This window comes from Vibrio sp. SCSIO 43135, from assembly GCF_023716665.1.
Classification (GTDB): domain Bacteria; phylum Pseudomonadota; class Gammaproteobacteria; order Enterobacterales; family Vibrionaceae; genus Vibrio; species Vibrio paucivorans.
The window spans coordinates 922,585-1,037,927 of sequence record NZ_CP071860.1 but is presented as its reverse complement, the minus strand read 5'-3'; the positions used below and the strand labels follow the sequence as shown (position 1 = coordinate 1,037,927).

The following is a 115,343-nucleotide window of genomic DNA, read 5'->3' as shown; positions in this document are numbered from 1 at the left end:
GACTAGTTCTGGGTAGAAGCGCTCGCGGAAATCCGCATCTTTGTACTTACTTTCCAGTGGGAAGGTGTATTGGTTAAGCCAATCAAACAAAGGCAAATCTAACCCTTTACCCGATTGAGGCCATTGAGGCGCGTGAGTGTGTAGATCCACAAGGCCAGGAAACAGATACTGGCTGTCACTCAGAGTAGTTAAGGTGTTCTGCTCTTGGTGCTTTTGTACAATGCTTTGGTAATCGTGCTGGTCTGGAGTTACAACTTGGCTGATTTTCCCCAGTTCATCGAACTCGATACAAGCGTTAACAAGGTGCTCAAATTCGCCTTTCACGGGAGCATGAAAAACGTGTCCTAAAATGGCTTTTTTCGACATGATGGATTCCTAGAAAAAGCCCAGCCGCAAAACTGAACTGGGCTTAAGTCGGTAATGATAAAGTCGTCTAATCGAAACGGCTTATAGCGACAACGCTGTTTTCAGCGCTACGTTAATCATTTCGTGCAGCTCAGTGCGACGCTCATCGGCAGTAAGGTGTTCGCCCTTAGTGATGTGGTCCGTCACCGTACACATTGCGAGTGCTTTACAGTTGTTCTCGGCTGCACATGCGTAAAGTGCATTTACTTCCATTTCAACACCCAGTACGCCGTATTTTGCCATGAGGTCATACATATCAAAATCTGGGCGGTAGAACAGGTCTGATGAAAATACTTGGCCAACACGGTATTTCATGTCGGTTGTTTCAAGCACAGATACACACTTCTGTAGCATGTTGTAATCAGCCAGAGCTGCGAAATCGTGATCGCGGAAACGAATACGGTTCATTTTAGAATCAGTAGACGCGCCCATCGCAACGATGACGTCTTTCAGTTTAACGTCGTCGTGGATCGCGCCACAGCTGCCGATACGGATAAAGTTCTTTACTTCAAACTCTGTCATTAACTCGTGGAAGTAGATGCTAGCAGATGGGCCACCCATTCCGTGCGCCATGACTGACAAACGCTTACCTTGGTAAGTGCCTGTGTAAGCGTAGATACCGCGAACGTCAGAGATCAGCTTTGGATCTTCCAAGTACGTTTCTGCGATAAGTTTTGCGCGCAGTGGGTCACCTGGCATCAAAATAGTCTCTGCGAAGTCACCTTTGTTAGCATTGATATGTGGAGTAGGCATAATAATTTCCTTAAGACAGAGTAATAAGCAGGCCAGCGATAGTGCCTGACATTAAGTTAGCTAGAATAGCGCCTAAAAGAACGCGAGGGCCAATTTCTACAAGTAGTGGGCGACGATCTGGGCTCATTGCACCAATACCGCCAATAACCATAGCGAGTGAGCCAATGTTAGCGAAACCACACAGGCTGAATACGATGATTGCTCGAGTCTTTTCAGACAGCGTTTCACTGATTTCTACGTAGCTCATGTAAGCAACGAATTCATTTACCGCAATCTTTTTACCGATAAGGGCAGCGGCGGTTACCGCTTCGTCCCATGGCACACCCATCAAGAACGCCAATGGCGACAGAGCATAACCAATGATCAGCTCAAGGCTTACATTTTCAAAACCGAATAAACCGCCCACACCTGAAACAATACCGTTGAGCAAAGCAATCAGTGCAACGAACGAAATCACCAACGCGGTAACGGTAGCAACTTGCTGCATGCCAACGAGTGAACCTTCTGTGATGGCATCTAGGAGCGATTTAGGGGCGTCTTTACTGTCTACCTTAATCGCTTCATCGGTTACAACTTCTTCTGTTTGTGGGCAAAGCAGTTTTGCAAACAGCAGGCCAGCTGGGGCCGTCATGAAACAAGCTGTGATGATGTACTTAGGATCCACACCTAAGCTGATGTAACCCACCATTGTGCCGCCTGCAACACTCGCTAGGCCGCCTGTCATTACCGCGAACAGCTCTGAACGCGTCATGTTTTTAACCAGTGGGCGAATCATAGAAGGCGCTTCGATTGGGCCAACAAAAATGTTCGCTGTTGCGCTGAGTGATTCTGCGCGAGACGTGCCTAGCAGCTTAGTTAACACGCCACCAATTACGTTGATCAATGCTTGCATGATGTTCAGGTAATACAGAACAGAGATGAGTGCCGAGATAAAGATAATCACACACAGCACATTGATGACAAAAATGAAGCCCATTTTGAACTTAGCAATATCACCGAATGCGAAACCTAAACCTTCGTTAGCGTAAGAGATTACATGGTTTACGCCGTTTGCCATGCCTTGCAAAATTTGCTCACCAATAGGTACGAACATAACAAATGCACCAAAACCAATTTGTGCAATTAAGGCGAGGATAACGGTTCGTTTATTGATGGATTTACGATTTTCGGAGAATAGGAAACCGATTGTTAGTAAGGTAAAGATACCAACAATGCTCATTAGTATAGACATGATACTGCTCTTTCATGTTCTACCTAGCAACATCCATATTAAAAGGTAAAGAATTAAGTGGTGGTACCGAACTTAGGCACCTGTGTACAAATTACACTCACTTATCAGACTTATTCGATATAAGGCAGGATACAGCTGGGGGATCTTATAGTAGGGCATTTGGGGTGCGCCGTAGATACGCTTCACCATATTTGAAGCTTATATAAAATACCTGATAGTAAGTCCCAACAAATGGGGAACGGCATCCTATAAGAACTGTAAAAATAATGCAAACGTTATCGGAGTGGTGAATCTATGTGATTTTGCGGATTTTAGTGCATAAGTTTTATATTTGATGTGTATATGGTTATGCGTTTTATTTCACTAATGAATTTGCTACAGGTGCTATTAGACCATTTTTTCCAAGCCACCACGGTATCTCTTCTATAGTTTCAATAAGGATTGTGAAATTGTGTGGGATCGAAGATGAGGCTAATCGCTCTATTGTTTTCAGCATTGATGCTGGCATTACCTGTCAAGGCGGGAGAGTCTCTGCCGCTGAAATGCGAGCTGTTAGAAACGCCAGATCAGTTTTGGTTTTACCGAGAGCAGATGGTTTACCAAAGCGAACAGTTTGCGATTTTTCATAATTTCAAAGGCCGCGTGGTCACGCAAGTTGATGTCAAAACCAACGAGTTGATTCGCACCACTTACCTTGGCGATTCGTACACGCCTAAATATCAAATTCTTATGGGGCGCTGCCCAACCATCGCTCATGTACTTGAAATGTGGCAGTTAGATGATGTCCCAATGGATAATTAACCTGCTTTCGATAAACCGCTGAATTGAATCTGCGTTACAACTACCTTTCTTTATCGTCTAGACAAAATGTCTGTGTTGCTGGTGCTTGCTTGCCACATTACCATCCGATTCACTCTTTAACTTTGTTCATACCAGTTTGGATTGATAGATCGACTTTTCGAGCTCTAGGCTCATCAACAGTTTGCGCGCAGTTAAGCGCGATACTACATCTATAAAAATCCATTGGAGTATATGTCTTGAACGACTTAAAAAATCTGTCTTCGGCGAAAGTGATTAAGGAACGCATCAAGCGTGAATATGACTTACGTATTCTCAACCAAGTGAGTGAAAGTGAATACGAATCGAGAATGGCGATTTGGGATGGAATTTCGACCGCTGCCAGTTCTGTTAATGACGTGGCTAAGTTTGTCGACGTGTCATTCAGCACGCTTCAGCAAAAGCTGAAAGAGGCGGGGAGTGACTTAAGCTTAAACCGCAATGAGTTCGTGACAATGGCGAATGAAGAGATCAGCTACATCAAAGCCTACGTTGCCGACAACACAACGCAATATTTCTGGTACGCCACTATCGCTTTAATGGTGTGCGGCGTAATCGCGATTTGCTACTAAGCAGTCGAACGCTATAAATGAAACGGCCTGTTACTCAACAAGTAACAGGCCGTTTTAGTTTGGGGTTAAGCGCAAGTTTTGATTAATTCACTGTGGTTAACACAGGGCAGTGATCGCTGAGTTGGTAGTTAAGCACATCTTGGCTGTTGAAGACTTGCTGTGATGGTTCGGAGAATGAAAGGCCGTCACTGACGATAATGTGGTCGATGAGCGATCGAAACTGGTGCACGCGTTGTGGGCTCTTACGTGAGCGCACTTTACATTCGGCGGGTGTTGACTTGGTTGCCAGAACAGCATCAGTGCCTTTTGCAATCGTTGCCCAAAGCCAGTCACCGGAATACCCCATGTTGTGGTTGAAGTCGCCAAGAATCACATAAGCGTGTTGATTCCTTTCTCGCTCTCGTACCCACTGATTCAGGCTTTCGCCTTGCTCTTTCAATGTTTGGCAGTGCTGATTATTGTTGTAACGCCCGCTACAGCGCGCTTTCAAATGTACCGACAGCATATGAATTGGCTGCTCACTGTTTGGTGAAAGCACAACATAGCTGGCAAACCTTAGCTTTCTTCTTTCATCGGCCAACAGGTTCATATCTGGCTGGTTGTCGACTTCTATCCTTTTACTGATTGCAAAGCCAGTGTATTGGTTGATGTCGTCAAACTGCAGCGCTTTATTACTTGAGTTTGAGCGGTCGGAAATAAACACCTTGTATCTATCACCAACGACTTGCTTGATTGCTTCTGGGCTGTCGACTTCTTGAAAAGCCAATATGTCGGCATTTTGCTTTGAAAAGTAATGCTGCAATTGGCGAAAATCTTGGTTGCTACGCTCACTTTGTGGAAACTGTTGGCTTGGCGATAAAGTCAGCCATTCGATGTTCCATGTGGATAAAGTGATAGGTTGCGCAGCAAAAATGGATGGCGCTGCGGTTGCAAGAAAAAAGGCGAGAAATTTACGAAAATGCTTTTTCATTATGTCTGATAAATGGAAGAAATCGGCTGACCCTTTATCTCATCAGACGTCAAAAAAAAGCAAGCGGAATTCTCGCAATTTATTAAAATTTCATCGTTTCTTTTGAATTTCGATCAATCGCCAAAAGATCGGATCCTTCTTAGTCAGCTTCCAGTTTTTGTTGATCCAAATCAATACTTTTTGATAGTGCTTCCCGTTAAATACCGCCACAACATATAGTGTCAGTCTAATAAAAAATCGCCCTATATAGTGTGTTTGTGGATAACTCTGTGAGTATACTAAGGGTAAGGAGAAATGGTGAAACCAATCGTAATCAAACGTGACGGCTCAAGAGCTCCGTTCAGCAGGGATCGTATTCAAGCAGCAGTGGAAAGCGCAGCGGACAATGTGACAAGCGAAGTCGCAATTCATGCGTTGAACGTTGCATTAGCAGTCGAGTTACAGCTAAAAGACTACGATGAAGTCCACATTTCAGAAATCCAAACCCTAGTCGAAAATGAGCTAATGCAAGGCCCATACAAGGCACTGGCACGCTCGTACATCGAATACCGCCACGACCGCGATATCGCGCGTGAAAAACAAAGCGCGTTAACACGTGAAATCGAAGGCCTAATCGAAGAAAGCAACGTTGACCTAATCAACGAGAACGCAAACAAAGATGGCAAAGTGATCCCAACGCAGCGTGACTTATTGGCGGGCATTGTCGCTAAGCACTACGCTAAAACGCACATTCTTCCTCGTGACGTAGTACAGGCACATGAAGAAGGCGACATTCACTACCACGATTTAGACTACGCACCGTTCTTCCCAATGTTTAACTGTATGCTTATCGATCTTAAAGGCATGTTAACGCATGGTTTTAAAATGGGTAACGCAGAAATCGATACGCCGAAATCTATCTCTACGGCGACAGCCGTTACTGCGCAGATCATCGCGCAAGTGGCGAGCCACATTTACGGCGGTACCACCATTAACCGTATCGATGAAGTATTAGAGCCGTATGTAGATGCGAGCTATGAAAAACACTTAGCGATTGCAAAAGAGTGGGACATTCCAGATCCACAAGCGTTTGCAACGTCGCGCACCGAGAAAGAGTGTTACGACGCATTCCAATCGCTTGAATATGAAGTAAACACACTGCATACCGCGAATGGTCAAACGCCATTTGTCACCTTTGGTTTTGGTTTAGGTACGAGCTGGGCATCGAAACTGATTCAGCAATCTATTTTGAAAAACCGCATTGCGGGCTTAGGTAAAAACCGTAAAACAGCGGTATTCCCTAAACTGGTGTTCGCAATCAAAGATGGCTTGAACCATAAGCAAGAAGATCCAAACTACGACATCAAACAGTTGGCACTTGAATGTGCATCTAAGCGTATGTACCCAGATATCTTGAACTACGACAAAGTGGTTGAAGTAACCGGTTCATTCAAAACACCGATGGGTTGCCGTAGCTTCCTAAACACTTATGAAGAAAACGGCGAACTGATCCACGAAGGCCGTAACAACTTAGGCGTAGTGAGCTTAAACCTACCACGTATTGCGCTAAAAGCGGGTGGCGACGAGAAAGCATTCTACCAACTGCTAGATGAAAAACTGGTTGTGGCACGCCGCGCACTAGAAACACGCATTAGCCGTTTAGAGAATGTGAAAGCTCGTGTTGCGCCAATCCTATACATGGAAGGGGCGTGTGGCGTTCGTTTGAAAGCGAATGATTCTATCGCCGATATTTTCAAGAACGGCCGCGCATCGATCTCCTTGGGCTACATTGGCATTCACGAAACCATAACTGCACTGTTTGGCCATGAAGACCATGTGTACGACATTGAAGAATTGCGCCAAAAAGCGCTGGATATTGTTAAGCACTTAAAAGACAAAGTGAACCAATGGGCGGAAGAAACAGGTTACGCGTTTAGCCTATACGGTACGCCAAGTGAAAACTTGTGTAGCCGTTTCTGCCGAATCGACACTAAAGAGTTTGGTGTGATTGAAGGCGTAACGGATCGTGGTTACTACACCAATAGTTTCCACCTAGATGTGCAGAAGAAAGTAAACCCGTACGACAAGATCGACTTTGAAATGCCGTACCCGCCGATCTCTAGCGGTGGCTTCATCTGTTATGGTGAGTTCCCGAACATGCAGCAGAACATTGAAGCGCTAGAAAACGTATGGGATTACAGCTATACACGAGTGCCATACTACGGCACAAATACACCAATCGATGAGTGTTACGAGTGTGGCTACAACGGCGAGTTCGACTGTACCAGTAAGGGTTTTACTTGCCCTAAGTGTGGCAACCACGACTCAACTAAAGTGTCGGTAACACGCCGCGTGTGTGGCTACCTAGGCAGCCCAGACGCACGTCCGTTTAACTTCGGTAAACAAGAAGAAGTGAAGCGCCGCGTTAAGCACCTTTAACGTGCTCGCTCGTTGTTAGTTGATTGGTTGTGATTGTAAGTAAGGTTTAAGATGAACTACCACCAGTACCATCCCGTAGATGTGGTTAACGGCCCAGGAACGCGCTGCACACTGTTTGTGTCTGGCTGCGTGCATCAATGCCGAGGCTGTTACAACCAATCGACGCAGCGCTTGGATTCTGGTCACTTGTTCACTCAAGAACTGGAAGACCACATCATCGCGGATCTTAACGACACACGTATTAAACGCAGAGGGTTGTCGCTGTCTGGTGGCGACCCAATGCACCCAGCCAATGTTGCCGATGTGCTCAAACTTGCTAAGCGAGTAAAAGAAGAGTGCCCAGGCAAAGACATTTGGATGTGGACTGGTTACACATTGGCAGAACTGGACGATGCACAGCGCGAACTTCTGAGCTACGTTGATACCCTAATCGACGGCAAATTCATCCAAGAAAGAGCCGATCCGAGCCTAAAATGGCGCGGCAGCGACAACCAAATCATTCATACGTTTACACTAAGCTAAGCACCGCATTTAAACACCGCGCTCATCAACTAGTGGTGAGTCATTCTCTAGCTTTTCAAAAGCATTCAATATCACTTCACAACGCAATCCAAACACGCCAAAACTGACCTGAAAACTGCTGGCTAAACGTACACTCATAGCGCCAGAGTAGGGCGCGTCATGCTATACAGAAAATTTCTGCATTTTGTGAAGCACACTAAAAGCAATGTTGCATAAGTCACTGTAAAGATGAATTAAAACGGAGTACGATAAACGGTATATGGATACTAGATAGAATAAGTCTGTATTTAAATGCAGAATTTTTCTGTCTAATAACTGTTAGCTGATGAGAGTAATATGTTAGTTCGTAATTTGAAAGTCGATGATTTTGAAGACTTCGTTAGTAAAATGAGCGGGTCAGTTTTTCATGCTACTACTCTAGAGAATTATAAATCTATATTGTCTTCTGGTGGGCTGCTCACCAATTTAGATGGCTCACGAAGTTCGGTGTTTGGAAATTCAAACGGTTTCTTTCGTTTACGATCTTGCGTTTCGTTTTTCGATTATCGCAATTTAGGCGATAAAAAAGTGTATCAGCACTTGTACAAGTGTATTCCAACTAACATTGCTCAAAAGCATGCAGAAATGGCTGTGTTAGTTCTTTCAGAGGATGCATACTCAAGTCTACAGTCTTGGACGGCTTGGGAGCAGGAAAAAGCATACTCACTAAAAGTGGTACCAAGAATTGAAATTGGTTACCCAGACTTTGTGCCGATGAGTAGTATCAATGAAGTGCTCATGGTGAGTTTCATCAGCTAACAAACTGTTTAAGAACGATTCGCAACGCGTGGCATTTTTACCATGCGTTGATGTTAGTGATTAAGGTGGTATGCGGCGGCATTGGTATTACGTTGCTCACACCTTAACAGGGCGTTATGTACTTAGGGTTGAACCGATGAATACAGAACAATATTTTAAATCAATATCGATGGAGCTGAAGGCTCTGGAAAATCGTATTCGATATTTGATACATGAAACCCACTGGCTAACCGATGGAGAGTGGAAAGAATCTATATTGAGGCAAGTCATCCAACGAAGTTGCCCCCAGAACATATCAGTGGGACGTGGCTTTGTCCTTACTGATGCTGGTAATTCGAGACAAATAGACATACTGCTATACGATAACACACAGCCTGTAATTTACAGCGATGGAGACTTGGTCTTTATTCAACCATCATCTTGTCGTGGAATTATCGAGGTAAAATCAACCTATAGTTCAGAAGTTTACCGTGATGCTTGTAAAAGCATTTCTGAAACAGCAAAGATAGTCCGAGACTCTCAACCAGGAATAGATATTTTTGTTGGGGTTTTCATATATGAAATGCAAGGTACAGAGCCCCGAGTAGTATTAGATGTACTCAAAGAGCTTACAGATCAGCATCACCATAAAACCATTGACCATATTTGCCTTGGTCAAAATAAGTTCGTTAAGTTTTGGGAGCAATGCCCACGAACAAGGACTGACGATTACAATCATTGGCACCAGTATAGACTCTGCGATATGTCTTTTGGATATTTTATTCACAATCTGTTATCGGTAATTTCAGGTCACAGATTGGTACGTAATGAAATGATCTGGTTTCCCGTTCAAGGAAAAGAAAATAATATCGAGAACAGCGTAAGACGTACATAACAAATTGCTTAAGTCTGATTCGTAAACGCGTGCCGAACTCGCTTCGCTCAGACATGGCACTCGTTCACTCACAGCTTGGCAAGGCGTTATATGTTTTAATCGAACTCTGGAAGGAATAAGATTTGTACCAGATTGAATACTTAGTTTTAGCTGATGTAAACAAGACTCAGTGTAAAACTATTTCTGCGTTAAAAAGCTTGTTGCAAGCTGACTCAAATGTATCTATTGATAGAAATCAGATTACGTATAAAAAGCATACAGCTGAGATTAAAATCAAAGCTGGAAAAAATGATGATAAGTCGCACCTTTATTTCAATATACGTTTGGTGTGCAAGCTTGAAAGCGAACTGAGTGAGTTTTCACTAATGCTTAAGTCTATACGAAAGTCGTTAGCTTTTGTTGCGAAGACAACGTATGTAGTGTGGGATGATTTAAGTTTGTACTACTCGAATCAGGCTTATCCAAAGCTGTTTGAAATAGAGAATTTGATGCGTCTTTTAATCACTAAATTCATGTTAACCAAGGTAGGGTTGGGGTGGACGAAAGAAAGGGTGCCAACAGACGTTCAGCAATCGATTAATTCGAACAATACAGATGCTAATTACCTTCATAATGTTGATTTTATACAATTGAAGAATTTTTTGTTCAGTGAAAACTATCCAAATCACAAAGAAAGTTTGATTAAAAAACTCAAATCAGCAAAGGATTTTACTGAAATTGAACTAAATGATATTAAATCATTGGTTCCTGAATCAAATTGGGAAAAGTTTTTTCAACCGTTGGTAGGTTGTGAGGCTGATTTTCTGAAAAAACGCTGGGATCAACTATATGAGTTGAGATGTAAAGTTGCACATAACAAAGACTTTAACAAAGCCAATTTAGATGACGTAGGCAAGCTAACTCAAGAATTGAAACCGATATTGGAAAAAGCTTTGTCCTCACTAGAATCCATAACAATTACAGAGGAGGAAAAAGACAATGTTTTTGAAAATGTACTTACCTTCTATGATGTTCAGTTTGGTAAATATATGGCTCGGATTCAGCGTCTAGAGAGAGTTTTGACTGTATATCTCCATTTTGTAGGAGTGGAAGTTAAAGCTCAGGCACATAAAGGGTCAACTCTATTGGAGCTACAAAGGCAAATTAGTTCTATCGGTTTATTCACAGAAGAGCAACTCAATATCATTAACACTGCTCGTCGAGTTAGGAACAAAATTACACATGAAACGTTTGAGATAGATCCGCTTTTAGTGATGGAGACCCAAACTAAGCTAGAGAACTTAATCATGGATTTGGAAACAATGTATAGCACGTTATCTGGAACCTCTATCGATGAAGTAAACATATAACAATCTGTTTAAGAGTGATTCGCAACGCGTGGCATTTTTACTATGCGTTGGTTTTAGTGTTTAAGGTGGTATGCGGCGGCATCGGTATTGCGTTGCTCACACCTTAACAGGGCGTTAGTTGCCTTCCCGATATCCATTATTTATGAGGTAGTAAATGGAACAAGTTAGTTTAACATCAACGTCTTGGAAAACAGCAGTTGCAGATCCAATAGAGATTCGCCTAAAAGACACTGTTAGGCTAGTGTTCGTTCCAACTGTTGTTGATAATCAAAAAGATAAAGATGCTTGCGTTAAGGGGCACTTTGTATATCAAAAGAAAAAGAAACAGGATGGTTGGGAAGATGTTCGAGAAATTAATCTTTCTCAATTAAAACCTGCTGAGGGTGTAAAACTTGAGCTTAAATCTGCGGAGTTGTTACTTCTTCTTAGGAAACTAGCTGATCTATATCGAATTCACCGTAAAGACGGTATTCAACGAGGCTCCAATCAATATATTAAATTGAGTGGCGCACTGGAGGGGCTCAGCAATGCAACCGATGAAGATTTAAGGCAGTTCATTGAGTTAAGCTCTGATAATGCGATTGGTACATTCAAACGTATTGCAAAGTGGTTATCCTCAGTAGAGCATTCAGATAAAGTAGTCGAAAGTTTAGAGTCATTGTCCGCTGATAATGTAAAGCAACTGAATGTTGTAGCTGGGCTTACGGTTTTAAAGAAAGCTTTAGAAGTTTGGAACAGTAATCAGTTTTCAACTGATGAAGAGTTTTGGCAAAGAGAGCTAACTAGTAATTCTTTTGTGTTGTCTCAGATATTTTCGTTCCCAGTGGTAGTAGTTAAAGAAAAGGCATATATCGGTGGTAAAACCTTTACTAATCAGGGAGGGAATATCGTTGATTTTCTTTATAAAAATCAAATGACGAGCAACCCAGCATTGATTGAAATCAAGACACCTTCAACTCAACTGATATCCAGCCCTTACCGCCAAACGTACAATATGTCTAAAGAGCTAACGGGCTCTACTAGTCAGGTTCTAAACTATGCTAACTCTATTATTCAGGACTACTACTCAGTTGTAGGGCATGAAACTAGTATATTTGGAGCATATAAACCGACTTGTGTGGTCATTATCGGGAATACTAGTGAATTAGACTCTCCTGAAAAGCGTAAAGCTTTCGAGTTGTACCGAAACAACTTGAAAGACGTCCAAATTGTTACGTTTGACGAACTTTATGGCAAAGTAAGTAGCTTCATTAGGCTACTTGAAAACGGCAACTAACAAGCAATTTAAGAGGGATTCACAACGCTTGGCACTTTCACTTCAAGCCAGTTTAGTGTTTATGGCACAATGCTTTAGGTTTGGGGGAAGGCGTTGTTCACCCCTTAATTGGGCGTTAGTTGCCTTATCAATATCGCATGTTCAATTTACTGTACAAGTATGTTGGTGAAGACTATACTTGTTCCATTAAATGTACATGTGGAGGTTCTTATGAGAATCGTATCTTTTACTGAAGCTAGAAATGGTCTTAAAGCTGTTTTAGACGGTGTAGTTAATGATGCAGACACGACAGTTATTACACGTCGTGACTCTGAAGATGCTGTGGTAATGTCTTTGGACTACTACAACAGTCTTATGGAGACAGTGCACTTACTACGCTCTCCTCAAAATGCTGAACACCTAAACCGGTCAATAGCACAGTACCGTGCCGGTAAAACAACCGCACGAGAGTTAATTGATGAGTAGTAGTCAACGTTTACTATCGTGGACGGATGACGCTTGGGGTGATTATCTGTATTGGCAAACCCAAGATAAGAAAGCGCTTAAGCGTATCAACAAACTCATCAACGATGTTAAGCGTTCTCCTTTTGAGGGTATTGGTAAACCCGAGCCGTTAAAAGAGAACTTATCTGGTTTTTGGTCTCGCCGCATTGACGATACTAATAGGCTTGTTTACGCAGTCGATGACCAAGCAATAACAATAATTTCATGTCGCTACCACTACTAAATTAGGTTCATCGGTCGGGCATCTAACAAACGACTATGGCGCCATAACTCAAATTGAATGCAATTCGCTCATTGCGCCAACACCCAAACCATTCACCACTTTACTCAATTCTAATTTTGACCATCGATTACCAAATTTATCTTCGATTTTTTCACATCTAGTGTTAACTTGAACGCCATTACTTGAATTTCAAAGGGTTGTGACTTTCATGTTCTCACACTTACCAACACCAACACTGGATCCTATTCTTTCTCTTTCTGTTGCTTACCGTAACGATTCTCGCGAAAACAAAGTCGATTTAGGGATTGGCGTATACAAAGATAGCCAAGGCCAAACGCCGGTTATGAAAGCGGTTCAAATGGCGCAAGATGTTGTCGTTGAAACGCAAAAAACAAAAGCGTACGTAGGCCTAGCTGGCTGTGAAGAATTCAACCAAGGCATGGTTGATTTGCTTCTAGATGGCACTTCAGCAACCGACCGTGTTGCAGCTATTCAAACACCAGGTGCGAGTGGTGCACTGCGCATGCTGGGCGATTTAATGAAAGTCGCACAACCAGATACCACGGTTTGGATTTCAAACCCAAGCTACGTTAACCATCAGCCTGTGATGGAAGCGGCTGGCCTAAAAGTGAAAAAGTACACTTACTTTAGCCCAGCAACAAAACAGGTCGATACCGCAAGAATGCTAGAAGAACTGTCACTAGCTGGCCCTAACGATGTTGTGTTGCTGCACGGCTGTTGTCATAACCCAACAGGGGCAGACATCGATTTCGCTGCGTGGCAAGAAATCACTAAGCTGGCGCAGAAGAATGGTTTCACGCCATTTGTCGATATTGCTTACCAAGGCTTCGGTGATGGGCTAGAAGAAGACGCGAAAGGCCTGAAGTTTATGGCTGATAACGTTGAAGAAATGCTGATTACTACGTCATGTTCAAAGAACTTTGGTTTGTACCGCGAACGTACTGGCGCAGCGATTGTAGTAGGCAAGAATGTTCAAGATGTGACTAACGCGAAAGGTAAGCTGCTTACCCTTGCTCGTGCGACTTACACTATGCCACCGGATCACGGTGCGGCTTTGGTGAAAACTATTCTGCAAGACCAAGAGCTCACGCGCGTTTGGAAACAAGAATTGAGTGAAATGCAGCAGCGTTTACTTAACCTGCGTCAAACATTGTGTAACGATCTGAGAAATACGCACAAAACGTCACAGTTCGACTTTATCGAAAGTCACAAAGGCATGTTTACTGTGCTAGGCTTTACACAAGAACAAATGGCGCAACTACGTGAAGAATATGGAATTTATGGCGTTGGCGATGGCCGAATCAACATCGCTGGCCTGTCTGAACAGCACATTCCTTACGTTGCAGAAGCCATCGTAAAAGTAGCGAAATAATAAGTTTGACTGGGTGATTATATGAATAAACCATGGAAAGTATTGCTTGGGTTAATGTTAAGTGGTGGTTTGGTAGCCTGTTCGACAACCGGGCAAGCGCCAACAGAGCCTCAAGACAAGCCACAGATTGAAGAACCACAGGTAGAAACGCCGGAAACTAAGCCTGAAGTCAAACCAGAAGAGAAGCCGGAAGTTAAGCCAGAGCCTAAACCTGAGCCGAAGCCAAAACCAAAGCCCCAGCCGACCAAAACTGAAGACGGTAAGCTGATTCTGGGTGAGGAAGAGTGGGTTTTCATTCCGGGTTTAAAACAAAGCTTCAAAGCGCGTATTGATACCGGTGCGACAACATCTTCGATCAGTGCGACAGAAATCGTTCCGTTTGAGCGTGATGGCAAAGATTGGGTTAAGTTCAAGATTGATCACGACGGTAAGCAGAGCAAAGAAATCGCTCTACCAGTTCAACGTTGGGTGAAGATCAAGCAAGCAAACAGCGACGAATCGGATAAGCGCCCTGTGATTATCGCTTGGGTTCAAGTAGGTGACCTAAAAGAGAAAACAGAGTTCACACTGGCCGATCGCACGCATCTTACTTACCCACTTCTAATGGGCCGTAGCTTCTTCAACGATGTCGCGGTTGTCGATGTCAGCAAGAAGTTTGTTCAGCCTAAAATCACTAAGTAATTGTGATTTATTAATAAGAAAAAGCGCCGAAGTTCGGCGCTTTTTTGTTTCTGGCGGTCGTTTAAATTAAACGAATTGGACACTACCACTTCTGATCAAACTGAATACCGATGTCTGGCGCGTTTGGGTCGTCGTCAAACGGGTGTTCAGCCCGATCTCTTAGCATCTCAAGCTGATTTTCAAGCATATTGACAGTATCGTAGTCGCCTTCAGAGCATGCGATGTATATCTGTTGCTCCAATGCTTCAATGCTATCTCTTATACCCATAAACCACCTCCTAGTTGCATACCAGTGGTACGAATCGCTGGTATTAGCTAGTTGCACGGTTCTACTTATTCTAGAACTAGGATAGTGCATGTCTGAAGATTATTCATAACGAATTATTTGTTATTTTGTTCTGATAATTTCAGTGAATATAAATAAAAATATCGCCTATTGATAGATATCGCAGTTTATCAATATTTTACGATAGCGTGACAAATCCAAAGGGTGGGGCTTTACCATCCAGAAAAATCAACAAATGGAATGTGTGGTTCAGGATGAACATTACCTATCGTCAATTGAAAGCGTTTGTCGCGCTGGCGGATACGCAAAGTTATACGTTGGCTGCAGAAAAAGTCCATGTTACCCAATCGGCATTAAGCCAGATGGTAAGAAAGCTATCGACTCAAGTTTCTTGCGAGCTGGTGGAGCAAAGAAACCGACAAGTGGTATTAACCGAAGCAGGAGCTTCGTTTTATCTTGAAGCCAGCATGATCGTGAATCGATTAGACAAATGGGAACAAGACAACAAAGCGCGCATGCAAGGTAAGCACGAGACGTTAGTGATTTCATCGCTTTATTCGATGTGCGCTTCTTTGGTCCCGCAAACTATTCATAGTTTAAAAGAGCAAAACCCGCTGTTCTCTTTCCGGTTGATTGAGGAGCGGGTAGACGACATCAACAGCTCTGTTCTAGACGGACGAGCAGACATCGGCCTAGGCACACCACCTAACAATCCACAGTTGAATTTCGAGCCTCTGTTTAGGGACCACCTGTGTTTTGCATGTAAGGCTGGGCATCCGCTTACCAAGTTAAAAGAGGTGAGTTGGCAGCAGGCTCATATGTACGCGTCCATCGGTATTAGCCCGGGGAACAGCCTACGAATGCTGGCGGACCAAGCTTTTATGAATGCAGGCTTAGCGTATGATCCGGAAGTGTGCGTGTCTCATACCTCAACTCTGCTTGGAATGATTGAAAGTGGGTTAGGGTCTTCGATTCTCTCTTCCACCATCGCGCAGTTGCATGCCAATGAGCAACTTAAATTCATCCCGATCGTCAGGCCGGTTCAGTACCGCTCGATTGGCATCATCACCAAAAAAGAAACTCATCGGCAGATTACCGATGAGTTCATTTCAGGGTTGAAGAAGAAAGTTGTTTCGCTGGCGAATTAGATTGGCCCTACAGGCAAACCCGTTAACGTAAAGAGCAAGAACATTCCGCCCCATACCGTGAACAAGATAGCGGCGTAAGGAATCATCATGGCTAAGAAGGTGCCAAACTTAACGTTCGAATTGTATTTAGCGATTAAGGCCAAAACCATTGGAATATAAGGGTTTGTCGGTGAAATGATGTTGGTAGTCGAATCCGCAATACGATAGGCCATTTGTGTGTATTCTGGAGAGATGTCCAGCAACATAAACAGCGGAATAAACACCGGCGCCATGATGGCCCACTGAGCAGAACCACTAAAGACAATAAGGTTCATTACCCCTGCTAGCAGCATAAACGTTGCAAGCATCAACAGCTTTGGCATTTGAATATGAGACAGCGTTTCGGCACCATTCACCGCCACGTAAACCGCTAAGTTAGACCAGTTAAACCAAGCGATAAACTGTGCGATAACAAACACCAATACAATGTAACCCCCAATACCATTGAGTGAACGTGCCATTAGCTCGGGAACGTCGCTTGGTTTGGTGATCACTTTGGCTTTAATCCCATAGACGATAGCGTTAAGAATAAAGAACGCCATGATGATAGGAATGATTCCAGACAAGAATGGAGAAGGCACTAAACCTCCATCTTCGTTACGCAGAGGCGAGCTTTCTGGTGCGATGAGTGCAACACACACGCCAATGAACAACATGGACGCAATGCCAGACCACTTCAACGCTGACTTTTGCTCTTCACTCACCTGATACTTCTCAGACTCTTCGGTGTTTTGGTTCGATTCTGAGATTTGCTTGTCGAACTTAGGCTCTATGTATTTGTCGGTAATAATGGTTCCGGTAATCACCAAGAGCGGCACACTGATCAGCATGAAGTACCAGTTTGCAGCAGGGCTGACTTCTGTCGGCGCAATAATGCTCGCCGCTTCAGTTGAAATACCGGAAAGCAGAACGTCGGTACCTGCGATAAATACGTTTGCGGTGAATCCAGCCGCGACGGCAACAAACCCCGCAGCAATGCCCACAACAGGGTTGCGGTTGGTAGCCGAGAAAATGATCCCAGCGAGGGGCGGCACCAAAATGAATGCCGCATCGGACGCTAGGTTGCCGATAATACCTGTGATGAAAATGGATGCCGTGACAAACTTTTTCGGAGCGTTTAACAGAGATTGTTTGATTGCTGAATCAGCCAATCCCACTTCCTGCACCAAACCTACCGCAAGCATCATCGATAGCACCAGACCTAATGGCTTAAATGCGATGAAGTTGCCTATTGCGGAATTGAGCATGTATACCAATCCATCTCCACTTAATAGGTTTTTAACTGCGACCTCGTCTTGAGTGAGAGGGTGGATTACGCTTCCTCCAAACTTAGCGACAATCCATGACAGAGCCATAATCGCCAAACAGAGAAAGATGAACATATAGAATGGGTGGGGAATTTTGTCTCCAAATTTCTCGATCTTATCGATGATTGGAGTGCTGCTCTTTGTGTAGTTGTCCTTAATAACCTGAGTCATATTGGCATCCTTTGACAATAGTTTCCTAATTTAGCTCGCTGATTACTGTTGATTGACCAGTGATATGAAGTAGGCGGCACCAATAGGAAGAATGGTGTTGTTAAAATCGTAATTTTTATGGTGAAGGCCGATCTGTTTGCCATCCTTACTTACGCCGTTACCGATAAACCCATAGCACCCCGGTACGTGTTGCAGGAACATGGAAAAATCTTCACTGGCAAGCAGGGCTTCGCATTGGCTGTCGACCTCTTGGCTTGTATGCGAAATCGCTCGCGCTGCTTGTACGGCAAGCTCTGTTTGAGTTTCAGTGTTAACCGTTGGCGGGTGAGAAACCGGACCTAAATGAAATTCTGCTTCCATCCCATAGGCTTTGGCCGTGTGCACTACCAGAGTGTTTAGCTGCTCAACCAGTCGATCGCGAACCTGTACCGACAAGGTTCTAAACGTGCCGCTCATTTCGGCCACATCTGCAATGGCGTTGGTTGTTTCGCCGCAATGCAACTGCGTGACAGAGACAACCACTGGTTCAAACGGGCTGGTAGTTCGGCTGACCAATGCTTGGATGCCTTGATAAATATGGGTAGCCACAAGCAGTGGATCTTGAGTATTTTGGGGAATACCTGCATGTCCGCTTTTGCCTTTTACTTTGATAAAAAGGCGATCGGAGCTTGCCATAATCGGCCCAGATTTAAAGGCAAAGTGACCGGCAGGGATACCCGGCATGTTATGAAGGGCATAGCATTCATCGATTTGGTAATCTTCGATAACGCCGTCTTCAATCATTTTCTTCGCGCCGCCCACACCTTCTTCGGCAGGTTGGAAGATCAGCACAACTTTTCCTCTGAAATCGCGGTTCTGGGATAAGTACTTTGCTGCGTAAAGTAGCATTGTGGTGTGTCCATCGTGGCCACAGGCGTGCATTTTTCCGTCATGGCAAGAACGGTGTTCAAACTGGTTTTCTTCGTGAATAGGAAGCGCATCCATATCGGCTCGTAGGCCAATGGTTTTACCATCTCCGGCATTGCCCTGAATGTTCGCAACCACGCCGGTTTTGCCATATCCGGTACTGATGTCGGATATTCCGTATGATTCGAGTGTGGTCGCAACGAGCTGTTGAGTTTGGTGTTCTTCGAAACCGATCTCTGGGTGTTTGTGAAGTCTGTGCCTGATTTCGATCATCTCAGGTAGCCACGCTTCAAGTTGATTAACAATATTCATTACTGCTCCATTTGTTAACAATCTGTAAACATTAAATGGTACAAATGCTCGTTAACCAAGTTGGATTCGTAATAGGTGCAGTAGCGTTGTTAATAGTGAGAAGAAAGTTGCTCAAGGAAGTAATATCCCTAGTGCGGCATAGAAAGCTATTCCATTACTTTGGACACGACTTGATTCCGCCCATTTTCTTTTGCGCTGTATAACGCGTCATCGGCGGCTTCATAGAGTTGTTCCATAGAGTAAGCGCGCATATTGGTGGTGACTAGACCGAAAGAGGCTGTGAGCACAGTAGAGGCCTTGCTGTACTTATGCTCCAGTTGTAAATCTTCAATTGCCTTTCTGATCTGCTCAACAAACTTTTCAGCTTGCGATGGTGATAAACCTGAGAAAATAAGTCCGAACTCTTCCCCACCTAAACGGAAGCTGAAATCAGAGGCTCTATGACAATGGGTTTTGAGAGTATTCGCAATAGAAATAAGCTGACTATCGCCGTTATGGTGGCCGTAGTTGTCGTTGTATTGTTTGAAGTAATCCACATCTAGAATGACGAAACTGAGCCACTCTTCCGCCCGTTGAGCACGCCTGATTTCATCGGGCAGTATTTGATTGTAATGGCGTCGGTTAAAAAGCCCTGTTAAAGGATCGGTAATTGAGAGCTTTTCAATTTTGCTCTTTTCATGGCGAAGTTGCTGCTCAATCTGCTTGCGTTCAGTGACTTCGTTGTTGAGCTTGAGGTTAAGGTTAGATAGTTTATGCGTCCAATAGCTCAGGAGTGCCAGCACCAGTAGGGCGGCCAATACAATTTTCCATACTAAGTTATAGTCGACGCCGTGCTCATATCGAACCGTTATCCAGCGTGAATAAATGGCTTTTTTTTCCTCTTCTGAAAGTGAATCCAATGCCTTTTGAAGAATGCTATGGAGTATCGGCCAATCATTTCGTGCCGCCATGCTGAGGTCAAAGCGATACGGGGTGGCTCCTGCAACTTTCAGGTTGGTGTAGCCCTCACGTGTCATCACATAGTTGGCGGTTGCGATGTTACCGACGTAAGCGGCAACTCGGCCAGTAGACACCGCCTCGAGTGCATCGGCAACGTTACGTGCTTCATAGAGGATGATTTCGGGGTGATTTTCTCGTAGCAGTTCGTTTGAGGCATACCCTTTGACCACGGCAACTTCTTTACCATTGAGTGAGTTGAGATCGGCGATGTAGTGGCGCTGTTGATTAGTGATGATTAACATCGGAAAGCTAAGGTATGGCCGCGTGAAGTTGAGGTATTCTTTACGGTTCGGTGTAATCGCCAAAGCGGGGTAAATATCGAGCTCTCTTCGTTTCGATGCTTCAACCACTTCCGACCAACTCATGTCGATACTTGGCAGCAGTTCTATTCCCAGTCGTTTGGCTATGATTTTGATGTAATCGGCCGCCATGCCTTGATATATCATGTCTTCATCAACGTATTCAAAAGGTGGCCAGTCGTTATCAATCGCAAGTCGAAGGTAAGGGTGCTGTTTGAGCCATGCGACTTCTCTGTCGGTGAGTTTGAGGATATTACTGTTTTGATAATAAGTATCGAGTAGGTAGGTGATGCTGAAGTGGTAAAGTTTGCCACTTTCGTTAGCTTTAGAAAGCGCCCGAAAATCGATGCGTTGCCAGTTGTCACCTATAAAGCTTTGGAACATGCCAATACTTTGATTATTAATGGCATACATGGATGAGCTAAATTGGGTAGACTCCGCCGCGAAGTCATTACCTTTTAAATAGTCTTCGAGTAAAACCAGCCCCCACGCGGCTTCAGTGAAGTGGCCCCCGACAGAAACATACGGAACGTCACTCTTCACAACCTCTAGCGCCTCTGGTAACCAGTCTATACCGCCAAGTATGATTGAACTCTCTGGTATCGAAAGCTCTTTCATTGCTTCAAGCGCCCCAAGTGCTAATGAATCTGAGGCTGCCCAGACCATATTGATCTTTGGGTTAAGTTGGAACTGCTCTAAAAAGTGTGACTTTGCTTCTTCTCGGCTCCAGTTCGGGCCAGAGTCGACTTCGCCTACCACTGAAATGTGCGGCTGGTGGATCACATATTGGTAGAGCCCATAATTTCGCTGCTGAGCCGACACTTCTTGCATGTTCCCGTTGATGACCAGCATGTTAATGGATTCAAGTTTTTGCGCTTTAGCTTTAATTAGCAACTGCTCTGCAAGCAGAGAACCGGCCTTTTGGTCATTAGGCGTGATACTGCCGATCCAATATTGATATTTGGTGCGAGGAAGGAAGTCATCGGAAACAAATCCGGTATTGTAGAGGATGCTTGGGACTTTGTAGCGCTCAGCAATAGAGAGGATCTGTTCGCCAACCTGCTCATAATTCATGAACAATATGCCATCAATACCTTGTTCGCACGCCTGTTCGACCTGCTTTAACATGGCCTGAGATTGGTTATTGGCGTCATAGACTCGCAACTCAATACCGAGATCTTCAGCAGCCGCTTGTGCAAATTGTATTTGTGATTGCCAAGCCGCAGTTTCACTTCGTGGTACAAACAGTGCAATTTCTGTAGCCAAAACCTGCAATGGTAACGATAAACAAAGAAACAGAATTATTTGAGTCTTCATTGGCTCGGTTAATACGCTGGCTTTTTTCTAGTATAGCAGCGGTTTTTGAGCTTAAAGCGCTGCGTTTGGAGTAGGGGGACTTTAATTGGAGAGTTGTAAAGTGGCCTATTAAGGTATTGTTATGCTGCTGGTTTCTTATTTGTTCAAAAGTGGATCAGCTACGTTGGACATAAAAAAGCCTCACTACATAAAAGCAGTGAGGCTTTTGGTTTTGTTTCTAATATCCAAGCGAAAACAATGGCGTTTCCGCTCCAATCACTATCTGTTTTCGAAGCGGTTATAGTCCAGCAAACCGAACTCGATAGGTTGATCTTTCTGATACCAAGCATGAACACGGTCGCTGAACGGCCAGAACTCAGGCGAGCTTCGGCGAATAGCGAAACGGTCTAACAGTTTCACGTAGTCTTCTTCTGACTCGAGTGTTTGCAGTGTCTTCACTAATTCCGGAATTTCATCTTCCTTTAAGTTCAGATACGCGGCTGGGTAACTGCCGATTACACCGCGAACAAGCGTGAGATCATCGTTGGCAATATCGCGATTGCTGTCTTCATCAAACAAGCTAGAAATATTAGTGTGAGCGTTGTTATGCAGCAGGGTAAAGAGTTGGTCTTCACCACTGTTCGACTCAATCATGAGCATCAAGATTTGAGGAACATAAACTAACCCTGCACCTTTGATGTTGTCGATGGTTTGCAGTGCTGCCTCGTTCTTGTCGCTAAATCCAGTCTGTTCAATCGCATATCGATTAGAAAGAACAGGGCTTAGCTGAGTTCTAAGAATATCGTACAGTTCTGCTTTCGGGTCGTCGGTTTGATACGGCACATTAGAGGGTTGATCAAACGGCTTAACGTTACGTTGCAGGAATTTACTAAACTGAGGGCTTTGGTCTTTATACCAGCTAGAGTGTTCCTCATGACGCATGTCTTTTGGTAGCAATGAGATAAAGTTGCTTTCACCTTCTAAACGTAAGAAGTCCATGAACATGCGGGTAATCAGCTGGTGGCCAAAGTTGCCATACACATCGAATCCTGCCACTAATAAGTAGTGAATTCGCTCTAGCAATGCGTAATCCAAAATCCAAGCTGTTTTAGGTGGTTGGCCTACTAGGCCTTGCACAACCGATGCACTGTCGAAATGGCGGAAAACCGTAAGGGCAGCGTTAGGGTTAGTCCCGTTGCCTGTCCAAATTACATCAGTTGTGAGGTGTTCACCGTTCTTAAACCAATTGTTAGTGAATTCCGCTTTCGCTTCGAGGAAACGCGCCTGTTGACGTGAGTATTTTACCCAGTTTGAAACTGGCACTGTATTGCTTTCGAGTTCACCTGGTAGTTTAAGGTTGTCCGCTTGGCTGCGGTAAAACTCATTGATCTCTGGGATATCCGATTTTTCAGGGTCGACAAAGAATACCCAGAATCGGTCGTTAATAACGTTCAGAGCTAACTGACCACGACACACAGGGCCTTTAATGAATGCCATAATGGTGTTTTGGGCATTGTCTAACATAAAGCTAAAGCGCGCTTTAACGGGTAGGTCGATGAACGCTGTCATTGGGTTTGCCGCCACTTTTACGTCATAGCTCGGCAGGCGTTCTACGGTGTAATCTGCATCAATAAACCACTCTTTCCACTTGAGCATCCGCTCTTCGTTCAGAGCGTAGGGCATGTGAGTTTTATCAACGATGGTGCCTTGTTCTGGGACTAAACGGTAGTAGACACGATTTACGCCCGGCTCGTCGTATGGACGGCGTGTGCTTATACGCTCTACCGGTTGGCCTGGTGGTGTTTTTGAACGAACCAAGGTGAAGAAGCGAGGCTGTTCGTTTAAGTCTGAGAAGTAGAGGTGAGAAAGGAACAGGTGCTCGTAGATATAGCGTGCAGCCAACTGATTCTTGCGTGAACTCTTGTTTAACACTTGCTCATATTGTGCGACCAGTTTTTCTTGCTCCGCAGTCAGTGGAACGTGTTCATTCATGATGCCGCCATTTCGCAACCACGTCATGAGCGTGTTGTATTCGCCTTTCTCTAGGTTAGGCATACCGAAAGGCATTCCCCATGTCGGGTAGTCCTGTTCGTATTGAGCATAGGTTTCGATAGTCGGACATTCTTGTTGGCGGTCTATAGAGAAATCAAAGCCTTCCAACTGGTCTTGCTGTGGAAGTGGGTGATTCTCTTTTTGCATCAGCATACGAGCGACAAGGCCGGCTTCCATGTTTGCAGTAGGTGTTTGAATACGCTCGTTAAGAATTGGGTGGAAGCCCAGCTCACGCCACTGCTCTGTGGTTTCCGCATCTTCAAACAGTCGGGTAGGGTTCGCTGCGGTTAGACGAGTTCCTTGGTAGACGAGTTCTGGGTTTGCTCCACGATCAATCCCTTCAACAGAAGACATTTTCAATTGGCAAGGGGCATCGTAACAGGCATGGCAGACCACGCAGCGGTTATCGATGATCGGTTTGACTTCATCCATAAAGAAATCAGCCTGAGCGGAATCTATGGGTGCTTGACGTTGCTGTACTTCTGGCTCGCCAAATAGTTCGTCATAATTCAAACCCGCGTAGGTTGCACAGCCGGCAAAAATCGTGACTAAACCAATGACGAAAAGGTTACGTAAATTCATAAAGTTAACGTTCAAAGAGAATTTTTTGTAATTAAAGCAGAACGTCAGGCAAATACCAAACAGTGATATTGATAATTTACATGAATTTGGGAGGGAAATAGCTGAATGAAGCGCATACAAAAAAGGCCGCTACAGAGAAGCGGCCAAAGTGGAACAAGAGTGACGTTTATTTAAGAACCTGTTGGCTCACTTGTTCAAGTTGCTTAAGTTTACCTTGAAGCATGTAAGTATTCTGGTTGAAGTTACCCGGGTTAAGCACTTGGCTGTTCTGCATTGGGTAGTCCGGTAGCGTCGCTAGGAACTCCTGAACTTTGTTACCCACAGGTACGAATAACCACATGTTGTCTGCCATCCAGCGTAGGTACATACCAGATTCGTGCGGTGCTTTTTCAAACGGGTCGGCACGTAGGTGAACAACTTGTGGCCAGTTAGTTTGGAAGCGAACGGCGTCGGTAATGTTACCTTCAAGTAGAGCAAACGAAATCTTGAAGTCGTTCCAACGTACTGCGTTTAGCTCAGCGTTAGCAGAGAAGTACAGTAGTGAATCACGAGGGCCTTGTTCTTCTTTACCTTCGAAGTAAGGTAGGAAGTTGTAGCCATCTAAGTGTACGCGCCAGTTCTTGCCGTTGTAACGAGCACCTTTGTCTGATGCTAGCTTCTCAACCACTTTGTCGTCGCCTGCTGCAGCAAGTAGGGTTGGGATCCAGTCTTGGTGCGCCATGATGTCGTTGATCTTTGTACCTGGTTCAATTACGCCAGGCCAGCGAACAAGCTGAGGTACACGCATACCACCTTCAAAGGTAGTACCTTTCTCACCGTGGAATGGTGTTGCACCGCCATCAGGCCAAGATACTGTCTCTGCGCCGTTATCGGTAGAGTAGATAACAATGGTGTTATCAGCGATGCCAAGCTCGTCTAGTTTGTCTAGTAGAACACCAACGTGGTCGTCGTGCTCTAACATGCCGTCTGCGTAGATGCTGATACCAGATTTACCTTGGTATTTTTCTTGTAGGCGTGTCCAAACGTGCATGCGAGTAGTGTTGTGCCAGATGAAGAAAGGCTTGTCAGCTTTGACCGCTTTTTCCATAAAGGCTAGTGACTCTTCTAGGAACTCTTCATCTGCGTGTTCCATACGTTTACGAGTCATTGGGCCGGTGTCTTCAATCTTACCATCGGCTGTCGACTTGATTACACCGCGTGGGCCATAGTTCTTACGGAACTCTGGATCTTTCGGGTAGTAGTATGTCTCTGGCTCTTCTTCCGCGTTTAGGTGGTATAGGTTACCGAAGAACTCATCGAAGCCATGGTTAGTTGGTAAGTGCTTGTCTTGGTCACCCATGTGGTTCTTACCGAACTGAGCTGTCATGTAGCCTTGTTCTTTAAGAAGATCGGCGATAGTTGGAGCCCAATCAGGAATACCGTGGTCAGAACCTGGCATACCAATGGTAAGCAAGCCAGTACGGAATGGTTCTTGGCCTGTTAGGAATGCTGCACGACCAGCGGTACAGGATTGTTGGCCGTAGTGATCGGTAAATAGTGCGCCTTCATTTGCAATACGGTCGATGTTTGGGGTTTGGTAACCCATCATGCCGTTGTTGTATGCGCTGATATTGTAGATACCAATATCATCGCCCCAGATTGCGAGAATGTTAGGTTGGTCAGCTGCTGCAGCCGCACCAGAGGCTGCTAGTAAACCAACACCGACTGCCACTTTGTTTATTTGGGTAGCCATAGGGACTCCAATGTGTTTTTGTGGTTGGAAAGACAAACCTTTCGAAAAGTAAGGTTTTGCTGGCTGCTAAATTAATCCCTTAGGCGGTAACTGTCGCTTTATAGTGACTATAACTATTTGTTATATCTAAAATGTAAGTGGTTGAATTTATGTGGTATTAAGGTTCTTCTGGTCGTAAGAGTGCTAAAGGTTAGTGTTAACTGGGTCATACTCGGGACATTTGTCGTAGGCGGTTTGAGCGATGTGGAGGTGAATTGCTGGGGGAGTGCTAGTTCGAAAACTCGAGCGGTGGCTCCAAACCGTAATGAGCGTATATTTTAGAAATTTTGCCTTGCTCCCTTAGCAGCTTGATACGGTCATCAAACATCTTAGCCAATGACACAGACTTTTCCGAGTTGGAGAATACAACGAACAGTTTCTCACCTTGCTTAGCGGGTTCAATCGAATAATCCGGATTATTGTAGGCAAAAGATTTTTTAAAATTAGATTGGTAGTCCAACACGGCATCGACTCTGTTGTGCTCGAGTAGTTTAAGCGCTTGAGAGTAATCGTTGGTCTCTAGCGGTTTTAAACTGATATCGCTTAGAAAGTTGGTGTCATAACTATAACCTCTTACCCAAGCAACGGTTTTGCCACTTAACATCTCGATGCCTAAAGTGTCCCATTCCTTTTTCAATCCGCTTTTGAATATGATACTGACATGCTCTTCAATGCTGAGGTGTTCTTTAGGGTAGATATAGTCGATTTTATGTTTCACAAAGTCATAGTAATCACCGACGTACGCATCAGCGGTCTTGGCTTTGACCATATGTTGCGCTCGCTTCCATGGAACTGTTCTCAGCGTAAGCTGAATCCCTAACGGTTCATAGACTTCCCTGACAATATCCCAATACACCCCAGTACCGTCGCTGTTGGTGTAATCTGGCCACTCCGCACATACCAGCGAAACGTTTTTAATGTCTTGTGACATCGCATTAAATGACAACATAACTAGCAGGAAAAATAACGACTTAGCTTGCATACCCAAAATACATGGAAAGTGAATGTCATGAATTAACTATAGAAGCTACAGGCGCAGATTAATAAGTACTACCACGACGAAGTGCCTACAATGAGGGGCCTATCACTACTCGAGTTTCAGCGCAGACTACCGATTCCCATAATCACTATAACCAATAGTTATCTCTGAATTTTTTAAAATTGAAGCTGACAATTTTATTCGCGTTAGATTGGATCTAAGAGGTTTCAATGAATCAGCTGCAGAGCAAAGTGAGTGAGCTCATCACTCGTGTAGAAAGTGACGTCATCGGCCAAGAACATGTTGTTCGTGCCTTAGTTATTGGGCTTCTCACCAATGGACATGTTCTATTAGAAGGCTTACCGGGAACCGCAAAGACACGCTCGGTAAAATCACTTGCCAGTAGCCTAAACAGCCAATTCGGACGTGTTCAATTTACCCCAGACCTTCTTCCTTCTGACGTTACGGGCACGGAAAGCTATCAAGAAATTGATGGCAAGCCGCAGCTAAAGTTTCAGCCAGGCCCAATCTTTAACAACATTGTGCTAGCGGACGAAATCAACCGTGCTCCTGCTAAAGTACAAGCTGCATTATTAGAGGCGATGGCGGAATCGACCGTGACAGTGGGCGAGAAAAGTCATGTCTTGCCTGATTTGTTTATGGTGCTTGCGACGCAAAACCCTGTAGAACAAGAGGGGACTTACCCACTACCTGAAGCGCAGATGGACCGCTTCATTATGAAGGTTACCGTCGATTATCCAGAAGATGATGCAGAGCGAGACATTATTCGTTTGGTTCGCGGTGAAGAGCTAGCGGAGAAAACTGGTAAAGCAGGCTCGAGTACTCAAAGTGTTCTTGACCCAAACACCATCTTAGAAGCTCGCAATGAGCTAGCAACGGTGAATGTCTCGGAAATGGTTGAAAACTATATTGTTGCCTTGGTCATGGCGACGCGTAAGCCAAAACGTTACCCTAACACTGACCTAGAAAAATGGATTGATGTGGGTGCAAGTCCTCGTGCTTCCATTGCACTCGACAAGTGTGCTCGTGCACAAGCATGGTTGCACGGTCGCGATCATGTATTGCCTGATGACGTGAGAGCTATCGCCCATAATGTACTCGGCCATAGATTTAGTCTGTCTTACGATGCATTGGCAGATGGCATTAGCCAGAAAATGGTGGTCGATTTACTGCTTGATCATGTTGCCATCGGCTAAGGGGCAAAGGCCATGGTTAAACCGGTTACACCCCCACAAAGTCAGTCGTTAGATCCTCGGCTGTATTGTGACTATGCGAGGTTAGTTAAGCTTCAAGCACAATCGCAGTCTTTCACTTTATTGCCGCAACTGAAAGCGGGAAGTGCGCTTTCTGGTCGACACCAATCTACATTTCGTGGCAGAGGATTAAACTTCGAAGAACTACGTCATTATCAACTTGGCGATGATATTCGAAATCTTGATTGGAAGGTCACACTGCGTACTGGGAAACCTCACGTGCGCAGCTATACCGAAGAAAAAGATCGCAATGTGGTGATTGTCGTTGATCAACGTAGCTCAATGTTTTTTTCCTCTGTTGAAGTCATGAAATCTGTGGTCGCAGCTGAAGTGGCAGCTTTGTGTGGATGGCGAGTTTTGAAAGACAGCGATAGAGTCGGTTTTCTTATCGCTGGAAATAACGGATTAAATTGGAGTAAGGCCAAACGCTCACAAAACGATTTATTGGCAAGGCTTAAGTTACTGTCCAATATCAACCAAGAACTAAACGTTCATTCTGTTTCCGACAGTACCCCAACGTTTTCTCAGATCGTGTCTTTACTGAATCGCCTCAAACTAAGGGCGTGTACCCTCGTTTTTATTAGTGACTGGTCTGACGCAGAGCAATCTGACGTGGATTTGCTCAAGCAGCTTCAGCAACACAATGACCTGCTCGCCGTGAAAATTAGTGACCCTTTTGAACAGAAACTGCCTGACGAAGCCGCTGATAGAGGTTGGGTAATGGGGGATGGTACTTATCAGTTGAGCGTGAATGAAGCTGCTGCACTTAATCAAGTGAATCAGCACTTTAGGCATAAACACGGTCACATCCAACAACAGCTAAGTAAGATGATGCGAGCACACCACATTCCGCTGGTGGAGCTTGATACGTCAGGCGAACACCTAACACAGTTTAAGAAAATGGTTGGGGGACGATGATGTCTGAACATACGCCTCCAAGTACTTACATATTACGTAACTTAATCGATGTAGAAGTGCCGGAATCAGTCAGTTGGCTTCCGCAAACTCTAGGCTGGAAGATCATTGCGGTGCTCCTTGTAGCTTTGCTTACCTATGCCACTTATCTTGGCGTTAAGCATTGGTGGCACAACCGGTATCGTACTGAAGCGATAGAGCAACTTAAGCTCATTAATCTCGAAAGTCCTTCATCTGAACAAGCGCTATTTAACCTGACTAAGTCGGTAATGGTTTACCTAAACCCACAGCACGCTTCTTTGTATGGTGAACCTTTTCTTGTTTGTCTGGATAGTTACTTACTGAGTAAGGGGCAAAGGCTGCCAAACCAAACTGACAGTTTTCGATTCACGACAGAGGTTGGCAGAAAGTGGATGCAGTCGCTTGTGCAGCCTGATTGTTCACTAAGCCCTGAAGAACGACAGTTGTTAGCGAGAGATTTGTCCTATTGGGTGAAATCACACCAAGCGGCGTTTTCCACTGACGTTTTAGAGTCAAACGAGGCTTTAGAGCAGGGCTCAACCGCCAGTCAACGAAAAGGAGGGCTGCTATGAACATTGAATTGGCTCATCCATTATGGTTTGTCATCCTGCCGCTGCCATTGGTCGTCTACTGGCTGCTCCCTGCATATAAAACGAAACAATCGGCTACTAAGGTGCCTTTCTTCGCTCAGCTTGTCGAAGCGTTAGGTGAATCACCCAGTATGGGGGCGCAACAGCTTCGGCCGAGGTGGTGGCAACGTATTGTGCTGATTCTTTCTTGGGTTTTTATTGTAACGGCATTGGCTAAACCGATGACGCTGGGTACACCCATTGTTAAAGAGAGTATTGGTCGCGACTTGATGGTGATACTCGATTTATCGGGTTCAATGTCTGAGCGAGATTTTGTGTCTGACTCAGGTAAGAAAGTTGATCGTCTCGACGCGGCTAAACAAGTGTTAGAAGAGTTTGCCAAGCAACGCGAAGGGGACAGGCTAGGAATGATTTTGTTTGGTGACGAAGCGTTCGTGCAAGCGCCTTTTACAGCGGATCATCAAGCATGGCTAGAACTATTGAGACAAACGGAAGTGGCTATGGCAGGCCCAAGCACCAACCTTGGCGACGCGATAGGGCTAGCGATAAAGGTTTTCGATGATCAACAACAGGCGGAAGCGCCGAATGAACCAGAGAAAGAAAAAGTCGTTGTCGTGCTTACCGATGGTAACGATACAGGAAGCTTTGTTGAGCCAATTGATGCAGCAAAAGTTGCAGCGGTGAAAGGCGTACGCATTCATATGATTGCAATGGGCGATCCAACAACGGTGGGCGAGCAAGCTTTAGATATGGATACCATAAACCGGGTGGCGAAAGAAACCGGTGGGCAGTCTTTTGAAGCACTCGACAGACAGGCACTTGGCGAGGCGTATTCCGTGATTTCAGACATCGAGCCGCAGCTTTATGAAAGTACTACTTACCGCCCAAAACAGAGTATTCATCACTATTTTGTTATTGCGATTGTTTTGCTCAATCTTATCGCCTTTGGGGCGGTTACTTTGACGAAAAAGCTGCGCAGTCGAGCCATTAATATGGAATCGAGAAAGGAGCAAAATCATGTTTGATATCTCTTTTGTAAGTGAAGTTATCAGCCAATTTCACTTTATTCGACCGTTATGGCTGATAACCCTGATACCGCTGTGCATAGTGTTTTACTTACGTTTGCATGAAGGTAACGACAATCAACTCGCAGAGTTGTTGCCTGCGCATCTTAAAGCTGCATTAACCGTCAATGATCAGGGATGGAAAAGGCAATTGCCGCTCAAAGTATTATTTGTTGGTTTACTTTTTCTAGTCGTTGTTTGCGCTGGACCCACTTGGCAGCGCACGGCTTCGCCATTTGGAGAAGATAAAGCGACACTTTCTATCGTGCTTGATGTCAGCGAAAGCATGAAGCAACAAGACGTCGCACCTAGCCGACTAGAGCGCGCTAAGCACAAGGTTCATGATTTGCTTGAAACGCGTGAGGGTGGCCGAACTGGGTTGATCGTTTATTCGGGATCAGCTCACACCGTAATGCCACCGACTCAGGATAAGCGCGTGTTTGCACCGTTTTTAGCTGCTATCGATTCGGACGTTATGCCTGTTGGAGGTAAATCTGCGGAAAAAGCACTTCCGATTATCAAAGATCAATTGGTTGATCTTCCGGGCAGTACGGTTTTGCTCATTACCGATGGCGTAACGCCAAGCACTATCGAACATTTTAAACGCTACTTCTCTGAGCATGAAAGCCAATTACTCATTTTGGCAATGGGGAATCCAACCATTGATACGCAGCGACCATTGGATATGGCGTCGTTAGATAAACTCGCTGATGTTACCAACGGGCGTTTGGTTGAAGTGACTATCGATAGTACAGATATCGACGCGCTTGGTCGGTTTGTAGAAAGGCACATGCAAATGAACGGAGATTCTGCAATGCCTTGGGAAGACATGGGGTACCTGCTGCTTTTCCCAGCCGCGTTACTATTGATGCTTTGGTTTAGAAAAGGCTGGCTTGTACAGTGGAGTGTGTTGCTTATTGTGTCATTGCCTATGTTATCACCAAGCCAAGCTTATGCCTCTCAGGCGGCGGATGATACTTCAAGATATGAGCAAACAGTTGAACTATCGAGCGCAGAAAAAGCTAATAAAGGCGAACTGGAAAGCCAAGAAAAGAGAAGCTTTAGCAGTCAAATTTACCAATGGTGGATGGACTTATGGTTTACAGCGGATCAGCAAGGGCAACTGTTGCTTAATGATCAGCAATACCTCGAAGCAGCAAAGCATTTCTCAGATCCGATACGTAAAGGGGTGAGCTTTTATTACGCGCGAGAATTTGAGTTGGCTCATAGTGAGTTTATCTCCGCTGATAGCAACTTGGGTTATTACTATGCGGCCAGTGCATTAGCGAGGCAACGTGAGTACATGGCCGCACGTGGAGTACTTAAGGCCCTGCTAGATAAAGAAGACTTAGAACCTGCATTACGTGAAAAAGTGGCACATAACTACCAAGTGATTAATGCGTTGATAGAAGAAATTGACCGCGTCAGTGAAAGTCAAACTAACACCACAGAGAGCATGGAGGAATCCATAGAGCTTGGTGACAACCCGAGAACCAGTGAAGGGGCAGAAGAGCAAGCAGCTGCCGAGCTAATGAAGCGTGAAACCTTAAATGCTAACGAAATATTAGGCAGTGAGGAGTTAGCGAATAAATGGCTGACTAGGGTTGAATCGGATCCGAAGTTATTCCTTCAAGCCAAATTTCATATTCAATACCGTGATCAGAAAAACCAATCAACAACGAAACAAGGTGAAACGGATGCTCAATAGAATATGTCGAAGTTATTTCTTACCTGTTCTTGTGGGCTTCGGTTTGCTGTTTTCAGGTGCAGTTCATGCTGCAAGCAGCTTTAAGAATGACACGGTCAAAGACAGTAAAACTTCGGTTGAATTATCAGCCTGGGTGGGTGATAAAGCTGCAACGTCGCCGCAAACTTTTACTGTAAAAGAACAAATTATCTTGTCTATTGATGTGGGTACACCACGCTGGTTTACCAGCGGTACTCGTATTGGTGGGTTAGAAATGGCAGATGTGATTGTTAAACAACGCAATCCTATGGCAACTAACTATACGGAGCGTAGGCAAGGCAATACATGGTCGAAACAACGTTGGGAGCTGACGTTGTACCCTCAGAAAGCAGGGCAATACACGATTGCACCAATTGCGGTTGAGGTGACGGTGTCACTACCAAGTGGTCAGTCGAAAAATGTTACGCTCTATACCAAGCCTATGACGTTTGAGGTTACGACACCAAGTGGCATGATTGCGAAAGACGAAGCTTGGCTCAATGCAAGCAGTGTAGAAGTGTCGCAGCAATGGCAAACGTCTACCGATGATCTCAAAGTTGGTCAGGCGATCACTCGAACCGTGACCTTAAAAGCGGACGACACATTGTCTATTCTTATTCCACAGATGTTGTCACTCGATTCTCAAGATAGTTATCAAACCTATGTTCAGCCAACCCAGTTTGATGATCGCCAAGAGCGGGGTAACTATCGTTCGGAGCGCATAGAGCAGCAAACTTACGTGTTGCAGCAGGGAGGTGAGATTGAGTTCCCTGCAATTGAGCTGAAATGGTGGAACAGCGACAAGCAACAATTGGAGTTGGTGACCATTGAAGGGAAAACCGTTGAGGTGAGTCATACCTTAAGTTCATGGTTGTCTGCTTACTGGCTTTGGTTGGTCTGTTTGGGTGTATTAACTTTCGGCTTGATTGTTGGTTTTTTTGTTGCTCGCAACCATATCAAAACCCATGGCGCGCCGGAATGGTGGACACTTAGAGTGGCGATTAAATCACATCGTTGGTCAGAAGCGCGTGTGACCATTTATCGCAAGTTGCGCTTACAACACCAAGAGGTAGAGCTAGCGAAACACCAAGACAACGAATTGTGGCAGGCAGAATCTCAGGCACTTCAATCTGGTAGTACAGAGTCGAAGATCTTTGTTTCATTGTGGCGAAATATAAAGCGTAAATCAGTGATAAAGAGAACGCTTATTCCTAAAGCGCTAAAAAAGCTCAACGAGTGAGTTCAAACGGCACGGAAAGTATGAATTCACCATCATAGTTTATGAATAATCCTCGAAAACAGTAAGTTAGTTCACTATCATTAGGGTTCTGGCTTACTGTTTCTTTATAGGATTATATGAAAAACACAGAACTCAATCTTATTCCGATTTTTGTCGCCATTTACGAAGAACTGAATCTTTCTAAGGCTGCAAATCGGTTGGATATCAGCCAGCCAGCAGTAAGTAAAGCGCTCGCTCGAATGCGAGACATATACGACGACCCTCTGTTTCATCGCAATACGTCTGGTGTAGAGCCTACTACGTTTGCAGGTGATATTTACCCTGCAATGTCAGCCGCGTTAAAAAACTATACTTCAACACTCAATGCCTCCCGTGACTTTGACCCAAAAGTGACGAATCGGATTTTCTCGATAGCTTGTGTGTCACCTGCAAATTATGACTTGATGCCTAAGGTTATGAACCTTATCAGCGAAGTCGCACCCAATATTTCACTCGAAGTCCACCCGCTATTTACTGAAGATTATGAGTCCGACCTTAGATTACAGCGACACGATTTGATCATCGATATGACGCCAAGAGGACGAACTTCCTTAAAATACGATGTGATTTCTAACGAAAACTTAGTTGTGGTTTGTAATCAAGATCACCCAAGGGTAGACGACAGCATCACCATGGAACAATTTCTGGAAGAAGAACATGTGGTTGTGTCACGCTGGCATACTCGTCGAAGCCTATTATCATCAGATGATTTCGGTGATTTAGACCAAAGGAAGATTGTGTACCGAGCGGCAGGTGTTATTGAGATGTTCCCAGTAATACAAGGCTCGGAACGCATCGGAATGTTGCCTGAATCAACGGTTAACGACTTTTCTGAGCGTTATGGCGTAAAAGCGGTACCACTGCCTTTTGACTTACCCAATATTGATTTGTGTATGATTTGGCACCCCAGCCGTACCTCTGAATCGGGACACCGCTGGTTAAGAGATAAGATTAAACAAGCCGCCAAGCAGCGCATTACGTAATAGTAAAAAGCCCATCAAACGATGGGCTTTTTACTGAAAGAGCGAAAGAGTTCTTCTAACCAAATCTACGCCAGTTACTTATCGCTGATCTCATCACGTTCGTTTTCGTGAATGTGGCGTATTAGTTTCGCAGGAGTGCCTCCGTATAGTGAGTCAGGTGACACATCAGAGTTGACGACGGAATTTGCGGCGATAACGGAGCGAGCTCCGATTGTGACTCCTTGATTGATCACGACATTTCCACCAATCCAAACATCATCTTCGACGGTAATTGGCGCGCAGTGCGTTTCCCAGCTGCGGCGATCGCGATAGTCGAGCGAATGACTGGCACAATAAAATTGAGTGCTAGGCCCAATTAACACGTTGTTGCCGATGGTGATTTTTGCGCCATCTAACATGGTTACATTCATGTTTATAAAAGTGTGCTTTCCAACAAAGATTGTTTTGCCGAATTCACAGTGAAATGGCGGTCGAATGATACTTGAATCATCAATCTTTCCCATTAACCGCTCAAACAGAGGGTATTGTTCAGACTGAGTGACGCTTTGGTTAATAGAGTTCAATAGCTGAGAGGCTTCATCACGTATGCGATTGATATCTTGATCGCCACCGTCAAAGTTTTCGCCTGCGAGCATTTTTTCAAATTCGGTCATCGTTTTTCAACTTCTATACGTTACGGATAGGGCGGGCAGATGTTACCACGCGAAGAGAATTGCAGGATGCAATAAAGATTATTTTTGGTTGATTGGTTCACTAACTAATCAATTACGCGGGCTAAGGTTGATCAAAGGTCACTGGTTGGAAACTGTTATTGCAGCCGTTTGCTAATAAGCGATAGTATAAAGGGCCTTTTATTCGTAAAGATTTCATGATGTCAGATGAAAAACTCGCGCTGGAATGGATGCGCCAACAAGCTCATAAAATTGATCCTTATGCCGAAGAGCGTACATTCGATGAGTGCGTCGAGCTTTTGGAACCTGCTTTTAAAAAAGGGAAAAGTGTCGCGCAGTTAAGGCACATGCTTGGTGTAGCGGATCGAAGAGCTGGTGCTGCAGAACGTAAACACGCTGCTTTAAAGTATGCCAAAGAAAAAAGCCCTAACGCAGGCCAGATCTTACGCCTGCAAAGTAAACTTCAACGCGTGGAGCTCGCGTTAAAGCTGGCGACCGGCGACAACAATATGACCATTTCCCAGTTTTGTTCAGAGTATGATGTGAGCAAACGTGACGGTAGCGAAGCATGGCAGGAAATACTGCTTAAGCAAGGTAAGAAAAGGTAGTTTCTTTGGTTGATTTATCCAAGGTTGATAAATCCATAGAGGGGTAGTAACCTAATTGCAGGCTGGTTGGATGCCTACCTCGCAAAAACGATAGTACCAACGTTATATTAAAACATCGCAAGCTTTCACTTGCATATCATCCCACAACCAATAGCGAGTAGGTTGAATACGAGGAGGACGATATGCGTCATCAAGACAATCTATGTCATCAAGGCAACCCTGATCTGCAACTGTGGCTTCGTGAAGCGAAGGTGCTGCAAAAAGCTGCCCAATCTACGTCACTGGCAGATTCATTACCTGTACTAAGACGTTTGCTCGATGCCCGAGTACTCACCAATATTTCACTTCCAGAGCTTAAAAAGAACGCGTCGATGATTCAGCGTAAACATCTTTTAAACCTTTTGGCTGCAGAAAATGGTTCAAACTGTTGGGCGGATTTCAAACATCAGATTACTCAGGCTCCGAAGGGCTCATTACGGCCATACAGCGCAGAGCTGCGAGAAGCGGGTTATCCCGTGTTGTGGTTTTCAACCCAGCCTGAAGCCAAGTACTATGCCGATACACATGGTGGAAAGATTGTACAGGTAGGTAAGCAAGCCGCAGTCGTGCCAAACGATCTATAAAACAAAACCGATACGAGAGCCCAGATAAACAGATGAGCGTCGTATCGGTTTATTTTTGGTTAGCCGAAATCAATCGTAACTAACAAACGCGCTTCTCCAGAGAAGTTGATAGGAGAACGGTGGACAAGTGCATTATCTTCATTGCCTATCCAAGTTTCCCCCTTCAAAAGAGCGACGTCTCCAGTAGACATACACTGTATGTCTGATTCATCAGCATATAAGCCGGATTCCGCATCTGTTTGGCCGTTACTGCCCCTACCCAGTTTGGTTCGATCGAGTGTGTAGTTTGGTAACCAATCAGTCGCGACTCCGTGGTACGTTGTCACTAAGCGGCAAGGTACTTTATCTACATGAAAACGCGGACACATCGCATTACTTAATACCGCGATGCGAAGCCCGACGTCTTCTAGATCAAACAGACAGCAAAACATATCGACAAGTTCTGCAAGGTCTTCTAGCAAAACTGCTGGTGCACTTCCATCTGTCGCTTTCTCCAGCGCGGCGAGCGCATTGCTAGGTGAAACAGAAAGTGATTTGTTGAACTGAGGGTGGGAGTCCACGAATTCCTGTAGAGATCGTTTGAATTCGCTACCAAAAGAGCGTTGCCAAATCGCTATATTGAGGTGCTCTTGGTAGATGTCGCCAAGCACTTTGGCTTTTTTACCGGTACTACACGATTGCAGGGCACTTCCTTTTTCTATAGCTATTCGGGAAGGTGATTCGGATAAAGCGGAATTCATGTCATACCTCCGTGTCATATTCAAAAACCAAAATTCTCTGCACTGACTGTTACAGAGAACAATAAATTACACGAAATGTTATAACATAACAAATGTTGCTTGATGAGAGAGTTTGTCCGCGGATTAGCTAATAATTTTGACTGAATCAAATGAATTGCTGAGGAGTAGTGCAGAAAGCTGCAATAGGGAACTTAATTTGGGACATGAGATGCAGGACTATCAAGCGACTAGATAGTCCCGCATGTTTTCTGGTCGGCTACTCGTTTACAGCGACTTCTTGATAACCAGGTTGCACTGATTCTTTTGTTAAACCACGAGTCACATAGCGATAATAAACACTTTGTGTTGGTATTTTGTCTTTCTTTTTAAGCTCTTTGTATCTCGATACATATGTCCGATAAAGGCCGTACTTGAAGTAGGCTTTCGATGCAAAAAGGGTCTGCCCATTAAAACGCACTTTTTCTTTGCCGTTGATCCATGCCTTAAAGAAACCATCGGTGTCTTTTGACCAACGAACGTGCAGTTCTACTCGGTGCCATTTACCCCTTAGTTCTTCTTCTGGTATTAATTCCCATACAGTTTCAGTCTGGCCATCCACTTGTCTATCAAGGTGATAACCGCCTTTTTTAGCTGGAATCCAAGTGTCGTTGAGAGGTGGTGATTGATTCTGGAACATAAACACAGGTGCTGCATTGACCTGGTGGAACTGGCCTAAAGCTACTTTTGTTGGGTAAACACTAGGGTAATCCTCCGGAAAGTATATCTCCCACGCGTACCAATATTCACTGCCATTAACTTGCCGGTTTGTTTTCTGAGATAACTCGCTTCGCTCTCTATCATTGGCGCAGTCACTCCAACCCGCATTAGATGAACAATCTCCATCTCGAACCTCAAAATATTCGACTAATTCTTTGTTGCTAGGATCAATAGGGTCGGCCACTTGCTGGTATCCGTAGCTTCTGGTGTTGAGCGAACGTTTGAATTGCCCAAAGTCTTTATAAGCAGTGGTTTCACACCCAACTAAAGCAAAAAGCGATAACGCGGTTATAAGAGACGTCTTCACAAGTAATCCTTTACTTAAATAATGGAAAGTTAACGAAGTATAGATTAGCTAACTGCATTCTCAAGAGAAATAGACGCTTGATACATGGATGGTGACGTCATTATGACGCTTAAACTGAACCCTATATTCACTTACTAATACGCTAACAAACTCGATAGCTTTAAAAGCTTCAAAAATGATTAGTTTCAAATACCTCTTGACCTCAACTTAGGTTGAGGTCTTAGTCTGTGCGTCGTTTCGTACAACTCACGCATAGGAAGGAAAGTATTTTGGCTAAGATTGCTATTGTCTATTTTACGCAAACAGATATCACCGGTCAGATTGCAAGGGCTATTGCCGCTGGTATAGAAAAGCAGGGGGGCACCGAGGTTTTCTCTCATCGTATCGATGGTAAGGAGATTGTCGAAGGGCGCTTCACAAACACAGAAATACTGGAAGCGCTCACAGAGTGTGACGCGATAATTTTTGGGTCACCGACATACATGGGGGGCGTGGCCGCACAGTTTAAAGCGTTCGCTGATGCCAGCAGCGAAACATGGTTTTACCAAAAATGGGCGAGCAAAGTTGCCGCCGGGTTTACCAGTGGTGGAGCGTTGAATGGTGACCAATCATCGACGCTTCAATATATTCAGACTCTAGCTAACCAGCATGGAATGGTGTGGGTAGGATTGGACAAGATAACCAATACTGGGGAGCACGGGATTAATCGATTAGGGACACAAGTTGGTATTGTGTCTCAAGGGATTGATGGAGAAGCCCACCCATCTGATATTGTAACTGCGGAATATTTGGGCGAACGAGTGGCTTCGTTAGTGAACAAGCTTAATCGTTAGAGCTAGCGTTAAACTAGATAATAAAACACCCACCAATTGGTGGGTGTTTTCGGTTAAACATAACGCGTTACCGTGTGACTTCTTCTAACACTTCGCCTGTCGCGCCGCTTGGTAAGGTGATACCAAGTTTATTCGATAGGGTTGGTGCGACATCGTATGGCGTGATGGCTCGGCTAATCTTTTGCTTAGGAATATCGAATCCGGCAAAAATCACTGGTACGTGTGTATCGTAACGCCAAGGAGAACCATGCGTTGATGCAATGGTTAGCCCTTCCATATCTGTGATGTAGCTGCGCTGCTGGAATACAACATACACATCGCCTGAGCGTGCAGGGTGGTAGTTGTTTTTAATCAGCTCCATGACATGAGTGTTAGGAACTTGGTTTTTCGCGATGTCTGTGCTCGTCACGGCATAGGCGACTCCCGGTACCTGTGATATCTCGTCGGCAACGGCGGCCTGAACCTTAGCTAGATCTAAGCCTTTACGTTTGATGAGTTCGTGGTCGAGGTAGACGTAGGGTTGAGCGTAGATACGAATTGCTTCTTTGCCTAACTTGAACTCTTTGTTCAGCCTTGCATAGAGCGCTTCACTTAACAGTGTATCTTGATTGAAGTAGTTTGCTTGAGTAAAGCCAAGAGCATTGGCTGCCGGTGAGGCTTCAGGCACTCCGTGGTCAGCAGAGAGTACAATGAGTGTGTTCTCTAACCCTACTTGGTTATCAACGGTATTCAGTAATTTAGCGATGGTTCGGTCGAGGCGGACCAAATTATCTTCAGTTTCAAGGCTCTCTGGACCGTACATGTGAATCACGTAGTCATTTGAAGAGAAACTCACTGAAAGATAATCGGTCACATCACCTTTACCTAGGTTTTCTTGTTTTAACAGCGTGCTTGCGAAGTCTTCAGTCAGCTCATCGCCAGCTGGGCTTAACGTTAGCATTGTGCTGAAATATTTATAGCTGGCCGGTCCGTATGGATGAGGGAATGTACGCTTGAATCCCGCTAAATCGACTTTGTGGCTTTGGTCGTGTTCAACTAAGGTGTAATTCTCTTTTGGTAGGGTAAGCTCCCAACGTTTGCCGGAATATTGATTAGCAAATTCCTTTTCGTTCCATCGGTTCACCCACGCAGGATAGGCGTCATAGTAATAGTCAGAAGTGACAAATTCAGACTTCGCTTTAGAGAACCAAAATGCTTTACCTGTGTGACCGGCAAGAGAGATCGCGCCGCGATCTTTAACTGAGACAGCAAACGCCTTTGATTTTCCGCTGGTGGAGACAATTAACTCGTCACTGAACGTGGTCGAAAGTATAGGCTCTGGTGAGCGACCATCTTGCTGCGCGGCTTTCTGAGTTGGATCGATTTCCGTCGATTTGTCGACATCAGCACCGCTACTGAGCATTGAGTAGTCAGCATCTTCAACGTTATATACTATGCGCTGTTCGTTTCTGTCGTACCATACATTGCCAACCATCCCGTGAACACTTGGTGGTGCGCCTGTCGCTAGAGAGACGTGGCCAACAATGGTTTCGGTATTCCCATGTTCATAATGAGCATTGGTGTAGTGTGTACCGGTATCCATAAGGTAGCGAAAACCGTCGTCACCGAAGTTGTGTTTATATCGATCGAGTAGATCGCCACGTAAACCGTCGACTGTGATTTGTAGTACTAGGTTTGGCTTCGAATCGTTTGCGAATGTTGGCAGGCTGCAGAGCAGGGCGAGAGACAATGCCGAAAGTTGAATTGAACGCATAGGTTTTCCTTAATGTGCATCTTTAGCTAAACGCAGGCCCATGTCAGACATGATGATAGACTGACTGGCGAAATCGCGACGGAAGTTTTCGGAGTCGTGCTTGCCGTAAGAGAAACTTCCACCACGAAGAGATTTATGGGCGAGATTAACATCGCTATCTTGAGCGTTATTTGGGTTGTCGGTTGGGCCAAAGCGATAGTAGGTGTCATCGAATGCATCGATAACAAATTCTCCGACATTACCTGTCATGTCATACAGACCAAGTTCGTTCGGTTGTTTTAGGCCAACAGGGTGTGCGCGGTTGTTAGAGTTACCGTCGTACCATGCAACGTCATCAATGTTGTCTGAACCGCTATAAGTAAAGCCTTGGCTTTCATTCCCGCCTTTTGCTGCAAATTCCCATTCTGCTTCTGTCGGCAATCGGTATTCTTCGCCCGTCAGTTCGTTGAGACGTTCGATAAAGTAATTAGCTTGTTGCCAACTGATATTGTTGACTGGGATGTCATCGCCGGCAAAATAACTCATTGATGATCCCATCACGGACTCAAACAATTCCTGAGTCACTTCAAACTTAGATATGTAGAAACTGTCGACTCTGACGTTTCTTGCGGGTTGTTCGGCTTTAGATGCATTACTGGCGTTTGAGCCCATTTCAAACGTTCCCCCCTCAACTAAAACCATGTCGGTATTAATTTGTTGTGCTATCGGGTGGCTTGGTGCCGTCGCACAGCCTGATATAACCAGGGTCAATGTTATGGCGCTGATTGAGCTTAAATACTTGTTGCTTAAAACGTTCATGCTTCGCCTCACGGTCAAAAGAGTTGGCAACAGACTACCGAAAATGGTCATTCCTAATGGTTATAAAGGGTATAACAAGCCATAGACATCATTGGGAATTATGATTATTCCATCGCAAGACTCTAAGGTGGAACGCATGCATATTACTCAAGGCCCGCAATTTAATGGTAAAGCATCAAAAAGACTGCACGTGATGGCAAAGCCAATCGGAGCAGCATGCAACATTGATTGCACGTACTGCTACTACCTAAGCAAACAGGACTTGCTGGAATATAAAAAAGGCTGCTCACCAAAAATGGATGACGAAACGTTAGAGCATTACATTCGCCAGTATATTGAAGGGCAAAATACGCCGGAGATTATCTTTTCTTGGCAGGGCGGTGAGCCGACCATGCTTGGTTTGGAATACTTTGAGAAAATCGTTTCGCTGCAAGAGAAGTACCGTCCGTCGGGCGTGAAAATATCAAACGACCTTCAAACTAACGGCACTCTGCTTAATGATGAGTGGTGTGCGTTTTTGGGCAAAAACAACTTTCTGGTTGGTTTGAGTATCGATGGCCCTGAATTACTCCATAATACTTACCGAACTAACCGCGCCGGTAGAGGCACCTTTAAACAAGTGATGGCGGCGGTAGAACTGCTGCACAAACATCAAGTTAATTTCGCCACCCTGACATGTGTAAATAACCTCACCAGTCAAAACCCGCTCGAGGTGTATCGTTTTCTGCGTGATGTGGTTAAGTCGCCACAAATGCAATTTATTCCGATTGTGGAGCAGAAAACGTTCCGTACAACAGCCCCACAAACTTGGGAAGCGACCGAGCAACTAAAACAAGGTGATAAAAGACTTATCCCTGGCCACAAAGATTCCATCATGGAGCCATGGTGCGTGTCGGATCATGCTTGGGGGAACTTCCTTATTGCGATCTTCGATGAGTGGATTCAAAAAGACTTAGGCAAAGTGTTTGTTCAGTACTTTGAAGCGAGCGTAGAAACGTGGATGGGGCGACCAAACCCTTTGTGCACGTTGAATGAGCTATGTGGTAAAGGTTTAGCGATGGAACCTAATGGCGACGTATTCGCATGTGACCACTATGTGTATCCGGAATACAAGGTGGGAAATATTCATCACCAGAAACTTGATGACATGGCTTACAGCAAGGAACAACAAACTTTCGGGTTTGCGAAATCAAGAACGCTGACTAGCCAGTGCCAAGGGTGTGACTACAAGTTTGCTTGTCATGGTGAATGTCCAAAAAACCGATTCACCCGCACCAAAGCAGGAGAGCCAGGGCTTAATTATCTTTGTGCAGGTTGGCATAAGTTTTTCGCTCATGCGGACAAATCTCTTGCTTACATTTTGAGAATGACGGGCAACCCGGTTACTCATGGCAAATTTAATGACCAAAAACTGCGTGAGTTAAATGGTCAATCTGTGGTGGCAAGTCGCACACTTCATTCAAATCCATCTCGCTTTGAAACTAAATTCTGAGGGCTTTAACTGTGATTAATTCAACTCATTCAAAAGTAAATAAATTCATGACCCTGCTAGCCTGTTCTGTAATTGCTGGCTCTGCACTGGCACAAGATGAAGCGTTGTTACAACCGGATCAAATCCAGGGAGACACTGCGGTTACGCAAGCGGCGGATGATGTACAAGCGAGATTAACAAAACTTTCTTACACCGCGCAGAACCAAAATGAACAACCGGAAGTTCGCGCCGATGCACTAAGACAGCTTGCGCAGTACCCGAGCCAAAATGCTTTAGTCGCTGTAGCACGAGGGCTTAAAGACCCAAGCTTTGTGGTACGTGAAGCAGCGATCATAGGCTCAGATCCATACCAATTAGAGCACCGTTGGCGTATGGTGGCTCCACTTTTAACTGATGAACATCACTCAGTACGCGCTGCAGCGGCGGCTAACTTAGCACGTGACTACAACAACGTAAGTGAAGAGCAGCGTGCTCAATTAGAAGCGCCGATTGCCGAGCTGGTCGCTTTTCTAGAGCAGCAACAAGATGACGGTTCTAAATTGCTTCTTGCCGATGTACTTCGCTGGCACAACCAATGGGAAGAAGCGGACAAGCGCTACCAAACATTGCTTGTAAAAGATTCAGACAACCCACAGTTGTGGCTAAACCTAGCCGACAACTACCGAGCGCAAAGCAAAGATAAAGAAGCGATTGATACACTGGATACTGCTATACGCAAATTACCGGGAACCGCATCATTGCATTACTCGAAGTCGCTTGCGTTAGTGCGTTTGGAAGACAGAACAACAGCAGCTGAGGAGATTGAAACCGCGGCAAAACTGGCTAAAGACAATAGTTACTATTGGTATTTAAACGGTGTTTTACAAGAAGATTTAAACATCGATAAGTCGACAAAATCATTCGAGAAAGCCTATCTAATTTCAGGTGCACCTGAGCAGCTTTATGCCGTATGCGACATCTACGTGAGATACGGCAATGAGAAAACAGACGAGTGTCTAAAAGAGCTTGGCAAAGTCGCACCTGACTATGTCATCAAAGACCTAAAGTCGAAACAGGTTAAGGGAAGTTAATCTACTGATTCACCCAGCAAGCCGAAAATGGAATGCCCAAGCGTTCAAACTGCTTTATCCAACGCCATTGGTTATCTTGCAGTTTATCGCCTGGGCCTTTTACTTCTATCCACTCAAAGCCACCATCCTTGAATACGATGAGATCTGGCATGCCATTTCGGTAAAGCTTTAGGTCGCTCATCATTATCTTAAATAGCGCTAACAAAGTATCGATTGGGATATGTTTGCATGCTTGGTCTAGCAGCTCTTGTGATAATCCATTCCAATGCACAAACGGATTGGCAAGACCAAACTTATCTCGATAGGTTTGCATCATGTGTTCAAACCCGTTTTGTTTAAGTCGCTTAAATGCTTTCTCGAACATCACTTTGCGCTTTTGGGAAAAATCGGAGTGATACAAATCCAGTGGCCTATGCTGATAGGCATTAATAAAAGCTCCTTCGACGTCTGCAAAAACCACATCCCAAAACGCTAAACCAAATAGTCCATTCAGCAGAACGTTTTCACAGTAGAAAGCTTGGTATCCCGCTTTTATAAAATGCTCCATAGCCGCGAGTTCGACACGTTGTTGGGTGAGATCCAACGACAAATGGTGCTCTTTAGTCTTAGGCTTTTTCGCCCTAGGTACTTTTTGCCCCTGTTTACGATGCAACCTTTGCTCTAGCTTGATGGCGACTTCTAGTTCTGACTCGTTTTCGGGAGAGGCCAGCATATTGTGAACTATGCGGCTAAAACCATCGTTATCGTCTAATTTGTCGTAGATACGGGCTTGGCGTTCACGTGAAGGTGGAAGTGGGCTTTTCTCAAACCACTCAATAGCGAGTGGGAAATCGTTGAATCGTTCAAGATCGCGCGCGAGATCGTTAATTAACTTGAATTGCTTGCGTGCGATATAGGAATGTTCCGATACCGCAGGTAATACTTGAGACAGCGCCTCTAATAAAGCATCGATATTTGCTTTGTCTTTTTGGTTGCATAGCCAATAGGCGTTGCTCAGTTGGCTTAATGTTAATAGTTGGTCGATTTCATCTCGCGACGTAAAGAAGCGGCGCTCCTTACTTAACGGATATTGTTCAAACTGATGCAGACCGAGATCGTCGAGAACAAACTGGCTAAGATCTTGGTGAGTATTGGCGAAAAATAGCGTGAGTAATACCGAAATGAGCTCTGAATTAAGTAGCTCAATACAGTCAAAGTTTAGTGATTCGAATCGGGTAAAAGGCGTGTCTGTCAGGCTTGCAACGAGCTGATGTTTAGGCGCTTTACGATCTAATTGGGGGAAACACTCCAGTACTTCCTGCTTAGTGAGCAGCGATGCTGCGAGGTCTTGTTCGCTGATGAGTCCATTTAAGTCGATAAAATTCTGTTGCTGTAGCTTGGTTAACGCATCCTTAAGCTGGGGGATCTCGGTATATTCAAGTTTATCACTACGAAACCAACTGCCACGGCGTGAATACAAACGAACTAATAAACATTGGCTCTGCTTCGGCAGAACAGAAAAACGTTCTATCCAGCTAAGCTCATTTGGTGTGAGTATATCTGCGTACCAGGTTAGCGCATGTTCTGTGAGCTTTTTGAAATTATCGAGATAGTAATCAGCGGCAAGTTGCGGGGTAGGGAGCATAGTGTCTATAGATACAAAAAGAGCTTAACCATAGGTTAAGCTCTTTACGCAATAAATCAATATTGTTCAACGACTAGCGATTAAGCGCTCGCGTTTTGAAGTTCTGCTGCTTTTGCTTCAGAGATTGGCTTGGTAACAAATGCTAATACCACACACACACCCATCATTACTGCAGAGATAGTGTAAGCCAAGCCGTAGCTGCCAGCACCTTGTGTCATTGAGTAACCAACCACTGCTGCACCAATAGCGCCGCCGATACCCCAAGCTGTGTAGAGCACACCGTAGTTCGTACCGTAGTTTTTCAGGCCGTAGTATTCCGCAGTGATAGATGGGAATACAGCCAGAAGTGTGCCGTAACCAACAGCAGCAATTGCAGTACCGATGATTAGCGTGAACTCAGAGCTAAACGTTGAGAACAGTACCATGTTGATGCCTTGCAGAATGAACGCAAGAAGTAGAGTACGTACGCAGCCAATCTTGTCAGAAAGGATACCTGCCGCAACACGGCCGCCTGAGTTAAATACCGCTAGGATAGAAGCTAGGTAAACCGCGTTAGGTAGGTTCGCCTGAACACTTGCAATGTTAGTGATGTTACCAATGATCATCAGGCCAACAGATGCTGCGAATGCGTACATTACCCAAAGAGAGTAGAACTGAGGTGTTTTCAACATCGCTTTCCAGCTCATGTCCGCAGATTTCTTAACCGCTACAGGCGCTTTACCCGCTTTTACTTTTGGTTCTGCAGGTACATAGTCTGAAGGTGGGTTGTTGATAGTACAAGCAAGTGGTACAGCAACAACCAATACACCAACACCTAGAATCATAAATGCAGTGTTGATGCCCAGATCAGTGATTAGCATTGACGTTAGTGGTGCTAGGTAAATAGCAGCAAGACCGAAGCCAGCAGCAATCAAACCGTTTACTAGGCCTTTCTTCGATGGGTGGAACCACTTCATCGCAGAAGGAGAAAGACAAGCGTAACCAAAACCGATACCCGCACCAGTAATCACACCGAACGTGATGTTTAGCATTAGTACAGAGTTAACGAAGCCAGATGCGATCATGCCCAAGCCAGTCAGTACAGTACCAAGGATCAGAATCTTACGTGGGCCCATACGGTCTTGAAGGATACCCGCAACTAAAAGACAAACAGAGAAAGTAATGGTTGCGATTGCGTAAGGTGATGATGCGTCAGCTGCGCTCCAGCCAAAGTCAGTAACAAGTGCTTTGTTGAATACACTCCAAGCATACAGGATGCCAAGACAAAGGTTGATACAGAATCCTGCTAACAGGATGCGCATTGCTTTATCAATCTTGCTCATTTTATTTCTCGGTTTGGCCCTAAAAAGAGGGGGATGGTTACAGTCGATTTATTAAAAATTAGTTTGCGTTTATCAACACAAAACGCAATGAGCGCGGATTATAACCAATATAAATGTGATTGGAATCTCTTTTTCAACCGATTAGGCATTTAATTTCAGAATGTTAATGGCGTGTTTTTGGTGTTAATTAAAAAGTGCGATTTTTTAACTTTTGATTTGTAGGACTGAAAAGTTATTGACACGTCAATAGTGGCAATTGCCCGAATTATCAAGGGATGAGACTTGTAAGAAATTTCCTACATTACAATTACTTATAGAAAATTGACTAAGTCATAGTTGTGTAAAATGAAGTGTAGAAGCATTTCAAAGTATGAATTTCGTCATTATGATGCGCCGCATTCAAAAATAAGTGGTAAAAAACACATGAAATTCAAAACTCTAAAAATCGCACTCATTGCAGCAGTCGGCGCTACATCTCTAACAGGTTGTATGGGACAAATGGCGACTACAGGCATGGTATCTAAGTTCAACCTACAAGTTGTAGATAACCGTTACGGACGTGAAGGTATGTTCATTCTTCTTTCTCCTGTTTACGGTATTGCGAGTGTGGCTGACTTATTCATTTTCAACGCAGTAGAATTCTGGACTGGTACTAACCCAATCTCTGGTAAGTCTCCTGCAGTTGTAGATACGCCAATGGATGCAATCATCAAAGTAAACAAAGATCTAGATAGCAGCCTAACTGAAGTACCGCTACAGACTAACAACGAAAACGTTGAAAAAGCGACACTGAAGCAAATCGACGAAAACACCATGCAAATGGATATTTCATACATCGATGGTACGCAACAAGTACTACGTGGTGAAAAAGGTGAAGATAGCGTTGCGTTCTACCTAGACGACGAATACATCACTACCGTTTCGAACGCTGAACTAGATAACTATGTTGCTTCTGCACAAATCTAATTGATGTTCATATCGATCAAACAAGTTTTCATCCAAGTCCAATGAAACTGTTCGGTTACGAAAAAACCTTCGCCTTAGCGAAGGTTTTTTTATTTATTGGACCAGGGTAGCCGCCTAATTACTGATTAGCGCTGGAATACCTGGTAATTGACCAACGAGTGCTAGCGAGCCAACACAGATAACAAAGGCAAGCCCCGGAATTAAATACTTGTCTTTAGCTGAAAGAGATTTAGCACGCTCATGATCACCGATGAGCCCCATGTTATCGAGAAGCATAGTTGTCGCCCAGCCAAAAACAGGGTTTACAAACGCACAGGCAAAGATACAGATACCTGCACTCAGCGAATCTTTGTGTTTGTGAATCATTTGCATACCAGCTTCAAGGAGTGGTAAGAACACACCAACAATCAATGCAACACGTAATACTGGTTCCCACATTGCAAGGTCCATTGGGTAACCAATCACAGAAGCCGCGATACACATAAGTCCAGTAAGTAAAGCGCCGCCCGGAATAGGACGTTTAGCAATAGCGGCAGGGATCATGTAAGTGCCCCAAGAAGATGCTAAGTTACCACCACCTAGTAATGCACCCACACCTTGACGAACTGAAGCACCAACCATGGTGTCGTCAACGTCCATCAATACGCCTTTGGCTTCTTTTGGGTAGTTGAGTTCTTGGAACACTCTATGGCCCAAATAGTCTGGCGACCACATAGCGACAGCAAGCAAGGCAAATGGTGTAACTGCGATGAAGTGTTCTAGGTTTGGCCAACCGAGTTGCCAACCCGTATTTTCACCCCACCAGTAGAATGGGCTGAAGTGAGGGAGGCCAGGCTCTGTCGTGAATGAGAAATCGGCTCCCATTATGTAGGCCACGATACCAGCAAGCGCAGAGCAAAGTGGGATAGCTAGCCAACGTTTATTAATCTTAGCGAGATAAGCATAAACCATCACCGTTACGCCAATGACCGCAAAGGATATATAGCCTTGATCGGTACTTGATGCCCAAGCCTCTGTCTTGTTGATTTGGCCGATTAACCCAACTGCTCCAAGGTAGATAAGCAGGCCGCCCCGTACGCCAACGCCTGTTAAGGTCATGAGCTTAGAGCCACCTTTAGTGAAGGCGAGAATTAAGCCGAATGCGCACACCATGAGCCCCAGTGCCAAAGGGTGTCCCCCAGCTGCAGCGATTAGAGGGATCAACGGAATCATCGGTCCGTGTGTACCGGCGAGGTTAGCGTTGGGGTTAAGGATTGCAGAGAAAAGGATAACGAACAGTGCACCTGCAATAAGCAGCTCGTAACGTACGTTTTCTGCGACAAACTCTGGTGAAAGGCCAAACTGAGCGGCAAATGCAGCGACCATTGCGGTCACCATCACTACCTTACCTATGGTTGCAGCTAGCGCAGGCACCCAGTCTTCAATTTCTATACTGTAGTCGCGTGAGGGTAGGTGAATACCCCAACGACGAAAGCTCATGATTTTAAGATCGTGATTTAGGAACTCTTCTCGGCTTTCAAATTCCTGCGCTTTTCGGCGCATATCCCTGTAAAAGGTTTTACTTGTGTTAGACATTTCGTCTTCCTTTGTTATGAGACGAAGTTGAACCATGTCAATTAGCACTCCACTTACTGTTGGTATACTGACCTTCGATCAGTACGTGACGACATCCCAGACGCTACCAATAGCCTTATCTATATGAAAAGGCGGGAGAAAACCTGGCTTGCTTCGTTAATTACGACAAAGCGCTAAGCAGGCGCTTCGTCAAAAAATCGAGTCAAAACATTGGCCTCATACTAGGAAAGTGAATTATTGAATTATTGATTTCGATTAATTTAAATCTCGATCATATAAGTTGAGTGATTATCTGTTATCAGAAACACAACGCAACTCACACTTTTGATTTAACTATCAATATGCAAAGGAATGAAAAGGATCGAATGAAAATTTCGGAGCACGCTAATCGAACAGAGCGACTTTATGGGGTGAGAGCAGAAGACATCCATCGATGGATCGACGGCTTCTTTGATTACAACGGTAAAGACCATGATGAAACGATGGCGAAAGCGCTCGAATACGATCCATATTCTCATCGTCGATTCCGTCACTGTAAAGAAGCGCTGCCCGAGGCCATTAAGACCTTTGGTGATAAATACACCAACCAACAAATTAAAGATGTTTTCGAAACTCATATTCGCGACGACTACCATGGTTATTTGCCTATGAAAGCCGACTTTGAAAACGGTTCGTTCACAGCCAAATATCATGATGTAAGCCATGAAAATGAATTGGCCGACGTACTTGATGACAATGAACTCGCTGACTATTTTGATGGCGCAATGGTGGCTCAAAGCGAACGGCGGTCGACACTGAGCCGATTTGGTTTACGTATTGTGTTGCCAACGGTTAGTGCCATTGTTTTGTTTGTAACGGCAATTATCTTCGTAATTTTACCGTTGGTACAAGAATCAATGGTTGGGCAAAAACAGCAAATGCTTAAGGAGTTAACTTCTACAGCAGTCAGTGTTGTTGATCGTTATGTTGAGTTAGAACGAATTGGGGCGGTTAGTTTAGTGGAAGCGAAATCCAAAGCAGCGATGGATATTAAGTCGATGCGATATGGCGCGGAAAATAAAGACTACTTCTTTATTACCGATATGCATCCTCGAATGATCATGCACCCTTACCGTAGTGATTTGACCAACCAAGATCTAACCCACTTTTACGAAACCGACAGTAAGTCAGGTTTTCCGATTTTCGTAGAGCTGGCCAAACTAGTCGAAACGTCTCATGAAGGTTATTTAGAGTACTTATGGCAATGGAAGGATGACGCATCAATTACAGCGCCTAAAATGACCTATGTTGAAGGCGTAGAAGAATGGCAGTGGATTGTCGGCACGGGTGTTTATCTAGAAGATGTTCAGCAGGAAATTGATAAGTTAGAGAGCACGCTTTATCGAGTATTTATCGCCATAACACTAGGCTTGGCAGTTGTTTTGTTCTACGTCATCGCTCAGTCGAAAGTGATCGAGAAAAGAAAGATGCGTGCAGAGCTTGCATTACACGAAGCCAAAAATCGCTATAAAGCGTTAGTTGAGTCCTCAAATGAAGGCTATATATTGGAAGCCGATGGAAAGATAGTATTCTCTAATTCAAGACTTCACCAACTACTCGGATACACCGACACTGAGTTAAAGTCACAAGGGATGTGGAAGCAGCTATTCTCGGCATCTGCCCGTAACGCTCGCGTACAATCTCATCTAATGCACCTCTTTAAACATGAAGTTGAACCCTCGGAATTTGAAGCTCAAATTTTAACCAAAAGCGGGCGCGAGATAGATATCATTCTAAGCACATCGCGTATTTTTCTATCTGAGAAGCTGGGCCATGTCATCTCATTTAGGCCAATTGTTAGGAAGATCTATGGCGCGAGTTTCGGTTCCATAACTCCAAGTTCGGCCTACAGCAATACCAGTTCAAGTATCGTCGAGGATATACAAAAAGGTGAAAGCCACAGTCATGTAATTGAGTCACTTAACCGACTCACCGATTTAATTCGTGAAATGATTGCAGCTGGCGCTCGCTCGGACAATTTGCGGAGGCTAATTGGAAGCACTTATGATGCGGCAATTTGTCGGTTTATCGAATTGACCATTCACGAGATCGGTGAACCACCAGTCCCATTTTCGTTTTTGTCGTTTGGTAGTAATGCACGCCATGATATGACGCTATTCTCCGATCAAGATAATGCCATTGTGTTTGAAACTCCTGATGACCAAGATCTAAAAGCAACTCGTCGATATTTCCTACACCTAGCAGAAAAGGTCTGCGCGATGCTAAATCAAGCAGGATATAGCTACTGTGATGGCTTGATTATGGCGTCAAACCACCAATGGTGTTTGAGTGAAAAGGAGTGGCATGACAACTTTACCAATTGGATAGAAAAAGCCACGCCGGAGAGTATATTAGAGCTGAATGTGTTCTTTGATATCCGTTCTACATTTGGCGATGCGAAATTGGCGGGTGGAATTCAAGCGCATATTCAGCAGTTATTAAACAAAGAAACACGCTTTCTGGAGGTGTATGCACAGAACTGTTTGGCTCACACCATACCTTTAGACGATGAGGGAGCGTTCATTACAGAGTCATTTGAAGGCAGAGAAGTCATCAACCTCAAAGCGTGTTTACGTCCAATGGAGATTTTTTGTCGACTTTACGCACTCAAACACGACATACGTGAGAGTAATACGGTTGAACGGCTAAAAGGTTTACAAGCAGCTCAAGAGATTGAGGCAAAAACTTATCGAGAAATGGTGTGTATTTTTGACCATATTTGGCATTTGCGCTTTATGAACCAAATCATTGAATACAGCGACCTAAGAAAGGTTAACGACATGTTGGCGGTAGGCGATCTAACGATATTGGAGCAGCAAAATTTAAGGAACGTCATGAGCCGTATCGGATTGTTCCACGAGAAAGTGCAGCAAGATTTTACTTAACTACCAACGCGCTTCAGGAACTCGTCTGATAGACAGTGGGTTTGTAGCCATGAGCTTTTTGTGCGTATTTGTGGGGCGAATCAAGCTTGTAACACTTTAGTTTTAGAAAACGTAGTTACATCCATTTAACAATGTTTGTAACAGCGCTATATTATGAGGTAACAAATTAAAAGGAGTTAAAGGATGAAGCTCTCGATATCAGGGAAGTTACAGTTAAGTTTTCTGTTGCTTGCAGTACTTTTTATCGTGTCCGCGTTTTTCGCTTACCGCAGTGTTGAAGTTGTAGAAAAACACACTGAATCACTATTACAGTCAGACCTACCAACGGTCGATACCAGCCGGTCCATTCAGCAGTCCATTCAAGCGACGATTTCCAACGTCCGTGCCTACATGTTACTTGGCGGCGATGAAGCCGTTGGGGCAAGTCAGCTTGAAGCGCTTAACACCATCATTACCCAAACCGACGAAGCATTGCCTACTTTAGAGCAATTGTTGAATGCCGATGAATTTGGGGTAATCAACCAACAATGGGGTGCGTTAAAACTGTCGGTCGCTGAAATTACTGAACTTAGCCATAGCGATGAGAACTTGCCAGCCCATAGCCTGTTTATCAACGAAGCCGCGCCGATTGCCGAAGTTGCTCTAGATCAGTTGCAAGGGCTGATTAACGATGAGTCTTCGAACCGCGAAGGCGGGGAAAGAAAGCGTTTATTTAAGTTATATGCCGATAGTTACACTTCTCTGGCAAATGCATTGGCTTCTATGCGTGATTTCCTGATTTACGGAAAACAAGAAAACCTTGATAAGTACGCAGACTTCATCAAAGCGCATGAAAAGTCTGTGGCTGAAATTGAATCGAAAGTTGAGTTACTTTCTGGAAGTGATGCTAGCCTTTGGTCTCTGTTCAATGAAATGCAGCAACTGTATTTTCCTTTGGCCCAACAGGTGGTTGAACTAAGACAGTCATCAGGCTGGAACCTAGCTAACCAAAAAATGGCAACAGACTTAGTGCCAAATGCTCAAGCCTTGGAGCAAAGTTTAGAAAACATCGTCATCAAGCAACAGCAGCAAGCGGATCGTAGCGGGCAGGGGATCTTTGGTTCTATCGCCCAAGTGGTAACCTTGTTGATTGTGGCTGTTGTCGTAGCGGTTGTTGCTGCTTTCGCAATTTCTACGTACATGGGGCGAAACATTGGTCGTCGTGTCAGCTTAATTTCTAAACGAGCACAGCTTATCGCCAGTGGCGACATCTCTCAGCAGCCTCTCGTGATTGAAGGAAGCGATGAATTGGCAAGCCTTACCGATTCCATCAATCGTATGAACCAATCTTTGGCAGACATCGTTCACGGTGTGACCAACAAAGCGCAGCAAGTTGACGAAAGTATGGCGGGCCTACTTGCCGCGAACCAACAAACGCTAGATGAAATTACTAAGCAGCGAAACAACATCGAACAGATCGGTCAGCAGCTTAACGATGTGGCACATTCAGCGGCAAGCACTACTCAGCAAGCTAAAGAGTCGGTGATCACTCTGAACGAATCGAACAATCAAATTACTCAGGGATCTAACACTCTGGATTTAAACAAGGCAACCGTTGAGCGCCTATACGAAACCATCGAGAAAGCGAGCGATGAAGTTACCGAACTGAGTCGCGAGAGTGAAGCGATAGGGCGTGTGACCGAAGTGATTGAAGGGTTGGCAGAACAAACTAACCTGTTGGCATTGAATGCCGCAATTGAAGCCGCGCGAGCGGGTGAATATGGTCGCGGCTTTGCTGTGGTTGCGGATGAAGTACGCTTGCTGGCAACGCGCACTACGGAGTCGACCACCGAGATCAACAATATTGTAAATGCGATTCAATCGTCAACTTCTTCAGTTGTAGACGAAATTGAAGCAAGTAAATTGCTTGCAAAAGAAGGCTCAGAGCATACCGAACAAGCTGTAGTTAAGCTTCTCTCTGCAACCGAGCAAATTGCAACACTCAATAACCAAATGCAAGATCTTGCCGCCGCCGCAGAGCAGCAGTCAGACTCTACACAAGCCATTAATGCGCTTATGGAAGGAGTTACAGACTCTGTAAATGACGTGTCACGTATCAGTGAATCATCTCATAGCACTTCGCTGGATGTTCGGGACCGCGTTGTTGAGCTCAATAAAGAAATGGAGCAATTTAAAGGTTAATCGCTACTTGTTTTCTTCGCATGGAGTGAGGGTGTATTACTGATATTGTTTCAATCTTGAATAATCAGGACATCGCGAAAATGCGATAGAAGCGTCGCTCTCATTACTTTTAATCGTTTTTGGTCTATTACTTATATTAAGTAGTTTACAAGTAAGCGATGGACGCGATGATAAACCAAGGGACTGCACTTAAAAAGACGCCAAATGTAAAGTGGCGTCTTTTTGCTTTTGCCCTTTCTCTAGCAACCTGCTTCATGAGTATGTCAGCTCTGGCGGAAACTGATGAAGAGGTTCTTCGGGTTGCTAACTCTAAAGCATGGAAACCCTTTTCTTACATTAATAGTGACGGTCAGCCAGATGGAATATTGATCGATCTTTGGCGCGAGTATGGAAAGCGTAATAAGGTCGAAATAGAGTTTGTGCTGCTGGACTGGAATGAGTCTTTAGAAGCAGTAAAAAACAACCGGGCTGATGTTCATGCCGGGTTGTTATGGTCCGAACCTCGCGATGAGTTTTTCGACTTTGGTGATGCTCTGATTAATATTGAAACTCAACTCTACTACAGCCAAGCACTGATTGGATTTGATGTTGATGAGTTACTTAAGGGGAAAGTAGAACAATATGTCGGCGTGGTGAAAGGCGGCTATGAGGAATACTTCGCTCGCAAGGAGTTTCCCAAAGCAAATTTGAAAGTATATCCAAACAACGAGCTGTTGATTAATGCCGCGTTTAAGGGCGAAATCTCTGCTTTTGTTGCCGATCTTCAAGTCGCGAATTTCTATCTCTATTCCTCAGACGATCCTATGAGCTTTGTGCCTGTGAAATACTTGTACTCAGGTGATTTATACCCTGCAGTGGCAGAAGGTAATAGGCCAATGCTTGATGCTGTGAACCTAGGGTTTAAAAAAGTAGGTACAGCCACACGTGAAACAATCTTGCATAAATGGATGCACATCGAAACTGTCTATCCTCAGCACTTTTTTCCAACCGTGGTTGGTGTGAGTGGCTTAGTCGCCATGCTTTATATCATTATGTTGAAGCGTACGGTCAGAGCGAGAACACGTGAGTTAGAGCTCGTTAATGAGCAGCTTACCGTGTTGTCTACCACTGATGAACTCACTGGCATAAAAAACCGACGTTGTTTTATGGATGCGATACATCAGTTGGACACGCAAAGTGAGTCGCTGACGGTAATGGTGTTTGATATCGATAACTTTAAGTCCGTGAACGACAATTGGGGCCATGCGATAGGAGACGAAGTGATTAGAGAAGTCGCACAGAGTGTGGAATCGATATTAACGCCTTCAATGTTGTTTGGCAGAATTGGCGGTGAGGAGTTTGCGCTGGTGGTTAGAGAGCTCAGTAAGGAATCGGCGATAGACTTAGCGCAAAGTGTATGCCTAAAAGTTTCCGCCGCGAGAATGCAGGTGGAGTGTAATACCCACATTTCAGTGAGTGTAGGTTGTGCATTTTACCCCCATGGCAGTGATGAAGTCGATTTGGTCGCTGCAGACAAGCTGATGTACAAAGCCAAACAACAAGGAAAGAACAGGGCGGTGGTAGAGTTAATTGAATAAAATTGGATGTAATCTCGACGATTTGTCCAATCATTGCGCACTTGAACAAAAGAGGCATAGAAAACACTTTTCTTTTCAGTCAGATGTGGCATATTAACTAGGTCTTCGACGCAAAGCGTACTTCGTATAATGGCTATTACCTCAGCCTTCCAAGCTGATGATGCGGGTTCGATTCCCGCAGTACGCTCCAAAACTTCTCATACTATCCAGTATAAAAACTGAAACGCCGATGGCGTTTTTTTTATGTCTGCTATTCTTGCTTTGCTCACCGTTTGCAACAAAGTACCTCTCAATTGTACGTCTTCGCCATGTATAATCCGTAACTAGTAAGTGAGCGAAATTACGCTTTTTATCTCTCTATTTATGGAAGAAACATGAAACTTAAACAGATCGACAAGCAATTATACCGCTCGCGTCTCAATATCGTGATTGTAGCCTGCATTGCTAGCTTAGCAGTATTGAGCCTCGCCATATCTCAAACCTTGATACTGCTGTTCCCATCAGAAACTGGCTCTCACTTCCACTGGAACTTACTTGGCGTGATTGTCAGTGCCATTGCATTAGTGACGGCTCTGCTAAAACTTAAAGCGCACCCGAAAATGTATGAAGTCGTTTACGTGTGGGAGTTAAAGCAGGCGTTAAACCTAATCTACAGAAAGAACAAAAAGCTTCTGGCAGCCGCTGAACAAGGTAATTCAGACGCAATGTTAGCACTGCAGTTTAGCTATGATGGCTCGCGTCAGTTATGGAAACTAGACGACAACACCATTACGATGGATAGCTTGAATACTGCTCAAGCCCAACTCGATAATTGGGTAGAGCAATACAGCGTTGAACTTGATGTTTCGAATTACCAGTCGGATATCCTTAAATCATTTTAACGTCAATCACCCTAGCCAGACCCTATAAGCACCACTAGGAGAATGAATGGAACTCATTCCTTTTGAGCCAAAGGATTATCCTCTACTGATAGATTGGATTCCCTCGGCTGAATTTAACTATCAGTGGGGAGGACCCGCTTATCAATATCCTCTGACAATAGAACAAATCACTCGGCATTGTGATGATGACACGATCTTTCCGTACCTATTCAAAGTGCGCGGTGTTATAGCGGGCTATATAGAACTTAGGAAAATAAACTCTACGACATGCCGACTATGTCGAGTACTGATATTGGATAGCCATCAAGGGCTGGGTTTATCGAAAAGTATGCTTTCACTGGCTATCCTGAAAGCCAAATCTGATCACCAATGCACTGCTCTCACACTATGCGTTTTTGAACACAATGCTGTTGCGATATCGCTCTATACCTCTTTGGGTTTCTCCGTTACTTCGGTGAAAACGGGAGAGCAGGAAGTATGTGGCAGGCATTGGACTGGCGTTGAAATGGTGGCGTCCATTGCAGCAAGTGCTAGATTAGCGCAGCAGGTCATGAGTTAAATATTTTGAGTACAACAAAACAAGGAAAGAAATTGGAAGTCAGTATTGGCAACAGCAATTATCTAATCGTTCAAGCGCAACTCATTAGAAATCAGGTGTTCACGAAAGAGCAGCTTATTCCGCAGGCACTTGATCTTGATGGGTTAGATGAGGTTTCGGACCACATCTTAGTTAAAAAAAATGATGAGCCAATCGCCACGGCTAGGCTTACCTGCCAGTCAGATGGATCAGCCGTACTTGCCAGAGTCGCAGTGATTAAATCACATCGCGGGCTGGGTCTTGCATCAGACATTGTTAATGCAGCGATTCAACATGCAAAAAATTTAAACGTCACTTCTATCGAAATACACGCACATAGTTATCTCAAAAACTATTATGAGAAGTTCGGGTTTGAGTTTATTAAAGAAGTGGAAATGGTCGGAGAGCATCAGTTAATAGAAATGCAGTGCATTTTACATCGCTGAAAATAAGAATTAGTCATTTCGTTTTTAGTCAAAAACTTGGTAAGGTGTTGAATTATCTAAGTATCACTCGACCAGTGGTCAGATTTTCTGACAATAATGTCTACGACCTCAGACAGTTCTCGTCCTTTCTTAGTAAGGCCATAATAGACGGTAACGGGTAGGGTATCTTCTTGACGTCTCCACACGAATCCTTCCTGACTTAATGCTTTAAGTCGTTCAGTTAGAACTTTGCTAGACACTAATGCGAGTTGCTTACGCAGTTGGCCAAATCGCATTTCTTCGTTCTGCGCGATTAGCCAAACAATATGAGCAGTCCATTTTGTTGAAAGAAGTGTAAGGTATTTATCAACGTTACAATACCCGTCTGGTTGAATGCCTTGTAGTTCCATTCTGTATCGACCCTATATGATTACTCTGTTCTGGTTACTGCTAGGTAACTAGTTACCTTTTAGTAGCTAATTTCGCTTGTGCTCTTTTGCAAATATCATATCTCTGTACTTCAGAAACAACAATCAGAGGAAAGAGTATGAAAGTTATATTGGCATTATTATTAAGTTCACTGTCATTCCTGGCTTTCGGGGCTAATGAATATAAAAAGCCTCAAACACCTAGTGAATTACATGAGCTATTTGGGTACTACTTTGCAAAAAAGGACATGGAAGGTCTAGCGAGCCTATTCCACCCAAGTGCGGTTCTGATAACCGATGAGTCTGGCTCACAAGCGGAGGGTCGGGAAGCGATTATATCTCAGCTTGAAACTTACATGGAAGGAGAGAGCTCAATGACGACTCACAGCGTATCAATCCATGTTAACGGTGACACGGCGTTAGTAAGATCTGACTGGGAAATCACCGGAGGTCAGAAAGGAATGGCTCTCGAAGTAATGACTTATGAAAATGGCGGTTGGGGCTATGTTATAGATAACCCGAATGGATTTTAGCTGATGTAATGCAATCTCAACCTGTATAGCTAATATAAAATGAGTTCATGTTTTGCTGGAATCTACTAATTAAACAAAACAGGCCGAACGAGGCTAGACTATAAGGAACTTCTAACAACAAGGGCAGATATGAAGCTTATCGCTCTGGTTCTTTTCATTGTCTCTGGTTACGTTCATGCCGATAGCAAACGCATTGACGTGATCGTTGGCGTGAGCGATGGGTTTCCGGTTTATTACTTCGATAAACAAGAACAAGTATTTAAGGGCCCGATGATCGAGTCTTTTGAAGCCATCTGCCGTGAAGCTAACTTTAATTGTATTTTCCGCGCACTTCCCAAAAAGCGCATTGAGACAGAATTGATTGAGGGCTCGATTCATTTTGGGACAGTTATCAATAGTGCTTCTCAGGCAGCCTTGCTCAAAGAGATGGTGTACTTCACTGAGTTCAACGCTCCAGCAAGTTTGGGTATTTATTCAACGTTGCCCTCTGGCGAGATACCAGAAGATTTAGAAGCTTATTATGGCGAAAGCATTATATGTGTACTGGGGTGGAGTTTATCTGTACTACCTGGTATTTGGGAAGCTGAGAAGTTAGAACAGGTAACGATATTCAAACCGAGTACTATTGATGCGGCAGTTCGCATGTTGAAGTTAAACCGCTCTAAGTTCCTATACGCGAATAAGCAGAAAATGGACGTCTATATTACTGAACAGGACGGCTTGCATTACAAGGAGTTTAAGTCGCTTAACCAGACGTTTGGTTTATCATTGGCGTCGCCCCAGTACCAACGGATTAAGCAAAAAGTGGATACCGCAATATCAACCTTACTCATCAGAGGCGTAATCGATCCAGTAACTGGGCACTTAGCAAAATAGTGCCCAGTTACAAAGTTAACTAGTCTGAACGACCTCGTCCTTGAATTCTCCATTGGTGGATTACTTCACCGTCACGCACTGCATTTAGCACATCAAAGTTGTGCAATGTAGTGTCGCAATGGCTAGGGATTAGTGAGATAACCTGACCAATTTCATATGGCGATTTACCTTGCTCGATCAACAGGATTCCGTGTTCGTCTCCGCCGCATTTGTATGTGACAGTGTCACTATGCTTGCGTACTTTCGGCATACCTAAATCAATTGAAAGTGATTTCATGCCTGCGTCGACAACGGCACGCCCAGAGCTTGGGTGGCTGATGACAGTGCTTAACACAGAAAGGGCTGAGCTAAATTGGCGATTGGTATCTTCATTGTTCTCGTCGCCTATTGCTGTATAAGTGCTGTCCATAAACAAGTAAGAGCCGGCTTGAACTTCGGTATAAGCATGCGCTGAATGGGCTTGATAGGTTCCTGTACCTGCGCCGGAAATGATCTTTGGCGCTAAACCTTGGGGTTTAAGTGCGGTTTCAATGAAAGTGAACAGAGAATCTACCGCATCATGAGCAGCCCGCTGTCGCTTCTCATAGCCTTTTATCAGCTGAAGATGGCCGCTATATGCTTGAATCCCATCGTATCGAACGCCTTCGGTGGTTTTAATATGATTAATCAGCTCGATGAGAGCTTGGTCAGCGTTCACACCACAACGTTCTTGACCACTCTCTACTTCAACTAGAAGGCCTATCTCGATACCATTCTGGCTAGCACACTTACCAATAATGTCGACATGGTAAGCGTGGTCGATGACTTGGCGAATTGTCATATTTGGATGGTTTAAACATAGGTCGACAAGTCTTTTAGTTTTTGTCTCACCAGCAATTGGCGTAGTGATAAGTACGTCGTTAACGCCGCCTTCGACCATGACTTCTGCTTCACCTAACTTAGATGTACAGACTCCGATCGCTCCAGCTGCTATTTGCATGTGAGCTAATGCTGGGATCTTGTGTGCCTTTGTGTGCGGGCGTAGGGCTAAACCAAGTTGATTGATGCGCTTTTGCATACCCGATAGATTTTGCTCAAGGATATCAAGATCAACGATGAGCGCTGGAGTGTCGAGCTGAGTGATTTTCATTATTGTTAATTCTAGTTAGGAGGTATGGGCACGAAATTAACACAGATTACTGAATGAAGAAGCGTTAGAACGTGAATTAGCAGAATTTTAACGTTATGAATAACAAAGAATTATTAAACGAGTGTGGAGTATTTGCGTGGCTATTGATTGGTTATTGAAAGAGCAGGACTGGAAATAAGCCTCATCGAGATGAGGCTTACGGATTAAGTGGCTAGAATTCTTCGGTGTCAATTTCAAGCTGCGTTGGCATGTTATAACGCGCACCAGCTACGTCACTGGTTTTCATTGTGCTTTCAACCAGTGTCATTAATTCTGCTGAAAGCGTGTATTGTTGCGAATTCCAGTTATCTTTTAGGTGCTTGATATCTGTTGTGCCAGGCAAAGCAATTGAATTTGGTGCTTTCGCTAATGTCCAAGCAATAGAGAGCTGGGCGAGCGTTGGGTAAGGTAAACTGTGATTCTCTTCCTTGAACATAGGAAGCAGTCGGTTGAGCTGTTCGACTTTATCCAAGTTCAGAGGGAAGTTTTGGTCAGAGAAACGCGGCATTGCTAAGCGAATGTCACCTTGGACAAATTCGTTACTGCGAACTTCACCACTGAGCATACCTCGGCCAACGGGGCTAAACGAAACGAATGTAATGCCCAACTCGTTACAAGTATCGAGTACGGCGATCTCTGGATTACGAGACCACAGTGAATATTCAGACTGAACCGCAGCAATAGGATGAACCTGATGCGCTTTTCGAATGGTCGTTGCAGATACTTCAGACAAACCAATGTGCTTTACCTTGCCTTCGTCAACAAGCCTCGACAGCTCTCCAATACTTTCTTCGATTGGCACATTTTTGTCCCAACGGTGTAAGTAGTATAAGTCGATTATATCGGTGTTAAGTCTGCGAAGAGCTTCTTCACAGGTGCGTCTTAGCACCGTAGGGTTTCCGTCTATTGTGCGTTTACCATCTGGCCCTTTAGCCATGCCGCATTTGCTGGCTAAGAAATAATCATCACGACGATGGCTAACCGCTTTAGCGAGCAGTTTCTCGTTAGCACCAAACCCATACAGGGCAGCGGTATCGAGCATGTTGTAGCCCATGTCTAGTGCGGTGTTAAGTACATTAATACCGTGTTGCTCTGACGGGGGAGTGCCATATGCATGAGATAGGTTCATACAGCCCAGAGCGATCGGTGCTAATGTTTGATTGCCAATTGTTGCCATCGTCGTTTTCCTTTAATTATTCTTCTAATAGCTGTTCAAGTTTGTCCAAGGTTTCCATTGCTGGTAAGCAACTCTGAACGCTTGAATTTGGCTCTCTGCCAGTACGAATCGCATCGAAAAACTCTCGGTCAATAAGCTCAATACCGTTATTTGATACCGCAACACCTTCGAGAGAGATTGGGTTGTCGTTACCATCATAAAGATCATCATAACGAGCAATGTAAGTGCCTTCTTCACAGATATAACGGAAGAAAGTACCGAATGGCCCGTCGTTATTGAACGACAGTGAAAGGGTACATAGCGCACCAGATGGTACTTTCATGCCAATGCTCATATCCATAGCAATCCCAAGTTCTGGGTGCGTTGGACCTTGCAGAGCTTGTAGCTTAGTTGCCTGCTCGCCAGTTTGATACTGGAAGAGATCGACTGTGTGGCAAGCATGGTGCCATAGTAGGTGATCAGTCCAGCAGCGAGGTTCGCCCTTAGCATTAGTATTGGTTCTTCGGAAGAAGTAGGTTTGCACGTCCATTTGTTGGATGTGTAGTTCACCTGCTTGGATTTTGTTGTGAATCCATTGGTGACTAGGGTTGAAGCGACGAGTGTGTCCCGCCATGGCAATTTTGCCGGTACGTTTTTGTGTCTCAACTACTTTGTAGCTGTCTTCAATGTTGTCGGCCATCGGGATCTCAACCAATACATGCTTCCCCGCTTCCATACATGCAATGGCTTGTGAAGCGTGCATCTGCGTTGGTGTCGCAAGAATAACGGCATCAATACTTTCAACTGCTAGAGCATCTTCCAGTTGAGTAAAACCAACTGCATTTGACCCATATTGGGTGATCAGTTCATCAAGCTTATCTTGCTCTGGAGATACCATCGCTGTTACGACAACATCATTGATTTGTTTAAGCGCATCTAAGTGCTTTCTTCCAAAGGCGCCAGTTGCACCGACAACACATACGTTCATAAATATTCCTTTACCTGTATTGGATGTTAAATAGAGGAGCTGATCGAACCGTGAGTCGTCAGCTCTTTCTTGTTTGGTTTCTGAGGGTAGAGCGCTGCCAAAATGCTTTGAGCTTGTCCACCCTTAGGTTCGTTAGTGAGTATTAGCGATTGCTTGCCAATTTTGTCGTGCCATTCGAGTGCTGATTTTGTCATCTTTGGGTCAATTTCTAACGACTCCAGCGTATTGGCAACAGCGGATAATTCTTCACTTCTTCGTATTCCATGCGACGCCATTCGCTCTAGGTTATAGGCGACTTTGCTATTGATGTTCAAACCAGGGTAGCTTTTGGCCAAAGAAGAAAAAATATGTTGTTCCAAGCCCGATTTATGAGCGGCCAATGCGCATTCGGCTGTTAGCGCCTCAAGGCCTTTTACGAATACTGAGCGAACCATTTTGACCGTTGTAGCGTCGCCAACTTGGTCAGAAATTACATTAACGTCGAAGCCGAGCGATTCCAAAATTGGCACTGCTTCAGTGGCGTTTCGACCTGAAATATTAAGCGGTATGGCTTGTTGAGCTTTTACAGGCGCCATAATCGCCACATCGACATAGTTTGCACCATACGATTCAACAGTTGATGCATTACGCTTTTTTACCTCTGGAGCACAAGAATTGCAGTCAAATAGCCATTGTTTTGGTTTGAGTTCACTTACGAGTGAATCGACTGCAACTTGTGCTTGAGACGGCGTCACTAACGAGAAAATGCACTGTGCGCCAATAATGGCTTCGGACGCATTAAACGTTCCTTGTACTTGATGTTCGATGTATTCAAGTAACTTAGCCTCCCGTTCAAGAGTGGAACGAGTTTTAATGTCGTAAGCGCTGATCACTTCAGGCAGGTTATTTTGCCATCTATCTATGAAAGATTTCGCGGCTTCACCAAACCCTATAAATGCAGTTCGTGTTACTTTCGCCATAACCTTCCTTAGTTTTAACTGTATTTTGCTTGGTAAAAAGACTCTAACATTCGCGTTGTTTGGCGAATAATCAAAATAAGAGTAAGGGTATTCAGTTTTGGTGAAAGTAACGCTAATTATGACTCGATCGCTAAGCCATTTTTACGCAGTAGGCTGACAAAATGAGACTGCGTTGAAGTGGCATACCAATTCTTGCGGACTGTTAAACCAATGGGTCTGGACTGTTGGCTACAATCAAAAGGCAGTATTTTGAAATGACCTTCATTTAACTCTCTATGGATTTGATGTTGGGAAAGTAGAGTCAATCGGTCACTGCCCAAAAGTAGTTCTTTAACTAACATCTGTGAGCTTGCCTCGACCAACCGAGTTGGTGCTTCAACCCCTTCGTTACTGAACATATCCTCAAACATTTTGCGCCCAGGAGTGTTTGCGCCTGAGACTACCCAACTTGCTTCGTGCAAATCTTTTAGGGTGAGGGACTGAGCTTTGGTCAATGGATGTTCTGCGCGGGCAAGTATACGGTTCTGCGATTCAAATAGCGTTTCTTGCCTAATGTCAGTGCTTGGGGAAGGGAAACGAAGTGCACCAATAAGAATATCAATTTCACCATACTTTAAGTGATTGAGTAAGTCGCTATAAGGGCCATCAACAACTTGGATTTGGCAGTCTGGATATTCCGCTGTGAACTCATTAATGGTGCTAGGTAATAAACAGGTTCGCGCAAGAGGTAAGCAGCCGACAGTAATCACACCGCTGTGTCTGTTACTAAGAACGTTTACTTCTTCAATTCCTTGCTTTATTTCAACAAAAGCGAGTTTGCTGGCTTTGACCAATGCACTGCCGGCTTTGCTTACAACAACGCCATTACTGTTTTTTTCAAACAAGGTAAACCCAAGGATTTCTTCCAAGTCTTTTGATGCTCGGTAAACAGAAGATTGTGATACAGACAGAAGGCGACTTGCTTCAGTGAAGCTTTGCCCGTTAGCGACTGCGACCAGCGCTTTTAATTGCGTGGTGGTGATGTTGTATAGATAGCGTTGAACACTGGTCTTTCTTTGTCCTTTGGCAATTTTTAGTGATTCAGTGATTCCGTCACTGATGTACTCAAGCGCTCGGTCAATACGAAAAGCAAAGGCGGAGCCCTGTTTAGTCGGGGACATACCATCTGTTGTTCGTTCAAAAAGCTCACTATTTATATTCTTTTCGAGCTTTGAAATGGCTTGTGTAATGGCGGGTTGAGAGAGAAAAACCGTTTCAGAAGCTTTGCTGATACTGCCAGTTTGTACTACTTCTGAAATGGCTCTTAAATGCCTTAGGTTAGGGATATTAAACATCTTTATACCTTTATGGTTGTAATTATATTGGCTGACTCTGAATTTGAGTAAATATACTAATTTAGTATTTTCAACAGTAAATTTACGGCATTGGATTAAATATAAAAGTTATGACCTTTCCTATTTATTAATACATAACTGACAAGTGGAAATGAATAAGAAATATAAGCTTTTGTAGCAAAGATGTGACAATTATCCCCAAAATTGAATTAAACAAAAGTTTAATGTATTAACAACTAATTAATACATCACTGATATTTATATTTAAATAAGTAATTGAAAAATAACAATGAAAATTGATAATTTGAAAGTTATTGGTTTCCCAGTAAGCGTTGGTTATCTAAAAATTGAATAACACTTTCACTATATGAATTATCAATTGTTAATTCTTGGTGATAGCTTTGTTTGCTGATGAAACAGGAGGTTCACGAATGAAAACTATAACGAAACTTTCACTTGCCTTATCGCTAGCTTACGCAGGTTCAGCTGCAGCTTTAGATATCACTATTGGCCATGTCGATTCTCAAGACTGGACTATTTCTAAGAAAGGTGCCGCTACTCAAGTATTTAAAAATATCGTAGAAGCGGAATCTGGCGGAAAAATTAAGGTAAACATTTACCCATCTGGCCAGTTAGGCGGTGAGACAGAGTTACTTCAGTCTACTCAAGAGGGTATGCTGACGATGACGATGGTGTCTGGTGCGTACTCAAAACTATGTAAAGAAGCGAACGTACTAGAAATCCCATATCTATTCCCGTCTTCTCCAGTAGCATGGGAAGTGCTAGATGGTGAATTCGGCCAAGCACTTAATGAACACTGCTTGAAGCAAACCGGCTTGAGAAACCTTGCCTATGGTGAAACTGGTTTCCGCCACTTCACAAACTCTAAGCGTGAAATTAACACTCCTGAAGATCTACAAGGTCTAAAAATCCGCGTAATGACGACGCCACTCTATGTCGAGATGTTGAAGTCATTGAAGGCAGAGCCTACGCCAATCGCATTTCCTGAGGTTCCAGCTGCACTTACTACAGGTGTTATCGACGGACAAGAAAACCCAGTGAGTGTGATTAGTGCGAACAAGTTCTACGAGCTACAAAAATACATCACGCTTGATGGCCACGTATACAGTACCGATTTCCTATTAATGAATGACGACTTTTACACCTCTTTGAATGCAGAGGATCGTGCAATTATCGACCGAGCAGCAAAAGTCGCCGGTACAGTTGGTCGCGCTATTCAGCAAGTAAACTCTGCTGAAGGCCTAGAAACATTAGCTAAGAAGGGGATGAAGATTACTTCGCTAACCCCTGAGCAACAAAAACAATTCCGCGATCAAACTCAACCAGCTGTGATCAAATGGTTGGAAGGCACAGTAGATGCTAAGTGGATTGATGGTGCGCTACAAGCAGTAGAACAAGCGAATCAGTAAAGATCGTGCCGCAGTGCAGGGCGCTGCGGTACTTTCCCATGGAGAAAGGGAATTATGATTGAACAATACAAAAAGCTACTTGCTGTGCTTGCCGGTACATCACTGTTCACTCTCTTTGTTGTCATGCTTGTGACGACAATCTGCCGATACTTCTTCAACATCTCAATTCTTTGGGGTGAAGAACTCAGTAAGTATTCAATGATTTATGGGGTCATGTTCGCAACTTCACTTTGTTACCTAGAAGGGCTACACATCAAGTTTGCGGTGCTAGATACAATTAAATCAGCCAAGTTTCAAAAGACATTAGAAGTTGTTGTTGACCTATGTGTCTTGGCATCTTCAGTAATCTTAACCTGGTCGGCCTACCTGTTTGTTTCTAAACGTGGTGGGATTGAATCACCGGGTATTGGCGTGAATATGTACTACTTCCAGTCTGCTCTGATTGTTGGTGGTGTGTGCTTGTTTATCGCAGCGACTTTACGCCTGATTTCTCATGTAAAAGTGCCACGTTCAGAGCGTGAGCCAACGTTAACTCAAAGCGACGTATAAGGATTTACTATGCCATCTATTGCTTTAATGGGAACCATGTTGGTTTTCGGGGTGCCGCTTGTCTTTAGTATCATCCTTGCCATGTCATTTTATGTCACTAGCACGCCTATTTCGATTAGCTTAGTGGCTCAGCGTATCTTTAGTGGGCTTGACTCTTACTCAATTCTTGCGGTGCCACTGTTCGTGTTAGCGGGCGAATTAATGAACAAAAGCGGTATCACTAACCGCATTATCGATTTTGCTAACGCGCTGGTTGGCCACTTTAGAGGTGGGCTTGCACAAGTAAACGTATGGTCTTCGGTTATGTTTGCTGGCATCTCTGGTTCTGCTGTTGCAGATACATCAGCGCTAGGGCGAGTGTTTATTCCTCAAATGGAAAAAGAGGGTTACAGCAAAGAGTTTTCGTCGGCGTTGACTGCAGCATCATCTGTTATTGGGCCAATGATCCCGCCTAGTATTCCAGTCATCATTTACGCGCTAATCGCAAGTGGTGTCTCTGTTCCTGCACTATTCTTGGCAGGTATTGTGCCAGGCATCATGTCGGCAATTGCTTTATCCATTTTTGTGTTCATCTACGCAACTCGACACAACATTCGTAGCTCTGTTGTAAGACAAAGCCGCCGCAAAGCATTGGTGAAAGCGTTTATCCCGCTCACTATGCCAATCTTTATCCTTGGTTCGATTCTGTTGGGGATTGTTACTCCAACCGAAGCTGCTGCTTTTGCTGCCTTCTATGCATTAAGCGTCGGTATGTTTGTATATAAGTCACTGACGATTCGTGATTTACCTGAAGTGTTTATGCGCTCGATGCGTGACTCGTCGATAGTATTGATTTTAATTGCAGTAGTATCCGTTGCTAACTGGTTGCTGACGTTCTCACGTGTGCCTCAATACATCAGTGAGCAAATCTTAGCGACAATCAGCGATCCAATCATGTTCCTGATTATGGTGAACTTGATTTTGCTAGGGGTAGGGTTATTTTTGGAAGGCATAGCAGCGATGCTTATCCTAATTCCAATTTTCCACCCAATCGCGATGAGCTTTGGTATCGACCCAGTACACTTCGGAATAGTGGTGATCTTCAACCTAATGATTGGTTTGATAACACCGCCAATGGGCATCTGCTTATTCGTATCGAACACTATTTCAAAAGTTGGAATCGCAGCCATCTCGAAACAAGTTATTCCGCTGTTCCTGCTGGAGGTTGCGGTACTGTTCTTCATCACTTTCGTTCCACAAAGCGTGCTCTTCTTACCTAAATTATTCGGGTATTAGCGAGCCAACATGTCTGTAATAGAAATCTTCCTGCCGCTCGTGATAATCGTTGCGGCAGGCTTTGTGACGACTAAATTACGCTTTTTCTCCGACAAATTCATCGGTGACATTAGCAAGTTTGTTCTGTATTTCGCACTGCCATCAGTCATCTTTTCCGGCCTTACGCAAATGGAAATGAGCGACATCATCCAACCCAACTTCATGTTGGTTTACGCGATGGCAGGGTTGTCGTCTATGGCAATCGTAATCTTGATTACTCGAGGTTGGATGAAACGGTCTTGGCAAGATTCGTTTGTAAATGCACTGGGAAGTGGAATGCCAAATAGCGCATTCGTTGGTTTTCCTGTCGTATTGTCGCTTTTCGAAGGGCGCTACGTTGAAGCGTTCCTCATGTGCGTATTGGTAGAGAACTTAATCTTTATTCCTTTGTGCCTTGTATTGCTTGAGTTTACACAAAGCAACAATACGTCACTCAAGCGGCAACTAATATCTGTCGCGGCTAGGGTAGGAAAGAATCCTATTGTGCTCGCGATATGTGTATCCCTTGTCGTCAATATTGTGGGTTTACCGCTCCCCGACGTATTGATGAACAGTGTGGGCTCCATCGCCAACACTTCAATCGCATTGGCTTTGTTTGTGATTGGAGGGGCATTGGGTCAATCACTTAAATTTGAACAAAAACGCCGAATGGCGTTAGTCAGTACAGTCAAATTGGTGTTTTTCCCACTCGTGGCGTTGGCATTTATGAACATATGGCCTGTTCAAGGCGAGATTAAGTATGCGCTGTTGATCTTTAGTGCTGCACCTATGTTAACCATCTACCCAATGCTAGGTGCGCTCTATAAACAACAGCAGTTCTGTCTAAACACTCTCGTTGCGACGACGATTGCATCAGCACTGACGCTGTCGGTCGTGGTATCGATGATCAATCTATAACAATAAGTGAAAAATAAGGTCGAGAAACATGGAAAAAGTGAGAATCTCTGTCGCTGGTGCGGGACTCATCGGTAAAACTCATATTAAGCTTGTTGACGAAAACCCACACTGCGAGCTTGCCTCAATTATTGACCCATTCCCAGCGGCGCAAGAAGTCGCGCAGCAATATGGAGTTAAAGTCTATGCAAGCTTGGCTGAAGCCTTCGAGCAAGATAAGCCTGATGGTGTGATCTTAGCTACTCCAAACAAGCTTCACGCTATCCAATCTCATGAATGTATTGCCGCTGGTGTACCTGCAATCGTAGAAAAACCAGTAACGGACAGTATCGAAGATGCCATCGAATTGCTGAAACACGCTAAGCAAGAGCAGAGCATCATGTTGGTCGGACATCACCGTGCGTACAGCCCTTTGCTCGAAACGGCTAAAAAAGTCATCGATAGCGGTGAACTAGGTAACATCGTATCCATTATGGGCAGTGCTGCTTTCTATAAGCCAGATTATTACTTTGATGAAGGTGAATGGAGAAAAGTGAAGGGCGGCGGCCCAATCTTCATCAACATGATTCATGAAATAGGTAATCTTCGTCACTTGGTTGGTGATATCGTAGGGGTACAGGCATTAAGCTCCAATAGCACCCGAGAATTTGAAGTGGAAGATACAACGGTAATGTCGTTCCGCTTTGCAAATGGAACCCTCGGGTCATTCTTACTTTCAGATGCCTCTGCAAGCCCTCGTAGCTGGGAGCAAACCTCTCAGGAAAACAAATCGTACGCTACGTATGAAACCGAAGACTGCTATCACGTTGCTGGCACGAACGGCTGTTTGTCTATTCCAACGATGCAAGTGAAATCCTTTGGCTCGGATGTTACGCCATCCTGGTGGAACGCCATGGAGTCTCGCCAAGAACCAATTAACCGTGAAGACCCACTAAAACGACAGCTCGAACATTTCTGCGCATTGATTCGCGGCGACGAAACGACACCTAATGTCAGTATTTGGGATGGGCTACAGAACCTTCTCGTTATAGACGCCATCATCGAAGCGTGTGAGTCGGGGCAGTACGTACCGGTACGCGATGTCACGCCTTTAATTGGTTAGGAGGTAGGTATGAAATATTCAATCGCGACTGTGTGCCTTTCTGGCACGTTAGAGCAAAAAATGCATGCTGCTGCAAAAGCGGGCTTTCATGCGATCGAAATCTTCGAAAATGACTTAACCCAGTACCGAGGATCGGCGTCAGATGTCAAACGTATCGCCGACAGCCTAGGGTTAGAGATCCTAGTGTTACAACCCTTCCGTGATATGGAAGGGTTACCACCTGCGCTACGGGATAAAAAGTTCAAGATGATGGAGCGCAAGATGGATCTCGCGCATCAGTTGGGAACAAACCGTTTGATGATGTGCAGTAATGTTCATCCACTTTCATCGCCGAACGTACATCAATGTGCCGATGACCTACATACATTGGCTGAACTTGCGAAACGCGAAGGTATGCAGTTAGGCTACGAAGCATTGGCATGGGGCCGACACATTGCTGATTACGACGATGCATGGAACCTAGTCAAAATGGTTGATCATCCAAACCTCGGCGTTGTACTTGATACTTTCCACATGTTTGCACGTGGTAATACCTTAGATACGCTCAAGAACGACATTCCCGTAGAAAAAATCGCACTCGTTCAGGTTGCTGATGCTCCTAAAATGCAAATGGACATCTTGCAATACAGTCGACACTATCGCTGTTTCCCTGGGCAAGGTGATTTCCCAGTGATTGATTTCGTTCAGACGCTAAAAGACAAAGGCTACAACGATTACCTTTCTCATGAAGTGTTCAATGATGAATTCCGAGCATCCTCACCAATTGAAAAGGCGATTGATGGCGTACGTTCATTGAAGTGGCTTGAAGACCAAACTGACGAAGCGTTTGATGCTCCGAAAGTCAGCGATGTCAGCTTTATTGAATTCGCGGTGAAAGATCGCGAGAACAACCCGTTTACTGATGTAATCGAGTCGCTAGGTTTTAGTAAAACTCATTGTCATAAGAGTAAGAATGTCGACTTGTATCAAGCGGGTGATATCAACTTCATCTTCAACTATGAGAAGAACAGTAACGCGCAAAACTATTTAGACGGACACGGAGAAAGCGTGTGCGCTCTTGGCGTATTGGCCGAGGATTCAAACCGTCTGGTTGAGCTAGCGAAGCGATACAACAGTCCAACCATTTACCAAGCTAAGCAAGAAAATGAATTGGATATGCCGACACTAAAAAGTTCGAGCCAACTTCTGATTCACTTATTAGATGAAAATCAAGCAGAGAAGTTCTACGACGTCGATTTTGAGCGTGTTGCACCTCAGGTAGAAGAGAGCAGCAACTTTAAACGCATCGACCATATGGGGCAGGTTGTGTCACCAGAAACTCTGTTATCGAACTTGTTTTTCTACAAGTCAATCTTTGGCTTTGTACCTGAAGAAAGCTTTGATTTACCAGACATTAACGGCTTGATAACGAGTCGTACGATCAAAAGCCCGAACGGGAAGATTAAAATCGCATTAAACAGTACCAGTGCGAAACGTACGTCAGCACAGCGCTTCCTGAACGACTCAAACGGAGCAAGTATCAACCAGATTGCAATTGAATGTAGTGACATCTTTGCGGCTGGACGTTCATTATCGCCTATCTATCAGTTAAAGATCCCGAATAACTACTACTTAGATATTCAGGCTCAGTTTGATTTGTCGGATGAGTTTATTGCTCAGCTAAAAGAGAACAACATTCTTTATGCGGAAGACGATACTGGTAGCTTTTTACATTTTTATACCAAAGAAGTGAATGGCCTGTTCTTTGAGGTGGTTCAGCGTTTAGGTGATTATGCAAAATACGGTGAAACCAATGCCTTTATTCGCTTAGCGGCGCAATCATACCAAGGCTAACTAACCGCTAAACAAATGGGTTTTAATCCTTTTGCTGCACTTATAGGGCTCTTCTATAGTGCAGCTTTTTTTGTCTTTACGTAGCTAAAACTGACTGTAGAAATAGGGAGTAGACTAGTGATAGTAATAAAAAAGGCCAGCACTACGCTGGCCTTAACGTTTAATGGATTTTGCTAGAGTTTAAGCTCACAATTTACCCATTGTCCACCTTGCTGGTGAGACTCGACGGTTGCATCCGAGAAGCGAACTCCTGCAGCGCCACTTTCGACACGAGGAAATTGTAGCCAATCGTGTGGTGTTTCTAAGCCATCTTTGCGTGCCGCCACAGCGAGGGCAAATTCGGTGTATAAGTTTGCCCACGCTTCAAGAACACCTTCGGAAAAACCGCGAGCAAGGCGTGTACTGCGTTCTACTTGTGGGAACAGCTCTCCGCCTTGTCCACGAGTCAATACTCGATCAGCCTCACCAAACTTGCTGTACTTGAGACGTTCAGGGTATTCCATATCCCACTCAATTCCGCCTTTGTCGCCATAAACGCGTAAACGAAGCCCACCACGGTTACCAGAAGCTAGGCGGGTAGCCATGAGTGTGCCAGGGATAGCGTTGTCGTATTTAGTCATCATAATCACGGTATCTTCCAACGCCTTAGGCGCGCCACAAACGTGCATTTGCGCAAGAATGTCGGTCATAGGTAAGCCTGTTACAAACGTCGCAAGGTTCTGAGCATGAGTTCCTATGTCACCCGTACAGCTGGTGGAGCCACTTTTCTTTGGATCTAAACGCCATTTAACGTGCTCGGCTTGAGAAATATCCTCATTCATCATCCAATCTTGCATAAATTCAACATGGACTTGGTTGATTTTGCCTATATCACCACGTTCAACCATAGCTTTGGCTTGGCGGATCATTGGAAAAGCCGTGTTGACGAACGATACGCCAAATACCATTCCTGTTTGTTGAGTCAGACGAATCAACTCAGCGGCTTGGTCGATTTCATTGGTTAACGGTTTATCGCAAAGAACGTCAATGCCTGCTTCTAGAAATACTTTTGCAGCATCAAAGTGGAGGTGGTTCGGCGTGGTGATCATTACTGCATCAATACCATCATCACGTTGCGATTCTTTGTTGGCCATCTCTTCAAATGATGAATAGCAGCGGTCATCGTCTAAGTACCATTGTTGGCCTTTGGCTTTCGCTTTAACTGGGTCCGATGACAGAGCACCGGCTTTGATTTCCCAATAATCGCTTAAACGGGCCGCGGTTGATTGTGTGACTGAAATTCGCCCCCCACCAACAATGCCAAGACGTAAACGCCTAGACAAACGTGGAAATGGGCCGGAAAAAGTTAAATCGCTTGGTAGCAACTTTTCGGTCATTGGGGTGACTCCTATGCTGTTTCTAGTTGTTTGTTTGGATTTACTGCATTTTCAGGCTCCATTTCTAGCTCAATTGCCATGAAAATCCCTGGTGTAATGGTTTCATACTGGTGCCATGGGTAGTTACCATTGGCGTCATACATTGGTTTATGACTGGCACCCGGCGCGAGTGGATCTTCCAAATACAATGTCGAAATATCTTTTTCGAAGCACTGCTGCATTTTTCCGAATCCAACAATTTGAGTATGAATTTCTCGAAGGTGTTTAAAGCCGACGTGAGTTTGATGTAAGCCCACTTTCAAAGGCACACTGCCTGCGTGATACATAGAAAACGCAAGGTTGCCGATTTTTTGTTTAGGTGACATCCAAAAATCGATACCTTTAAGACGATCTTCACCACGAACATCGTAGGCTAGGGGCCAAGTCGTTTTTACCTCGGCCAACAGCGCTTGTTCGTCGGGATAGGCATCAAAGCCTTCAATCAGAAGAACTCGCTTCAAATCTTTTAGTGTCACGTTGCCTACTATTTTTGACTCATAGAATTCAAGGGCTTGAGTGTTAACATTAAAGGGTTCAGTCGCCAAGTTTAGTAGAATGGCTTGACCGGTAAGCTGGAAGTTAGCTTCACCTTCAATCAATGTGGCACTAAAAAATGGTTTACAAAAATCGAGTTGTGTAATGGCCATAATGTATCCTTAAGCGCTTGTGGCTAATGTGTGTGATTCAACCGTAGAGATTTCAATCGTGATGTCTTCTGAGTGAGGAAAATCTGTCGGTAGCAGGGTAGGCGTACTGCAGTCGGTTGAGATGTGTTCAAACTGACCAGATTGATTTGAACGGACGATCGACTCCATAATGTCACAAACGTGAAGGGCCATTTCACCGCTCGCTCTCGGAGCGCGTCCTTTAATTGCGGCATACGCGAGATCAACAAGGCCTAAACCTCGGCTGTCTTCGCTGAATCGATGCTGGTCATCTGCAACTGACCACGCTTCTAGGCCTTGTACTCGAGGTCGATAGTTCCAGCGGGCGGTCTCTTTGGTCTTATAGAGCACCTCACCACCAAAGATATTGGTGCCGTCTGTCGGATCTGGGTCGTTAATACACAGCGTTCCTTCGGTGCCGTAAATCTCTAGTCTAGGCAATTGCGAGTCCCAAACATCGAAACTGGTCATCATCATGCCAGTCACACCGTTCTCAAACTCCAATAGACTGTTGATGTGTGTATCGACTTCGACATCGATATACTCACCAGCCCGTGGTTTTGATTCAATTAAACGTTGATTGAACGATCGTTTCGCCATACCCGCGCAGCGTTTAACAGGGCCGAGTAACGCGATCATCGCTGTTAGGTAGTATGGGCCTAAGTCAAATAGAGGGCCGCCACCGGGCTTGTAATAAAAATCTGGGTTCGGGTGATGGCGCTCAACACCATGCGTACCGACAAACGCATTCACTCCAATAGGTTGGCCAATTAAACCTTCTTGGATTAGGCGTTGACATGTTTGAACTCGGCTGCCTAAAAATGTGTCCGGTGCATTGCCCACAAGCACATTGTTTTGCTTGGCTAACGCTAGGATTTCTTTTCCTTGCTCTAAATCAGTCACAAATGGTTTCTCTGAGTACACATGTTTTCCGGCTTTGACTGCTGCCAAAGAGATCTCGCCGTGTACCGCTGGGATAGTGAGATTGAGCACTGCATCAATAGACTCATCGTTAATGATTTCTTCCGGAGTGCAGACTTTTGCAATGTTGTATTGCTGTGCTTTTGCACGAGATTCTTCTATGTTGAGGCTGGCACAAGCTACGATATCAAGCACATCAAACCTCTGACTGGTTTTAAGGTAGATGTCACTTATTACACCACACCCAATGAGTCCAACTCTTAATGGTTTCATTTGTTCTTCCTTTGACTGTATGAATGGTGATTAGAGATTGTTTTGAGCTTGCTCGACTGAGCTTTGAGCCGATGTCATCCACTCCTTGTCGATACGGCTTGATAGCCAGCTGATCATTTTCGGTTGTGAGGCAGTTCGGAACGCTTCCAACTCTTTTTCGGTCAAGGTGGTGACTTGCATGCCGTTCTTCGTAAGCGTTTCGAGGCCTTGAGCAGAGTTGATTTGTTGAATAGCGCGGCCTACGGTACCGGCAACTTTAGCGGCACGATTAATGATGGCTCGGTCTTCATCAGATAATCCTTTGTAAAGATCGTCGTTGATCACGAGGAAATCTGCGCTGTACACGTGGCCATCTAGTGTGATGTGGTCTTGTAACTCATAAAGCTTCATTTCTACTATCACGCTGACCGGGTTTTCCTGACCATCCACCACTTTGGTGGTTAGAGCTGCAGGTAACTCAGGCGCCGAGATAGGCGTTGCTGTTGCTTTGAGTATTTTCATGAACTCAATAAACGATTGGTTTGGCATGACACGGATTTTCATACCTGCAAGATCTTCTGGCTTTTTGATGACTTTTTTAGAGTTGGTGAAGTGACGAAACCCTGTTTCTCCATAGGCGAGGGTACGAATACCTGTTTTTTCTAAACAGTGCTGTGCGAGTTTTTGCCCGAACGGACCGTCTAACACTTCCCACGCCACTGGTGATGACGGGAATAAGTATGGTATTTCAAGTACGGCCGCTTCTGGGCAGATTTTGGAAAACGAACCTGATACGATCGTCATGCCTACCATGCCTTCTTGAACAGATTGAAGTAAATCCGTTTCGCTTCCGAGTTGTCCGGAGGGGAAAATATCAACGGAGATGCGACCGGCAGACTCAGCTTCCACTAGGTTTTTGAACACTTGTGTTGCAGCCCCTTTTTTGGAGACTTGCCAGTTTTGTGAATCGACATGGCCGATACTGATTTTAGTTTCAGCGGCAAGTGCCGACTGGCTGAATGCGCAAGCAGCTAGCAGCGCTACGGCAGTTTTAGCGAGTTTCATTCTAATTTCCTTATTATATTCACGGTTCGTTATTGGATCTGTTAACGAGGTGTTAACAAAACTATGTTGAGTAAAATTTGTCCTAATATGAAATTCAAAATTAATGGCGAATATAAGGAATTGAGAGATTGTGGCGCCAAAAGACGTAAAGATACGTTGAAAAAAGTGGACGTTAGTTAGCAAAGAGAAGAACTAAAATAAGCAGGAAGGGTATTCAATAAATGAAAATAGGTGCATTACAGCACCTATTTATTTGAGGTTTGATTAATCTTCTAGCAAATATTTAATTGCTAGTGGGTAGCCTTTAGTACCCATGCCAATGATTGTCCCTGCTGCGACAGGTGAAATATAAGAGTGATGGCGGAAAGTTTCACGCGCATGGACGTTAGAAATATGAACTTCGATAACCGGTACGTCGACACCTTTAATTGCGTCATGTAACGCGATTGAAGTATGCGTATAAGCTCCAGGGTTGAATACCACACCGACACATTCGCCATTTTTAAATTCGACACCTGCTTTGTGAATAGCATCGATTAGGTGGCCCTCAGTGTTACTTTGAAAGCATTCTACTTCACAATCAAATTGTGCCGCGACTTGGCGACATTTTTCTTCGACATCTTTGAGTGTTTCATGACCGTATTGGCCGGGCTCACGCGTGCCTAATAGGTTGAGGTTTGGTCCATTTAGTACAAGTAGCTTTGTCATTGTTTTTGTCCTTAACGTAAATCTGAAAACTGATCTTTTCGAAACTGACTCAATTGGTCAGCGGCCAGATCAAGGCCGGTAAAGAGTTCAAATGCATCTGTGGCTTGATTGAAGAACAACTCAAAGCCGCTTAAGGTTGCAATTTCTTTGTGCTTGGCGGCAACTACAAACTCAGTGTCGATGGGCGTGTATACAGCGTCAAACAGCCATTGTTGTTGGTTAATCCACTCAGATGGGATTGGTGTACCAGGAAGACTGTAATGGCCAACTGGAGTACAGTTAACTAATCCGTCTGCATCCAACGCTCGTACTTTTAGTTGCTCTTGGCTTGTTGGTATATCAACAGACACATTATCATGTTCGAGCGTTTCGGCCAGTTGTTTTGCTTTCGATAGGTCGTGATCGTAAAGACTAATGTGCTTAGCGCCAAGATCCGACAAGCCTTTCGCAATCGCCTTACCTACGCCACCACAGCCAATCAACACCACATTACCTGGCTTCGCAACGCGAAAGGCTTTATAGGCTGCTATAAAACCTGAGTAATCGGTGTTGTACGCGACAATCATGCCATTTTTACTAACCAGAGTATTTGCGGCGCCGACTCGCTGCGCGGAACGATCGAGGATATCGGCTACTTCGATAGCCGTTTCTTTGTATGGGTAAGTGATATTGGCAGAGTCAATATGAGAAGTCAGTAATTGACTGGCTCGTTGCTTAAACTCTGTTGAACAACCACTGTCTATCGATTCCAAATGATAATTTAAATCAATATTTAATTGTTTAGATAAAGAGTTATGGAAATTAGGCGACTGTGATTTTGTGATGTTTTTTCCAAATAAGCAGCAACGAATCATAATACATCTCTCCGTGATATTTAATGTTACGTTAACAGAGCTAATTTACTTCACATAATTGTTTTTTCTTAACACCCATTCAATTTTGAACAAACTCGGTAGATTAAAGGGTTAGGGGATATTTAAGTCGCTGTAATTTGTCTTGGTTATCTCAAAAACTTATAGCAACGAAATAAATTGAAATAGTCGAACCATAATATTGCTCGATATAGTAATCGTAAATCAAAACAAAAAAGGAATGGATAGATGATTATCGATTGCCATGGACACTACACAACAACGCCTCCTCAAGTAGGTGATTACCGAGAAAGCCAAAAGGCAGCGTTGGCAAATGATCCAAACTACGTTGGTTCAAAAGGCACAATCCATATTAGCGATGACGAAATTCGTGAAAGTATTGTCAACAACCAACTGCGTTTACAAAAAGAGCGCGGCACAGACTTGACGATTTTCTCTCCAAGAGCAAGCTGGATGGGGCATCATATTGGCAACGAACACACTAGCCGTTTTTGGACTGAGCATCAGAACGACTTGATCCGCCGCGTGTGCGATCTATTTCCTAACAACTTTGCTCCAGTTGCTCAGCTTCCACAGTCTCCGGGTATTAGCCCTGAAAAATCTATTCCAGAGTTGGTTCGTTGTGTTGAAGAAATGGACTTTATCGGCTGTAACCTCAATCCTGATACGACAGGTGGTTTCTGGAAAGACGCTTCTTTGGGCGACCGCTCTTTCTATCCTCTGTATGAAAAAATGGTTGAGCTTGATGTTCCAGCAATGATTCATGTAAGCGGCTCGTGCAATTCTTGTCTACATACGACCACTTCATACTACTTGGGTGCGGACACGACAGCATTTCAACAACTAATGACTTCAGACGTGTTTAAAGATTTCCCTGAACTGAAAATCATTATTCCTCATGGTGGTGGTGCAGTGCCTTATCACTGGGGACGCTTCCGTGGTATCGCACAAGATATGGGGCTACCTCCCTTAGAAGAAACCGTACTTAAGAACATCTACTTTGATACGTGTGTCTATCACCAAAAAGGGATTGATCTGTTGCTCGACATTCTCCCGGCGGAAAACATCCTGTTTGCTTCAGAAATGATTGGTGCCGTTCGCGGTGTTGATCCGGAAACGGGTCATTACTTTGATGATACCAAACGTTATATCGATGCAAGTGACAAAGTCACTGATGCTGAAAAAGCACTTATCTTCGAGGGCAATGCTCGTCGTGTGTTCAGCCGTTTGAAAGTGTAGGAGTCGGTTATGCAAAACGTAGTAGTACAGAACATCGAGCGTGCAGATCAAGAAGTGATTGAGGGTTTGCGTAAGTGTGGTGTTGCCACTATCCATGAAGCACAAGGTCGTCGTGGGTTGCTCGCTCATTACATGCGACCAATTTTCGAAGGCGAAGCGGTAGCGGGATCGGCGTTAACAATTTCCGGCGCGGCGGGTGATAACTGGATGATGCACGTTGCGATTGAACAAGCACAAAAAGGTGACTTTTTAGTGTTTGCGCCAACATCGCCGTCAAATCATGGTTACTTCGGAGACTTACTGGCGACTTCTGCTCAAGCTCGTGGCGTGGTGGGTCTTATTATCGAAGGTGGTGTCAGAGATACGCGTGACTTACGAGAGATGAATTTCCCTGTGTGGTCAAAAGCGGTATTTAGTGAAGGCACTATCAAAGAAACGCTTGGCTCAGTAAATGTCCCGATGACGTGTGCGAATGAGTTGATTTACCCTGGTGACATCATGGTCGCTGATGACGATGGTGTAGTGGTAGTGCGCCGTAAAGAAGCGCAACAGGTGTTGTTAGCATCACTTGATCGTATGGAGCGCGAAGAGGCGAAACGTGTACGACTTGCTAATGGTGAGCTTGGTTTAGACATCTACGATATGCGCGGTCGTTTAGCTGAAAAAGGGCTGAAATATGTCTAGCGGCACTCCGTGCATGTGGATGAGGGCTGGAACGTCTAAAGGGGCGTTCTTCCTAAAATCCGATCTACCTGCTGACAGCTCAGCAAGGAATGTATTTCTGATGTCGGTAATGGGAACACCTGACGAAAGGCAAATCGATGGCATTGGCGGCGCGGATCCTCTTACTTCGAAAGTAGCCATCGTAGAACCATCAAGCAGAGATGGTGTAGACGTTGATTATCTTTTCTTACAGGTATTCGTTGATCAGGCCCTCGTCAGTGGTAAGCAAAATTGTGGCAACATTCTCGCCGGAGTCGCTCCATTTGCAATCGAACGCGGATTAGTTGAAGCAAGAGATGGTGAAACACCAGTACGTGTGTTTATGGAAAACACTCAACAAATTGCAACGGTTACCGTAAAAACACCAGGAAAGAAGGTCACTTATCAAGGCAATTGCTGTATCGACGGCGTGCCGGGTACGGCGGCACCAATAGCCGTAACGTTTGAAGATATCGCTGGCTCTACTTGTGGCTCATTGCTGCCAAGCGGTTCTCAAGTCGATGTTATAGATGGTGTTAGCGTGACACTTATTGACAACGGAATGCCGGTTGTAGTGCTCAAAGCGCAAGATTTTGGGCTAAGCGGTGATGAATCCCGTGAACAACTGGATGCAAACGACGAGCTAAAACAAAAGTTAGAGTCGATTCGCCTGCAAGCGGGACCACTGATGAACTTAGGTGATGTAACAGAGTTATCGGTACCAAAAATGTCACTGGTGAGCGCTCCTCAATATGGGGGCGCGATATCCACCCGAACGTTTATTCCACATCGTTGCCATGCGTCGATTGGAGTTTTGGGTGCAGTTAGCGTTGCAAGTGCTTGTATTCTTGAACAATCACCAGCGAATGAGTTTAGCTCAGTAAAAATGAGTAACACAATGACTTTAGACGTCGAGCACCCAATAGGTAAAATGACTGTGGTGTTGGATGTTGAAAATAACCAAGTCCAATCTGCAGCGATCTTAAGAACGGCACGTAAGCTGTTTGATGGTTGTGTGTTCGGCAAAGAATAATTAAGGAAGAAACATGGACGCTGATTACTTACCTTTCCATCCAAACCCAAGTAAACCAACGTTTGTCGTGCCAAAAGGGGCGGTAGATGCACATTGCCACGTTTTTGGCCCTGCAAACCAATTCCCTTATTCGCCACAACGTAAGTACACACCTTGTGATGCGTCGAAACAACAACTATTTGAGTTGCGCGACCACCTTGGTTTTAGCCGCAACGTAATAGTACAGGCTTCATGTCATGGTACAGACAATTCCGCCTTAGTAGACGCACTAGAGTCTGCAGGTGAACTGGCTCGTGGTATCGCATTTGTTGACGAACATGTTACTCAACAAGAGCTAGAAGCTATGGACGCAGCGGGTGTACGTGGAGTGCGTTTTAACTTTGTTAAGCGCCTAGTCGATACAGTACCCAAAGACAAACTTAAACGAATCGCAGATAAGATTCGCCCATTAGGCTGGCATGTCGTGGTCTATTTTGAGTCGCAAGACATTGATGAAGTCGCACCTTTCTTAGACGAGCTGGATATGACTGTTGTTGTTGACCACATGGGCCGTCCAGACGTGGCTAAAGGGGTAGATAGTCTAGAGTTCGCAAAGTTCATCAATATGATGGAACGTAACCCTAACATCTGGACGAAAGTGAGCTGCCCAGAGCGTTTAACACTGACACCGCCAGATTATTCTGATGTAGTTCCATTCGCGAAAACGTTGGTTGAAAAATTCCCAACTCGTGTGTTGTGGGGGACGGACTGGCCACACCCGAATATGAAGTCACACACACCGAATGATGGTCATTTGGTTGATGTAATTCCAAAGATTGCAGTGACAGAAGAACTGCAGCAAACCCTGTTAATCACTAATCCAATGAAACTGTACTGGTCGGAGAGCGTATAGCTATGTCTTACTTAAAAAATAAATCATCCATTCCTGGCACGACCATGTTCGACGGTGAAATGGCACAGAAGGGATACGGACTAAATAAAATGTGCCATTCACTAAACGGCGCTGAAGGCCGAGAAGCCTTTCTTGCGGATGAAATGGCCTACTGTGACAAGTATGGGTTAACAGAAGCACAAAAAACAGCAATCAAAGAGCGTGACGTACTGGGCCTACTTCAAGAGGGTGGCAGTATCTACTACTTAGCGAAGTTTGTTGGAATGCTTGGTTTGAACATGCAAGACATAGGTGCACTGCAAACGGGAATGTCGGTCGAAGAATTTAAACAAATGCTATTGGACGCAGGGAAGTAATTATGGCGAATATTATTGGTGGTATCACAACTTCACATATTCCTTCTATCGGTAAAGCGATAGAAAATAACCTTCAACAGGACCCTTATTGGAAACCTCTGTTTGACGCGTATCCGCCTATTCACCAATGGCTTGACGAAGTGCAACCAGATGTCGCGATCGTTTTTTACAATGACCATGGCCTCGAATTTTTCTTGGATAAGAAACCAACATTTGCGATCGGTGCTGCGCAACAATACAAAAACGCCGATGAAGGTTGGGGCATTCAAACTATTCCCGATATTCAAGGCGACCCAGATTTGTCTTGGCACATCTGTAACGAGTTAGTCGAGAACGAGTTCGATATTACTATCTGCCAAGAGATGAAAGTGGACCATGGATTGACTGTGCCAATGCAGCTTATGTGGCCAAATCAATCCTACGGACACATGAAAGTTATTCCAGTTTGCATCAACGTTGAACAACATCCTATGCCGTCGCCTAAGCGTTGCTACGAATTAGGTAAAGCAATTGGAAAAGCGGTAGAAAGTTACGACAAAGACCTAAAAGTTGTCGTTCTCGGTACGGGTGGGCTTTCACATCAACTTGATGGCGAGCGAGCAGGGTTTATCAACAAGAAGTTTGATTTGTATTGTATGGACAAACTGATCGACGACCCAGAATGCCTAACTAAGTTTTCGATTCTCGACTTAATTGAAAACGCTGGTGCGCAAGGGCCTGAGTTCATTATGTGGTTGGGTATGAGAGGTGCGTTACAGGGTGACTTAAACGTACTCCTCAGCAGCTATCATGCACCTGTTTCCAATACTGGGGCAGGAACAATGTTGATAGAAAACAACTAACCGTAAAACAAAAACGCCGTCACTGACGGCGTTTTTATTATCTAATCATTTTGCTCAACAGAAGGGAGAGCTAACTAACTTGTCTCAATTCCTAGGCCGTTACGTAGCGCGAACTGGACCAATTCTGTATGTGTGTTTAAGTCAAGTAAATCCAACATACGGTACTTATGAGATTCTACAGTGCGTGGGCTAACATAGAGCTTTTCTGCTATCTGTTTAGCTGTGTACCCTTGAGCGAGCAAACGCAAAATATCACATTGCTTCTGGCTTAATAGCAGTAGCTTTTTATTGTCACTTTTTCCTGCTTGCTTATCTGCATTCAAACTCAAACTCAAAGTCGCGTGATGCCAGTAATGAAGCCAAGTGTCTGATATCAACTTTAAACGCAAAATATCACGCTGTTGGTGTTCACCTGCATCATTGTTAAAGCGAGAAAAAGCAATGCCTCCCCACTGTTGGCCAAACTGCTTGAGCGTGACTACACCATGGTAGCGGATGCCTTCTTTATAGAGTTCTTTAAGTGGGTCGAGAGGGTGGCTTTTTAACTGCTCATCATGAAACAGCTGCCATTGCTTGTCGGTACGCAAAATCTGTAAGTAATCACGGTAGTTACCCACCATCAAGTTTTGCTTGTTCAGCGGAGGGACACCATCACGTGAAACAGAGATGCGTTTGTCGGCATCAAGCAAAATCATAGAGTTTGGGAAAAGCGTTAGCCTATCTAGCTTAAACCAGTCGAGAGCGAGCCGTGCAACGTAGTTCAGCGTTTGAACGTAGTCTTTAGCAGGGCGGTTGGTCAATATGTCGGTTTGAACAAAGAGTAAATCTTCAAAACTATTAATTTTATACATCAAGATTCAGGCTTAGCGATATGAAAAAGTTGCAATAGAGAAAACGAGTTTATGACGGTGATCGTACTTGAACAATACGGTATATGAGTGCAGTAAATTTACTGTATTTTCAATATTATCGATTAAATAAACTAATTACTCGATCATCATCAAATAAAATTATACATGGAAGTCACTAAGAAAAATATCCTACTCCTTATAGGTAGTGCGGTGTGTGCGGTGATTTTAGTTTTTTTAGTGACTCACTTTCTCTATCATGATTTTGTCCGTGATAAGGAAGAACTTAAAAATAACCAAATCAATGAGTTAACCGAACGGATAAATATATCCAACACTCAATTCAAGCAATTTATAAAGTCGGAATACGACCATCTTCGCCAATACTCCCAATTATTAATAAGAATGGAGGAGGCGTCTTATCTCGATATCATCATGAAGCCGCGATTACAGGTACTTCAAAGTCCCGACAGTGACTTGCTAATGAGAGTGAACCTCAAAGGTGTGGTAATCGATGCTTCTGGGCATAGAGCAGAGCAAATGTTTGGCAGAAATGTCTCTGACAGGCGTTATGCGATAAGAGCATTCGAAACTGGGCGTTCATATCAACTCCAGCTTGATCAAGCGAAGCAGACGGCTGATATCGTAATAGCCGATCGCATTGAGAAGTCGGGTAAAGTTCAGGGGCTATTAATAAGAAAGATTAATATCCTCTCTTTAATCAAATACATACATGTAAATGACAGTGCCGTTTTATTTGTCGATGAACGCGGTGTAGGTATCTCTAATCTTAGGATGGATCAATTACGCGTATTTAGGTTAGTGGGAGATGGGCCAAGTTGGAATTACAAACCGACAAAAGAAAGCCTCGATTTACTTCCTGACGTGATTACACGTACTGAAATCGAAGGCCTCACTATCTTTAAAGCCAATATATTTCCCAATGAACTATTTTTGGCCCAGTCTATGCCACTTCCAAATGGTGGTGAAATTATCGCGGTAAGAAGCGCGAAGAATGCATTGGACCAAATCAGAAGCTTAAAACGTAATGCGATTGTGAAAGGGACTTTGTTTGCATTTTTAGTTATTGCCTTGTACTGGCTATTATATTCACATTTAAAAATCAGATGGTTAGTGAATATCGACCCGTTAACGGGTGCTTATAATAGAGCGCGATTTGACACCGATTTTGGCGAATTCTGCCAAATAAACGCCAAAAATGAGCGTCAATGTTATTTGCTGCTATTAGATATCGATCATTTTAAATACGTCAATGACCGATTTGGCCACCAAGTAGGAGACGAAGTACTAAAAGCAGTTGCTGGCACGATTCGACAAAACTACAACGTCGAAGCGCTGTATCGTTACGGCGGAGAAGAGTTCGCTATCTTGCTTCATAGCCTAAATCGTGCCGAAGCATTGCGAATCGCTGAACAAATCAGAAATGACATTGAACTCCAAGCAAGCCGTCATCATATGGTTACTGTGTCTGGGGGAGTGGCAACACTGCGCTATATGGAGCCGAGTCACCAGCTATTCAAACGTGCAGATGATTTATTGTATCGAGCCAAAAGACAAGGTCGAAACAGAATTGAATTAGATGATGATTGTAACGATCTCGACCAGTTCCTCTGGGTGACGGAATCCTAACCAAGTACGAGTATCGGAGGACAGCACACTTAAGTTCGAGATGCCTGCCTAAGAATTGGCAACGAATGTTCGCGAATAAGTTAATGTTTACTATGGTTTTTATAGTATCATTGCTCGAGTGAATATGTAGGTTGTGGATAAATTAATGCACACGGAAAAGCCACATAGTTTCACCATATCTTGAACAATTCAAAAATGTACGTAGAAGGAACAAACGTATATGAAAAATGCTGCACTCTTGAGCGTCCTAGCGCTTTCAAGCCCTGTCTTTGCCAATGACATTCAATCTGATGACGAATGGGAGTTCTTGCTGGTTTTTCCCATGATTTGGGCACCTAGTATTCAAGGTGACGTTAATTCCGGTGGCGATGTAGTGCGTGTCGATGTGCCATTTGAAAACATATTGGATGGCTTAGCTTTTGGATTAATGGGGGACTTCTACGCCCAAAAAGGAAAGTGGTTGGTAGGCGCACGTGCTAACTACCTCTACATGAAAGATGAGGCGACAACTCAAGGGATGACAGGGCCAATATTCGGTACAGTTATTTCTCCTGGCCACAATGTCACCACGCGTATGCATTTATCGGTTAACGACTTGTTCTTTGGTTATGAAGTTTACCCGAAACTCGAGATACTGACCGGTGTAAGGCATACGTTTAGCCAAGTGCAACTTGATATTAGTGCGCGATCTGATGAGGGGTTAATCAATATAAACACTTCACCTATCCTTGCCGATGAACATCTTTTCGATTGGTTAGTTGGGCTCAAGTACAACACATACTTTAATGATGACTGGGGAATCAGTGTCAGTGCTGATTTTAATCTGGCTGGCGATAACGATGTAAACCGCAGTTTTAATCTTTCTGGGATCTATCGCTTTAACGAATCTCACAATCTTTGGTTTGGCTATCGTTACTTAAATATCGCCAATGAAACCAGAAGTGGAGATACCGTTTTGGAAATCGATCTTGTTGAGAAAGGGCCGCAGCTTGGTTATGCCTATTCTTTCTAGGAGCGTTTCATTATGAAGATGCTTGATGTCGCTTCGCAATGTGTGCGCCAATATCTGTTGTTGTCTCTAAGTACGTTGTTGGTGGCTTGTAGTAGCGCGCCGGATTCACCAATGTACCAATCTTCTCCATCCATCGCAGAATACCAGCAACCAAGTTTTGGCCTTTATGTCTCTGAAACCCGCGAATGGTTGAAAGAGAATCGAGTTTTTCATGGCGACGATAAGGAAAAAGAGCTCGCAGCCGTAATGCCTTATGAACTTATCCCAGATAATCCAAACGGTGAAGGGGTCTTGTTGGTTCATGGGCTAGGCGATTCCCCATATTCGTTTTCAGATATTGCTCAGTCTTTTTACAATCAAGGCTATCGAGTAAGAGTGCTACTGCTACCTGGTCACGGAACGAGGCCAGCTGATCTAATGTTGCCTGAGCTTAGTGATTGGAATGGTATTGTTGACCATCACGTCGCACTTTTTGAGACAAAGGTTGATAAATTGTGGTTGGGTGGATTCTCGACTGGGACAAACTTGGTGACGACCCACGCAGCTCAGAACCCATCTATTTCCGGGCTCATTCTGTTTTCTCCTGCATTTGTGTCGAAAGATCCATTGGTTAAATACGCGACGTTTGCAAGTAAATTCATAGATTGGGCCGACAGAGATACCGAGTTAAATTACAGCCGTTACGACTCGCTAGCCATGCATGGCGCGGGCTTGTATTACCAATCAACTCAAGAACTTGCTGAAACGTTAGAAACTGAAACCATCGATGTACCTGCAATCTTAATGATGAGTGAGGCTGATGAACTCATCTCATCAAAAGCCGTCTACGATTTATTTCATTCTTCGTTTACTCACCCGGATAGTCAGCTGATTTGGTACGGTGAGAAGCAGTATGCCGACGAGCGCTTTGTACTATTCCCAATGAACCGTCCGGATTTATACATTCATACTGGCTCTCATATCTCCCCGCTATACAGAGAAGGGAACCCTTTGTATGGCAAAGACGGAGAAATGCGTCGCTGCGGTAAAGTGAATGAAGAAGATGAGTTCAGCCCGATTGTTTGCCCAGAGATGAATAACGTTTGGCACTCCGCATGGGGGCTCTTATATCGCGAAGATGCAGTAGGCGCTCGCCTCAGTTGGAACCCATATTTTGATGAGACAATGGCAAGAGTGTTTGAAGTGATGGAATCAGGTACACGCGGTTCTGAGGCTAAAACTGCACCCAAAGAGTCGAGTGACCTAAACGACTGACGCCTAGCTTTTGCTACTTTTGTCCGTAAGCCAATGCGACTTTAGATGTTGGCTTACGCCCCAACACCAGATTGATAAACCAACTGATTTCAATCATTTTCTCTAGATCGACTCCGGTTTCAATTCCCAGCCCCTTGCAAAGGTAGAGCACTTCCTCTGTGGCGACATTGCCACTTGCGCCTTTGGCGTAAGGGCAGCCGCCTAGGCCACCAACGCTGCTATCTATTGTCGCAATTCCCATTTGCAGCGCTTGGTAGATATTGGCGAGTGCTTGCCCATAGGTATCATGGAAATGAACGGCTAGCTTTCCTTTATCAACATCCTTCATGACGGCTTCTAACATGTGAGTTACACGAAGTGGAGTGCCAGTGCCGATAGTATCGCCCAAAGAGATTTCATAGCAGCCGAGATCTTGCAATTGTTTTGCGACGCTTCGAACTTGCTGTGGGTCGGTACTACCGTCATATGGGCAGTCAACGATGCAGGATAAATAAGCTCTTACAGGAATTCCGAATTGCAAAGCTTTTTCTACGACAGGGATAAAACGCTGAATACTTTCGTCAATGGAGCAGTTGATATTCCTTTGGCAGAAGGTTTCGGACGCCGAGGTAAAGATAGCGACTTCATTAGCTTTTGCTTCTATCGCCGCTTCTAACCCTTGAAGGTTGGGCGTTAGCGCCGAATAGCAGATGCCAGATTGGCGTTGGATGCGTTCAAATACTTGCTTAGAGTCCGCCATCTGTGGAACCCATTTAGGCGAAACAAACGAACCCACTTCGATATACGACAAACCGGTTTGGGACAGTTGATCAACGAGAAGCACTTTATCCTCTGTTGAGATTTGTACTTCATTTTGTAAGCCGTCTCTGGGACCCATCTCTTTAATGGTGACTGATTGGGGAAGGGAAGTAGAGTTACTCATAGTTTTCATATCATCACTTCACCCAGTTAGGTAAGCGCTTTTCAAAATACGCATTGAGTCCTTCTTGCCCTTGCTTCGATACTCGAATATCAGCGATCATTTGACTGGTTTCATTGATAAGCGCGGTATCTATCGGCGTAGAATCACAAAGTTGGCATAAGGTTTTGGCTTTGGACACCGCTGCTGGGCTATTGGAAAGGATCTGCTTAAGGATATGGTTAAGCGATTCCTGCAGTGTATTGTGTGAACATAAATAGTGAAGTAGGCCGATATCTACCGCGGTTTTGGCTTCGATTCGTTCTCCGGTGAGCATATATCGGCGAGCATGACGTTGGCCAATCGCTCGGCAAACATATGGCCCAATCGTTGCTGGAATTAAACCGATTTTTACTTCACTCAAACAAAAGATTGAAGACTCTGTTCCGAGCGCGATATCGCAACAACAAATAAGGCCAAGTGCACCGCCAAAAGCACTCCCATGAACAACAGCAATAGTAGGATGGGGAAAGTTATCTAACGCCTGCATCAATTTAGCGAGTTGAACCGCATCATCTTGGTTTTCTTGCTTTGATTTGTTGGCCATTGACTTCATCCAATGCAAATCGGCACCCGCTGAAAAGTGTTTTCCGTTACCACGTAACACCAGGCAGCGTATGCCTATATCCGAACTGAGAGTGTCAATTTCGTGTGTAAGTGATTGAATTATCGAGGCATCGAAAGCATTACTTTTATCGACGCGGTTGAGGGTAATCGTCGCAACGCCGTTATCTGTTATGTCTGTAAGAACAGTGTTGTTTGTTGATTCTGCCATTTGAGTGATTCCCTAATCAGCGCTTCGAATAAACCTTTTACCTTGGTTAGCATGTCGTGTTTACATGCGGAAGATACCAAACTGGCTATCTGGAATGGGCGCATGTGCGACGGCTGCTAACGCTTGCGAAAGTACCGCGCGAGTATCTTTTGGGTCGATAATGCCATCGTCCCAAAGCCTTGCACTGGCGTAGTAAGGGCTGCCTTGTTCGTCATACATATCAATAATCGGTTGCTTGAAAGCATTCTCTTGTTCAGCGGTCCATTCTTCACCTTTACGCTGTTTTATTTCTCGGGTTACTTGTGACATGACACCCGCGGCTTGCTCACCCCCCATGACTGAGATTCGGGCGTTTGGCCACATCCACATTAGGGTTGGATCGTAGGCGCGGCCGCACATTCCATAGTTGCCCGCTCCAAATGAGCCGCCAATAACAATGGTAAACTTAGGTACATCTGCACACGCAACCGCCATGACTAACTTCGCACCGTGCTTGGCAATGCCTTCTTCTTCATACTTCTTACCAACCATAAATCCAGTGATGTTTTGCAAGAACAACAACGGAATCTTTCTTTTGCAGCAAAGCTCGATAAAGTGCGCGCCTTTTTGTGAAGATTCTGAAAATAAGATGCCGTTGTTCGCTACGATCCCAATTGGATGGCCGTCAATGTGGGCAAACCCGCACACTAATGTTTTTCCGTACAGCGCTTTAAATTCGTCGAACTCGGAGTTGTCGACAATCCGAGCAATGATTTCTCGTACATCGAATGACAAGCGTAGATCTGCGTTCACTATGCCGTAAACTTCACCGGCATCGTATCTAGGAGGAGATGCACTGGTTGTGTTGGGTGATGATTCAATGTTTGAAGACGAATGAGTTTTTGAAGGCAAATGAGCTTTTGAAAACGAATGCTTACAATAGGGCATAGCACTTGTAACAGCTTGCTTGGCAAGGGTTAATGCTTCGACTTCACTTTGAGCATAATAATCTGCAACACCCGACTTTTTGCAATGTACATCCGCGCCGCCAAGCTCCTCGCCCGTAACCACTTCGCCTGTCGCGGCCTTAACAAGTGGTGGGCCAGCGAGAAAAATTGTCCCTTGATTCTTCACTATGATTGACACATCTGCCATCGCTGGAATGTAGGCGCCACCAGCAGTACATAGGCCAAGAACAACCGCTATTTGTGGTATACCTTTCGCTGACATTCGAGCCTGATTGAAAAAAATTCGCCCAAAATGGTCCTTATCGGGGAAAACTTCAGCTTGATGAGGCAGGTTAGCTCCGCCAGAGTCTACCAAATAGATACAAGGGATTTGGCAACGCTCTGCGATTTCTTGTGCGCGTAAATGCTTCTTAACCGTTAAAGGGTAGTAAGTGCCACCTTTGACCGAAGGATCGTTAGCAATGATCATGCAGGTGATCCCATTGACGCTAGCGATACCGGCAACGACGCCCGCGCAAGGAATCGGTTCATCGTACACTTTCCATGCGGCGAACTGCCCAATTTCCAAAAACGTAGAGTGGTCGTCGATAAGGGTTTCGATTCGTTCTCGAACTGGCAGTTTGCCCTTAGCTCGTTGACGCGCAATGGCTTTTTCGCCACCACCCTGTTTGATGCAGGCGATATCGTCTTTTAACTGTCCGACTAAACGCTCCATGTTTTCCTGATTACCAGTAAACAGAGGCGTGGAGGTTTTGATTTTAGTAGATAGTACGGCCATGAAACCTTCCTTAGTTCGATTCTTCGAATAACTCACGACCAATAAGCATTCGTCGGATCTCAGAAGTACCAGCACCAATTTCATAAAGCTTGGCATCACGCAGTAGCCGGCCAGCTGGAAACTCGTTGATGTATCCATTGCCGCCAAGCAGTTGAATCGCATCAAGTGCCATTTGAGTAGCGAGTTCCGCCGAATAAAGAATAACGCCAGCTGCATCTTTGCGGGTCGACTCGCCTCGGTCACATGCGGCTGCGACGGTGTAAACATAGGCTTTCGCAGCATTCATTCGGGTGTACATGTCGGCGACTTTGGCTTGTACCAGTTGAAATTCACCAATGGAGCGGCCAAATTGTTTACGGTCGTGGATATAGGGAACAACAAGGTCGAGGCAAGCTTGCATAATGCCCAATGGACCTGCTGCGAGTACGACGCGCTCATAGTCGAGCCCACTCATTAGCACTTCAACGCCGTGGTTCACTTTGCCAAGCACGTTTTGAGTAGGGACTACACAATTTTCGAACACCAGTTCACATGTATTTGAACCGCGCATGCCTAACTTATCGAGCTTTTGGGCATGGCTAAATCCTGCAAACTGCTTTTCGATAATAAACGCCGTAATACCGTGCGACTTTGCGTCGGGATCTGTTTTTGCGTAAACAATTAGCGTGTCAGCATCGGGCCCATTGGTAATCCACATTTTTGTACCGTTAAGTAGATAATGATCGCCATTTAGCTTGGCGTTAAGTTGCATGCTTACCACGTCTGAACCTGCATTTGGCTCACTCATGGCAAGAGCTCCAACGTGGGAACCATCGATTAATTTGGGTAGATATTTTTGCTTCTGTGCGTCAGTGCCGTTGCGAAATATTTGATTCACGCACAAGTTAGAGTGCGCCCCATAACTGAGCGCGACAGAAGCGGAAGCTCGGCTGATTTCTTCCATAGCGACGACATGCGCAAGATACCCCATTCCTGAGCCACCATATTGTTCTGATACCGTTACGCCTAATAGCCCCATGTCACCAAGTAGCGGCCAAAGGTGGTTAGGGAACTCATTGTCGTGATCAATTTGGCTTGCGATAGGGGCGATGTGCTCTTGGGCGAATCCAGACACGTGGTCTCGAAGCATGTTTATAGTGTCATCGAGTCCAAAATTCAGAGAGTGATAATTGGAAATCATATTGCCTCCGACGTTTTAATTTGGATTGGTTCGATTGAGAGCGTCAAGACAACGTGCTTTGGCAGTATCAAGCTCTGACATAACTGCGCTGATGTCGTCGAGTTGTGTTTGTAGAGACGCCTGCTTTTGGGCAATGATGTCGAGCATTTTGGTCAGCTGAGTATCGGTTTGATTGGTATCGTATAAATCAAACAATTCTCGAATTTCCGCAAGGGAAAACCCCAGACGCTTGCCACGCAAAATGAGCTTTAGCCGAATTTTGTCGCGGTGTTGATATACGCGAATACTCCCATTTCGTTCGGGGTGAATCAGATCCATATCCTCATAGAATCGGATACTTCTGGTTGTTATTTCAAACTCTTTCGCGAGCTCACTGATCTTAAATGTTTCCACTTGATGATCTCCCCAAAAGGCTTGGCATATAAGGCTTAATCAAGGGCGGTGTCGCTAATTAAGCGGACTTGATTACTCACTATAAAACCCAAAGTAGATTGCGAATGTTGACGCAATCACTGGGCAAAACACATCTGATATTAGGTGTTTAAAAATCTTGACATGTAATCAACTTGTTTCTTTACGTTTACGTAAATGTTAGTGCTATGCTTACGAAAACGTCAAGAAATTGCAGTACAGAAAATAAACAGGTTAGCTGCATTGAGTTTGGCGACGACGATAGCGTTATTGGGGAAAGAACAGTGGTGAATTAATGCGATAGCTAACACGCACCAACAAGCTATCTGTAACCCAATAAATCACCGGTAAATAGAAAACGGAATGTTAGAGGGCATGATGGACGAGAACATTTGGGTTGTTTCAGCGAAACGAACACCAATGGGTAGCTTTCAAGGCGCTCTTACCAACGTGTCTGGGCCTAAACTTGGTTCAATAGCGATCAAAGGCGCGCTTGCAGACGCTCATCTTCCAACCGAACTCGTTGATGAAGTCTATATGGGATGTGTGCTGCCCGCCGGTGTAGGGCAAGCGCCCGCAAGGCAAGCTGCGTTGGGCGCTGGGTTACCAGAATCCGTTGGCTGTACCACTCTCAACAAAGTATGCGGTTCTGGTCTTAAAACGGTCATGCTTGCGCACGATCTAATACGCGCTGGCAGTATCTCTTGCGCTGTTGCTGGTGGCATGGAAAGTATGACCAACGCTCCTTATTTACTTACCGAGTCACGTCAGGGCATGCGAATGGGGCACAAATCTACCTACGACCATATGTTTCTCGACGGGTTACAAGATGCTTACGAAGGTGAGTTGATGGGGGTTTACGCTCAGCAGACCGCCGATAGATTTGGTTTAAGTCGTGAAAAGATGGATGAATGGGCTACGTTGTCTGTCGAGCGAGCATTAGCTGCGCAGAACAGCGGTAAATTTTCTACTGAAATTGCTCCGGTCATCATTTCAGACAGACACGGCAATGAAATCATCATTAGTGACGATCAACACCCTCAATCAATAGATCCTGCCAAAATCCCTAAGTTACGTCCTGCGTTTGCCAAAGAAGGCACTGTAACCGCGGCCAATTCCAGTGCAATTTCTGACGGAGCGGCTGCGTTAGTGTTAATGAGTGAATCGGCCGCCAAAAAGCAGGGGCTAACGCCATTGGCCGTTATCGCTGGCCATGCAACACACGCTAGGCAGCCAAGTGAATTTACCACCGCGCCTGTTTATGCCATGCAGGCCTTGCTCGACAAGTTGGACTGGAAAGTCGATGACGTTGATCTTTGGGAGATCAACGAGGCGTTCGCTGTTGTGACACAAGTAGCTGTCGAGCAACTTGGTATCGCGGCTGAGAAGGTCAACATTCATGGTGGTGCGTGTGCGTTAGGCCACCCAATAGGCGCAAGCGGTGCAAGAATCTTGGTAACGTTAATTCATGCGCTAAAGCAGCTGGATATAGCGAACGTAAAACCATTACGAGGTGTAGCCTCTTTGTGTATTGGCGGCGGTGAAGCTGTCGCTATAGGAATTGAAGTACCGCGTTCTCATTGAGCTACGCGGTAAAAATCGGAGTCTAGAGCTGACCCGTGAAAGATCAACAGCCCCTACCATGCAACTACAAATGTAGCGGGCTAGTCATATAAGTCGATAGCGAAGGTAAGTAGAAAACGCATGTGAGCAGATAAGGACGGAATGATGGCTAAGTCAGTACCACTATTTATCAACGGTGAATTTAGAGAATCAAAAACCTCAGAATGGGTAGATGTCACCAACCCAGCAACTAATAAAGTTATTGCACGGTTGCCATGTTCGACGCCAGATGAAATGCAACAAGCTGTCGATGGGGCATTAAGTGCGTTCAAAACCTGGAAAGAAGTGGCTGTTCCTGAGCGAGCTAGGTTAATGCTTCGCTATCAACATCTACTCAAAGAGCACCACGATGAACTCGCTACGTTACTGTCACAGGAAACAGGCAAGATCATATTAGATGCAAAAGGCGATGTTTGGCGTGGGATAGAAGTAGTCGAACAAGCCGCCAATATTGCCAGCAATATGATGGGGGAAGTGGTAGAAAACGTCGCAACGGACATTGATACCTTTTCGGTAATTCAGCCTCTTGGAGTGTGTTGCGGCATTACACCGTTTAACTTCCCGGCTATGATCCCCCTTTGGATGTTCCCAATCGCTATTGCCAGTGGTAACACCTTTATCTTGAAGCCGTCTGAACAAGTACCTCTCACTTCGATCCGACTGGCTGAACTGTTTATGGAAGCTGGCGCACCAGCAGGCGTGCTTCAAATAGTGCACGGCCGCAAATCTGAGGTCGACTTCCTCCTAGAACATAAAGATATTCAAACCATCTCATTTGTTGGCTCTGTTTCAGTGGCACAGTACATCTACCAGCAAGGTACTCAACACTTCAAGCGAGTACAGGCATTCGCTGGGGCGAAAAATCATATGGTTGTCATGCCCGATGCAAACAAAGAGCAGGTGGTAAGTAACTTAGTCGGCGCTTCTGTTGGCGCTGCTGGCCAGCGTTGTATGGCGATTTCAGTGGCTGTATTTGTCGGCGACAGCAAAACGTGGATTCCAGACCTAAGACAAGCCATGTCGAAAGTCGGTCCCGGGGCTTGGGATGATGACGACGCAGGTTACGGCCCGTTAATTAGTAAACCTGCGAAAGAACGCGTGCTTAGGTTAATTGCAGAAGGAAAAGCGCAGGGGGCAACGTGCGAACTAGACGGCAGTGAATGTTCGGTAGAAGGTTACCCTGACGGTAACTGGGTGGGACCGACACTGTTTAGTAATGTGTCCACTGATATGTCGATTTATACTGAAGAAATATTTGGACCTGTGCTGGTCTGTATTGAAGTCGACACACTACAAGACGCCATCGACCTAGTGAATCGTAATCCTTATGGCAATGGGACATCTATCTTTACTGCGAATGGCGGCGCTGCGCGCAAGTATCAACATGAGATTCAAGTTGGCCAAGTCGGTGTAAATGTGCCAATTCCAGTACCTCTACCGTTCTTTTCATTTACGGGATGGCGCGGCAGTTTTTATGGCGATCTCCACGCCTATGGAAAGCAAGCCGTGCGTTTCTATACCGAAACCAAAACCGTCACTCAGCGTTGGTTTGATGATGACATTCCAACAGGCCCGAACATGACAATCCAGTTAAGGTAATGCCCTAAACAAAGATGGCGATAAACAAGCAAGGTAAGGAGTTCCTATGGATTTCGAACTTAGTGAAGACCAAAGAGCATTTAGTGACACGGCGTATCAGTTCGCCATGGATAAGCTCGCGCCGATGGCTGCTACTTGGGATGAAGAACATATCTTTCCGAAGGATGTGATTCGTGAGGCTGGCGAGTTAGGGTTCTTGAGCCTTTATACGCCGGAGGAGGCGGGTGGCCTTGGGCTCAGCCGATTAGATGCGTCAATCGTATTTGAGCAACTGTCCAAAGGTTGTACTTCTACCACTGCCTACATGACGATTCACAACATGGTGTCGTGGATGGTAGCAAGTTTCGCAAGTGAGCAAGCCAAGCAACACTTTTGCCCTAAACTCATTACTGGTGAATGGTTAGGTTCGTATTGCTTAACAGAGCCTAACGCTGGCTCAGATGCCGCGTCGCTTGCTACAACAGCACAAAAGCAAGGGAACAAATACGTACTCAATGGCGGTAAAGCTTTTATATCCGGAGCGGGTGAAACCGATGTATTGGTTGTGATGGCTCGAACAGACGTTAATCAACCCGGAGCAAAAGGTGTATCGGCATTTGTGATTCCCGCGGATACACCGGGAATCAGTTACGGCCGGCCAGAACCTAAAATGGGTTGGAACAGTCAGCCAACGAGAGCCGTTACGTTCGAAAACGTAGAAGTTCCAAACGACTACTTACTAGGTGAAGAAGGTGAAGGTTTTAAGTTCGCGATGAAAGGGCTCGATGGTGGCCGGATCAATATTGCTACTTGCTCCATCGGCACTGCGCAGCAAGCGCTAAATAATGCAACCCAGTACCTTCAAGAGCGAAAGCAATTTGGTCAAAGCATCTCTCAATTCCAAGGGCTTCAATTTAAGTTGGCTGATATGGCTACAGAGCTAGTTGCGGCGCGTCAATTAGTAAGGTTAGCAGCATCCAAACTCGATAATCAAAATCCAGATGCCACAACGTATTGTGCGATGGCCAAACGCTTTGCCACCGATGTGGGCTTTAAAGTCTGTGATCACGCCTTACAGCTCTATGGCGGCTACGGATACATCAAAGAATACCCAATGGAGCGCTTCTTCCGCGATGTTCGTGTCCATCAAATTTTAGAAGGGACCAATGAGATCATGCGATTGATCATCGCCAGACGAATACTGTCGGGGGATGAACTTACTTAACCGGCTGTAAGTTTTCGTTCACGAGTTTAGTGCCTAACTTATGTTGGAATGTAGAGTGTATTCAAAGAATGAAGCAGTAGATAACAGACGCAAAATGCTAGGAGAATGCCAATGAGCCAAAAAGCCAATGACAGCGTTGCAGCGATAGAAATGAAAGTCATCGGGCACGTTGCGCAGCTAACAATGTATAACCCGCCAGCAAATACATGGACGGAGGAGAGCCTGACTCAACTTAAAGCCTTAGTAGAGTCGTTAAACCATGATAAGAACATTTATGCGTTGGTGCTAACTGGCCAAGGTGAAAAATTCTTCTCCGCAGGTGCCGACCTTAATCTGTTTGCCGATGGCGACAAAGCGATGGCTTCGACTATGGCGAGGGTATTTGGCGAAGCGTTTGAAGCACTGTCTTCTTTCAGAGGAGTCTCTATTGCTGCAATCAATGGTTATGCCATGGGAGGCGGACTTGAAGTTGCGTTAGCTTGTGATATTCGAATTGCAGAACGACAAGCCGTGTTAGCGTTGCCGGAAGCGAAAGTTGGATTGCTGCCATGTGCCGGTGGTACACAAAACCTTACAGCGTTAGTCGGTGAAGGTTGGGCAAAACGCATTATTCTCTGCGGGGAACAGATCAAAGCTGAGCAAGCATTAAACATAAGGCTTGTCGAAGAAGTGGTGGAGCAGGGGCAATCTCTTGAAAGTGCAATGAAGCTAGCGGAATCGGTAGCTAATCAATCTCCATCATCGGTGACCGCATGTAAAACATTGATTCAGATTACGCGTGGTGCAACCCAGCAACATGGTTTGGTCAAAGAGCGAGATTTGTTTCTCGACCTGTTTGATACCCAAGACCAGAAAGAAGGCGTACAAGCGTTTTTGCAAAAACGTAAACCAGAATGGAAAAACGGTTAAACCGCAAGGAATAGCGTATGGCAATTAACGGTAAAAAGGTTCAAAGAAGCTCAGATCTAAAAAGAAAAACGGAGATACCCAAAGGTGCGGGTCAAGTGGCATTTCGTGAATTGCCGTGTGAAAACGGCTACTCAAAAATTGCCATCGCGACACTCGATAACCCTAGCTCGTTGAACGCGCTCTCATTCCATATGTTGGTAGAGCTAAAGCAGCAATTGGAACAATGGCAGCGAGATCCAAGCATCGCTTGTGTGGTGCTAGAGGGCTCGGGTGAAAAAGCGTTTTGCGCAGGCGGTGATGTACGAGCAATGTATGACGTGATGTACACAAAAAGCAAAGCCGAGGCACAAGAGTTCTTCGAGGCCTATTTCACCGTCGAATACCAGTGCGACTACCTTATACATACTTATAGCAAGCCTTTGATTGCTTGGGGTGAAGGTATCGTCATGGGCGGCGGGATGGGGCTATACATGGGCGCTGAATTCAAAGTCGTTACACCAAAATCCCGACTGGCGATGCCAGAAATTAATATTGGGCTTTACCCAGATGTTGGCGGGACATGGTTCCTCAACCAATTGGACCAAGGTGTCGGGCTGTTCTTAGGTTTGACGGGCAGTATGGTTAATGCGACGGATGCTGAAGCAATAGGATTCGCCGACGCGGTGATATTGCCAGAACACAAACAGAACTTATTTGAGCAACTGCAGCACATTGGTTGGGAGGCGCTCGACGATGAATCTCAAGCAGTAAAAGAGCTCATTTATAGTCTATCTAAAATGGCGTCGGCAGATAAACCAGACCCACTCTTAATACCTTATCTAGACGCCGTGAAGTTCGCTTGCATGAAAGGTGACACCGTCACTGTGGTCGGCGAAATTTTATCACTTGATGTCCCGATCACAAGCCCTTCGTATAAGTGGTTTGAATCTGCTAAGTCCGCACTGCGTTCAGGTAGTCCTATTACTGCGCACATTTGTTTCGCGCAAACCCACCAATACCGCTCGTTATCTTTGGCGGACTGTTTCCGCTTTGAGCTAGGTTTGTCGGTGCGATGCGGATTACTTGGCGAGTTTCAAGAAGGGGTTCGCGCAAGGTTGATAGATAAAGATGGCAACCCAAATTGGCTTTACAAAGGCGTTGATGAAGTACCGAACACCACAATGGATGAACTTTTTGCACCGCTCTGGACAGAATCTCAGCATCCATTAAGGGCACTAGGACAAATCCAAGAGGAGCAATAACATGGCTAGCAATAGTATTGCGTTTATCGGGCTTGGCAACATGGGTGGCCCGATGGCGACCAACTTACTCAAAGCAGGAATGGCCGTAACGGTCTTCGACTTAAACGAAGAAGTGACGAAACCATTAGGTGATCTCGGTGCGGTCGTCGCGTCTAGTATGGAACAAGCAGTATCTGAAGCTGCAACCGTTGTGACCATGTTACCTGCTGGGGTTCATGTTCGAGCGGTGTATTTAGGCGATCATAATGGCAATAAGGGTTTGATATCGTTGGTGAACGCGGGAACTTTCCTTATTGATTCTTCAACTATCGATCCCGATAGCGCAAGATTGGTAGCCAATGAAGCGCACAAAAACAACTTAGAATTCGTCGATGCACCGGTTTCTGGCGGCGTAGCAGGAGCAGTCGCAGGTACGCTTACTTTTATTGTGGGCGGCTCAGATGCGGCTTTCAGCAAAGCAGAAGCTGTGCTGAAACATATGGGTAAGAACATCTTCCATGCAGGGCAGGCTGGCGACGGGCAGATGAGTAAAATCTGTAATAACCTGATGTTGGGTATTTTAATGTCGGGCACGTGTGAGGCGCTCAATCTAGGTATCGAAAATGGGCTCGATCCAAAAGTGCTCTCTAACATCATGCTGCAAAGCTCGGGTCGGAACTGGGCGTTAGAGCTGTATAACCCTTGCCCCGGTGTGATGGAAAATGCGCCCGCAAGTAATCAATACCAACCTGGATTTATGTCTAAGTTGATGCTCAAAGATCTTGGCTTGGGGCTAGATGCGGCATCGAATAGCCAATCGCCTGTACCTATGGGCTCACTCGCTAGAAATCTATACGCATTTCATAACGCCCAAGGCAACGAAGAGCTCGACTTTTCGAGTTTGTTTGGATACTACCAAAGCGGGAAATCAAGTTAAGCGTTTCGACGTGGAAACAGCTTAGTTGAACAACGATTACAGCAAAGGATTATATAGGATGAACCTAAAAGAGAGTGTGATTGCAATTACTGGCGCTGGCCAAGGGCTAGGGCAAATGATGGCGGTGACGTTGGCGCATTCTGGTGCCGAACTCGCGCTACTCGACGTTAACGAACAAGCCTTACGCGAGACCCAAGAGCAATGTAATATGCTAAGCACCAAAGCGATGATCTATACGGTGGATGTTACTAACGAGCAGGAAGTTGAGCACACTTTTGACCGAGTGGTTTCCGACTTTGGGCAGTTAGATGGGCTCATCAATAATGCCGGCATCCTTCGTGATGGGTTGCTCGTGAAATCCAAAGACGGTGAAATGAGTAAAATGTCCCTCGATCAGTTCAATTCGGTTATCAATGTTAACTTGAATGGGACATTTTTGTGTGGCCGAGAAGCGGCAGCCAAAATGATAGAAACCAACCGCAAAGGCGTCATCATCAACATTTCGAGTGTTGCTAGGGCTGGTAACATCGGGCAAAGCAACTATTCGGCCTCGAAAGCTGCAGTTGCCGCGATGGCAACGTGCTGGGCAAAGGAACTCGCTCGGTATGGGATACGTGCTGCAGCTATTGCCCCTGGGATCATTAAAACCGCGATGGCGGACTCTTTAAAACCAGAAGCAATCGACAGGCTTAACAAAATGGTGCCAGTGGGCAGAATAGGCGACCCCGCAGAGATAGCCCATGCTGTGAAATACATCTTCGAAAACGACTACTTCACAGGGCGAATTCTGGAAGTCGATGGCGGAATGAGAATGTAATGTTGCGAAAAAAATGGGAGCTACTCAGCGAATCAAAACTGAGTAGCTCCCTTTTTACATGTACTAGCTCTTATTGAGTAAGCCTATTTAACAGGTTATGCGATAGCGTCTGAAAGCAGTGTTTGCTTTAGAATTTGCAGTACACCAGAGTCCTTGTTGCTTGGCGCTGAGAAACGAGCAATCTTCTTTACGCCTTCGTGAGCATTTTCCATCGCGTAAGAGTGGTAACTTTCTTTGAGCATTTCGGCATCGTTAAAGTAATCACCAAAGCTCATTGTTTGCTCATAGGTAAATCCGAGGTGTTGTTGTAAGAAGCGGATAGCAGCACCTTTAGACGCCTGACTATTCATCACATCCAACCAAATCTTTGCACTAATCACTACCTGATGTTGCTGGCCGAATTCGGTATTGATCGACGGGTGAACATGTTTTTCAGCACCATCGAAGTGACAGATAGCTACCTTTACAAACTCGTCATCAACATCGAGTAGATCACTGACTACTTCACGCCTGTGGTAATACTTCTGAATCTCTTCTAGCGCTTGTGGGTCTTGAGTTTCAATATAAGCCGACTTTTTACCGCATAACACGATATGCGCGCCGTTAACTTTACGTGCTTCGATAATGATCTTGTGAATTTCTTTGGTATCAATCGTACAGCTGTAAAGCTCTTTCCCTTGGTGCATCACTATGGTGCCGTTCTCAGCGATAAACATCATGCGATCTTTAATAGGTTCGAACGTTTCCAGCAAGCTGTAATACTGTCTGCCAGAAGCCGCCGCAAAGATAATGTTTTGCTCTTCTAACTTAGGAAAGATTTCATAAAACTCTTGATCGAGCTTGCCTTGTTCGTTAAGTAGGGTGCCGTCCATATCGGACGCAATAAAGCGAATAGTGTGTGATGTCATTGGTATGTTGTCGCTTAGCGCGCGTGCAGCAAAAAAGAAGCCGTAGGATACCAAAATTTGCGTCGATTGGTCCTGGTTTGGTACTTATTTAACAAATATTTTGGAGAGTGGGCTGACAACACCATTCGCACCTCTATCAATAATGTGAGTGTATATCTGAGTTGTTTTGATGTCGGTATGGCCTAGTTGTTCCTGTACAGTTCTTATGTCTGCACCGCTTTGGAGTAGGTGTGTGGCGAACGAATGCCTTAAGGTGTGGCATGAGATAATTTTGTTGATGTTGGCGGCTTTCTCGACTTATCAGAGCGTCGAAACTGCATATCCAATTCTATGGGTTCTAATAGAGTGTCTTTGTATAAAAATACTAAAGCATTCAGAGCGAGGCTCTGCGTTTTCTTTGCGGATTTTTTGCTAACGACTAGATGGGTGAGGAAGTCCTCAACGTGATGAGAGTTGAGTTTTTTTGGGTGTTCCTTCCCATGAAAAAGAATGTATTGGTGAATCCAGTAGATATAGGCTTCAGCAGTACGTAACGCGTAATGTCGGCTTAGCATGTGTTCTTTAATAAAGGCTAAAAAAGTAGAGTTACTCATTTTAAATTACCGCTGGTTATATATACAGTCTTTCTAGTTTGGAACATAGCGTCATGTTATACAGAAATATTCTGTATTTTGTCTCACAGAGAATACAACCTAGTACCTAAGTGACTGTTAATTTTCACAAAAGGGAGGTATGGTGAATTCCAACGTAGTTGTTAGATAGAAAAAGTCTAGATTTAAATACAGAATTTTTCTGTCTAAGAACTGTTAGCACACAGGCGAATGTCGTTAGATATGAGGTATATAATTTGTTGGATTACGAGAAAGATAAGCGCATAAACTTATATGACGACAGGGGTTCTGAACCATTCTTTAATGATCTAGCCAACATGAGCGATTTCGCTTACAGATTAGAAACGTTGATCGCTTCGGGAAATTTGTCATATGAGAGGTCGGATAAGAATCCTGATATATCAAGCATCGTTATGCTGAATGAGTTTAACCAAGACTTCGACGCGATGATTTTCTTCAAGTTAGATGAAAGCGAAAAAATCCATTCAGTATTTGTTGTAACCAAAAATGATATTAATGGTGAGAATCGGACATTCACATATAGTGTTGGGTACTACGTACAGGAAAGTTCAAGAGGGTCTGGTAAGTGCAAAGAACTTGTTAACATCAGTATTGAAGAATTAGAGTCTTTTTTGAGTAACAATGGTCCTAACTACGATATTGGCGCAGATGATAGCTTTAATTATGTACTCGAATCAGTCGTCAGTATAGAAAATGAACCGTCCAATAAGATTGCATCTTCCCTTTTACATGATGGTAGTCCAGTAGTTAAAGCAAAAGAATATCGTTCTCAGGAAGAATCTAATGTTTACAGATTAGAGCTAGAGAATAGATCTGTGTGCTAACAAACTGTTTAAGAGTGATTCGCAACGCGTGGAATTTTTGCTATGCGTTGCGTTTAGTGTTTAAGGTGGTATGTGGAAGCTTCGGTATTGCGTTGCTCACACCTTAATGCGGCGTTAGACGAATACACACATTACTTATAATTAGGTGAAAAAATGGCAGTGAAACATGAGTGGCGTAAGCACGAGAAATCGGTCTATATGCCGAAGAACAAGCCAGAATTGATCAACGTGCCTACTTTTAATTTTATTGCGATTTCTGGACAAGGAAATCCGAATGATGATGATTTCTCTGAGCGTGTAGGTGCTCTATATTCTGTGGCTTACAGTCTCAAAATGGGACTTAAGAAAAGTGAGCACAAACCTGAAGGGTATTGTGATTTCACAGTTTACCCCTTAGAGGGTGTGTGGGACATTACCACTGAAGCGAAAGCAACCTTCGATGGGACTATCAACAAGGATGACCTAGTCTATACGTTAATGATTAGGCAGCCAGATTTTGTTGATAATGCCCTTTTTGAAAAAGTTATAGCTCAAGTTAAAGTAGCGAAGCCATCTAAGCACTTACCTTCGATATCATTCAAAAAAATATCAGAAGGTAGTTGTGTTCAAATGCTTCACTTGGGACGTTTTGAGGATGAGCCAGAGAGTTTTTCGTTAATGGAAGAGTTCGCACAAGCCAACGGACTGACTCGTATTTCGAAAGTGCATCGGGAAATCTATCTATCTGATGCAAGGCGAGTGAGTCCAGAAAAATACAAAACTGTATTGAGGTTTGGAGTGCAATCTTAACCCATCGCCTAACAAAGCATTTAAGAGTGATTCGCAACGCTTGGCAGTTTCGCTTCGCTCAGTATAGCCAAGCGCCGCTCACACCTTAATGCAGCGTTAGGCAACAGTAGGCACTTTTTAAATATCGAGGAATAAATGGGTCATAGCAATAAACCAGAATATATTTTTGATTTAAGCGAAGGTGCTAGTTCCCCACTAGAAGCCTTGTCGTGGTTATCTGTAGTGCCTAGCTGCATCGGTTTCCACGAATCACAGAGACTTCGAAAACCCCTAGGAATATATAATACGTCTTTACAACGTATCTTCTCTAAATTAGATAAATGTTGCGTTAAGCTACAAACGTATTTTGAGCATTCCAATACAATCAATGGACTTGCAACTGCATCAGAACTTCAAGCTGAACTCCTAGATTACATAGAATTATCTTTGTACTCTGCAGCAGAGCACGTAGACGATATTGAAAGTATTGCTTCTGGCTTTTTCTCTTCCACTAAAGAGTGTAAGAAATCACCTCACGTTAAAAAGCTAAACGCTGAAGTTAAAGCGTTAAAGAAATTCATATCATCTGCTGTTAATGCGATTAAGCACCAACAGTCAAGGGTGAGGTTCTATTCAGTTGATATTAGGCATGAACATCGAGTGTTTTGTTTACACGGTTATTTCATTGAAGGTGTAACCAATGGTGTAGTAGGACCCTGTAGTATTCTACATGGGCAGAACAACAAAATTTTTTCTATAACTAGCCTCATTTGGGAAGTAATTTGTTTTGTGCTCAATAGTTCGCGAAGCCTTGCGAAATACTTATCAGAAATTCTTGACGTGGCAGCATCAAAAGATGTGCAAGAATTTCCATTATTAAACAAAGTTGTAAGGGCTGCAGTGAAGTTGCCCTTATATACTTTCGATGACCAACACCCATTTGCAGAAACTCGGCTGATTTTGCGAACAGAGAAACCGGAGGAATTGCACTCTAAATTCTATGGCTCTCTTGGGTGCAAGTGGTCTAACTCAAGTGACCTCGTAATATTACAAGATCAAGTAGGCTATGTTGGTGATGGGGTGACTAAGAGATTCGATATAGCAGCTCCCAAAAATTTGGGACTAACACACTGGACATAGTTGCCTAACAATAAATTTAAGAGTGATTCACAACGCTTGGCGATTTCACTCCAAGCGGGTTTAGTGTTTATGGCACAATGGTTTGGCTAAGGTGTCAGCGTTGTTCACACCTTAATTTGGCGTTATGTGCTTTCGGAGAAAACAATGAAAAAGAGCCTAATCTTAGCCTTAGCTAGTCTTTCGTTTGGCGCCCTTGCTGATGAGGAAGTTATTGATTGCGATACCGCGTTTACAACAATCGAGGTAAATCAGTGTGCCGCTATTGAGCTTGATGCAGCGAAAACTGAGCTAGAGAAATACCTAAAGGCTAGCTTTGACCATAACTCGTTTGACCCAAAGTTAGTCGAAGCGATGAAGCTAGCTCAAACGGACTGGCAAACATATATGTCCTCACATTGTGATTCGGTATATACACAATGGCGTGATGGAACTATTCGTGGTGTCATGGGGATATCTTGCAAAACTAAGCTAACGAAGCAAAGAACGCATGAATTGTGGGAAAGTTTCTTAACTTATATGGACAGCACGCCACCAGTTTTACCAGAACCAAGTTTGTAGTAAGACTTCAACCACGCACATAACAATAAATTTAAGCAGATTCGCAACGTTAGGCATTTTAGGTTTGTTTAATAATTGTTCTATTAGCTTCTTGTTAATTTGTCATTGTAGAGTTGAGCCAAGCTTTTTCCACTCTTCGAATACGCTCCTTTTGCAGTTGAGTTTATAGATCATCAATACTTACATAAATGCTCTGTTCATATTCGCGCTCCTTCGAGATAACCAGCAGTTCAATATTCACAACCTTAATGTCACATCATGTGTTTGAAATAAAACGGAGGAAATCAATTGATAGAACTTAAAACAGTCGGCTTGTTTTTTGTAACGGCAATAGCAGAAATACTGGGCTGTTATTTACCTTACCTCTGGCTAAAGGAAGATAAGTCGGTCTGGTTATTAGTTCCTGCGGCGTTCTTCTTAGCTTTGTTTGCGTGGTTGCTTTCTCTCCATCCAACTGCCGCAGGCCGGGTTTACGCAGCCTACGGTGGCGTTTATATTTTTGTGGCGATTCTGTGGTTGTGGATTGTTGATGGATTTCGTCCCAGTTTATGGGACATAGTTGGTGTTTCTGTATCTATGTTGGGAATGGCAATCATAATGTTTGCACCAAGAGCCACATAACAGTCCAGTTGGCTCTATGCTCTCTAATGACGGTGGCTTGGTTCGGTACTAGTGCCGCCAATTTCTGTTTGTGACTTAAGCTACTATTAAGTCTCACGCAATACTAAGGTTGGAGGACCTATGAAAGCAAAAGGGAAATGTCTATGTGGCTTGGTAGAGCTGGAAGTAGAGTACGCCAGTAAAGAAGTGGCAGCTTGCCATTGTAGTATGTGTAGAAATTGGTCGGGTGGCCCGATGTTAGCGATTGATTGTGCCGATGCAGTTAAGATAACGGGTGAATCTAATGTAGTTAGATATCAATCATCCGATTGGGCGGAAAGAGGTTTTTGCGGTAAGTGCGGTACTCACTTGTTCTACTTTTTAGTACCGAACAATCAATACCACCTTCCTGTTGGGCTATTGGTGTCTGGCGATGACTACAAACTCACTCACCAAATCTTCATTGACGAAAAGCCCGAGTATTACGAATTTAAAAATGAAACTCACGATATGACAGGGGCGGAAGTTTTTGCTCACTTTGAAAGTGGTGAATAAATAATACCTTTGTAGTTACACTGTAACTATGAGCTCATTCTAAATTGGACTTATAGGGTTTGGTATATTGTCGTGGTAGCCTTGTACCCATACGAGGGCGTTAAAGGAAGAACATGATCATAGGACTTAACCATATAACTATTGCTGTTAGAGATTTAGAGCGTTCTTTAAAGTTCTACACCGAAACCTTGGGCTTCGCCGCTCACGTAAAGTGGGATAGTGGAGCCTATCTCTCCGTTGGTGAACTTTGGTTTTGTCTTTCACTCGACGAACCTTGCCCTAAACACGACTACACACATATTGCGTTCGATATCGAATCGAAAGATTTTGAAGCTTTTACAGGGCGTGTGATTTCATCGGGTGTCGAAATCTGGAAAAAGAATAAGAGTGAAGGGCAATCAATTTATCTGCTTGATCCTGATGGGCATAAACTAGAAATACATTCTGGCTCGCTCCAAAGCCGATTAGAGTCGCTAAAAACTAAGCCTTATAACGGCCTTGTTTGGCTTTAATGTTCCTTTCCTTTCAAACTTCCCATTCGCATGTTCACATAAGTCGTTCTCCTTTTATTGAGTACGACTTATGTGTGACTGGCGCATATCTACAACAAAATGATTCCATTCTTTACCAAACTCGCTAGATTAGTAACAACAAAAGGGTTAGAACCTCATAAAACAGTGTTGTGTATCAACACGTTGCCAATGATTTCGTGAGAGGACGTTTTATATTGATTTCATTTCAGCTTACCGCCGACTTAGAGGTTTCTGCCAAACTAACTTTCGAAAATATGGCCCCTTATTACGCCCACTATGGCGTTGATTGGGAATGCTCGAAAATACACGAGCAAATTGTGTCTCTTGAAAACTGGGATGTGCTGTACAACGGTGAAGTGGTTGGTGCTATTCGCTTAGCTTACGATGGCGATGATTGTTGGTTACGTGATTTACAAGTGAGTGGCGAGTATCAAAATAAAGGGATCGGTGCAGCAACGTTGTCTGAAATTGAACGCCTGGCGCACAACAAGGGCTCGCGCCGGTTGTGGTTAAGAGTATTTAAAATCAGCCCTGCACGAAACTTGTACTTAAGATCTGGCTTTTTCATGGATAGAGAAGAAGAACGATTCCACTACATGTGTAAAGAGCTATAGGCAGGAAATTAAACCAGCAATAAAAGACCATAGCTAAGGAGAGCGAATGGATACGGATATCTTTAAAGTTGAAGTGTTAACCAGTGAGCACGTGAAACACGTCACTCAGCTGTGGCGCGATTCAATGAGTGAAGCGCTTGGCATCGAGCCTGTTCATTCTTTTCAGTCTCAAGCCTATTTTCTCGAATACGTTCTTCCCACCGATTATCAGGTTGTAGTAGTTGTTGACTCGCTTACTGCATTACCTGCGGCCTTTATGGCAAGTTCTGATCTTGAAGTAAACCAGTTGTACGTAGCTCCGCAGTACCAAAACCTTGGTATTGGCCGGCATTTATTGAATTTAGCCAAGATGCGTTCAAACGGCTCGCTTATGTTGCGTACATTTGAAGTCAATCTTCGCGCACAAACATTTTATCAGTCCCACGGTTTTGCCATCAGAAGCGGCGATTCGAATAATGAAGAGGGCTTGCCGGATCTGGTTTGCAACTGGAATCGTTAATGCCAGTTTCAGCAACCTTTGAAATTACGCGCGGAGTGTTTGAGCGCTCAAACAAGGAATAGTTATGTCTAAGGAATTAAAAGCATCTTCTTTAAAGGTACAAACGTTTTTGTCTGACCGAGGACAAGACTTTGTTGTCCAACAAATGCCTAGTTCGACAAGAACGGCTAAGGAAGCCGCTGATGCGATAGGGTGCACGGTGTCCCAAATCGCAAAATCGCTGATTTTTAAACACTCGGAAACTGGCGAGCCTGTTTTAGTTGTGGCTTCGGGCACTAACATGGTGTGTTCCAATAAGGTAAAAGACGCAACGGGCATCGTTTTGAAAAAGGCAGACGCAGCATTTGTACGAGACAAAGTTGGTTATGCAATTGGTGGGGTTCCACCTGTCGCGCACAATGAAAAAGTACACACCATTTTAGATAAAGATCTACAGCAATATTCAGAGATATGGGCGGCGGCGGGCACACCTAATTCGGTATTTAAGCTCAACCCTCAACATTTAGGTGAATTGACCGATGGGACATGGATAGATTTGGCGCAATAGATGATGTAAATGGAGATTGCCCCGAAAGGGGCAGTCTTAGCAGCGTCTGAGTAGTAATGAACGTAAATGGCCACCAGAATTAAAGTGATCCATATGCTGAACTCTTCAATTGTTCGATGTGACCACGACTGTGTTTACTGGGCTGAAATTGAACGAATGTTCCAACGAGAATGGCCCGATTTTTTATTTGATGATTACTCTAAGCAATTGCCTAATCCGATCGCTTTTTTCAATCAAGATGCCTTAGTCGCAGCCCTTGCTTATACGTTCTATAAACACCCACTAAAAGATCAACAAGCGCTTTGGGTTAACGCGTTGTACGTAAATCTTAATATGCGTGGAAAAGGTATCGCCAGTAAGCTGATTGAACAGGCTATGGCTGATGCTGCGGGTTCAGGATATAGCCAATTGCTGGCTTATACCGATGTGCCTAATTTGTATGAACATTTGGGCTGGAGCGAAATCGAGGCTAGCTCCGAGCCAAACCACAAAGTCATGGGCATTGACTTAACGCCAAAATATCATAAGCAGAGTGAGCAGAATTCTTATCGGTAACGGACAGTCCGACACTAGCCTTTATACCTAATGCAAACTATCAATAACGAAACGTCATAAGCGATTTAGGTGAAAGGGGTTTTAACTTAGTGAAGTAACCCAATATATTCAAATACGTTCAACGTAATTAACGTCTTACCAATCTCGCTCTTTGCTAATGTTTGTAAAAGCGACATGAGTTTAGACAGCAAAGCACATCGGGTGCGAAATAATAAGAAGGACACACCATGACAAACCAATACACACCACCAAAAGTTTGGGTCAATGAAACAAATGGTGGAAACAAATGGGCTAACATCAATAGCCCGGTATCAGGTGCACGTTTCGATAAAGAACTTCCAGTTGGCGAGCATGCTTTACAACTTTATTCGCTTGGCACACCGAACGGTCAAAAAGTGACTATTATGCTTGAAGAGCTTTTGGCTCAAGGTATCAAAGAAGCTGAATACGATGCGTATTTGATCAACATTGGCGAGGCAGATCAGTTTTCTTCGGGCTTCGTGGGTGTTAACCCAAATTCAAAAATCCCAGCCCTCGTTGATAAATCAGCTGCAGAGCCTGTTAACGTTTTTGAGTCGGCTTCGATCCTTGTCCACTTAGCGGAGAAATTCGATAAGTTTTTACCTAAATCCGGACCAGCTAGAACCCAAGCATTTAACTGGTTGTTCTGGGCACAAGGTTCAGCGCCATTCTTAGGTGGTGGCTTTGGTCACTTCTATGCGTATGCCGATGAGAAGCAAGAATACCCAATTAATCGCTTTGCGATGGAAGCGAAACGTCAATTAGATGTGTTGGACAAGCAGCTTGCGAACAACACGTTTGTTGCGGGTGAAGAATACACCATTGCGGACATGGCGATTTGGCCTTGGTACGGTAACTTAGCGCTTGGAAAGCTGTACGATGCAGCAGAGTTTTTACAGGTTCATGAGTATAAGAACGTGGTTCGTTGGGCTCAAATGATGGCTGAGCGTGAGGGCGTTCAGCGTGGTCGTATTGTCAACCGCGCGTTTGGTGAAGAGTGGGAACAATTGGCCGAGCGTCACAGCGCTGCAGATATCGATGCAGTGCTCGCGAAAGCGCCGAAATAATCTCATTCAACGTCACCAGAGATAACGAAAGAACCCACATGAATGTGGGTTCTTTTTTAGTTAAATAGGCTTGGCATTAAGCAGGAGTGAACGGGTTCGTTGTTGTAATCCAATTCTGTAAGAAGCTTGTCACCTTGAACGGTAATGTTCTTTACGCCCATATGGTGAAGATCGTCGATTGTGTAATGCCAACCATCGATAGTTTGATTGTTCTGACAAGAGGTGTTTTTTGTTTGACCGTAGTTGGTAATGTGCTGATCAACTTGTATGGTTTCAAAGAATTTGGTTTCTTTTATTCGCAAGTGGTTTAAGTAAGCAAAGAACTGCTCTTGTGCGTCGATAGGTACTGAATGTTTCCACAATTCATCATCTTGCTTCGCGCCGCCATGCCAACCTATGAGGCTATCTTTTTTGACTTCGACGTTTTTTCCCGCCGTTAATACATAGTTTGCGCAGGCCGAAAAACAGAGTTTACTGACTACAACGTCCCAATTGTTCTCTTTCACAAAATATCCAAATTCAATCCCTGCTTCCATGTCTCCACCAGGGCTGGTGATTCGAAGCGTATCAATTTTTTGGTCTGACTCTCGAACGATTCTTATCGCTTCCAGTACAGCTCCGCCGGTAATTGCGCCGTCGTAGACTAGAGTATTCCCTGTGATTAAGATTTTTTGCTGCTCGGGAAACCAAACTTCGGTCGTTGCACAGCCAGATAATAGGGCAGCAGTGACAACTAATGAGGCTCTGACCATTGAAAATATTCCTTGCTGTCGAGATAAAGTAACGGATAACTAAGTCATCTTCACACGAGCGGAAGATTTCAAACACGAGTAAACCAGATTGATTCGGCGCTATTCACGGTTTGTTTGTTAACGTTACATTCGTGTATTAGATATGTGCCGCTGTTTGCTACCAGCAATTTTAACGATAGCTCTGACTACATATTTTGATAGTTAGGCCCGCCGCCACCTTCTGGCGGGCGCCAAGTGATGTTTTGCGAAGGATCCTTGATGTCGCAAGTTTTACAATGAACACAGTTAGCTGCGTTAATCTGTAATGCTTTTTGTCCTTCAGTTTCTACGATTTCATAAACCCCAGCAGGGCAGTAACGCTGACTCGGTTCATCGAATGTCGCTAGATGCTGACTAATCGGAATTAAATGGTCTGCTAATACGAGATGACAAGGCTGATTTTCTTCGTGTTGAGCGCCTGATAAGTAAACAGACGACGGTTTATCAAAGCTCAGTTTCCCATCTGGCTTAGGATAAGAAATCGGCTTAGATTCTGAAATGGAATTGAGGCATTGATGATCGCTTTTCGTGTCTGAGGCTGAAAGAGGGAAAGGGCGCGAAAATATCGGTTGCCAAACATTTTGATCCACAACGTTAAGCGCACCGCCTAGTACACTACCAAACTGGTGAATATAAGGGCCAAAGTTTCTTGATTCATTGAGCTCTTCAAACAGCCAAGACGATTCGAAATGTCCCGCGTAATTAGGCTCTGTATAAGCATTACCTGCATTCAGTTCTTCGGCAATCGCTTCAGCGGCGAGAATACCGGACTTCATTGCTGTGTGGCTTCCTTTGATTTTGGCAACGTTAAGCGTGCCAGCATCGCAACCAATGAGTAACCCACCAGGGAACTGCTGTTTAGGAAGTGATGGTAGTCCGCCTTTGGCAATCGCCCGCGCGCCATAGGCAATCCTTTGGGCGGAAGACAGATGCGTTGATATTGCTGGATGATGTTTGAAACGTTGGAACTCGTCGAATGGACTCAGATGGGCATTCGAGTAATTGAGGTCGGTAATAAGGCCGACGGCGATTTGATTATCTTCCATATAATAAAGGAAACCACCACCGGTGGTGCTTGTTTCACTTAAGGGCCACCCAGTTGTGTGAATGACTTGTCCGGCTTGGTGTAGCGCACTCTCTGTATCAAGTTGCCAGATCTCCTTAATGCCTAACGCATAGTGCTGTGGTGCACAGTTAGCGTCTAGGTCAAACTGTTTGATCAGTGCTTTGCCCAAGTGCCCCCGAGCGCCCTCGGCAAACACAGTGTATTTTCCTCGTAGCTCAATACCCGATTCGTAATTTTGCTTTTGGTTTCCTTTCTTATCCAAGCCCATATCGCCCGTGTTAACACCTGTGACTGCACCTTTTGGGTCGAGATTAAAATCGGCTGCAGGAAAGCCAGGAAAGACTTCAACACCAAGTTGCTCTGCCTGTTGTCCAAGCCAGCGACATAAGTTAGCAAGACTAATGACATGGTTGTCGCTAGTGTTAGTCATGAGTTTCGGGGTTAGAAAGTGAGGGACAGAAACGTGGTTGTTTTCAGTCGTCAGGAAGACAAAAGAGTCACTGCTTACAGGTGTAGAAACTGGCGCGCCTAGAGAGCGCCAATCTGGAAACAGTTCTTCTAAGGCGTGAGTTTCAAACACGGCGCCAGACAAGATATGCCCGCCAACTTCGGCCGCTTTATCAACTACGCAGATACTAGTGTTACCTTGAGTTAGCTGTGCGAGTTTACAAGCACAAGATAGACCGGCAGGGCCTGCGCCAACGATAACAACGTCAAACTCCATGCATTCTCTTTCCATTTCTACACTCGCTCTGTTGGTGTTGTAAAGCTGCAAAAACAGTTAAGCCACAACAATAAATATAGTCCAGTTGACGTAAACGTAAACTCAACTAAGCTCATTGGTAATAGCGAAACTCCCTTAAGTCTGGGAGGAAAATAGCTGGTGAAGCAATGAAATCTGTAGAGCTATTCGAAAGGAGGCACTGTGAAAATATTAGTTGCGATTAAACGAGTTATTGATCCTTACGTAAAAATTAGAGTTAAGCCCGATCACTCTGGGGTTGAGTCTAACAACGTTAAAATGTCGATGAATCCATTTTGCGAAATCGCTGTCGAAGAAGCCGTACGGCTTAAAGAAGCTGGCAAAGCTGAAGAAGTGATCGTAGTTTCCGTTGGCGATAATGCGAGCCAAGAGCAACTACGAAATGCCCTAGCACTGGGCGCTGATAGGGCAATTCATGTCCAAGTTCCAGAGCAGAGTTCTCCGTTAACTATTGAGCCCCTTACGGTCGCTAAAGTGCTTAAATCCATAATGGATAATGAACAACCGGGTATTGTGCTTTTAGGCAAACAATCTATAGATTCCGACAACAATCAGGTTGCTCAGATGCTTTCGGCGCTAAGTCGGCGTGGGCAGGCTACATTTGCCTCTAACGTGGATATTTCCGGTGACGCTGTCACGGTGGTTAGGGAAGTCGATGGTGGTTTAGAGACCGTCCAACTCGCCATACCCGCAATTATCAGTACGGATTTAAGGCTAAACGAGCCGAGGTATGCATCGCTCCCTAA

At 44.6% G+C, this 115,343-nt stretch carries 110 protein-coding genes, 1 tRNA gene, 2 pseudogenes and 1 riboswitch (2 of these 114 only partly in view); of the genes and pseudogenes, 70 read left to right on the top strand and 43 right to left on the bottom strand.

Annotated elements, in window-relative coordinates; translation table 11 throughout:
* The 3 genes from guaD to J4N42_RS19085 form a co-directional block, all read right to left on the bottom strand.
* On the bottom strand, window positions 1–366 hold the 5' end (the start) of the coding sequence (gene guaD, locus J4N42_RS19095) for a guanine deaminase (protein ID WP_353505357.1). The gene continues 981 nt to the left of window position 1, outside the view; only the first 366 of its 1,347 coding nucleotides appear in the window; its start codon is at window positions 364–366; its stop codon lies off the left edge, out of view.
* An 81-nt stretch (window positions 367–447) separates the two neighbouring features.
* A complete protein-coding gene (gene deoD, locus J4N42_RS19090; RefSeq protein WP_252031040.1) occupies window positions 448–1,158 on the bottom strand; it encodes a purine-nucleoside phosphorylase in 711 nt (236 codons plus the stop codon).
* A gap of 10 nt (window positions 1,159–1,168) precedes the next feature.
* Window positions 1,169–2,389 carry a NupC/NupG family nucleoside CNT transporter gene (locus J4N42_RS19085; protein WP_252031037.1) on the bottom strand — a complete coding sequence of 407 codons (1,221 nt, stop codon included), beginning with the start codon at window positions 2,387–2,389 and terminating at the stop codon, window positions 1,169–1,171.
* Window positions 2,390–2,517: 128 nt separating this feature from the next.
* Window positions 2,518–2,615: riboswitch (purine riboswitch) on the bottom strand.
* A 239-nt stretch (window positions 2,616–2,854) separates the two neighbouring features.
* On the opposite strand from J4N42_RS19085, the gene J4N42_RS19080 reads away from it, so the two are divergent.
* Both J4N42_RS19080 and J4N42_RS19075 read left to right on the top strand, forming a co-directional pair.
* The gene (locus J4N42_RS19080; protein ID WP_252031035.1) at window positions 2,855–3,190 is read left to right on the top strand and encodes a hypothetical protein; all 336 of its coding nucleotides are present in this window, start codon (window positions 2,855–2,857) and stop codon (window positions 3,188–3,190) included.
* A 269-nt stretch (window positions 3,191–3,459) separates the two neighbouring features.
* Window positions 3,460–3,798, top strand: coding sequence for a thiamine-phosphate diphosphorylase (locus J4N42_RS19075; RefSeq protein WP_252034222.1), 339 nt, complete (start codon window positions 3,460–3,462; stop codon window positions 3,796–3,798).
* Window positions 3,799–3,880: 82 nt separating this feature from the next.
* Here J4N42_RS19075 and J4N42_RS19070 read toward each other — a convergent pair whose 3' ends face one another.
* Window positions 3,881–4,768, bottom strand: a complete 888-nt coding sequence (locus J4N42_RS19070) for an endonuclease/exonuclease/phosphatase family protein (RefSeq protein WP_252031031.1) — start codon at window positions 4,766–4,768, stop codon at window positions 3,881–3,883.
* Between the two features lie 297 nt (window positions 4,769–5,065).
* Here J4N42_RS19070 and nrdD point away from each other — a divergent pair, with 297 nt between their 5' ends.
* Both nrdD and nrdG read left to right on the top strand, forming a co-directional pair.
* Window positions 5,066–7,186, top strand: coding sequence for an anaerobic ribonucleoside-triphosphate reductase (nrdD, locus tag J4N42_RS19065; protein ID WP_252034220.1), 2,121 nt, complete (start codon window positions 5,066–5,068; stop codon window positions 7,184–7,186).
* Window positions 7,187–7,237: 51 nt separating this feature from the next.
* Window positions 7,238–7,708: an anaerobic ribonucleoside-triphosphate reductase-activating protein gene (nrdG, locus tag J4N42_RS19060; RefSeq protein WP_252031029.1), complete on the top strand. Its 471-nt coding sequence runs from the start codon at window positions 7,238–7,240 to the stop codon at window positions 7,706–7,708.
* 9 nt (window positions 7,709–7,717) lie between these two features.
* Here nrdG and J4N42_RS22630 read toward each other — a convergent pair whose 3' ends face one another.
* On the bottom strand, window positions 7,718–7,846 hold the full coding sequence (locus J4N42_RS22630) for a hypothetical protein (protein WP_286036679.1): 129 nt from the start codon (window positions 7,844–7,846) through the stop codon (window positions 7,718–7,720).
* 198 nt (window positions 7,847–8,044) lie between these two features.
* Here J4N42_RS22630 and J4N42_RS19055 point away from each other — a divergent pair, with 198 nt between their 5' ends.
* The 8 genes from J4N42_RS19055 (at window position 8,045) to J4N42_RS19010 (ending at window position 14,806) form a co-directional block, all read left to right on the top strand.
* Window positions 8,045–8,506, top strand: coding sequence for a hypothetical protein (locus tag J4N42_RS19055; protein WP_252031027.1), 462 nt, complete (start codon window positions 8,045–8,047; stop codon window positions 8,504–8,506).
* A 136-nt stretch (window positions 8,507–8,642) separates the two neighbouring features.
* A complete protein-coding gene (locus J4N42_RS19045; RefSeq protein WP_252031024.1) occupies window positions 8,643–9,380 on the top strand; it encodes a DUF6602 domain-containing protein in 738 nt (245 codons plus the stop codon).
* Between the two features lie 122 nt (window positions 9,381–9,502).
* Entirely contained in the window at window positions 9,503–10,729 is a 1,227-nt protein-coding gene (locus tag J4N42_RS19040) for a HEPN domain-containing protein (RefSeq protein WP_252031021.1), read from the top strand.
* A gap of 154 nt (window positions 10,730–10,883) precedes the next feature.
* Window positions 10,884–12,005 (top strand): Shedu immune nuclease family protein, encoded by a 1,122-nt coding sequence (locus J4N42_RS19030; RefSeq protein ID WP_025523822.1) that lies wholly within the window; start codon window positions 10,884–10,886, stop codon window positions 12,003–12,005.
* Between the two features lie 210 nt (window positions 12,006–12,215).
* The gene (locus tag J4N42_RS19025; protein WP_005526636.1) at window positions 12,216–12,470 is read left to right on the top strand and encodes a type II toxin-antitoxin system Phd/YefM family antitoxin; all 255 of its coding nucleotides are present in this window, start codon (window positions 12,216–12,218) and stop codon (window positions 12,468–12,470) included.
* Window positions 12,463–12,732, top strand: a complete 270-nt coding sequence (locus J4N42_RS19020; RefSeq protein WP_252031018.1) for a Txe/YoeB family addiction module toxin — start codon at window positions 12,463–12,465, stop codon at window positions 12,730–12,732. Before J4N42_RS19025 ends, J4N42_RS19020 begins: the two co-directional genes overlap by 8 nt.
* Before the next feature lie 208 nt (window positions 12,733–12,940).
* Window positions 12,941–14,125, top strand: coding sequence for an amino acid aminotransferase (locus tag J4N42_RS19015; protein WP_252031015.1), 1,185 nt, complete (start codon window positions 12,941–12,943; stop codon window positions 14,123–14,125).
* Window positions 14,126–14,146: 21 nt separating this feature from the next.
* Window positions 14,147–14,806 (top strand): ATP-dependent zinc protease family protein, encoded by a 660-nt coding sequence (locus J4N42_RS19010; protein ID WP_252031013.1) that lies wholly within the window; start codon window positions 14,147–14,149, stop codon window positions 14,804–14,806.
* Between the two features lie 82 nt (window positions 14,807–14,888).
* On the opposite strand, the gene J4N42_RS19005 is transcribed toward J4N42_RS19010, so the two are convergent.
* Window positions 14,889–15,074 (bottom strand): hypothetical protein, encoded by a 186-nt coding sequence (locus tag J4N42_RS19005; protein WP_252031010.1) that lies wholly within the window; start codon window positions 15,072–15,074, stop codon window positions 14,889–14,891.
* Window positions 15,075–15,346: 272 nt separating this feature from the next.
* Between J4N42_RS19005 and J4N42_RS19000 the strand changes: the two genes are divergently transcribed.
* The gene (locus tag J4N42_RS19000; protein WP_252031007.1) at window positions 15,347–16,240 is read left to right on the top strand and encodes a LysR family transcriptional regulator; all 894 of its coding nucleotides are present in this window, start codon (window positions 15,347–15,349) and stop codon (window positions 16,238–16,240) included.
* Here J4N42_RS19000 and J4N42_RS18995 read toward each other — a convergent pair.
* From J4N42_RS18995 to J4N42_RS18970, 6 genes are all read right to left on the bottom strand, one after another.
* Complete coding sequence (locus J4N42_RS18995) at window positions 16,237–17,757, bottom strand: AbgT family transporter (RefSeq protein ID WP_252031004.1); 1,521 nt, start codon at window positions 17,755–17,757, stop codon at window positions 16,237–16,239. The two genes, J4N42_RS19000 and J4N42_RS18995, sit on opposite strands and share 4 nt — an antisense overlap.
* Window positions 17,758–17,799: 42 nt before the next feature.
* Window positions 17,800–18,975, bottom strand: a complete 1,176-nt coding sequence (locus J4N42_RS18990; protein ID WP_252031001.1) for a M20 aminoacylase family protein — start codon at window positions 18,973–18,975, stop codon at window positions 17,800–17,802.
* Between the two features lie 146 nt (window positions 18,976–19,121).
* A complete protein-coding gene (locus tag J4N42_RS18985) occupies window positions 19,122–21,590 on the bottom strand; it encodes a diguanylate cyclase (protein ID WP_252030999.1) in 2,469 nt (822 codons plus the stop codon).
* Window positions 21,591–21,848: 258 nt separating this feature from the next.
* Window positions 21,849–24,203, bottom strand: a complete 2,355-nt coding sequence (locus tag J4N42_RS18980; RefSeq protein ID WP_252030997.1) for a fatty acid cis/trans isomerase — start codon at window positions 24,201–24,203, stop codon at window positions 21,849–21,851.
* A 166-nt stretch (window positions 24,204–24,369) separates the two neighbouring features.
* The gene (locus tag J4N42_RS18975) at window positions 24,370–25,935 is read right to left on the bottom strand and encodes an arylsulfatase (RefSeq protein ID WP_252030995.1); all 1,566 of its coding nucleotides are present in this window, start codon (window positions 25,933–25,935) and stop codon (window positions 24,370–24,372) included.
* A gap of 268 nt (window positions 25,936–26,203) precedes the next feature.
* Window positions 26,204–26,956, bottom strand: a complete 753-nt coding sequence (locus tag J4N42_RS18970; protein WP_252030993.1) for a substrate-binding periplasmic protein — start codon at window positions 26,954–26,956, stop codon at window positions 26,204–26,206.
* A gap of 227 nt (window positions 26,957–27,183) precedes the next feature.
* Here J4N42_RS18970 and J4N42_RS18965 point away from each other — a divergent pair, with 227 nt between their 5' ends.
* From J4N42_RS18965 to J4N42_RS18935, 7 genes are all read left to right on the top strand, one after another.
* A complete protein-coding gene (locus tag J4N42_RS18965; protein ID WP_252030991.1) occupies window positions 27,184–28,170 on the top strand; it encodes an AAA family ATPase in 987 nt (328 codons plus the stop codon).
* Window positions 28,171–28,182: 12 nt separating this feature from the next.
* Window positions 28,183–29,145 carry a DUF58 domain-containing protein gene (locus J4N42_RS18960; RefSeq protein WP_252030989.1) on the top strand — a complete coding sequence of 321 codons (963 nt, stop codon included), beginning with the start codon at window positions 28,183–28,185 and terminating at the stop codon, window positions 29,143–29,145.
* Complete coding sequence (locus J4N42_RS18955; protein ID WP_252030987.1) at window positions 29,142–29,735, top strand: DUF4381 domain-containing protein; 594 nt, start codon at window positions 29,142–29,144, stop codon at window positions 29,733–29,735. Before J4N42_RS18960 ends, J4N42_RS18955 begins: the two co-directional genes overlap by 4 nt.
* Window positions 29,732–30,778, top strand: a complete 1,047-nt coding sequence (locus J4N42_RS18950; protein WP_252030986.1) for a vWA domain-containing protein — start codon at window positions 29,732–29,734, stop codon at window positions 30,776–30,778. The genes J4N42_RS18955 and J4N42_RS18950 overlap by 4 nt, the downstream gene beginning before the upstream one ends.
* The gene (locus J4N42_RS18945; protein ID WP_252030984.1) at window positions 30,771–32,525 is read left to right on the top strand and encodes a vWA domain-containing protein; all 1,755 of its coding nucleotides are present in this window, start codon (window positions 30,771–30,773) and stop codon (window positions 32,523–32,525) included. The genes J4N42_RS18950 and J4N42_RS18945 overlap by 8 nt, the downstream gene beginning before the upstream one ends.
* Window positions 32,515–33,783: a BatD family protein gene (locus J4N42_RS18940; protein WP_252030982.1), complete on the top strand. Its 1,269-nt coding sequence runs from the start codon at window positions 32,515–32,517 to the stop codon at window positions 33,781–33,783. The genes J4N42_RS18945 and J4N42_RS18940 overlap by 11 nt, the downstream gene beginning before the upstream one ends.
* 116 nt (window positions 33,784–33,899) lie before the next feature.
* Window positions 33,900–34,805 (top strand): LysR family transcriptional regulator, encoded by a 906-nt coding sequence (locus J4N42_RS18935; protein ID WP_252030980.1) that lies wholly within the window; start codon window positions 33,900–33,902, stop codon window positions 34,803–34,805.
* A 74-nt stretch (window positions 34,806–34,879) separates the two neighbouring features.
* Here J4N42_RS18935 and J4N42_RS18930 read toward each other — a convergent pair whose 3' ends face one another.
* On the bottom strand, window positions 34,880–35,458 hold the full coding sequence (locus J4N42_RS18930) for a sugar O-acetyltransferase (RefSeq protein WP_252030978.1): 579 nt from the start codon (window positions 35,456–35,458) through the stop codon (window positions 34,880–34,882).
* A gap of 218 nt (window positions 35,459–35,676) precedes the next feature.
* Here J4N42_RS18930 and J4N42_RS18925 point away from each other — a divergent pair, with 218 nt between their 5' ends.
* Together J4N42_RS18925 and J4N42_RS18920 are read left to right on the top strand one after the other, a co-directional pair.
* Window positions 35,677–36,084 carry a hypothetical protein gene (locus J4N42_RS18925; RefSeq protein WP_252034217.1) on the top strand — a complete coding sequence of 136 codons (408 nt, stop codon included), beginning with the start codon at window positions 35,677–35,679 and terminating at the stop codon, window positions 36,082–36,084.
* A 182-nt stretch (window positions 36,085–36,266) separates the two neighbouring features.
* Window positions 36,267–36,707: a hypothetical protein gene (locus J4N42_RS18920; protein WP_252030977.1), complete on the top strand. Its 441-nt coding sequence runs from the start codon at window positions 36,267–36,269 to the stop codon at window positions 36,705–36,707.
* 59 nt (window positions 36,708–36,766) lie between these two features.
* Here J4N42_RS18920 and J4N42_RS18915 read toward each other — a convergent pair whose 3' ends face one another.
* Window positions 36,767–37,447, bottom strand: coding sequence for a DUF1826 domain-containing protein (locus J4N42_RS18915; protein ID WP_252030975.1), 681 nt, complete (start codon window positions 37,445–37,447; stop codon window positions 36,767–36,769).
* A gap of 256 nt (window positions 37,448–37,703) precedes the next feature.
* The gene (locus J4N42_RS18910; protein ID WP_252030973.1) at window positions 37,704–38,510 is read right to left on the bottom strand and encodes a heparin lyase I family protein; all 807 of its coding nucleotides are present in this window, start codon (window positions 38,508–38,510) and stop codon (window positions 37,704–37,706) included.
* A 269-nt stretch (window positions 38,511–38,779) separates the two neighbouring features.
* Between J4N42_RS18910 and J4N42_RS18905 the strand changes: the two genes are divergently transcribed.
* Window positions 38,780–39,343, top strand: a complete 564-nt coding sequence (locus tag J4N42_RS18905) for a flavodoxin family protein (protein WP_252030971.1) — start codon at window positions 38,780–38,782, stop codon at window positions 39,341–39,343.
* A gap of 67 nt (window positions 39,344–39,410) precedes the next feature.
* On the opposite strand, the gene J4N42_RS18900 is transcribed toward J4N42_RS18905, so the two are convergent.
* Together J4N42_RS18900 and J4N42_RS18895 are read right to left on the bottom strand one after the other, a co-directional pair.
* Window positions 39,411–41,096, bottom strand: a complete 1,686-nt coding sequence (locus J4N42_RS18900) for an alkaline phosphatase family protein (protein WP_252030969.1) — start codon at window positions 41,094–41,096, stop codon at window positions 39,411–39,413.
* A gap of 9 nt (window positions 41,097–41,105) precedes the next feature.
* Window positions 41,106–41,894 carry a formylglycine-generating enzyme family protein gene (locus tag J4N42_RS18895; protein ID WP_252030967.1) on the bottom strand — a complete coding sequence of 263 codons (789 nt, stop codon included), beginning with the start codon at window positions 41,892–41,894 and terminating at the stop codon, window positions 41,106–41,108.
* 136 nt (window positions 41,895–42,030) lie between these two features.
* On the opposite strand from J4N42_RS18895, the gene J4N42_RS18890 reads away from it, so the two are divergent.
* The gene (locus J4N42_RS18890) at window positions 42,031–43,386 is read left to right on the top strand and encodes an anaerobic sulfatase maturase (RefSeq protein WP_252030965.1); all 1,356 of its coding nucleotides are present in this window, start codon (window positions 42,031–42,033) and stop codon (window positions 43,384–43,386) included.
* Between the two features lie 47 nt (window positions 43,387–43,433).
* Window positions 43,434–44,456, top strand: a complete 1,023-nt coding sequence (locus J4N42_RS18885) for a HEAT repeat domain-containing protein (RefSeq protein WP_252030963.1) — start codon at window positions 43,434–43,436, stop codon at window positions 44,454–44,456.
* Between the two features lies 1 nt (window position 44,457).
* Here the strand turns inward: J4N42_RS18885 and J4N42_RS18880 are convergent, their stop codons facing one another.
* Both J4N42_RS18880 and J4N42_RS18875 read right to left on the bottom strand, forming a co-directional pair.
* A complete protein-coding gene (locus J4N42_RS18880; RefSeq protein ID WP_252030962.1) occupies window positions 44,458–46,080 on the bottom strand; it encodes a VRR-NUC domain-containing protein in 1,623 nt (540 codons plus the stop codon).
* A gap of 80 nt (window positions 46,081–46,160) precedes the next feature.
* Window positions 46,161–47,402 (bottom strand): L-lactate MFS transporter, encoded by a 1,242-nt coding sequence (locus J4N42_RS18875; RefSeq protein ID WP_252030960.1) that lies wholly within the window; start codon window positions 47,400–47,402, stop codon window positions 46,161–46,163.
* A gap of 423 nt (window positions 47,403–47,825) precedes the next feature.
* Between J4N42_RS18875 and J4N42_RS18870 the strand changes: the two genes are divergently transcribed.
* Complete coding sequence (locus J4N42_RS18870; RefSeq protein ID WP_252030958.1) at window positions 47,826–48,368, top strand: DUF3332 domain-containing protein; 543 nt, start codon at window positions 47,826–47,828, stop codon at window positions 48,366–48,368.
* Window positions 48,369–48,482: 114 nt separating this feature from the next.
* Here J4N42_RS18870 and J4N42_RS18865 read toward each other — a convergent pair whose 3' ends face one another.
* Window positions 48,483–49,943 carry a DUF3360 family protein gene (locus J4N42_RS18865; protein WP_252030957.1) on the bottom strand — a complete coding sequence of 487 codons (1,461 nt, stop codon included), beginning with the start codon at window positions 49,941–49,943 and terminating at the stop codon, window positions 48,483–48,485.
* Between the two features lie 365 nt (window positions 49,944–50,308).
* On the opposite strand from J4N42_RS18865, the gene J4N42_RS18860 reads away from it, so the two are divergent.
* The 7 genes from J4N42_RS18860 (at window position 50,309) to J4N42_RS18830 (ending at window position 58,529) form a co-directional block, all read left to right on the top strand.
* Window positions 50,309–52,867 carry a DUF294 nucleotidyltransferase-like domain-containing protein gene (locus J4N42_RS18860; RefSeq protein ID WP_252030955.1) on the top strand — a complete coding sequence of 853 codons (2,559 nt, stop codon included), beginning with the start codon at window positions 50,309–50,311 and terminating at the stop codon, window positions 52,865–52,867.
* A 183-nt stretch (window positions 52,868–53,050) separates the two neighbouring features.
* On the top strand, window positions 53,051–55,048 hold the full coding sequence (locus J4N42_RS18855) for a HAMP domain-containing methyl-accepting chemotaxis protein (protein ID WP_252030953.1): 1,998 nt from the start codon (window positions 53,051–53,053) through the stop codon (window positions 55,046–55,048).
* Window positions 55,049–55,206: 158 nt separating this feature from the next.
* Window positions 55,207–56,625, top strand: coding sequence for a transporter substrate-binding domain-containing diguanylate cyclase (locus J4N42_RS18850; RefSeq protein WP_252030951.1), 1,419 nt, complete (start codon window positions 55,207–55,209; stop codon window positions 56,623–56,625).
* A gap of 115 nt (window positions 56,626–56,740) precedes the next feature.
* Window positions 56,741–56,815: transfer RNA gene (locus J4N42_RS18845), tRNA-Gly, on the top strand.
* Window positions 56,816–56,999: 184 nt separating this feature from the next.
* On the top strand, window positions 57,000–57,506 hold the full coding sequence (locus J4N42_RS18840; RefSeq protein ID WP_252030949.1) for a DUF3087 domain-containing protein: 507 nt from the start codon (window positions 57,000–57,002) through the stop codon (window positions 57,504–57,506).
* A gap of 46 nt (window positions 57,507–57,552) precedes the next feature.
* Complete coding sequence (locus J4N42_RS18835) at window positions 57,553–58,065, top strand: GNAT family N-acetyltransferase (protein ID WP_252030948.1); 513 nt, start codon at window positions 57,553–57,555, stop codon at window positions 58,063–58,065.
* A gap of 32 nt (window positions 58,066–58,097) precedes the next feature.
* Complete coding sequence (locus tag J4N42_RS18830; RefSeq protein ID WP_252034215.1) at window positions 58,098–58,529, top strand: GNAT family N-acetyltransferase; 432 nt, start codon at window positions 58,098–58,100, stop codon at window positions 58,527–58,529.
* 56 nt (window positions 58,530–58,585) lie between these two features.
* On the opposite strand, the gene J4N42_RS18825 is transcribed toward J4N42_RS18830, so the two are convergent.
* The gene (locus tag J4N42_RS18825) at window positions 58,586–58,918 is read right to left on the bottom strand and encodes a winged helix-turn-helix transcriptional regulator (protein ID WP_252030946.1); all 333 of its coding nucleotides are present in this window, start codon (window positions 58,916–58,918) and stop codon (window positions 58,586–58,588) included.
* Window positions 58,919–59,055: 137 nt separating this feature from the next.
* Between J4N42_RS18825 and J4N42_RS18820 the strand changes: the two genes are divergently transcribed.
* Entirely contained in the window at window positions 59,056–59,469 is a 414-nt protein-coding gene (locus tag J4N42_RS18820) for a YybH family protein (protein ID WP_252030944.1), read from the top strand.
* A gap of 129 nt (window positions 59,470–59,598) precedes the next feature.
* Window positions 59,599–60,345: a transporter substrate-binding domain-containing protein gene (locus tag J4N42_RS18815; protein WP_252030942.1), complete on the top strand. Its 747-nt coding sequence runs from the start codon at window positions 59,599–59,601 to the stop codon at window positions 60,343–60,345.
* 19 nt (window positions 60,346–60,364) lie between these two features.
* On the opposite strand, the gene J4N42_RS18810 is transcribed toward J4N42_RS18815, so the two are convergent.
* The 5 genes from J4N42_RS18810 to J4N42_RS18790 form a co-directional block, all read right to left on the bottom strand.
* Entirely contained in the window at window positions 60,365–61,474 is a 1,110-nt protein-coding gene (locus J4N42_RS18810) for a DSD1 family PLP-dependent enzyme (protein ID WP_252030940.1), read from the bottom strand.
* Window positions 61,475–61,685: 211 nt separating this feature from the next.
* Window positions 61,686–62,690, bottom strand: a complete 1,005-nt coding sequence (locus tag J4N42_RS18805; RefSeq protein ID WP_252030938.1) for an aldo/keto reductase — start codon at window positions 62,688–62,690, stop codon at window positions 61,686–61,688.
* 16 nt (window positions 62,691–62,706) lie between these two features.
* On the bottom strand, window positions 62,707–63,657 hold the full coding sequence (locus J4N42_RS18800) for a Gfo/Idh/MocA family oxidoreductase (RefSeq protein ID WP_252030937.1): 951 nt from the start codon (window positions 63,655–63,657) through the stop codon (window positions 62,707–62,709).
* Window positions 63,658–63,683: 26 nt separating this feature from the next.
* Entirely contained in the window at window positions 63,684–64,616 is a 933-nt protein-coding gene (locus J4N42_RS18795; RefSeq protein WP_252030936.1) for a DUF1932 domain-containing protein, read from the bottom strand.
* 116 nt (window positions 64,617–64,732) lie between these two features.
* Complete coding sequence (locus J4N42_RS18790; protein WP_252030935.1) at window positions 64,733–65,950, bottom strand: LysR family transcriptional regulator; 1,218 nt, start codon at window positions 65,948–65,950, stop codon at window positions 64,733–64,735.
* A gap of 431 nt (window positions 65,951–66,381) precedes the next feature.
* Here J4N42_RS18790 and J4N42_RS18785 point away from each other — a divergent pair, with 431 nt between their 5' ends.
* Genes J4N42_RS18785 through J4N42_RS18760 form a run of 6 tightly spaced genes read left to right on the top strand, consistent with a single transcriptional unit; the run spans window position 66,382 to window position 73,072 of the window.
* Entirely contained in the window at window positions 66,382–67,380 is a 999-nt protein-coding gene (locus tag J4N42_RS18785) for a TRAP transporter substrate-binding protein (RefSeq protein WP_252030933.1), read from the top strand.
* Window positions 67,381–67,434: 54 nt separating this feature from the next.
* A complete protein-coding gene (locus J4N42_RS18780; RefSeq protein WP_095664392.1) occupies window positions 67,435–67,929 on the top strand; it encodes a TRAP transporter small permease in 495 nt (164 codons plus the stop codon).
* Between the two features lie 9 nt (window positions 67,930–67,938).
* A complete protein-coding gene (locus J4N42_RS18775) occupies window positions 67,939–69,204 on the top strand; it encodes a TRAP transporter large permease (RefSeq protein WP_252030932.1) in 1,266 nt (421 codons plus the stop codon).
* A 9-nt stretch (window positions 69,205–69,213) separates the two neighbouring features.
* Complete coding sequence (locus tag J4N42_RS18770) at window positions 69,214–70,140, top strand: AEC family transporter (protein ID WP_252030931.1); 927 nt, start codon at window positions 69,214–69,216, stop codon at window positions 70,138–70,140.
* Window positions 70,141–70,168: 28 nt separating this feature from the next.
* The gene (locus J4N42_RS18765; protein WP_252030930.1) at window positions 70,169–71,239 is read left to right on the top strand and encodes a Gfo/Idh/MocA family protein; all 1,071 of its coding nucleotides are present in this window, start codon (window positions 70,169–70,171) and stop codon (window positions 71,237–71,239) included.
* 9 nt (window positions 71,240–71,248) lie between these two features.
* Window positions 71,249–73,072 (top strand): bifunctional sugar phosphate isomerase/epimerase/4-hydroxyphenylpyruvate dioxygenase family protein, encoded by a 1,824-nt coding sequence (locus J4N42_RS18760; protein ID WP_252030929.1) that lies wholly within the window; start codon window positions 71,249–71,251, stop codon window positions 73,070–73,072.
* A gap of 173 nt (window positions 73,073–73,245) precedes the next feature.
* Here J4N42_RS18760 and J4N42_RS18755 read toward each other — a convergent pair whose 3' ends face one another.
* From J4N42_RS18755 to J4N42_RS18730, 6 genes are all read right to left on the bottom strand, one after another.
* Window positions 73,246–74,448 (bottom strand): Gfo/Idh/MocA family protein, encoded by a 1,203-nt coding sequence (locus tag J4N42_RS18755; protein WP_252030928.1) that lies wholly within the window; start codon window positions 74,446–74,448, stop codon window positions 73,246–73,248.
* Between the two features lie 11 nt (window positions 74,449–74,459).
* Window positions 74,460–75,134, bottom strand: a complete 675-nt coding sequence (locus J4N42_RS18750; protein ID WP_252030927.1) for a hypothetical protein — start codon at window positions 75,132–75,134, stop codon at window positions 74,460–74,462.
* A gap of 9 nt (window positions 75,135–75,143) precedes the next feature.
* Window positions 75,144–76,346, bottom strand: a complete 1,203-nt coding sequence (locus J4N42_RS18745) for a Gfo/Idh/MocA family protein (RefSeq protein WP_252030926.1) — start codon at window positions 76,344–76,346, stop codon at window positions 75,144–75,146.
* Window positions 76,347–76,376: 30 nt separating this feature from the next.
* Window positions 76,377–77,390 (bottom strand): DctP family TRAP transporter solute-binding subunit, encoded by a 1,014-nt coding sequence (locus J4N42_RS18740; RefSeq protein WP_252030925.1) that lies wholly within the window; start codon window positions 77,388–77,390, stop codon window positions 76,377–76,379.
* Window positions 77,391–77,654: 264 nt separating this feature from the next.
* Entirely contained in the window at window positions 77,655–78,098 is a 444-nt protein-coding gene (gene aroQ / locus J4N42_RS18735) for a type II 3-dehydroquinate dehydratase (RefSeq protein ID WP_065741916.1), read from the bottom strand.
* 11 nt (window positions 78,099–78,109) lie between these two features.
* Complete coding sequence (locus J4N42_RS18730; RefSeq protein WP_252030924.1) at window positions 78,110–78,952, bottom strand: shikimate dehydrogenase family protein; 843 nt, start codon at window positions 78,950–78,952, stop codon at window positions 78,110–78,112.
* A gap of 246 nt (window positions 78,953–79,198) precedes the next feature.
* Between J4N42_RS18730 and J4N42_RS18725 the strand changes: the two genes are divergently transcribed.
* The 6 genes from J4N42_RS18725 to J4N42_RS18700 are packed head-to-tail and all read left to right on the top strand — an operon-like array spanning window position 79,199 to window position 84,034.
* Complete coding sequence (locus J4N42_RS18725; RefSeq protein ID WP_065741914.1) at window positions 79,199–80,209, top strand: amidohydrolase family protein; 1,011 nt, start codon at window positions 79,199–79,201, stop codon at window positions 80,207–80,209.
* A 9-nt stretch (window positions 80,210–80,218) separates the two neighbouring features.
* The gene (locus tag J4N42_RS18720; protein ID WP_171354007.1) at window positions 80,219–80,893 is read left to right on the top strand and encodes a 4-carboxy-4-hydroxy-2-oxoadipate aldolase/oxaloacetate decarboxylase; all 675 of its coding nucleotides are present in this window, start codon (window positions 80,219–80,221) and stop codon (window positions 80,891–80,893) included.
* Window positions 80,886–81,944, top strand: a complete 1,059-nt coding sequence (locus tag J4N42_RS18715) for a 4-oxalomesaconate tautomerase (protein WP_252030923.1) — start codon at window positions 80,886–80,888, stop codon at window positions 81,942–81,944. The genes J4N42_RS18720 and J4N42_RS18715 overlap by 8 nt, the downstream gene beginning before the upstream one ends.
* Before the next feature lie 13 nt (window positions 81,945–81,957).
* The gene (locus tag J4N42_RS18710; RefSeq protein WP_252030922.1) at window positions 81,958–82,836 is read left to right on the top strand and encodes an amidohydrolase family protein; all 879 of its coding nucleotides are present in this window, start codon (window positions 81,958–81,960) and stop codon (window positions 82,834–82,836) included.
* Between the two features lie 2 nt (window positions 82,837–82,838).
* Complete coding sequence (locus J4N42_RS18705; RefSeq protein ID WP_065741910.1) at window positions 82,839–83,192, top strand: protocatechuate 4,5-dioxygenase subunit alpha; 354 nt, start codon at window positions 82,839–82,841, stop codon at window positions 83,190–83,192.
* Between the two features lie 2 nt (window positions 83,193–83,194).
* Complete coding sequence (locus J4N42_RS18700; RefSeq protein ID WP_252030921.1) at window positions 83,195–84,034, top strand: class III extradiol dioxygenase family protein; 840 nt, start codon at window positions 83,195–83,197, stop codon at window positions 84,032–84,034.
* Window positions 84,035–84,108: 74 nt separating this feature from the next.
* On the opposite strand, the gene J4N42_RS18695 is transcribed toward J4N42_RS18700, so the two are convergent.
* Window positions 84,109–84,885 carry a response regulator transcription factor gene (locus J4N42_RS18695; RefSeq protein ID WP_252030920.1) on the bottom strand — a complete coding sequence of 259 codons (777 nt, stop codon included), beginning with the start codon at window positions 84,883–84,885 and terminating at the stop codon, window positions 84,109–84,111.
* A 165-nt stretch (window positions 84,886–85,050) separates the two neighbouring features.
* On the opposite strand from J4N42_RS18695, the gene J4N42_RS18690 reads away from it, so the two are divergent.
* The 3 genes from J4N42_RS18690 (at window position 85,051) to J4N42_RS18680 (ending at window position 88,798) form a co-directional block, all read left to right on the top strand.
* Window positions 85,051–86,532 carry a GGDEF domain-containing protein gene (locus tag J4N42_RS18690; RefSeq protein ID WP_252030919.1) on the top strand — a complete coding sequence of 494 codons (1,482 nt, stop codon included), beginning with the start codon at window positions 85,051–85,053 and terminating at the stop codon, window positions 86,530–86,532.
* Window positions 86,533–86,752: 220 nt separating this feature from the next.
* Window positions 86,753–87,544 (top strand): hypothetical protein, encoded by a 792-nt coding sequence (locus tag J4N42_RS18685; RefSeq protein WP_252030918.1) that lies wholly within the window; start codon window positions 86,753–86,755, stop codon window positions 87,542–87,544.
* A gap of 12 nt (window positions 87,545–87,556) precedes the next feature.
* Complete coding sequence (locus J4N42_RS18680) at window positions 87,557–88,798, top strand: alpha/beta hydrolase (protein ID WP_252030917.1); 1,242 nt, start codon at window positions 87,557–87,559, stop codon at window positions 88,796–88,798.
* 13 nt (window positions 88,799–88,811) lie between these two features.
* On the opposite strand, the gene J4N42_RS18675 is transcribed toward J4N42_RS18680, so the two are convergent.
* From J4N42_RS18675 to J4N42_RS18655, 5 genes are read right to left on the bottom strand one after another with little or no spacing between them, the layout of a single operon-like run.
* Window positions 88,812–89,720: a hydroxymethylglutaryl-CoA lyase gene (locus J4N42_RS18675; protein ID WP_252034213.1), complete on the bottom strand. Its 909-nt coding sequence runs from the start codon at window positions 89,718–89,720 to the stop codon at window positions 88,812–88,814.
* Between the two features lie 13 nt (window positions 89,721–89,733).
* Window positions 89,734–90,531: an enoyl-CoA hydratase-related protein gene (locus J4N42_RS18670; protein ID WP_252030916.1), complete on the bottom strand. Its 798-nt coding sequence runs from the start codon at window positions 90,529–90,531 to the stop codon at window positions 89,734–89,736.
* A 60-nt stretch (window positions 90,532–90,591) separates the two neighbouring features.
* Window positions 90,592–92,256 (bottom strand): carboxyl transferase domain-containing protein, encoded by a 1,665-nt coding sequence (locus J4N42_RS18665; RefSeq protein ID WP_252030915.1) that lies wholly within the window; start codon window positions 92,254–92,256, stop codon window positions 90,592–90,594.
* A 10-nt stretch (window positions 92,257–92,266) separates the two neighbouring features.
* The gene (locus J4N42_RS18660; RefSeq protein WP_252030914.1) at window positions 92,267–93,436 is read right to left on the bottom strand and encodes an isovaleryl-CoA dehydrogenase; all 1,170 of its coding nucleotides are present in this window, start codon (window positions 93,434–93,436) and stop codon (window positions 92,267–92,269) included.
* Between the two features lie 15 nt (window positions 93,437–93,451).
* Window positions 93,452–93,829: a MerR family transcriptional regulator gene (locus J4N42_RS18655; RefSeq protein WP_252030913.1), complete on the bottom strand. Its 378-nt coding sequence runs from the start codon at window positions 93,827–93,829 to the stop codon at window positions 93,452–93,454.
* 396 nt (window positions 93,830–94,225) lie between these two features.
* Here J4N42_RS18655 and J4N42_RS18650 point away from each other — a divergent pair, with 396 nt between their 5' ends.
* From J4N42_RS18650 to J4N42_RS18620, 7 genes are all read left to right on the top strand, one after another.
* Window positions 94,226–95,431, top strand: a complete 1,206-nt coding sequence (locus J4N42_RS18650) for a thiolase family protein (protein ID WP_252034211.1) — start codon at window positions 94,226–94,228, stop codon at window positions 95,429–95,431.
* 144 nt (window positions 95,432–95,575) lie between these two features.
* Entirely contained in the window at window positions 95,576–97,069 is a 1,494-nt protein-coding gene (locus J4N42_RS18645; RefSeq protein WP_252030912.1) for a CoA-acylating methylmalonate-semialdehyde dehydrogenase, read from the top strand.
* A 46-nt stretch (window positions 97,070–97,115) separates the two neighbouring features.
* Entirely contained in the window at window positions 97,116–98,273 is a 1,158-nt protein-coding gene (locus J4N42_RS18640) for an acyl-CoA dehydrogenase family protein (RefSeq protein WP_252030910.1), read from the top strand.
* 105 nt (window positions 98,274–98,378) lie between these two features.
* Entirely contained in the window at window positions 98,379–99,182 is an 804-nt protein-coding gene (locus tag J4N42_RS18635; protein ID WP_252030909.1) for an enoyl-CoA hydratase, read from the top strand.
* Between the two features lie 17 nt (window positions 99,183–99,199).
* Window positions 99,200–100,423 carry an enoyl-CoA hydratase/isomerase family protein gene (locus J4N42_RS18630; protein WP_252030908.1) on the top strand — a complete coding sequence of 408 codons (1,224 nt, stop codon included), beginning with the start codon at window positions 99,200–99,202 and terminating at the stop codon, window positions 100,421–100,423.
* A gap of 1 nt (window position 100,424) precedes the next feature.
* The gene (gene mmsB, locus J4N42_RS18625) at window positions 100,425–101,339 is read left to right on the top strand and encodes a 3-hydroxyisobutyrate dehydrogenase (protein ID WP_252030907.1); all 915 of its coding nucleotides are present in this window, start codon (window positions 100,425–100,427) and stop codon (window positions 101,337–101,339) included.
* Window positions 101,340–101,397: 58 nt separating this feature from the next.
* The gene (locus tag J4N42_RS18620; RefSeq protein ID WP_252030906.1) at window positions 101,398–102,156 is read left to right on the top strand and encodes an SDR family oxidoreductase; all 759 of its coding nucleotides are present in this window, start codon (window positions 101,398–101,400) and stop codon (window positions 102,154–102,156) included.
* Window positions 102,157–102,251: 95 nt separating this feature from the next.
* On the opposite strand, the gene J4N42_RS18615 is transcribed toward J4N42_RS18620, so the two are convergent.
* Window positions 102,252–103,064 (bottom strand): Cof-type HAD-IIB family hydrolase, encoded by an 813-nt coding sequence (locus J4N42_RS18615; protein WP_252030905.1) that lies wholly within the window; start codon window positions 103,062–103,064, stop codon window positions 102,252–102,254.
* An 84-nt stretch (window positions 103,065–103,148) separates the two neighbouring features.
* Window positions 103,149–103,657, bottom strand: a pseudogene (locus tag J4N42_RS22625) (phage integrase N-terminal SAM-like domain-containing protein).
* 335 nt (window positions 103,658–103,992) lie between these two features.
* Between J4N42_RS22625 and J4N42_RS18600 the strand changes: the two are divergent.
* From J4N42_RS18600 to J4N42_RS18580, 4 genes are all read left to right on the top strand, one after another.
* Window positions 103,993–104,520, top strand: coding sequence for a hypothetical protein (locus tag J4N42_RS18600; RefSeq protein WP_252030904.1), 528 nt, complete (start codon window positions 103,993–103,995; stop codon window positions 104,518–104,520).
* A 153-nt stretch (window positions 104,521–104,673) separates the two neighbouring features.
* Window positions 104,674–105,309 carry a GyrI-like domain-containing protein gene (locus tag J4N42_RS18590; protein ID WP_252030903.1) on the top strand — a complete coding sequence of 212 codons (636 nt, stop codon included), beginning with the start codon at window positions 104,674–104,676 and terminating at the stop codon, window positions 105,307–105,309.
* A gap of 135 nt (window positions 105,310–105,444) precedes the next feature.
* Window positions 105,445–106,428 carry a hypothetical protein gene (locus tag J4N42_RS18585; RefSeq protein ID WP_252030901.1) on the top strand — a complete coding sequence of 328 codons (984 nt, stop codon included), beginning with the start codon at window positions 105,445–105,447 and terminating at the stop codon, window positions 106,426–106,428.
* A gap of 144 nt (window positions 106,429–106,572) precedes the next feature.
* A complete protein-coding gene (locus J4N42_RS18580) occupies window positions 106,573–106,986 on the top strand; it encodes a lysozyme inhibitor LprI family protein (protein WP_252030900.1) in 414 nt (137 codons plus the stop codon).
* A gap of 105 nt (window positions 106,987–107,091) precedes the next feature.
* Here J4N42_RS18580 and J4N42_RS18575 read toward each other — a convergent pair.
* Window positions 107,092–107,160: pseudogene (locus J4N42_RS18575) on the bottom strand (type II toxin-antitoxin system mRNA interferase toxin, RelE/StbE family); the annotation flags it as partial.
* Window positions 107,161–107,274: 114 nt separating this feature from the next.
* Between J4N42_RS18575 and J4N42_RS18570 the strand changes: the two are divergent.
* The 8 genes from J4N42_RS18570 (at window position 107,275) to yghU (ending at window position 111,977) form a co-directional block, all read left to right on the top strand.
* Window positions 107,275–107,607, top strand: coding sequence for a YnfA family protein (locus tag J4N42_RS18570; RefSeq protein ID WP_252030899.1), 333 nt, complete (start codon window positions 107,275–107,277; stop codon window positions 107,605–107,607).
* 120 nt (window positions 107,608–107,727) lie between these two features.
* Window positions 107,728–108,141, top strand: coding sequence for a GFA family protein (locus tag J4N42_RS18565; RefSeq protein WP_252030898.1), 414 nt, complete (start codon window positions 107,728–107,730; stop codon window positions 108,139–108,141).
* 113 nt (window positions 108,142–108,254) lie between these two features.
* Window positions 108,255–108,653, top strand: coding sequence for a FosG/FosC2-related fosfomycin resistance glutathione transferase (gene fos / locus J4N42_RS18560; RefSeq protein ID WP_252030897.1), 399 nt, complete (start codon window positions 108,255–108,257; stop codon window positions 108,651–108,653).
* A 215-nt stretch (window positions 108,654–108,868) separates the two neighbouring features.
* Window positions 108,869–109,288: a GNAT family N-acetyltransferase gene (locus tag J4N42_RS18555; RefSeq protein WP_252030896.1), complete on the top strand. Its 420-nt coding sequence runs from the start codon at window positions 108,869–108,871 to the stop codon at window positions 109,286–109,288.
* A 46-nt stretch (window positions 109,289–109,334) separates the two neighbouring features.
* On the top strand, window positions 109,335–109,787 hold the full coding sequence (locus J4N42_RS18550) for a GNAT family N-acetyltransferase (RefSeq protein ID WP_252030894.1): 453 nt from the start codon (window positions 109,335–109,337) through the stop codon (window positions 109,785–109,787).
* A gap of 64 nt (window positions 109,788–109,851) precedes the next feature.
* On the top strand, window positions 109,852–110,334 hold the full coding sequence (locus J4N42_RS18545) for a YbaK/EbsC family protein (RefSeq protein WP_252030893.1): 483 nt from the start codon (window positions 109,852–109,854) through the stop codon (window positions 110,332–110,334).
* A 66-nt stretch (window positions 110,335–110,400) separates the two neighbouring features.
* Complete coding sequence (locus J4N42_RS18540) at window positions 110,401–110,889, top strand: GNAT family N-acetyltransferase (RefSeq protein ID WP_252030892.1); 489 nt, start codon at window positions 110,401–110,403, stop codon at window positions 110,887–110,889.
* A 227-nt stretch (window positions 110,890–111,116) separates the two neighbouring features.
* Window positions 111,117–111,977 carry a glutathione-dependent disulfide-bond oxidoreductase gene (gene yghU / locus J4N42_RS18535; protein ID WP_252030891.1) on the top strand — a complete coding sequence of 287 codons (861 nt, stop codon included), beginning with the start codon at window positions 111,117–111,119 and terminating at the stop codon, window positions 111,975–111,977.
* Between the two features lie 56 nt (window positions 111,978–112,033).
* Here the strand turns inward: yghU and J4N42_RS18530 are convergent, their stop codons facing one another.
* Together J4N42_RS18530 and J4N42_RS18525 are read right to left on the bottom strand one after the other, a co-directional pair.
* Entirely contained in the window at window positions 112,034–112,729 is a 696-nt protein-coding gene (locus tag J4N42_RS18530) for a hypothetical protein (protein ID WP_252030890.1), read from the bottom strand.
* A gap of 185 nt (window positions 112,730–112,914) precedes the next feature.
* Entirely contained in the window at window positions 112,915–114,573 is a 1,659-nt protein-coding gene (locus J4N42_RS18525) for an electron transfer flavoprotein-ubiquinone oxidoreductase (protein WP_252030889.1), read from the bottom strand.
* A 186-nt stretch (window positions 114,574–114,759) separates the two neighbouring features.
* Between J4N42_RS18525 and J4N42_RS18520 the strand changes: the two genes are divergently transcribed.
* A protein-coding gene (locus J4N42_RS18520) for an electron transfer flavoprotein subunit beta/FixA family protein (protein ID WP_252030887.1) crosses the window boundary here: on the top strand, window positions 114,760–115,343 show its 5' portion. Its footprint extends 181 nt past the window's final position; the window shows 584 of its 765 coding nt (coding positions 1–584); it begins with the start codon at window positions 114,760–114,762; the stop codon falls past the right edge of the window.

What these genes read in the sequence shown, in the direction of transcription:
- deoD (WP_252031040.1), bottom strand. Translation starts at nt 1,158, where the DNA reads ATGCCTACTCCACATATCAATGCTAACAAAGGTGACTTCGCAGAGACT.
- J4N42_RS19085 (WP_252031037.1), bottom strand. Translation starts at nt 2,389, where the DNA reads ATGTCTATACTAATGAGCATTGTTGGTATCTTTACCTTACTAACAATC.
- J4N42_RS19080 (WP_252031035.1), top strand. Translation starts at nt 2,855, where the DNA reads ATGAGGCTAATCGCTCTATTGTTTTCAGCATTGATGCTGGCATTACCT.
- J4N42_RS19070 (WP_252031031.1), bottom strand. Translation starts at nt 4,768, where the DNA reads ATGAAAAAGCATTTTCGTAAATTTCTCGCCTTTTTTCTTGCAACCGCA.
- nrdG (WP_252031029.1), top strand. Translation starts at nt 7,238, where the DNA reads ATGAACTACCACCAGTACCATCCCGTAGATGTGGTTAACGGCCCAGGA.
- J4N42_RS22630 (WP_286036679.1), bottom strand. Translation starts at nt 7,846, where the DNA reads ATGAGTGTACGTTTAGCCAGCAGTTTTCAGGTCAGTTTTGGCGTGTTT.
- J4N42_RS19055 (WP_252031027.1), top strand. Translation starts at nt 8,045, where the DNA reads ATGTTAGTTCGTAATTTGAAAGTCGATGATTTTGAAGACTTCGTTAGT.
- J4N42_RS19045 (WP_252031024.1), top strand. Translation starts at nt 8,643, where the DNA reads ATGAATACAGAACAATATTTTAAATCAATATCGATGGAGCTGAAGGCT.
- J4N42_RS19030 (WP_025523822.1), top strand. Translation starts at nt 10,884, where the DNA reads ATGGAACAAGTTAGTTTAACATCAACGTCTTGGAAAACAGCAGTTGCA.
- J4N42_RS19025 (WP_005526636.1), top strand. Translation starts at nt 12,216, where the DNA reads ATGAGAATCGTATCTTTTACTGAAGCTAGAAATGGTCTTAAAGCTGTT.
- J4N42_RS19020 (WP_252031018.1), top strand. Translation starts at nt 12,463, where the DNA reads ATGAGTAGTAGTCAACGTTTACTATCGTGGACGGATGACGCTTGGGGT.
- J4N42_RS19015 (WP_252031015.1), top strand. Translation starts at nt 12,941, where the DNA reads ATGTTCTCACACTTACCAACACCAACACTGGATCCTATTCTTTCTCTT.
- J4N42_RS19010 (WP_252031013.1), top strand. Translation starts at nt 14,147, where the DNA reads ATGAATAAACCATGGAAAGTATTGCTTGGGTTAATGTTAAGTGGTGGT.
- J4N42_RS19005 (WP_252031010.1), bottom strand. Translation starts at nt 15,074, where the DNA reads ATGGGTATAAGAGATAGCATTGAAGCATTGGAGCAACAGATATACATC.
- J4N42_RS19000 (WP_252031007.1), top strand. Translation starts at nt 15,347, where the DNA reads ATGAACATTACCTATCGTCAATTGAAAGCGTTTGTCGCGCTGGCGGAT.
- J4N42_RS18995 (WP_252031004.1), bottom strand. Translation starts at nt 17,757, where the DNA reads ATGACTCAGGTTATTAAGGACAACTACACAAAGAGCAGCACTCCAATC.
- J4N42_RS18990 (WP_252031001.1), bottom strand. Translation starts at nt 18,975, where the DNA reads ATGAATATTGTTAATCAACTTGAAGCGTGGCTACCTGAGATGATCGAA.
- J4N42_RS18985 (WP_252030999.1), bottom strand. Translation starts at nt 21,590, where the DNA reads ATGAAGACTCAAATAATTCTGTTTCTTTGTTTATCGTTACCATTGCAG.
- J4N42_RS18980 (WP_252030997.1), bottom strand. Translation starts at nt 24,203, where the DNA reads ATGAATTTACGTAACCTTTTCGTCATTGGTTTAGTCACGATTTTTGCC.
- J4N42_RS18975 (WP_252030995.1), bottom strand. Translation starts at nt 25,935, where the DNA reads ATGGCTACCCAAATAAACAAAGTGGCAGTCGGTGTTGGTTTACTAGCA.
- J4N42_RS18970 (WP_252030993.1), bottom strand. Translation starts at nt 26,956, where the DNA reads ATGCAAGCTAAGTCGTTATTTTTCCTGCTAGTTATGTTGTCATTTAAT.
- J4N42_RS18965 (WP_252030991.1), top strand. Translation starts at nt 27,184, where the DNA reads ATGAATCAGCTGCAGAGCAAAGTGAGTGAGCTCATCACTCGTGTAGAA.
- J4N42_RS18960 (WP_252030989.1), top strand. Translation starts at nt 28,183, where the DNA reads ATGGTTAAACCGGTTACACCCCCACAAAGTCAGTCGTTAGATCCTCGG.
- J4N42_RS18955 (WP_252030987.1), top strand. Translation starts at nt 29,142, where the DNA reads ATGATGTCTGAACATACGCCTCCAAGTACTTACATATTACGTAACTTA.
- J4N42_RS18950 (WP_252030986.1), top strand. Translation starts at nt 29,732, where the DNA reads ATGAACATTGAATTGGCTCATCCATTATGGTTTGTCATCCTGCCGCTG.
- J4N42_RS18945 (WP_252030984.1), top strand. Translation starts at nt 30,771, where the DNA reads ATGTTTGATATCTCTTTTGTAAGTGAAGTTATCAGCCAATTTCACTTT.
- J4N42_RS18940 (WP_252030982.1), top strand. Translation starts at nt 32,515, where the DNA reads ATGCTCAATAGAATATGTCGAAGTTATTTCTTACCTGTTCTTGTGGGC.
- J4N42_RS18935 (WP_252030980.1), top strand. Translation starts at nt 33,900, where the DNA reads ATGAAAAACACAGAACTCAATCTTATTCCGATTTTTGTCGCCATTTAC.
- J4N42_RS18930 (WP_252030978.1), bottom strand. Translation starts at nt 35,458, where the DNA reads ATGACCGAATTTGAAAAAATGCTCGCAGGCGAAAACTTTGACGGTGGC.
- J4N42_RS18925 (WP_252034217.1), top strand. Translation starts at nt 35,677, where the DNA reads ATGTCAGATGAAAAACTCGCGCTGGAATGGATGCGCCAACAAGCTCAT.
- J4N42_RS18920 (WP_252030977.1), top strand. Translation starts at nt 36,267, where the DNA reads ATGCGTCATCAAGACAATCTATGTCATCAAGGCAACCCTGATCTGCAA.
- J4N42_RS18915 (WP_252030975.1), bottom strand. Translation starts at nt 37,447, where the DNA reads ATGAATTCCGCTTTATCCGAATCACCTTCCCGAATAGCTATAGAAAAA.
- J4N42_RS18900 (WP_252030969.1), bottom strand. Translation starts at nt 41,096, where the DNA reads ATGCGTTCAATTCAACTTTCGGCATTGTCTCTCGCCCTGCTCTGCAGC.
- J4N42_RS18895 (WP_252030967.1), bottom strand. Translation starts at nt 41,894, where the DNA reads ATGAACGTTTTAAGCAACAAGTATTTAAGCTCAATCAGCGCCATAACA.
- J4N42_RS18890 (WP_252030965.1), top strand. Translation starts at nt 42,031, where the DNA reads ATGCATATTACTCAAGGCCCGCAATTTAATGGTAAAGCATCAAAAAGA.
- J4N42_RS18885 (WP_252030963.1), top strand. Translation starts at nt 43,434, where the DNA reads ATGACCCTGCTAGCCTGTTCTGTAATTGCTGGCTCTGCACTGGCACAA.
- J4N42_RS18880 (WP_252030962.1), bottom strand. Translation starts at nt 46,080, where the DNA reads ATGCTCCCTACCCCGCAACTTGCCGCTGATTACTATCTCGATAATTTC.
- J4N42_RS18875 (WP_252030960.1), bottom strand. Translation starts at nt 47,402, where the DNA reads ATGAGCAAGATTGATAAAGCAATGCGCATCCTGTTAGCAGGATTCTGT.
- J4N42_RS18870 (WP_252030958.1), top strand. Translation starts at nt 47,826, where the DNA reads ATGAAATTCAAAACTCTAAAAATCGCACTCATTGCAGCAGTCGGCGCT.
- J4N42_RS18865 (WP_252030957.1), bottom strand. Translation starts at nt 49,943, where the DNA reads ATGTCTAACACAAGTAAAACCTTTTACAGGGATATGCGCCGAAAAGCG.
- J4N42_RS18860 (WP_252030955.1), top strand. Translation starts at nt 50,309, where the DNA reads ATGAAAATTTCGGAGCACGCTAATCGAACAGAGCGACTTTATGGGGTG.
- J4N42_RS18855 (WP_252030953.1), top strand. Translation starts at nt 53,051, where the DNA reads ATGAAGCTCTCGATATCAGGGAAGTTACAGTTAAGTTTTCTGTTGCTT.
- J4N42_RS18850 (WP_252030951.1), top strand. Translation starts at nt 55,207, where the DNA reads ATGGACGCGATGATAAACCAAGGGACTGCACTTAAAAAGACGCCAAAT.
- J4N42_RS18840 (WP_252030949.1), top strand. Translation starts at nt 57,000, where the DNA reads ATGAAACTTAAACAGATCGACAAGCAATTATACCGCTCGCGTCTCAAT.
- J4N42_RS18835 (WP_252030948.1), top strand. Translation starts at nt 57,553, where the DNA reads ATGGAACTCATTCCTTTTGAGCCAAAGGATTATCCTCTACTGATAGAT.
- J4N42_RS18825 (WP_252030946.1), bottom strand. Translation starts at nt 58,918, where the DNA reads ATGGAACTACAAGGCATTCAACCAGACGGGTATTGTAACGTTGATAAA.
- J4N42_RS18820 (WP_252030944.1), top strand. Translation starts at nt 59,056, where the DNA reads ATGAAAGTTATATTGGCATTATTATTAAGTTCACTGTCATTCCTGGCT.
- J4N42_RS18815 (WP_252030942.1), top strand. Translation starts at nt 59,599, where the DNA reads ATGAAGCTTATCGCTCTGGTTCTTTTCATTGTCTCTGGTTACGTTCAT.
- J4N42_RS18810 (WP_252030940.1), bottom strand. Translation starts at nt 61,474, where the DNA reads ATGAAAATCACTCAGCTCGACACTCCAGCGCTCATCGTTGATCTTGAT.
- J4N42_RS18805 (WP_252030938.1), bottom strand. Translation starts at nt 62,690, where the DNA reads ATGGCAACAATTGGCAATCAAACATTAGCACCGATCGCTCTGGGCTGT.
- J4N42_RS18800 (WP_252030937.1), bottom strand. Translation starts at nt 63,657, where the DNA reads ATGAACGTATGTGTTGTCGGTGCAACTGGCGCCTTTGGAAGAAAGCAC.
- J4N42_RS18795 (WP_252030936.1), bottom strand. Translation starts at nt 64,616, where the DNA reads ATGGCGAAAGTAACACGAACTGCATTTATAGGGTTTGGTGAAGCCGCG.
- J4N42_RS18790 (WP_252030935.1), bottom strand. Translation starts at nt 65,950, where the DNA reads ATGTTTAATATCCCTAACCTAAGGCATTTAAGAGCCATTTCAGAAGTA.
- J4N42_RS18785 (WP_252030933.1), top strand. Translation starts at nt 66,382, where the DNA reads ATGAAAACTATAACGAAACTTTCACTTGCCTTATCGCTAGCTTACGCA.
- J4N42_RS18780 (WP_095664392.1), top strand. Translation starts at nt 67,435, where the DNA reads ATGATTGAACAATACAAAAAGCTACTTGCTGTGCTTGCCGGTACATCA.
- J4N42_RS18775 (WP_252030932.1), top strand. Translation starts at nt 67,939, where the DNA reads ATGCCATCTATTGCTTTAATGGGAACCATGTTGGTTTTCGGGGTGCCG.
- J4N42_RS18770 (WP_252030931.1), top strand. Translation starts at nt 69,214, where the DNA reads ATGTCTGTAATAGAAATCTTCCTGCCGCTCGTGATAATCGTTGCGGCA.
- J4N42_RS18765 (WP_252030930.1), top strand. Translation starts at nt 70,169, where the DNA reads ATGGAAAAAGTGAGAATCTCTGTCGCTGGTGCGGGACTCATCGGTAAA.
- J4N42_RS18760 (WP_252030929.1), top strand. Translation starts at nt 71,249, where the DNA reads ATGAAATATTCAATCGCGACTGTGTGCCTTTCTGGCACGTTAGAGCAA.
- J4N42_RS18755 (WP_252030928.1), bottom strand. Translation starts at nt 74,448, where the DNA reads ATGACCGAAAAGTTGCTACCAAGCGATTTAACTTTTTCCGGCCCATTT.
- J4N42_RS18750 (WP_252030927.1), bottom strand. Translation starts at nt 75,134, where the DNA reads ATGGCCATTACACAACTCGATTTTTGTAAACCATTTTTTAGTGCCACA.
- J4N42_RS18745 (WP_252030926.1), bottom strand. Translation starts at nt 76,346, where the DNA reads ATGAAACCATTAAGAGTTGGACTCATTGGGTGTGGTGTAATAAGTGAC.
- J4N42_RS18740 (WP_252030925.1), bottom strand. Translation starts at nt 77,390, where the DNA reads ATGAAACTCGCTAAAACTGCCGTAGCGCTGCTAGCTGCTTGCGCATTC.
- aroQ (WP_065741916.1), bottom strand. Translation starts at nt 78,098, where the DNA reads ATGACAAAGCTACTTGTACTAAATGGACCAAACCTCAACCTATTAGGC.
- J4N42_RS18730 (WP_252030924.1), bottom strand. Translation starts at nt 78,952, where the DNA reads ATGATTCGTTGCTGCTTATTTGGAAAAAACATCACAAAATCACAGTCG.
- J4N42_RS18725 (WP_065741914.1), top strand. Translation starts at nt 79,199, where the DNA reads ATGATTATCGATTGCCATGGACACTACACAACAACGCCTCCTCAAGTA.
- J4N42_RS18720 (WP_171354007.1), top strand. Translation starts at nt 80,219, where the DNA reads ATGCAAAACGTAGTAGTACAGAACATCGAGCGTGCAGATCAAGAAGTG.
- J4N42_RS18715 (WP_252030923.1), top strand. Translation starts at nt 80,886, where the DNA reads ATGTCTAGCGGCACTCCGTGCATGTGGATGAGGGCTGGAACGTCTAAA.
- J4N42_RS18710 (WP_252030922.1), top strand. Translation starts at nt 81,958, where the DNA reads ATGGACGCTGATTACTTACCTTTCCATCCAAACCCAAGTAAACCAACG.
- J4N42_RS18705 (WP_065741910.1), top strand. Translation starts at nt 82,839, where the DNA reads ATGTCTTACTTAAAAAATAAATCATCCATTCCTGGCACGACCATGTTC.
- J4N42_RS18700 (WP_252030921.1), top strand. Translation starts at nt 83,195, where the DNA reads ATGGCGAATATTATTGGTGGTATCACAACTTCACATATTCCTTCTATC.
- J4N42_RS18695 (WP_252030920.1), bottom strand. Translation starts at nt 84,885, where the DNA reads ATGTATAAAATTAATAGTTTTGAAGATTTACTCTTTGTTCAAACCGAC.
- J4N42_RS18690 (WP_252030919.1), top strand. Translation starts at nt 85,051, where the DNA reads ATGGAAGTCACTAAGAAAAATATCCTACTCCTTATAGGTAGTGCGGTG.
- J4N42_RS18685 (WP_252030918.1), top strand. Translation starts at nt 86,753, where the DNA reads ATGAAAAATGCTGCACTCTTGAGCGTCCTAGCGCTTTCAAGCCCTGTC.
- J4N42_RS18680 (WP_252030917.1), top strand. Translation starts at nt 87,557, where the DNA reads ATGAAGATGCTTGATGTCGCTTCGCAATGTGTGCGCCAATATCTGTTG.
- J4N42_RS18675 (WP_252034213.1), bottom strand. Translation starts at nt 89,720, where the DNA reads ATGAGTAACTCTACTTCCCTTCCCCAATCAGTCACCATTAAAGAGATG.
- J4N42_RS18670 (WP_252030916.1), bottom strand. Translation starts at nt 90,531, where the DNA reads ATGGCAGAATCAACAAACAACACTGTTCTTACAGACATAACAGATAAC.
- J4N42_RS18665 (WP_252030915.1), bottom strand. Translation starts at nt 92,256, where the DNA reads ATGGCCGTACTATCTACTAAAATCAAAACCTCCACGCCTCTGTTTACT.
- J4N42_RS18660 (WP_252030914.1), bottom strand. Translation starts at nt 93,436, where the DNA reads ATGATTTCCAATTATCACTCTCTGAATTTTGGACTCGATGACACTATA.
- J4N42_RS18650 (WP_252034211.1), top strand. Translation starts at nt 94,226, where the DNA reads ATGGACGAGAACATTTGGGTTGTTTCAGCGAAACGAACACCAATGGGT.
- J4N42_RS18645 (WP_252030912.1), top strand. Translation starts at nt 95,576, where the DNA reads ATGGCTAAGTCAGTACCACTATTTATCAACGGTGAATTTAGAGAATCA.
- J4N42_RS18640 (WP_252030910.1), top strand. Translation starts at nt 97,116, where the DNA reads ATGGATTTCGAACTTAGTGAAGACCAAAGAGCATTTAGTGACACGGCG.
- J4N42_RS18635 (WP_252030909.1), top strand. Translation starts at nt 98,379, where the DNA reads ATGCCAATGAGCCAAAAAGCCAATGACAGCGTTGCAGCGATAGAAATG.
- J4N42_RS18630 (WP_252030908.1), top strand. Translation starts at nt 99,200, where the DNA reads ATGGCAATTAACGGTAAAAAGGTTCAAAGAAGCTCAGATCTAAAAAGA.
- mmsB (WP_252030907.1), top strand. Translation starts at nt 100,425, where the DNA reads ATGGCTAGCAATAGTATTGCGTTTATCGGGCTTGGCAACATGGGTGGC.
- J4N42_RS18620 (WP_252030906.1), top strand. Translation starts at nt 101,398, where the DNA reads ATGAACCTAAAAGAGAGTGTGATTGCAATTACTGGCGCTGGCCAAGGG.
- J4N42_RS18615 (WP_252030905.1), bottom strand. Translation starts at nt 103,064, where the DNA reads ATGACATCACACACTATTCGCTTTATTGCGTCCGATATGGACGGCACC.
- J4N42_RS18600 (WP_252030904.1), top strand. Translation starts at nt 103,993, where the DNA reads ATGAGCGATTTCGCTTACAGATTAGAAACGTTGATCGCTTCGGGAAAT.
- J4N42_RS18590 (WP_252030903.1), top strand. Translation starts at nt 104,674, where the DNA reads ATGGCAGTGAAACATGAGTGGCGTAAGCACGAGAAATCGGTCTATATG.
- J4N42_RS18585 (WP_252030901.1), top strand. Translation starts at nt 105,445, where the DNA reads ATGGGTCATAGCAATAAACCAGAATATATTTTTGATTTAAGCGAAGGT.
- J4N42_RS18580 (WP_252030900.1), top strand. Translation starts at nt 106,573, where the DNA reads ATGAAAAAGAGCCTAATCTTAGCCTTAGCTAGTCTTTCGTTTGGCGCC.
- J4N42_RS18565 (WP_252030898.1), top strand. Translation starts at nt 107,728, where the DNA reads ATGAAAGCAAAAGGGAAATGTCTATGTGGCTTGGTAGAGCTGGAAGTA.
- fos (WP_252030897.1), top strand. Translation starts at nt 108,255, where the DNA reads ATGATCATAGGACTTAACCATATAACTATTGCTGTTAGAGATTTAGAG.
- J4N42_RS18550 (WP_252030894.1), top strand. Translation starts at nt 109,335, where the DNA reads ATGGATACGGATATCTTTAAAGTTGAAGTGTTAACCAGTGAGCACGTG.
- J4N42_RS18545 (WP_252030893.1), top strand. Translation starts at nt 109,852, where the DNA reads ATGTCTAAGGAATTAAAAGCATCTTCTTTAAAGGTACAAACGTTTTTG.
- J4N42_RS18540 (WP_252030892.1), top strand. Translation starts at nt 110,401, where the DNA reads ATGGCCACCAGAATTAAAGTGATCCATATGCTGAACTCTTCAATTGTT.
- yghU (WP_252030891.1), top strand. Translation starts at nt 111,117, where the DNA reads ATGACAAACCAATACACACCACCAAAAGTTTGGGTCAATGAAACAAAT.
- J4N42_RS18530 (WP_252030890.1), bottom strand. Translation starts at nt 112,729, where the DNA reads ATGGTCAGAGCCTCATTAGTTGTCACTGCTGCCCTATTATCTGGCTGT.
- J4N42_RS18525 (WP_252030889.1), bottom strand. Translation starts at nt 114,573, where the DNA reads ATGGAAAGAGAATGCATGGAGTTTGACGTTGTTATCGTTGGCGCAGGC.